The sequence below is a fragment of the Sorangium sp. So ce124 genome (assembly GCF_051525235.1).
GTDB classification, from domain to species: domain Bacteria; phylum Myxococcota_A; class Polyangia; order Polyangiales; family Polyangiaceae; genus Sorangium; species Sorangium atrum.
The window spans coordinates 7,931,549-8,046,891 of record NZ_CP150312.1 but is presented as its reverse complement, the minus strand read 5'-3'; the positions used below and the strand labels follow the sequence as shown (position 1 = coordinate 8,046,891).

General features: G+C 70.8%; 87 protein-coding genes and 2 pseudogenes (1 of these 89 cut by a window edge). 40 read left to right on the top strand and 49 right to left on the bottom strand.

Annotated elements, in window-relative coordinates; genetic code table 11:
- Nucleotides 1-63: 63 nt before the first annotated feature.
- Complete coding sequence (gene glmU, locus WMF19_RS30075) at nt 64-1,425, bottom strand: bifunctional UDP-N-acetylglucosamine diphosphorylase/glucosamine-1-phosphate N-acetyltransferase GlmU (RefSeq protein WP_437893522.1); 1,362 nt, start codon at nt 1,423-1,425, stop codon at nt 64-66.
- A gap of 237 nt (nt 1,426-1,662) precedes the next feature.
- Between glmU and WMF19_RS30070 the strand changes: the two genes are divergently transcribed.
- Nucleotides 1,663-5,526, top strand: a complete 3,864-nt coding sequence (locus WMF19_RS30070; protein WP_437893520.1) for a hypothetical protein — start codon at nt 1,663-1,665, stop codon at nt 5,524-5,526.
- A 5-nt stretch (nt 5,527-5,531) separates the two neighbouring features.
- Complete coding sequence (locus WMF19_RS30065; RefSeq protein WP_437893518.1) at nt 5,532-7,028, top strand: OmpP1/FadL family transporter; 1,497 nt, start codon at nt 5,532-5,534, stop codon at nt 7,026-7,028.
- On the opposite strand, the gene WMF19_RS30060 is transcribed toward WMF19_RS30065, so the two are convergent.
- The 3 genes from WMF19_RS30060 to WMF19_RS30050 all read right to left on the bottom strand — a co-directional run bounded on the left by WMF19_RS30060 (nt 6,994) and on the right by WMF19_RS30050 (nt 10,760).
- Nucleotides 6,994-7,494 (bottom strand): host attachment protein, encoded by a 501-nt coding sequence (locus tag WMF19_RS30060; protein ID WP_437893516.1) that lies wholly within the window; start codon nt 7,492-7,494, stop codon nt 6,994-6,996. The genes WMF19_RS30065 and WMF19_RS30060 overlap by 35 nt on opposite strands.
- Nucleotides 7,495-7,777: 283 nt before the next feature.
- Nucleotides 7,778-8,740, bottom strand: a complete 963-nt coding sequence (gene pip / locus WMF19_RS30055) for a prolyl aminopeptidase (protein ID WP_437323292.1) — start codon at nt 8,738-8,740, stop codon at nt 7,778-7,780.
- 166 nt (nt 8,741-8,906) lie between these two features.
- Nucleotides 8,907-10,760, bottom strand: a complete 1,854-nt coding sequence (locus WMF19_RS30050; RefSeq protein ID WP_437893514.1) for an AMP-dependent synthetase/ligase — start codon at nt 10,758-10,760, stop codon at nt 8,907-8,909.
- Nucleotides 10,761-11,101: 341 nt separating this feature from the next.
- Between WMF19_RS30050 and miaB the strand changes: the two genes are divergently transcribed.
- From miaB to WMF19_RS30030, 4 genes are all read left to right on the top strand, one after another.
- Entirely contained in the window at nt 11,102-12,607 is a 1,506-nt protein-coding gene (miaB, locus tag WMF19_RS30045; RefSeq protein WP_437893512.1) for a tRNA (N6-isopentenyl adenosine(37)-C2)-methylthiotransferase MiaB, read from the top strand.
- Between the two features lies 1 nt (nt 12,608).
- Nucleotides 12,609-13,193 carry a gamma carbonic anhydrase family protein gene (locus tag WMF19_RS30040; protein WP_437323289.1) on the top strand — a complete coding sequence of 195 codons (585 nt, stop codon included), beginning with the start codon at nt 12,609-12,611 and terminating at the stop codon, nt 13,191-13,193.
- Nucleotides 13,190-13,390 (top strand): sulfur carrier protein ThiS, encoded by a 201-nt coding sequence (gene thiS, locus WMF19_RS30035; protein ID WP_272094203.1) that lies wholly within the window; start codon nt 13,190-13,192, stop codon nt 13,388-13,390. Before WMF19_RS30040 ends, thiS begins: the two co-directional genes overlap by 4 nt.
- 231 nt (nt 13,391-13,621) lie before the next feature.
- Nucleotides 13,622-15,049 carry a VanW family protein gene (locus tag WMF19_RS30030; RefSeq protein ID WP_437893510.1) on the top strand — a complete coding sequence of 476 codons (1,428 nt, stop codon included), beginning with the start codon at nt 13,622-13,624 and terminating at the stop codon, nt 15,047-15,049.
- A gap of 36 nt (nt 15,050-15,085) precedes the next feature.
- Here WMF19_RS30030 and WMF19_RS30025 read toward each other — a convergent pair whose 3' ends face one another.
- Together WMF19_RS30025 and WMF19_RS30020 are read right to left on the bottom strand one after the other, a co-directional pair.
- Nucleotides 15,086-16,669: a DHA2 family efflux MFS transporter permease subunit gene (locus tag WMF19_RS30025; RefSeq protein ID WP_437893509.1), complete on the bottom strand. Its 1,584-nt coding sequence runs from the start codon at nt 16,667-16,669 to the stop codon at nt 15,086-15,088.
- A gap of 15 nt (nt 16,670-16,684) precedes the next feature.
- Complete coding sequence (locus WMF19_RS30020) at nt 16,685-17,926, bottom strand: HlyD family secretion protein (RefSeq protein ID WP_437893507.1); 1,242 nt, start codon at nt 17,924-17,926, stop codon at nt 16,685-16,687.
- A 197-nt stretch (nt 17,927-18,123) separates the two neighbouring features.
- On the opposite strand from WMF19_RS30020, the gene WMF19_RS30015 reads away from it, so the two are divergent.
- The 4 genes from WMF19_RS30015 to WMF19_RS30000 all read left to right on the top strand — a co-directional run bounded on the left by WMF19_RS30015 (nt 18,124) and on the right by WMF19_RS30000 (nt 22,333).
- Nucleotides 18,124-18,807, top strand: coding sequence for a TetR/AcrR family transcriptional regulator (locus WMF19_RS30015; protein ID WP_272094199.1), 684 nt, complete (start codon nt 18,124-18,126; stop codon nt 18,805-18,807).
- A gap of 297 nt (nt 18,808-19,104) precedes the next feature.
- Nucleotides 19,105-20,475: an extracellular solute-binding protein gene (locus WMF19_RS30010; RefSeq protein WP_437893504.1), complete on the top strand. Its 1,371-nt coding sequence runs from the start codon at nt 19,105-19,107 to the stop codon at nt 20,473-20,475.
- Between the two features lie 20 nt (nt 20,476-20,495).
- Nucleotides 20,496-21,470, top strand: a complete 975-nt coding sequence (locus WMF19_RS30005; RefSeq protein ID WP_437893503.1) for a carbohydrate ABC transporter permease — start codon at nt 20,496-20,498, stop codon at nt 21,468-21,470.
- The gene (locus WMF19_RS30000) at nt 21,467-22,333 is read left to right on the top strand and encodes a carbohydrate ABC transporter permease (protein WP_437893502.1); all 867 of its coding nucleotides are present in this window, start codon (nt 21,467-21,469) and stop codon (nt 22,331-22,333) included. The genes WMF19_RS30005 and WMF19_RS30000 overlap by 4 nt, the downstream gene beginning before the upstream one ends.
- 260 nt (nt 22,334-22,593) lie before the next feature.
- Here the strand turns inward: WMF19_RS30000 and WMF19_RS29995 are convergent, their stop codons facing one another.
- The gene (locus tag WMF19_RS29995) at nt 22,594-23,556 is read right to left on the bottom strand and encodes an MBL fold metallo-hydrolase (RefSeq protein WP_437893500.1); all 963 of its coding nucleotides are present in this window, start codon (nt 23,554-23,556) and stop codon (nt 22,594-22,596) included.
- Nucleotides 23,557-23,758: 202 nt separating this feature from the next.
- Nucleotides 23,759-24,730: an aldo/keto reductase gene (locus tag WMF19_RS29990; RefSeq protein ID WP_437893499.1), complete on the bottom strand. Its 972-nt coding sequence runs from the start codon at nt 24,728-24,730 to the stop codon at nt 23,759-23,761.
- A gap of 253 nt (nt 24,731-24,983) precedes the next feature.
- Between WMF19_RS29990 and WMF19_RS29985 the strand changes: the two genes are divergently transcribed.
- Complete coding sequence (locus WMF19_RS29985) at nt 24,984-25,553, top strand: hypothetical protein (protein ID WP_437893498.1); 570 nt, start codon at nt 24,984-24,986, stop codon at nt 25,551-25,553.
- 54 nt (nt 25,554-25,607) lie between these two features.
- Here the strand turns inward: WMF19_RS29985 and WMF19_RS29980 are convergent, their stop codons facing one another.
- Nucleotides 25,608-26,627, bottom strand: coding sequence for a LysR family transcriptional regulator (locus WMF19_RS29980; RefSeq protein ID WP_437901694.1), 1,020 nt, complete (start codon nt 26,625-26,627; stop codon nt 25,608-25,610).
- Between the two features lie 203 nt (nt 26,628-26,830).
- Between WMF19_RS29980 and WMF19_RS29975 the strand changes: the two genes are divergently transcribed.
- Complete coding sequence (locus tag WMF19_RS29975) at nt 26,831-27,379, top strand: ester cyclase (protein ID WP_437893497.1); 549 nt, start codon at nt 26,831-26,833, stop codon at nt 27,377-27,379.
- A gap of 86 nt (nt 27,380-27,465) precedes the next feature.
- On the opposite strand, the gene WMF19_RS29970 is transcribed toward WMF19_RS29975, so the two are convergent.
- Both WMF19_RS29970 and WMF19_RS29965 read right to left on the bottom strand, forming a co-directional pair.
- The gene (locus tag WMF19_RS29970) at nt 27,466-28,452 is read right to left on the bottom strand and encodes a serine/threonine-protein kinase (protein WP_437893495.1); all 987 of its coding nucleotides are present in this window, start codon (nt 28,450-28,452) and stop codon (nt 27,466-27,468) included.
- A 523-nt stretch (nt 28,453-28,975) separates the two neighbouring features.
- Nucleotides 28,976-30,250 (bottom strand): hypothetical protein, encoded by a 1,275-nt coding sequence (locus tag WMF19_RS29965; protein ID WP_437893494.1) that lies wholly within the window; start codon nt 30,248-30,250, stop codon nt 28,976-28,978.
- Between the two features lie 315 nt (nt 30,251-30,565).
- Here WMF19_RS29965 and WMF19_RS29960 point away from each other — a divergent pair, with 315 nt between their 5' ends.
- Complete coding sequence (locus WMF19_RS29960) at nt 30,566-31,189, top strand: hypothetical protein (RefSeq protein WP_437893493.1); 624 nt, start codon at nt 30,566-30,568, stop codon at nt 31,187-31,189.
- A 196-nt stretch (nt 31,190-31,385) separates the two neighbouring features.
- Here the strand turns inward: WMF19_RS29960 and WMF19_RS29955 are convergent, their stop codons facing one another.
- Nucleotides 31,386-32,129, bottom strand: coding sequence for a formylglycine-generating enzyme family protein (locus WMF19_RS29955; RefSeq protein ID WP_437893492.1), 744 nt, complete (start codon nt 32,127-32,129; stop codon nt 31,386-31,388).
- A 125-nt stretch (nt 32,130-32,254) separates the two neighbouring features.
- Between WMF19_RS29955 and WMF19_RS29950 the strand changes: the two genes are divergently transcribed.
- The 3 genes from WMF19_RS29950 to WMF19_RS29940 all read left to right on the top strand — a co-directional run bounded on the left by WMF19_RS29950 (nt 32,255) and on the right by WMF19_RS29940 (nt 35,715).
- Complete coding sequence (locus WMF19_RS29950; protein WP_437893491.1) at nt 32,255-32,992, top strand: hypothetical protein; 738 nt, start codon at nt 32,255-32,257, stop codon at nt 32,990-32,992.
- A gap of 169 nt (nt 32,993-33,161) precedes the next feature.
- Nucleotides 33,162-33,974 (top strand): hypothetical protein, encoded by an 813-nt coding sequence (locus WMF19_RS29945; protein ID WP_437893490.1) that lies wholly within the window; start codon nt 33,162-33,164, stop codon nt 33,972-33,974.
- A 640-nt stretch (nt 33,975-34,614) separates the two neighbouring features.
- Nucleotides 34,615-35,715, top strand: coding sequence for an NFACT RNA binding domain-containing protein (locus WMF19_RS29940; protein WP_437893489.1), 1,101 nt, complete (start codon nt 34,615-34,617; stop codon nt 35,713-35,715).
- Between the two features lie 48 nt (nt 35,716-35,763).
- On the opposite strand, the gene WMF19_RS29935 is transcribed toward WMF19_RS29940, so the two are convergent.
- From WMF19_RS29935 to WMF19_RS29925, 3 genes are all read right to left on the bottom strand, one after another.
- Nucleotides 35,764-36,222, bottom strand: coding sequence for a tellurite resistance TerB family protein (locus WMF19_RS29935; protein ID WP_272094173.1), 459 nt, complete (start codon nt 36,220-36,222; stop codon nt 35,764-35,766).
- 25 nt (nt 36,223-36,247) lie between these two features.
- Nucleotides 36,248-37,027, bottom strand: a complete 780-nt coding sequence (locus WMF19_RS29930) for a HAMP domain-containing protein (protein WP_437893488.1) — start codon at nt 37,025-37,027, stop codon at nt 36,248-36,250.
- Nucleotides 37,028-37,507: 480 nt separating this feature from the next.
- Nucleotides 37,508-39,112, bottom strand: coding sequence for an SOS response-associated peptidase (locus WMF19_RS29925; RefSeq protein WP_437893487.1), 1,605 nt, complete (start codon nt 39,110-39,112; stop codon nt 37,508-37,510).
- 83 nt (nt 39,113-39,195) lie between these two features.
- On the opposite strand from WMF19_RS29925, the gene WMF19_RS29920 reads away from it, so the two are divergent.
- On the top strand, nt 39,196-39,489 hold the full coding sequence (locus WMF19_RS29920; RefSeq protein WP_437893485.1) for a hypothetical protein: 294 nt from the start codon (nt 39,196-39,198) through the stop codon (nt 39,487-39,489).
- Nucleotides 39,490-39,601: 112 nt separating this feature from the next.
- Here WMF19_RS29920 and WMF19_RS29915 read toward each other — a convergent pair whose 3' ends face one another.
- Both WMF19_RS29915 and WMF19_RS29910 read right to left on the bottom strand, forming a co-directional pair.
- Nucleotides 39,602-40,975 carry an extracellular catalytic domain type 1 short-chain-length polyhydroxyalkanoate depolymerase gene (locus WMF19_RS29915; protein WP_437893484.1) on the bottom strand — a complete coding sequence of 458 codons (1,374 nt, stop codon included), beginning with the start codon at nt 40,973-40,975 and terminating at the stop codon, nt 39,602-39,604.
- 373 nt (nt 40,976-41,348) lie between these two features.
- Entirely contained in the window at nt 41,349-42,221 is an 873-nt protein-coding gene (locus tag WMF19_RS29910; protein ID WP_437893482.1) for an alpha/beta hydrolase fold domain-containing protein, read from the bottom strand.
- A gap of 113 nt (nt 42,222-42,334) precedes the next feature.
- On the opposite strand from WMF19_RS29910, the gene WMF19_RS29905 reads away from it, so the two are divergent.
- The gene (locus WMF19_RS29905; RefSeq protein ID WP_437893480.1) at nt 42,335-43,243 is read left to right on the top strand and encodes a LysR substrate-binding domain-containing protein; all 909 of its coding nucleotides are present in this window, start codon (nt 42,335-42,337) and stop codon (nt 43,241-43,243) included.
- A 172-nt stretch (nt 43,244-43,415) separates the two neighbouring features.
- Here WMF19_RS29905 and WMF19_RS29900 read toward each other — a convergent pair whose 3' ends face one another.
- Nucleotides 43,416-43,607 (bottom strand): RHS repeat domain-containing protein, encoded by a 192-nt coding sequence (locus WMF19_RS29900; RefSeq protein ID WP_437893478.1) that lies wholly within the window; start codon nt 43,605-43,607, stop codon nt 43,416-43,418.
- 519 nt (nt 43,608-44,126) lie between these two features.
- Between WMF19_RS29900 and WMF19_RS29895 the strand changes: the two are divergent.
- The 3 genes and pseudogenes from WMF19_RS29895 to WMF19_RS29885 all read left to right on the top strand — a co-directional run bounded on the left by WMF19_RS29895 (nt 44,127) and on the right by WMF19_RS29885 (nt 45,560).
- Nucleotides 44,127-44,536: pseudogene (locus WMF19_RS29895) on the top strand (MAPEG family protein).
- Nucleotides 44,533-45,222, top strand: coding sequence for an SDR family NAD(P)-dependent oxidoreductase (locus WMF19_RS29890; RefSeq protein WP_437893476.1), 690 nt, complete (start codon nt 44,533-44,535; stop codon nt 45,220-45,222). The pseudogene WMF19_RS29895 and the gene WMF19_RS29890 overlap by 4 nt, the downstream one beginning before the upstream one ends.
- A gap of 2 nt (nt 45,223-45,224) precedes the next feature.
- The gene (locus tag WMF19_RS29885; RefSeq protein WP_437893475.1) at nt 45,225-45,560 is read left to right on the top strand and encodes a cupin domain-containing protein; all 336 of its coding nucleotides are present in this window, start codon (nt 45,225-45,227) and stop codon (nt 45,558-45,560) included.
- Nucleotides 45,561-45,579: 19 nt separating this feature from the next.
- Here WMF19_RS29885 and WMF19_RS29880 read toward each other — a convergent pair whose 3' ends face one another.
- Complete coding sequence (locus tag WMF19_RS29880) at nt 45,580-46,233, bottom strand: Crp/Fnr family transcriptional regulator (protein WP_437893474.1); 654 nt, start codon at nt 46,231-46,233, stop codon at nt 45,580-45,582.
- A gap of 801 nt (nt 46,234-47,034) precedes the next feature.
- On the opposite strand from WMF19_RS29880, the gene WMF19_RS29875 reads away from it, so the two are divergent.
- Nucleotides 47,035-47,472 (top strand): hypothetical protein, encoded by a 438-nt coding sequence (locus WMF19_RS29875; RefSeq protein ID WP_437893472.1) that lies wholly within the window; start codon nt 47,035-47,037, stop codon nt 47,470-47,472.
- 82 nt (nt 47,473-47,554) lie between these two features.
- On the opposite strand, the gene WMF19_RS29870 is transcribed toward WMF19_RS29875, so the two are convergent.
- Nucleotides 47,555-48,049 carry a DUF1801 domain-containing protein gene (locus WMF19_RS29870; protein ID WP_437893471.1) on the bottom strand — a complete coding sequence of 165 codons (495 nt, stop codon included), beginning with the start codon at nt 48,047-48,049 and terminating at the stop codon, nt 47,555-47,557.
- 157 nt (nt 48,050-48,206) lie between these two features.
- Here WMF19_RS29870 and WMF19_RS29865 point away from each other — a divergent pair.
- Nucleotides 48,207-48,365: pseudogene (locus WMF19_RS29865) on the top strand (beta-xylosidase); the annotation flags it as partial.
- A gap of 83 nt (nt 48,366-48,448) precedes the next feature.
- On the opposite strand, the gene WMF19_RS29860 reads toward WMF19_RS29865, so the two are convergent.
- Nucleotides 48,449-48,775 (bottom strand): hypothetical protein, encoded by a 327-nt coding sequence (locus WMF19_RS29860; RefSeq protein ID WP_437893469.1) that lies wholly within the window; start codon nt 48,773-48,775, stop codon nt 48,449-48,451.
- A 262-nt stretch (nt 48,776-49,037) separates the two neighbouring features.
- On the opposite strand from WMF19_RS29860, the gene WMF19_RS29855 reads away from it, so the two are divergent.
- Both WMF19_RS29855 and WMF19_RS29850 read left to right on the top strand, forming a co-directional pair.
- Nucleotides 49,038-49,412: a molecular chaperone DnaJ gene (locus WMF19_RS29855; protein WP_437791246.1), complete on the top strand. Its 375-nt coding sequence runs from the start codon at nt 49,038-49,040 to the stop codon at nt 49,410-49,412.
- A 297-nt stretch (nt 49,413-49,709) separates the two neighbouring features.
- On the top strand, nt 49,710-50,060 hold the full coding sequence (locus WMF19_RS29850) for a hypothetical protein (protein WP_437893468.1): 351 nt from the start codon (nt 49,710-49,712) through the stop codon (nt 50,058-50,060).
- A gap of 161 nt (nt 50,061-50,221) precedes the next feature.
- Here the strand turns inward: WMF19_RS29850 and WMF19_RS29845 are convergent, their stop codons facing one another.
- Nucleotides 50,222-50,995, bottom strand: a complete 774-nt coding sequence (locus tag WMF19_RS29845) for an SDR family NAD(P)-dependent oxidoreductase (RefSeq protein ID WP_437893467.1) — start codon at nt 50,993-50,995, stop codon at nt 50,222-50,224.
- A 446-nt stretch (nt 50,996-51,441) separates the two neighbouring features.
- Here WMF19_RS29845 and WMF19_RS29840 point away from each other — a divergent pair, with 446 nt between their 5' ends.
- Both WMF19_RS29840 and WMF19_RS29835 read left to right on the top strand, forming a co-directional pair.
- On the top strand, nt 51,442-52,407 hold the full coding sequence (locus tag WMF19_RS29840; RefSeq protein WP_437791239.1) for a PAS domain-containing protein: 966 nt from the start codon (nt 51,442-51,444) through the stop codon (nt 52,405-52,407).
- A 73-nt stretch (nt 52,408-52,480) separates the two neighbouring features.
- Nucleotides 52,481-53,554 (top strand): cyclase family protein, encoded by a 1,074-nt coding sequence (locus WMF19_RS29835; RefSeq protein ID WP_437893466.1) that lies wholly within the window; start codon nt 52,481-52,483, stop codon nt 53,552-53,554.
- Between the two features lie 176 nt (nt 53,555-53,730).
- On the opposite strand, the gene WMF19_RS29830 is transcribed toward WMF19_RS29835, so the two are convergent.
- Both WMF19_RS29830 and WMF19_RS29825 read right to left on the bottom strand, forming a co-directional pair.
- On the bottom strand, nt 53,731-55,068 hold the full coding sequence (locus WMF19_RS29830) for a lipase family protein (protein WP_437893465.1): 1,338 nt from the start codon (nt 55,066-55,068) through the stop codon (nt 53,731-53,733).
- 186 nt (nt 55,069-55,254) lie between these two features.
- On the bottom strand, nt 55,255-56,427 hold the full coding sequence (locus tag WMF19_RS29825) for a lipase family protein (protein WP_437791231.1): 1,173 nt from the start codon (nt 56,425-56,427) through the stop codon (nt 55,255-55,257).
- Nucleotides 56,428-56,875: 448 nt separating this feature from the next.
- On the opposite strand from WMF19_RS29825, the gene WMF19_RS29820 reads away from it, so the two are divergent.
- The gene (locus WMF19_RS29820) at nt 56,876-57,193 is read left to right on the top strand and encodes a hypothetical protein (RefSeq protein WP_437791228.1); all 318 of its coding nucleotides are present in this window, start codon (nt 56,876-56,878) and stop codon (nt 57,191-57,193) included.
- A 205-nt stretch (nt 57,194-57,398) separates the two neighbouring features.
- Here WMF19_RS29820 and WMF19_RS29815 read toward each other — a convergent pair whose 3' ends face one another.
- The 4 genes from WMF19_RS29815 to WMF19_RS29800 form a co-directional block, all read right to left on the bottom strand.
- Entirely contained in the window at nt 57,399-57,602 is a 204-nt protein-coding gene (locus tag WMF19_RS29815; protein WP_437893464.1) for a hypothetical protein, read from the bottom strand.
- 684 nt (nt 57,603-58,286) lie between these two features.
- On the bottom strand, nt 58,287-58,646 hold the full coding sequence (locus WMF19_RS29810) for a tyrosine-type recombinase/integrase (RefSeq protein WP_437893463.1): 360 nt from the start codon (nt 58,644-58,646) through the stop codon (nt 58,287-58,289).
- Nucleotides 58,643-59,935 carry a trypsin-like serine protease gene (locus WMF19_RS29805; RefSeq protein ID WP_437791221.1) on the bottom strand — a complete coding sequence of 431 codons (1,293 nt, stop codon included), beginning with the start codon at nt 59,933-59,935 and terminating at the stop codon, nt 58,643-58,645. Before WMF19_RS29805 ends, WMF19_RS29810 begins: the two co-directional genes overlap by 4 nt.
- A gap of 85 nt (nt 59,936-60,020) precedes the next feature.
- Entirely contained in the window at nt 60,021-60,704 is a 684-nt protein-coding gene (locus tag WMF19_RS29800; RefSeq protein WP_437893462.1) for a hypothetical protein, read from the bottom strand.
- 1,132 nt (nt 60,705-61,836) lie between these two features.
- Between WMF19_RS29800 and WMF19_RS29795 the strand changes: the two genes are divergently transcribed.
- Nucleotides 61,837-63,111: a metallophosphoesterase family protein gene (locus WMF19_RS29795; protein ID WP_437893461.1), complete on the top strand. Its 1,275-nt coding sequence runs from the start codon at nt 61,837-61,839 to the stop codon at nt 63,109-63,111.
- A 113-nt stretch (nt 63,112-63,224) separates the two neighbouring features.
- Here WMF19_RS29795 and WMF19_RS29790 read toward each other — a convergent pair whose 3' ends face one another.
- Nucleotides 63,225-64,262 (bottom strand): PA0069 family radical SAM protein, encoded by a 1,038-nt coding sequence (locus tag WMF19_RS29790; RefSeq protein ID WP_437893460.1) that lies wholly within the window; start codon nt 64,260-64,262, stop codon nt 63,225-63,227.
- Nucleotides 64,263-64,501: 239 nt separating this feature from the next.
- Between WMF19_RS29790 and WMF19_RS29785 the strand changes: the two genes are divergently transcribed.
- Complete coding sequence (locus tag WMF19_RS29785; protein WP_437323252.1) at nt 64,502-64,924, top strand: cupin domain-containing protein; 423 nt, start codon at nt 64,502-64,504, stop codon at nt 64,922-64,924.
- Nucleotides 64,925-65,019: 95 nt separating this feature from the next.
- Here the strand turns inward: WMF19_RS29785 and WMF19_RS29780 are convergent, their stop codons facing one another.
- The 3 genes from WMF19_RS29780 to WMF19_RS29770 form a co-directional block, all read right to left on the bottom strand.
- Nucleotides 65,020-65,643 (bottom strand): DUF4276 family protein, encoded by a 624-nt coding sequence (locus tag WMF19_RS29780; RefSeq protein ID WP_437893459.1) that lies wholly within the window; start codon nt 65,641-65,643, stop codon nt 65,020-65,022.
- Nucleotides 65,637-66,800 carry an AAA family ATPase gene (locus tag WMF19_RS29775; RefSeq protein WP_437893458.1) on the bottom strand — a complete coding sequence of 388 codons (1,164 nt, stop codon included), beginning with the start codon at nt 66,798-66,800 and terminating at the stop codon, nt 65,637-65,639. Before WMF19_RS29775 ends, WMF19_RS29780 begins: the two co-directional genes overlap by 7 nt.
- 88 nt (nt 66,801-66,888) lie before the next feature.
- Nucleotides 66,889-67,335: a CoA-binding protein gene (locus WMF19_RS29770; protein WP_437893457.1), complete on the bottom strand. Its 447-nt coding sequence runs from the start codon at nt 67,333-67,335 to the stop codon at nt 66,889-66,891.
- 83 nt (nt 67,336-67,418) lie between these two features.
- On the opposite strand from WMF19_RS29770, the gene WMF19_RS29765 reads away from it, so the two are divergent.
- Nucleotides 67,419-68,612, top strand: a complete 1,194-nt coding sequence (locus WMF19_RS29765; protein ID WP_437893455.1) for a mechanosensitive ion channel family protein — start codon at nt 67,419-67,421, stop codon at nt 68,610-68,612.
- 123 nt (nt 68,613-68,735) lie between these two features.
- The gene (locus tag WMF19_RS29760; protein WP_437893454.1) at nt 68,736-69,698 is read left to right on the top strand and encodes an L-lactate dehydrogenase; all 963 of its coding nucleotides are present in this window, start codon (nt 68,736-68,738) and stop codon (nt 69,696-69,698) included.
- A 452-nt stretch (nt 69,699-70,150) separates the two neighbouring features.
- On the opposite strand, the gene WMF19_RS29755 is transcribed toward WMF19_RS29760, so the two are convergent.
- Together WMF19_RS29755 and WMF19_RS29750 are read right to left on the bottom strand one after the other, a co-directional pair.
- On the bottom strand, nt 70,151-71,353 hold the full coding sequence (locus WMF19_RS29755; protein WP_437323248.1) for an FIST signal transduction protein: 1,203 nt from the start codon (nt 71,351-71,353) through the stop codon (nt 70,151-70,153).
- 295 nt (nt 71,354-71,648) lie between these two features.
- Nucleotides 71,649-77,297: a DNA repair ATPase gene (locus tag WMF19_RS29750; protein ID WP_437893453.1), complete on the bottom strand. Its 5,649-nt coding sequence runs from the start codon at nt 77,295-77,297 to the stop codon at nt 71,649-71,651.
- 522 nt (nt 77,298-77,819) lie between these two features.
- Here WMF19_RS29750 and WMF19_RS29745 point away from each other — a divergent pair.
- Both WMF19_RS29745 and WMF19_RS29740 read left to right on the top strand, forming a co-directional pair.
- The gene (locus tag WMF19_RS29745) at nt 77,820-80,738 is read left to right on the top strand and encodes a DUF4215 domain-containing protein (RefSeq protein WP_437893452.1); all 2,919 of its coding nucleotides are present in this window, start codon (nt 77,820-77,822) and stop codon (nt 80,736-80,738) included.
- 406 nt (nt 80,739-81,144) lie between these two features.
- Complete coding sequence (locus tag WMF19_RS29740) at nt 81,145-82,533, top strand: hypothetical protein (RefSeq protein WP_437893451.1); 1,389 nt, start codon at nt 81,145-81,147, stop codon at nt 82,531-82,533.
- Nucleotides 82,534-82,636: 103 nt separating this feature from the next.
- On the opposite strand, the gene WMF19_RS29735 is transcribed toward WMF19_RS29740, so the two are convergent.
- Both WMF19_RS29735 and WMF19_RS29730 read right to left on the bottom strand, forming a co-directional pair.
- Nucleotides 82,637-84,850: a hypothetical protein gene (locus WMF19_RS29735; protein WP_437893450.1), complete on the bottom strand. Its 2,214-nt coding sequence runs from the start codon at nt 84,848-84,850 to the stop codon at nt 82,637-82,639.
- 208 nt (nt 84,851-85,058) lie between these two features.
- Nucleotides 85,059-85,949: a glycine zipper family protein gene (locus tag WMF19_RS29730; protein ID WP_437893449.1), complete on the bottom strand. Its 891-nt coding sequence runs from the start codon at nt 85,947-85,949 to the stop codon at nt 85,059-85,061.
- An 832-nt stretch (nt 85,950-86,781) separates the two neighbouring features.
- Here WMF19_RS29730 and WMF19_RS29725 point away from each other — a divergent pair.
- A complete protein-coding gene (locus WMF19_RS29725) occupies nt 86,782-88,068 on the top strand; it encodes a lipase family protein (protein ID WP_437893448.1) in 1,287 nt (428 codons plus the stop codon).
- A 117-nt stretch (nt 88,069-88,185) separates the two neighbouring features.
- On the opposite strand, the gene WMF19_RS29720 is transcribed toward WMF19_RS29725, so the two are convergent.
- The 6 genes from WMF19_RS29720 to WMF19_RS29695 all read right to left on the bottom strand — a co-directional run bounded on the left by WMF19_RS29720 (nt 88,186) and on the right by WMF19_RS29695 (nt 99,078).
- Nucleotides 88,186-89,388 (bottom strand): radical SAM protein, encoded by a 1,203-nt coding sequence (locus WMF19_RS29720; RefSeq protein ID WP_437893447.1) that lies wholly within the window; start codon nt 89,386-89,388, stop codon nt 88,186-88,188.
- A 146-nt stretch (nt 89,389-89,534) separates the two neighbouring features.
- Nucleotides 89,535-89,786: a hypothetical protein gene (locus WMF19_RS29715; protein WP_437893445.1), complete on the bottom strand. Its 252-nt coding sequence runs from the start codon at nt 89,784-89,786 to the stop codon at nt 89,535-89,537.
- Nucleotides 89,787-90,620: 834 nt separating this feature from the next.
- Entirely contained in the window at nt 90,621-91,586 is a 966-nt protein-coding gene (locus tag WMF19_RS29710; protein ID WP_437893444.1) for a hypothetical protein, read from the bottom strand.
- Nucleotides 91,583-92,737 carry a radical SAM protein gene (locus tag WMF19_RS29705; protein WP_437893443.1) on the bottom strand — a complete coding sequence of 385 codons (1,155 nt, stop codon included), beginning with the start codon at nt 92,735-92,737 and terminating at the stop codon, nt 91,583-91,585. The genes WMF19_RS29710 and WMF19_RS29705 overlap by 4 nt, the downstream gene beginning before the upstream one ends.
- Before the next feature lie 302 nt (nt 92,738-93,039).
- Nucleotides 93,040-96,651 carry a kelch repeat-containing protein gene (locus WMF19_RS29700; RefSeq protein WP_437893442.1) on the bottom strand — a complete coding sequence of 1,204 codons (3,612 nt, stop codon included), beginning with the start codon at nt 96,649-96,651 and terminating at the stop codon, nt 93,040-93,042.
- A 48-nt stretch (nt 96,652-96,699) separates the two neighbouring features.
- Nucleotides 96,700-99,078, bottom strand: a complete 2,379-nt coding sequence (locus WMF19_RS29695) for a Kelch repeat-containing protein (protein ID WP_437893440.1) — start codon at nt 99,076-99,078, stop codon at nt 96,700-96,702.
- Nucleotides 99,079-99,314: 236 nt separating this feature from the next.
- Between WMF19_RS29695 and WMF19_RS29690 the strand changes: the two genes are divergently transcribed.
- Nucleotides 99,315-99,866: a hypothetical protein gene (locus WMF19_RS29690; protein ID WP_437893439.1), complete on the top strand. Its 552-nt coding sequence runs from the start codon at nt 99,315-99,317 to the stop codon at nt 99,864-99,866.
- A gap of 257 nt (nt 99,867-100,123) precedes the next feature.
- Here the strand turns inward: WMF19_RS29690 and WMF19_RS29685 are convergent, their stop codons facing one another.
- Nucleotides 100,124-100,477: a BON domain-containing protein gene (locus WMF19_RS29685; RefSeq protein WP_437901693.1), complete on the bottom strand. Its 354-nt coding sequence runs from the start codon at nt 100,475-100,477 to the stop codon at nt 100,124-100,126.
- 147 nt (nt 100,478-100,624) lie between these two features.
- Between WMF19_RS29685 and WMF19_RS29680 the strand changes: the two genes are divergently transcribed.
- The gene (locus WMF19_RS29680) at nt 100,625-101,845 is read left to right on the top strand and encodes a hypothetical protein (protein ID WP_437901783.1); all 1,221 of its coding nucleotides are present in this window, start codon (nt 100,625-100,627) and stop codon (nt 101,843-101,845) included.
- 617 nt (nt 101,846-102,462) lie between these two features.
- Here WMF19_RS29680 and WMF19_RS29675 read toward each other — a convergent pair.
- Nucleotides 102,463-102,984 carry an ion channel gene (locus WMF19_RS29675; protein WP_437893438.1) on the bottom strand — a complete coding sequence of 174 codons (522 nt, stop codon included), beginning with the start codon at nt 102,982-102,984 and terminating at the stop codon, nt 102,463-102,465.
- Nucleotides 102,985-103,135: 151 nt separating this feature from the next.
- On the opposite strand from WMF19_RS29675, the gene WMF19_RS29670 reads away from it, so the two are divergent.
- Entirely contained in the window at nt 103,136-104,455 is a 1,320-nt protein-coding gene (locus WMF19_RS29670) for a DUF5690 family protein (protein WP_437893437.1), read from the top strand.
- Between the two features lie 99 nt (nt 104,456-104,554).
- Here WMF19_RS29670 and WMF19_RS29665 read toward each other — a convergent pair whose 3' ends face one another.
- Both WMF19_RS29665 and WMF19_RS29660 read right to left on the bottom strand, forming a co-directional pair.
- Nucleotides 104,555-106,039, bottom strand: a complete 1,485-nt coding sequence (locus WMF19_RS29665) for a hypothetical protein (protein ID WP_437893435.1) — start codon at nt 106,037-106,039, stop codon at nt 104,555-104,557.
- 329 nt (nt 106,040-106,368) lie between these two features.
- Nucleotides 106,369-106,881 carry a hotdog fold domain-containing protein gene (locus WMF19_RS29660; RefSeq protein ID WP_272094140.1) on the bottom strand — a complete coding sequence of 171 codons (513 nt, stop codon included), beginning with the start codon at nt 106,879-106,881 and terminating at the stop codon, nt 106,369-106,371.
- A gap of 446 nt (nt 106,882-107,327) precedes the next feature.
- On the opposite strand from WMF19_RS29660, the gene WMF19_RS29655 reads away from it, so the two are divergent.
- Nucleotides 107,328-108,629: an RNA polymerase sigma factor gene (locus WMF19_RS29655; RefSeq protein ID WP_437893434.1), complete on the top strand. Its 1,302-nt coding sequence runs from the start codon at nt 107,328-107,330 to the stop codon at nt 108,627-108,629.
- 40 nt (nt 108,630-108,669) lie between these two features.
- Here WMF19_RS29655 and WMF19_RS29650 read toward each other — a convergent pair whose 3' ends face one another.
- From WMF19_RS29650 to WMF19_RS29640, 3 genes are read right to left on the bottom strand one after another with little or no spacing between them, the layout of a single operon-like run.
- Nucleotides 108,670-110,937: a hypothetical protein gene (locus WMF19_RS29650; RefSeq protein ID WP_437893432.1), complete on the bottom strand. Its 2,268-nt coding sequence runs from the start codon at nt 110,935-110,937 to the stop codon at nt 108,670-108,672.
- A complete protein-coding gene (locus tag WMF19_RS29645) occupies nt 110,934-112,325 on the bottom strand; it encodes a hypothetical protein (protein WP_437893430.1) in 1,392 nt (463 codons plus the stop codon). The genes WMF19_RS29650 and WMF19_RS29645 overlap by 4 nt, the downstream gene beginning before the upstream one ends.
- The gene (locus WMF19_RS29640; protein ID WP_437323232.1) at nt 112,322-112,636 is read right to left on the bottom strand and encodes a hypothetical protein; all 315 of its coding nucleotides are present in this window, start codon (nt 112,634-112,636) and stop codon (nt 112,322-112,324) included. Before WMF19_RS29640 ends, WMF19_RS29645 begins: the two co-directional genes overlap by 4 nt.
- A gap of 520 nt (nt 112,637-113,156) precedes the next feature.
- Between WMF19_RS29640 and WMF19_RS29635 the strand changes: the two genes are divergently transcribed.
- Nucleotides 113,157-115,343 carry the 5' portion of a protein kinase domain-containing protein gene (locus WMF19_RS29635; RefSeq protein ID WP_437893428.1) on the top strand. Its footprint extends 1,239 nt past the window's final position, so only the first 2,187 of its 3,426 coding nucleotides appear in the window; it begins with the start codon at nt 113,157-113,159; the stop codon falls past the right edge of the window.

Genomic DNA, 115,343 nt, shown 5'->3' with positions numbered 1-115,343 from the left:
TTGAGCCGCGCTGCCCGCCGCGCGTTCTTCTCGGCCGCGCTGGCGAGCTCGGCGAACGAGGTCCTACTTCTTCGCCGCGTCCTTCAGCCGCGCCTTGAGCCGCGTCGCGTAGCCCTCCTTGTTCTCCTGCTTCACCCGGCCGATCGCCAGCGCCTCGTCCGGCACGTCGCGGGTCACGGTCGTGCCCGTCGCCACGTAGGCGCCCGCGCCGATCTTCACCGGAGCGACGATCTGCGAGTCGCTGCCGATGAAGGCGCCGGCGCCGATCTCGGTCCGGTGCTTCCGGAAGCCGTCGTAGTTGCAGAAGATCGTCCCGGCGCCGACGTTCGCGCCCTCGCCGATGTCGCCGTCGCCGAGGTAGGCGAGGTGGTTCGCCTTCGCGCCCTTCCGGACCACGGTCTTCTTGGTCTCGACGAAGTTGCCGATGTGCGCGTCGGCCTCGATCTGGCTCTCCGGCCGGAGGTGCGAGAACGGCCCGATCTGCGCGCCGGCGCCGATCGACGACTGCGAGGCGACCGTGTACGGCTTCACGGAGGCGCCCGCCTCGACGACGACGTCCGTGAGCACCGAGCCCACGTCGATCCGCGCGCCCGCGCCCACCCGCGTCCGGCCCCGCAGGACGACGGCGTGCTCGATCACGGCGTCCGGCTCGACGGCCACGCCCGCGTCGATGCGGGCGCTCGTGCGGATCGTGACGCCGCTCTTGCGCAGCCGGTCGGCGATGCGGCCGTGGAGCACCTCCTCGGCGGCGGCGAGCTGCGCGCGGTCGTTGATGCCCACGAGCGAGCCCACATCCCTGGCCACGACCGCCGCGGCGCCGCCGGCCTTCGCCGCCTGCGCGACGATGTCGGTCAGGTAGAGCTCACCCTGCGCGTTGTCCGTCGTCAGCCCGGCCAGCGCGCGCTCGAGGAACCCGCTGCGGGCGAGGTAGACGCCGGGGTTCACCTCGGTGATCGCGCGCTCCTCGGGCGTCGCGTCCCTGTGCTCGCGGATGCCGATCACACGGCCCGAGGCGTCGCGGAGGATCCTGCCGTACCCCGTCGGATCGGAGACCTCCGCGGTGAGCATCGCCATCGGCGCGCCGCCCGCGCGGTCGAGCGCCCCGCGGAGCTGTGTGAGCTGCTCCGGATCGAGCAGCGGCGTGTCGCCGCACAGGATCAGGATCGCCTCGGAGGTCGCGTCGATGTGCGGCATGGCGCAGCGCACCGCGTCGCCCGTGCCGCGCTGCTGGGGCTGGAGCGCGGTGCGGACCTTCTTCCCCTGGGCGCCGAACGCCTTGTCCAGGGCCGCGGAGACCTCGTCGCGGCCGTGGCCGACGACGACCACGACGTCGGAGGCGCCGGCGGCCAGCGCCGCGTCGACGACGTAATGGAGCATCGGCCGGCCGCAGAGCTCGTGGAGCACCTTCGGCCGGGCGCTCTTCATCCGAGTCCCTTGTCCAGCAGCGAGAACGACAGCGGTGAGCGGGGTGGGTTGGGTCGCCATCGCTCCGCAGCCTATACCCACGAGCCCGCCGCCGTCCCCGTCGCAGCGCAGTGACGCTGGAGAACTGGAGAACGCGCGCTCCGGCGTCGCCCACCTCACCCCCGCTGGGGCGCCAAGCCCCCTACGCACCTGGAGTGGAATCGTCTACCCTGGAGGCAACTGGGGGAGGTTGTCGTCATGCGCAGGCGCGCGCTGGGTTCCTCGGTCGCTGTACTCCGGCTCGTCGCGCTCATCGCGGCCGGCGGGGCGATCGCTTCGTGTCACGAGCCGCTCGACACGACGCGGAAGGCGCCTCCCAAGGTGAAGGAGGGCGGCGGGCTGGGCGACGACGTCTTTGGCATGCTCTGCGACCGCGTGGGCGCGTCGAGCCTCCACGAGGACCACACGGGCGCCTCGTACCAGCGCGTCTGCCACTACGACCGCGAGGGCCGGTACGAGGACGAGGTCGACGTCTCGGTGCTCCCGCCGGTCTCCGGCGAGCGGGCGGCGCAGGCGCGCAGGCTGGGCGTGGCCAAGGTGGAGGCCATGGCGCGGTGGCGCAACGCCCTCGTGGACGCCGTCAACGCCGCCGTGCCGGACATCGAGATCGACAACGTCGCGCCCGGCGAGGGGGGCGGCAAGATCCGGCTGCACGATGCCGTCCTGAGCCTCTCGCAGACCCTCGCGCCGCTCTACGAGACGAACCCGTTCGACGCGGCGGGGCCTGCGGTCCTGCCCGAGTCGACCCGGGGGATCGCCCGGCTCCTCGACGCGCTCATCCACGGCGGCGAGGAGAACGCGAAGCTGGACGAGGGCGACCAGAAGAGGCAGCGGGAGCGGGCGCCGATCGCCTGCGATCGGGCAGAGGGGCAGGGAGCGCCGGTCTGCGCCCTCGCGAGCATCTGGGGGCGCCGGGGCTATCGCTCGGCGGAGGTGGGGCTCGGTATGGCGGGCGCGGCGCTCGCTTACCCCGGGCTGCGCCCGATGACCGTGGCGGCGCTCGACGTGCTCGGCCCCGGCGGCCCGGGGGCGCCCGCGCTCCAGGCGCTGCTCGCGGCAGGCGAGCAGGAGCTGGCCGCGCTGTCGCTGCCGGAGCGGGCGCCGCTTGCGGTCGACGCCGCCACCGCGCAGCCGAGCCGCCCGCGCACGACCCTGGAGCTCGCGCAGGCGGCGCTGCTCGCGGAGCACCCCGGGCTCGCCGCGCCGCCGTCGATCTTCATCGCCCGCCGCGATGGCCGCGGGTGGGTCCTCCCCCAGGGCGAGGGGGTCCCTGCGCCGTTCGCCGACGCCGACCGCGACGGCCTCGCCGACATCGACGCGTCCGGCAGGTTCTTGGACCGGAGCGGCGCGCCGCTCGCGATCGAACCGCCGTTCGCCATCCCCGGCGTCACCGAGCCGCCGCGGGACCCGTTCGGGGGCCTGTCGCCGGAGCTCTACGCCTACGTCGACACCTCCCGCACCGTCCTCGGCGCGGCGCTGCGGTCGATCGTTCCGCTCGTCGACGGGACCCGGTACGCGGGCAAGGGCGATCCGGAGCCGTGGAAGACCGAGCACGAAGGGCTCATGTACGCGCTCTCCGGCGCGTACCTGCTCTTCGGCGACCGCGAGGAGGCCCGCTACGACGCCCGCCGCGGCAGGATCGTGCCCGCGGGCGAGCGGTGCGACGGCTGCCTCTCGTACCGCCGCTTCCGCGGCGAGGACTCGCCGCTCGCCGACCTCGCGCACGCGATCGGCCAGGTGCTCGCCGACAAGGACTCGGACGCCCTCCTGCTCACGCTCATCGATCTGCTCGAGAACCGCGAGGCGGAGCTCGCGCGCATGACCGCCGCGGCGCTGCGCATCCGGGATGTCACCCGCGAGCACGACCGGCTGGCCGCCCAGGGCAAGGAGGCGCCCGCGCGGATCGACCAGAAGGCGCCGCTCTGGGACGAGCTCTCGGCGGTGCTCGGTAGGGCGGTCGAGCAGCCGGGGCTCGTGGCGCGCTTGATCGAGGCGCTCGGGAGCGACGCGCTCCTCGCCTCGCGCGGCGGCGCGCGGCACGCGGGCGACGCCATCGCGGCGATGCTCACGACCCGCGACCAGTACGCGTACAACCCGGCGCAGCTGAACGGCCCGGCGATCAACCTCACGGTCGGGGCGCCGACGATCGCCGCGCCGCGGACGCCGGTGGATCAGACGAAGCCGAAGATCGGCGACAACCGCTCGGGCATGGAGCGGCTGATGCAGCTCATGCACGACACCGCCGGCGTCAGGCAGTGCAACAAGGAGGGCGCGGTGGTCAGCGTCTTCGAGGTCACGGTGCCCTTCGTCGAGTACGCCGCGTGCGAGCTGTTCCAGATCGACAACCTGGCGGCCTTCTACCTCGACTCGCTCCTCCCGGAGGGGCACGACAAGAAGGCGGTGCTCGAGGTCAAGCCGACGGTCCTCGCGCTCGCCGTGACGGACTCGGTGCTCCAGTCATCGAGCGGCATCCACGGCTTGACGAGCCATCCCACCCCGGCCGCGCTGAACCGCCTCATCTATTTCGGAGCCGACTCGGACAGGTTCCCGGCGCTGCAGGATCTGGACCCCTTCCGGGCGCTGTCGGGAACGGGCGGGAACCTGACGACGAACCTGTTCATCTCGGGGACGCTCGAGCCGGCCGGCACGATCCATTGCCCGAGGAACGCGCTGGGCGTGAACGAGTGCAGCTCCCCCGAGGGCCTGATCCGGGTGCGCCATCCGGGGACGGCCTTCTTGCTGGAGCAGCTCGGGCTCGGCGAGTACCTGAGCCCCATCGTGGCGGCGTTCGCCGAGGTCGCCCCGGATTCCACGGGGGAGGACCTCCTGATCGAGCTCTTCAGCACGGCGTACCATCACTGGCCGGGCAAGCAGCACGGGCCGGAGTGCATCAAGGCCGGCTCGCCCAAGACCAACACCGCGTACTGCTCGGAGGCAGGGGCCAACTCCTACGAGCCGCTCATGGCCGACGCGCTCCGGGCCAAGGACGTCCTCGCGTCGTCGGTGGCGTTTGCCCGGATGGCGCGCGACACGTCCGTGACCGTGCGGCGCGGCCCCGCGGCAGATCGGCCGTTGACGAAGGCGCAGGTCCTCGAGAAGCTCGCGCGCACCCTCTTCAGCACCCGTTACGCGGCCGGCGTGGGCATGGTCGATCGCTGGGGGAAGAAGAAGGCCACGTGGGCGGATGGTCGGGTCCAGGACCAGCTCACCGTGTTCACCCTCCTCGCCGGCGCTCTGAACGGCATCGACGCGCGCTTCGCGCAGCGCAATGCGCCCGACGCCGCCGAGCGAGAGGGCCAGTGGAAGCGCGGCGTGGACGAGCTCGTCGATGCGCTGCTCGCGGTCGAGGGGTCGGGGCCTGAGGCCCGGTTCAAGAACCGCGCGCTCCCGAGGATGGGCGCCCTCGTCCTGCGCGTCCTCCGCGAGCAGCTGAACGCCCACTGCCCCGATCGCGAGACGACGGGGCGGTGCGCCTGGGCGCAGAAGGAGCTCGGCGCGACGGTGAGCGACCTCCTGAGCCACCCGCTGTTCGCCGCCGCCGTCGACGTGATGGAGGCAGTCCGCGCCCACGAGCCGGCGCGGCGGGAGATCGAGCGGTTCCTCACCTACCTGCTCGACGCGGACGCAGCCGGCGCCCCGTTCCAGGCGCTCTCGACGACGCTCGCCGACGGCCTCCAGCTCCTCGCCGACGACGACGCCTTGCGCCGGATCCTGAAGGCCGCGTCGACCGCGCTGACCCCGGCGGGGGGCGCTGGCGGTCCAGGCGCGGCCGACGCGGGGCTCAACGCGCTGAAGGCGCTCAACGACGATCGGTACGACAGGTATCACGCGATGGAGCACGTGCTCCCGGCGCTCGTGACGCCGATGGCGGACGGCCGAGCGCCGCTCGACGTGTTCCTCGACGCGTTCGTGGACGTGAACCGCATCGAGGCCGGGAGCGGCGCGCCGCTGACGGCGGAGGACTACCGGCAGCTCCTTGTCTCGGCCAGGGACTTCCTGACGGACGAGACCCGCGGGCTCGAGCAGATCTATGCCATCGTCAAGAACCGGCCGCACGAGTGATCCACGTGCAAAAGCCCACGATCCGCGCCGTGCTCTCCGTGGCGTCCGCCGCGGGGGCGCTCCTCCTGCCCGCGGGCGACGCCGTCGCGGCCGGGCTGTACTTCACCGACCGCGGCGTCCGCCCGTCGTCCCGCGGCGGGGCGTACATCGCCGGCGGCGACGATCTCGGGGCGATCGCCTACAACCCCGCGGGCGTCTACGAGGCCGGCACCCAGGTGCTGTTCGACGTCGGGCTCTTCGAGTGGCGCAGCCGGCACACGCGCCAGGCGATCGTACGGCAGGTCGATCCGAACACCGGCGAGCCGACGGGCGCGAGCTTCGTGCAGACGATGGATCCGGTGACCGGCAGCGCGCCGGTGCTGCCGATCCCCACGCTGGCGGCGTCGTTCAAGGTCGACCCGCGGTGGGTCGTCTGGGGCGGGATGTGGGCGCCGTACGCGGCCCTCTCCAGCTATCCGGAGCAGGTGAACGGCATGCCGGCGCCCCAGCGCTACGCGCTGATCACGCTCGAGGGCTCCGCGCTCGCGCTCCTGGGGGTCGGGGCGGCTTACGCGCCGTCGCCCGAGTGGCGCTTCGGCGCCGGGCTCGGCGCGCTGGTCGGCACGTTCAACAGCCGGATGGTGGTCTCCGGGTGCCTCCCGGAGCGGATGTTCTGCGCGCCCGAAGATCCGGAGTGGGACATCCATTCCGAGCTCAGCGTCGCGCCCATCGTGGCGCCCACGGGCCAGCTCGGGGCGCTCTTCGTCCCGACGCCGCGCTGGCGTGTCGGCCTGGCCTTCCAGCTGCCCATCTGGGTGCGCGCGCCGGCCAAATTCAGGGCGCGGCTCCCCGCGGCGCCCGTCTTCGAGCGCGCCGTCCAGGAGGGCGAGGACGCCGACGTCGCGTTCGACCTGCCGTGGGTCCTCCGCGCCGGCGTGGAGGCGCGGGTCGTGGACGACCTGCGCGTGGAGCTCGGGCTCGGCGTCGAGGGCTGGAGCATGCACGACGACATCCTCGTCGAGCCCGACGGCGTGGTGCTCCGGAACGTCGTCGGCTTCCCGGAGGCGTTCCGCGTGCCAGCCGTCTCGTTCCCGCGGCGATTCGAGAATTCGCTCTCGGCGAGGCTCGGGGGCGAGTATTCCTTCGACCTCGCGGGCGCGCGGTGGGATCTGCGCGCCGGCGTGAGCCTCGAGCAGAGCGCCGTCCCGCCCGAGTACCTGTCGGTCCTCACGATCGACGCGACCAAGCTGACGACGGCGGCCGGCCTCGGCGTCCACCTCGGCCGGTGGCGCCTCGATGCGAGCTACGCGCACGTCTTCGCCGCGGACGTGAGGGTCGATCCGAGGGAAGCGCGGCTCCCGCAGGTGAGCCCGGTGCGGGCCAATCCTCCGGAGGACCCGAACACCATCAATGGCGGCGCCTACAGCGCCCGGGCGAACGTCGTCGGGCTCGGCGTCGCCTACACGTTCGAGGCAGCTGGAAGCGGTGTTACCCGGCCCGCAGCTCGCGCAGCCGCTCCGTGAGCCGAGGGCCGTCCAGCCAGCTCAGGTCCTTGTCCACGCTCGTCTCGATGTGGTTACTGACCTGCTTGCTCACCGTGCCGCGGAGCAGGCCGAGGAAGTGCGGCGGCGCGATGAGCACCAGCGTCTCGTAGGCGTGCTCGTTCAACCCCTTCTCCAGCACCTCCGCGAGCTCCTGGGCGAACTTCTGCTTCTCGACCTCCTTGGGATCGGTGTCGGGAGCGGCGCCGGGACGGCCGAGGTACTGGCCCCCTGCGACGTTGCCGACGCTGCCGTTCCCGCTGGAGGTGCCATTCGGCTTGCGCCCGTGCGCGTCGGCCATCAGATCCCGCACGCGCGCCCGGCTCTCGTCATGGTTGTATGACTCGAGCAGGGTGAAGCCCTTGCCCGCAGGCTCTTCGCGATAGAGCTGGGCGCGGCTTGCGTCGGAGACCAGGATCCACGTCTTCCGTGCTGCCTTTTTTGCCATAAGCCTCCACGGGGGAATCAACCCTTCCCTTGGTTTACGTTAAAGACCGACCCCACGCGGCGCAAGCGGCCGGAGGGCCGAGTCCGGCGCAATTCGGCCGGATCGCACCCCGAGAGGAAGGCTCCAGCAGACTCGACAACCTGCGCTCGGCCTGAATTCGTGGAGAGCGAGAGGGGGAGAGCGGCGCTCGGGAGGTGGTTGACCGCGAAATACGGAGTTTGGTGTACCGCGCGTGTCCAGCGACCTCGGCCGCGCCGCCGCGGTCGCGCTCGTTGACCGCCGGTCAACGGAACCGGTCGGTCGCCTCGACCAGCTCGTGCAGGATGCCCGGCTCCATCGCCGAGTGCCCTGCGTCCGCCACGATGCGCAGATCGGACTCGGGGAAAGCGCGGTGGAGCGCCCACGCGCTCTCCGGCGGACAGACGACATCGTAGCGGCCCTGCACGATGACGGTCGGGATATGGCGGATCCGGTGCACGTCGTCGAGCAGCTGCGTCTCCGCCGTGAAGAACCCCTTGTTCATGAAATAGTGGCACTCGATCCGGGCGAACGCGAGGGCGAAATCATCACCTGACGTCTTCGCGACGAGCTCATGGTTCGTGAACAGGCAGCTCGTCCGCCCCTCCCAGACGCTCCACGCGCGCGCCGCCCGCTGCTGCAACCCGGGGTCCGGGCTCGTGAGGCGCCGGTGGTACGCCGTGAGCAGGTCGTCCCGCTCGGCCTCGGGGATGAACGCGAGGTACTCCTCCCACGCGTCGGGGAAGATGGCGCTCGCGCCCCGCTGATAGAACCAGTCGAGCTCCTGCTTCCGCAGGAGGAAGATGCCGCGCAGCACGAGCTCCGTCACCCGCTCCGGGTGCCGCTCGGCGTAGGCCAGCGACAGCGTGCTCCCCCACGAGCCGCCGAACACCTGCCAGCGCTCGATCCCGAGGTGCTCGCGGAGCTTCTCCATGTCCTCGACGAGGTGCCAGGTGGTGTTCTCCTCCAGGCTCGCGTACGGCGTGCTCCTGCCGCAGCCCCGCTGGTCGAAGAGCACGATCCGGTAGGCGGCCGGGTCGAAGAAGCGCCGCTGCTTCGGCTCCGTGCCGCCCCCGGGGCCGCCGTGCACGAAGACCACCGGTTTGCCGCGCGGATTGCCCGACTCCTCGAAATAGATCTCGTGAAGATCGGAGACGCGCAGCCTCCCGGCGCGGTACGGCTCGATCTCGGGATACAGCGTTCGCCTCTGGGTGCCTGTCGTCGTCATGCCGCTCCCGTTCGTCGGCCGACGTCGCGCGTCGCGCGCGCCGGCGCGTCCCCTGCGCGCCCAGCGTACGCTAAGGCGCGCCGGGAGGGGAGAGGGCGTGGACGGGGGACGGCAGGTCGCGGCGGGGGAGCGGCGAGGGACGGCAGGTCGGGGGGGCGCGGGAGGCTCAGCTGGGCTGCGCGGCCGCGCGCGGCGCGGTGTTCTCCGCGCCGCCCGCGCCGCCCGCGCCGGCGTAGAGCGCCTCGATCACGGGCCCGTACTTCTGGAGGGCCACGCGCCGCTTCAGCTTCAGGGTCGGCGTGAGCATCCCGTTCTCCGCCGTGAAATCCTCGGCCGCGAGGGCGATCTGCTTGATCTTCTCGAAGGACTTGAAATCGGACGCGTACCTGTCGACCTCCGCCCGGACGTGCGCGACCACCCGCGGGTGCTTCAGCATCGCGTCCGTCGACTCGAACGAGAGCCCCTCGGCCCGCGCCCATTCCGTGAGCGCCGTCATCTCGGGCACGATCAGCGCCACGTTGAAGGGGCGGTTGTCGCCGTGGATCATCGCGCCGTTGATCAGCGGAGACAGCTTGAGCTTCTCCTCGAGCGGGGCCGGCGCGACGTACTTGCCGTTCTCCAGCTTGTACTGCTCCTTGATGCGGCCCGTGACGAAGAGATAGCCGTCGTCGTCGAGGTAGCCCAGATCGCCTGTGCGGAAGCCGCCGTCCTCCGTGAAGACGGCCTTGTTCTCCTCGTCGCGCTTGTAATAGCCCACCATGACGTTCGGGCCGTAGACCACGATCTCTCCCTGCTTCGGGTCGTGCGTCTCCGACCTGTCGATGACGACCTTGACGCCCGGGATCGGCTTGCCCACGCTGCCGAGGCGGCGGGCTCCCGGGTAGTTCACGGCGGCGACGGGCGATGTCTCCGTGAGGCCGTAGCCCTCGAAGACGGTGATGCCGAGCGCGTCGACGAACTCGGCCACCTGATAGGCGAGCGCCGCCCCGCCGCTGATGGCGTACTTCAGCTTGCCGCCGAACTTGGCGCGTATCTTCGAGAAGATGACGCGGTCCGCCACGGCGAGCGCGAGGCGCTCGACGAGGCCGAGGGGCTCGCCCTTCTGCCTCTTCGTCGCGGCGCGCAGCCCGGCGCGGAACAGGGCCTGGATGACGGCGGGCTTCTCGGCCATCTGCTTCTGCACGCCCTCGTAGATGCGGTTGAAGATCCGCGGGACGCTCATCAGCACCGAGGGGTGCACCTCGGCGAGGTTCGCGACGATCTTGTCGACCGACTCGCTGAGCGCCATCGACGCGCCCACCGTGATCATCACGTGGAGCTCGCCGGTGTGGCCGAACGAGTGGGCCCACGGGAGGAACGAAAGGCTGCGATCGTCGCCGCCGAAGGGGATGAGATCCAGCACCGCGCAGACGTTGGAGGCGATGTTGCCGTGCGACAGGATCACCCCCTTGGGGTTGCCGGTCGTGCCCGACGTGTAGATGAGGCACGCCGTGTCCTTCGATGTCGGCTGGATGGCCGGGGCCGGGCTCCCCTCGCCCGCGGCGAGGAGCTCCTTGTACGAGCTGGTCTTCGCCCCGGGAACGCCGTCTCTCGCCCCCTCGGGGTCGAACAGACAGACAACGTGCTTCAGCGAGGGCGCCTTCTCGGGGAGGTCCTTGCATTTCCCGTAGATCTGCGGCGTGGCGACGATCGCGGCCACGGCCTCGCAATCGTTGATGATGAACGCCCACTCGCTCGGGAGCTGCGCCTCGTACATCGGCACGACGGCGACTCCCATGCTGAAGCAGGCGTAAGCCGAGACCGCCCACTCGACGCGGTTGTTGGAGATGAGGGCCACCCGATCTCCCTGCTGGACGCCGAGCGACGCCAGCCCACCGCGGAACCTGGCGACGAGCTGCCCGAACTCCGCGTATGTGATCCAGTCCCAGCGGCCATCGGTCTTCGTGCCGAACAGCGGCCGGTGGCCATGACGCTTCAGCGCGCGATCGAGCAGGTCTACCAGATTCTCCAGTTTCGCCATCGGTCTCCTCCCGAGCTGATTGTTAACATGGTACTGCGCCGCGTCCGTGTCCTTTTGGCGGCGCGCGACGCCGGCCGTCGTCGCGCCGCCGCTGAGGCTGCCTCGCGCGGGGTTGTTGACGATGGGGGGAGCGCTCGCGCGGCGCTGGAGACGGAGGGCGGCCGCGGGGCTGCTGGAGACGGAGGGGGGCTGCGCCGCGGAGGCTGGAGACGGAGGGCGACCGTGGGGCGGGTGCGGCGGATGGAGAGGGCGAGGGGAGCGGCGCGCGGCGCCTGCGGCGGGGCTCCCGGCGCGCGAGGTGGCGGCCTCGGGCCCCTTCTGTTAGAGCGTGCATCGCTTCGATGCCCCGGTATTCGATCACGACGTTCGGCTGCCAGATGAACGTGCACGACTCCGAGCGGATGCACGACGTGCTCCGCTGCGCCGGCTACACGGAGGCCGGCAGCGCCGACGAGGCGGACGTGCTCGTGCTCAACACGTGCAGCGTGCGCGAGAAGGCCGAGCAGAAGCTGCGGAGCGAGGTGGGTCGGCTCGCGCGCTGGAAGCGGGAGCGCGCGGACCGGGTGCTCGTCGTGGCGGGCTGCGTGGCGCAGCAGGAGGGGGAGCGCCTCCTCAAGCAGATGCGCGCGATCGACGTCGTTGTGGGGCCCGACAACATCCCCGAGCTGCCCGGCCTGCTCGGCGACCTCGCGATCGGCGGGCTGCCGATCGCGCGCACGGTGTTCGACCTCGACGCGCCGCGGTTCCTCGTCGCATCGCCGCCGTCGCCGCCGTCGCCCGCGTCCTCCTCTTCGCCGCGCGCCGCGCCGACGGCGTTCGTGACCGTCATGAAGGGCTGCGACGAGCGCTGCTCGTTCTGCATCGTCCCCTACACCCGCGGGCCGGAGCGGTACCGGCCGAGCGACGAGATCGTCGCCGAGATCGCGGGGCTCGTGGCGGCGGGGACGCGCGAGGTCACGCTGCTCGGCCAGACGGTGAACAGCTACAGCGACCCGCTCGGCGCGCTGCCGCGGGCCCCGGGCGCGAGCGCGGACGACCCGGACGAGAGCGAGTTCGCGGCGCTGCTCCGGCGCGTCGCGGCCGACGTCCCCGGCCTCGCGCGCCTGCGCTACACGAGCCCGCACCCGCGGCACCTCACGCCGTCGCTCGTCCTCGCCCACGCCGAGCTCCCGGCGCTGCCGCGCCACGTGCACATGCCGGTGCAGTCGGGCAGCGATCGGGTCCTCCGGCGGATGATCCGCCGCTACACGCGCGCCGAGTACGTCGCGAGGACGCGGGCGCTCGTCGAGGCGGTCCCGGGGCTGACGCTCTCGACCGACGTCATCGTCGGCTTCCCGGGCGAGACGGAGGACGACTTCGCGGCGACGCTGTCGCTCGTGCGCGAGGTGGGGTTCAAGGGGCTGTTCGGCTTCAAGTACTCGCGCCGGCCGCACACGCCCGCGCTGAAGCTGCCGGACGACGTGCCCGAGGGCGTGAAGGGCGAGCGGCTCGCGCGCCTGTTCGAGGAGAGCGAGGCGCTGCTCGCCGCCCACCTGTCGTCCCTCGTGGGGACGACGCAGGAGGTGCTCGTCGAGGGGCGCGACAAGGAGCGGGGGCACGGCGGACCCGGGGGGGCGCTCTGGTCCGGCCGGACGGGGCGCCACGAGATCGCGCACATCGAGGGCGCCGGGGAGCTCGATCTGCTCGGCGAGGTCGTCGAGGTCTCGATCACGCGGGCGAACAAGCACTCTCTGCAGGCCGAGCTCACCGAGGCGGCGCGCGCCGCGGCCCGGCCGCGGCAGCGGGGCGGCGTGGAGGCGCGGCCCGCCCGGCGCTCGCTGCCGGTGGTCGCGGCCGAGGGCGGCTGACGTGGCGCTCGTCCTGGACCTCGGCGGGGTGTCCCCGCGGCTCGGGCGCGACGTGTTCCTCGCGCCGAACGCGACGGTGATCGGCGACGTCGAGCTCGGCGACGAGGCGAGCGTGTGGTTCGGCGCGGTGCTGCGCGGGGACATCGGCGCGATCCGCGTCGGCCCGCGGACCAACGTGCAGGATCTCGCGTGCCTGCACCTGACGGGCGGCGTCTCGCAGACGATCGTCGGCGCCGACGTGACGATCGGCCACAGCGCGATCCTGCACGGCTGCCTCGTCGGGGACGGGTGCCTGATCGGGATGGGCAGCATCGTGCTCGACAACGTCGAGATCGGCGAATGCTCGGTGATCGCGGCGGGCGCGGTGGTGCCGCCGGGGCGGGTGATCCCGCCGCGCTCGATGGTGCGCGGCAACCCCGCCCGGGTGGTGGGCGAGGTGCGACCGGACCAGGCCGAGCTCGGGAAGCTGGGCGCCGCGGGCTACGTGGAGAACGCGCGGCGCTTCCGGGCGGCGCTCGCCGGCGAGGCCGTCGAGCCGCCGGAGGTCGCGGCGCGCTTGGTGATGCGAGAGGTGAGGAAGCCATGAACATCACGGTGAACGGGGAAGCGCGCGACGTGCCGGCGGCGCTCACGGTGCGGAGGCTCGTCGAGCTGCTCGGGCTGACCGAGGGGCCGGTGGCGGTGGAGCGCAACGGCGAGGTGGTGCCGCGCGCCGAGCACACGGCCGCCGAGATCGCCGAGGGGGACGTGATCGAGATCGTCCATTTCGTCGGCGGCGGCTGAGGCCGTTCGGCTGGCGGCGCGGCTTCTGGAGGGACGAGAAGAAACGCAAAGCCGCGAAGGCGCAAAATGACGCGAGAAAAGGGGAAGAAAATCTCCTTGCGTCTTCGCGCCTCCGCGCCTTTGCGTTTTTTCTCTCTCATGGCGTCCTTGGCGCCATGGCGGTTTTTTCCCTTCTCGACGGTTTAGCGATCTTCCAGAACGTTCGCGATCCGGCTACCATGCCGAGCTGCCGTGGATACGAGGGCCCTCGTTCTGGTCTTGGCGCTCGGCGGGTCGGCCGGCGTGGGCGCCGCCGTGGGGGTGCACCACGCGCTGCCGGCCTCTCCGGTGGTCCGCGGCCTCTCGGTCGGCGAGCGCTTCCTGCCGGACGGCGCCGCGCCGGCGGCCTGGCTCGCGGCGCGGCGTGACGCGCTTCGCGAGCGCGTCGTCCGGCTGCGCCACGACGACGTGGAGCTCACCGCGACGCTCGGCGAGGCGGGCGTCGAGGTCGACGTCGACGAGACGCTCGCGGCGGCGCTGCGCGTAGGCCACGAGGGGCCCTGGGCGCGGCGGCTCCGGGAGGGCCGGCAGGCGCGGCGCGGCGAGATCGACGTGCCGCTCGCCTGGGCCGTCGACGAGCAGCGGGCGCGGGCGTTCCTCGAGCGGCTCGCCCCGCAGATCTACCGGGCGCCCGTGGACGCGCGGCTCGACCTCGCGAACCGGCGCAAGATCCCGGAGCAGGCCGGCCGGGCGCTCGACGTCGAGGCCTCCCTCGCGGCGCTGCGGGCCGGGGAGCACGGCGACGAGGAGCTCATCGAGCTCGCCGTCCGGCAGGTCTTGCCGCAGGTCGAGGTCGCCGACCTGGTGAGCGTCGATGTCACGAGGGTCGTCGCGGCCTACGAGACGAAGTTCAAGCAGCTCGGCAAGGAGGCGGGGCGCGCCCGCAACATCAGGAACGCCGCGTCCAAGATCGACGGCACCATCCTGGCCCCGGGCGATACCTTCTCGTTCAACGCCCACGTCGGCCCCCGGACGGCCAAGAACGGGTTCACGATCGCCCCGGAGATCCTGGGGGACGAGACCGTCCCCGGCTACGGCGGGGGGACGTGTCAGGTCTCGAGCACGCTCTACGCCGCGTCGCTCTTCGGCGCGCTCGACACGCCGGATCGCCAGAGCCACTCCCGCCCGAGCGCCTACATCCCCATGGGGCTCGACGCGATGGTGACCTACCCGGAGTCGGACCTGAAGATCAGGAACACGCTCCCGTTCCCGATCATGATCCACGCGTATCTCCCCGAGCCGACGGTGCTCCGCGTCGAGATCCTGGGCGGAGACCCCGTGGCGGAGGTCGAACACCACGTCTCGGCCGAGCACACCGACGATTTCATCCGGCGCATCTACGTGAAGTCCGAGCTCTCCGAGGGCAAGGTGAAGCGCCACCAGAAGGGCTCGTGCGGATACGACGTGAGGTCCTTCGTCTCGATCCGTTACAAGGACGGCAGGGCCTCGGAGCGCAGCTATTCGAGCGAGTACAAGCCCGCGCCGGAGGTCTTCTGGGTTGCGCCCGACTACGACCCGCAGGCGCTGCCGGCGCTCCCCGAGCACGCGAAGGCGGTGGAAGAGCTCCGCGAGGGGGAGGCCCCCGCTGCGGGGGGCCAGGGCGGCGCCTACTCGATGTGAGCTCGGTCGAGGGCGCCGGACCCCTCGGCGAGCGGCTCAGTGCCCCGCGGACGCGGGGCCGCCCCGGCCCTTCCCCAGCAGGAGCACCAGGGGGAGCGTGGCGAGGACGAGCACCGCCGTGACCCAGAACGTGTCGTTGAACGACATGACGGCGGCCTGCATGTTCACGATCCCGTCGAGGACGTGGAGCGCCTTGTCGCGCGCGTCGGCCGGATCGAAGCCCTTCGCGGCGAAGCCCGCTGTGTACGCGGCGACGCGCTCCAGGGTCTTCGGGTCGCTCGCCCCCATGTCGCTCACAAGGACCGCCCGGTGGAACGCTTGCCTGTCGGCGAGCACGGTGGTGAGCAAGGCGACCCCGACGCTGCCCCCGAGCTGCCGCGTCAGGCTGTAGAGGCCGGTCGCGGCCGCGATGTCCTTCTTGGGGAGCGGCCCCAGCGTGGCCATGCTCAGCGGCAGGAACATCAGCGTCGTGCCGAACGACCGGATGATCAGCGGCCAGAACAGGTCGCCCGAGCCCGTCATCGGGGTCAGCGTCTGGAGCTGGAAGAGCGCGGCGAGCAGGATGAGCCCCCCGACCACGAGGAGCACGCGCGGGTCGAACCGGTTCAGGAGCCGCGCCACGAGCGGCATCGAGAAGGCGGAGGCCAGCGCGCCGGGGAGCAGGAGCAGGCCGGTCTGCTGCGACGTGAAGCCGAGGATCGACTGGGCGAAGATGGGCACCGCGAAGAGCGCGCCGTAGAGGCCCATGCCGATGACGGCGGAGAGGAGGCTGCCCGCCCAGAGCGAGCGGTACCGGAGCACGCGCAGGTCGACGATCGGGCTCTTCGACGTGAGCTCGCGGTGGATGAACAAGGCGAGGCTCACGGCCGCCACCGCGGAGAACGCGAGGATGAACGGCGAGTCGAACCACGCCTCGGAGTGCCCCTCCTCCAGCACCGTCTGCAGCGAGCCGACGCCGGCCGCGAGCAGGGCGATCGCGAGCCAGTCGACGCCGCCGCGCTCCCGCTCGCCCGCGGCGTCCGGCGGCAGGAAGGCCAGGCACATGAGCACGGCCGCGATGCCGAGCGGGACGTTGATGAAGAAGATCCAGCGCCAGTCGATGTTCGTGACGATGTAGCCGCCGAGCGTCGGTCCGATGGTGGGGCCGGCGATGACGATGGCGGAGAAGAAGCCCTGCGCCATCGCCTGCTCGTGCTTCGGGAACGTCTCGAACAGGATCGACTGCGCCTTCGCGAGCAGGCCGCCGCCGCCGAGCCCCTGGAGCACGCGGGCGACGATGAGCATCGGGAGGCTGTGGGCGACGCCGCAGAGCACCGACGCCGCGGTGAAGGCGACGAGCGAGAAGACGAAATAGCGCTTCTTGCCGAAGCGGTGCCCGAGCCACGCGGTGAGCGGCAGGATGATGACGTTCGCGATGGCGTAGCTCGAGACGACCCAGCTCACCTGCGTGAGCGTGGCGCCGAGCGAGTTCTGCATCTCGGTGAGCGCCACGTTGACGATGCTCGTATCGACGATCTCGAGGAGCGCGCCGAGGGCCACCGCCACGGCCACGAGCCACCTGTTCGCGTTGGCGGGCGCGTCGGCGTACGCCGGCGGGGCCGCGATAGCCACCTCTGCCATGGCTCCCTCCTCATCCTATTTGCTCGTGTCGACCGCGAGCTCGACGCTCATCCCCGGGCGCAGCACGACGTCGGGCGGCGCGTCGTGGACGTGGATCCGCACCGGCACCCGCTGGACGACCTTCGTGAAGTTGCCGGTCGCGTTGTCCGGCGGCAGCAGGCTGAAGCGCGCGCCCGTGGCGGCGGAGAAGCTCTCGATCTCGCCGTGCACCGTCACGCCGGGGTAGGCGTCGATCGACACGCGCGCCGGCTGCCCGACGTGCATGTGCGCGAGCTGCGTCTCCTTGAAGTTGCCGGTCACCCAGATCTGCCGCGCCGGGACCAGCACGCCCACGGCCTGGCCCGCCGAGACCATCTGCCCGACCGAGAGGGTCTTCTTCGACACGGTGCCGTCCTGGGGCGCGACGATGCGTGTGTACGAGAGCTCGAGCGCGGCCAGGTCCCGCGCGGCCTGCGCGGTCTCCACCTGGGCGTGGGCCACGCGGGCGCGGGCGCGCGCCTGCGCGATGAACGCGTCGACGTTGCTGGCCTGCTGGACCTTCGCGTTCGCCTCCTCGACCCGGCTCCACGCCTGCGTTGTCGTCGCCCGGAGCGCCGCGAGGCGCGCCTTCGCCTGCTCGAGCGACGCGCGGGCGACGTCGACGGACGCCTGCAGCTGGTCGAGCTGGGCCTGCGCGAGCGCCCCGGTCTCCACGAGCTTGCTCGCGCGGTCCCGCTCGAGCGTGGCCTGCTCCAGAGTCGCCGTCGTCGAGGCGACCTGCGCCTCGCCCTCGGCGATCTGCTGCTTCGACGCGGTCGCGCTGCTCGCCGCGCCGTGCAGCGAGGCCTCGGCCACCGACTTGTTGCTGCGCGCGTTGGTCTCGGCGATGCGCTCGTCGGCGTCGGCCGCGTCGGCGCTCGCCCTGGCCGCCGAGAGGCTCGCCTCCGCCTGCGCGAGCCGCGCGCGCGCGGGCTCGGCGTCGAGCTCGGCGAGCACGTCGCCCGCCTTCACCGCTTGATTTTCCGCGAAGAGAACCTTCACGACCACGCCGGCCGCGCGCGCGGGCACCGACACCACCTCCGCGTCGATCTGCGCGTCGTCCGTCGCCTCGACCCCACGGTGGGCGACGTACCAGCCCGCGCCCGCCGCGACGCCGAGCGCGGCGACCGCCGCCATGAAGCCGGCCGCCTTGCTCGGCTTCCCGGCCTTGACCGCCCCGGAGATCGCCTCGGGGGCCGCCCCCGGCTCTCGAGGGAGAGCGCTCGTCGTCGTGGACATGGTCGCCGCTTGCTCCTCGTCGCCCCGACCGCGGCGCATCGAACGGCCGCATCTCTAAGGCAACCTATCGTTGCGATAGTGGTACCACGGGGGCTACCAAAGACAACTGTTTGTTGCCATAGTCGGAGCGAGGTCTCCCGCACCCACCGCCCTGTGCGGTCGTGGTTCCATGGAGCGCCCTCGAGATGCGGAGCGCCATGTCGCCCACCCTGAGAGAGCCGCCCTCGGCTGAGCCCGCCCCCGCGGTGGGGCGCCGTCGGACCGGTGTGCACGGCGCGCGGCACGGGGGCCGCAGCGAGCGCGTGGTGCGGGCGGTGATGCACGCGGCCGCCGCGGAGATCGCGCGCGCGGGCTACGCGGCGCTCCGGGTGGAGGACGTCGCGGCGCGGGCGGGCGTGAACAAGACGACGATCTACCGCCGCTGGCCGACCAAGGCCGAGCTCGTCAAGGCGACGCTTCGCTCGTTCTCCGACGGCCGCCAGGCGCCGCCGGACACCGGCGCGCTGCGGCTCGACTTGCTCGAGCTCGTGCGGCGCTTCGTCGCCGTGGCCTCGACGCCCGAGGGGCAGGGCATCTACCGCATGCTCCTCGCCGAGCTGCACGTGCCGGAGGTCGAGGCGCTCGCCCGCGCGCTCCGCGAGGAGCGCCTCGCCCCGTGGCGGGAGGTGCTCGAGCGCGGCGTCGCGCGCGGCGAGCTGCCGCCGGGCACCGATCTCGACCTCCTGGTGGAGATGATCCGAGGCGTCGTGACGAACCGCCTGTTCCGCCTGCGCGGGCCCGTCGACGCCGGCGCCCTGGAGTCCATCGTCGACGTCGTTGTGCTCGGCGCGAAGGCCGGCGGCGCTCTCCGCCGCGGCCCCGCCGCGCCGGGAGCGCCATAGGCGCAACAGGAGGCCGTCCGGCAGCCATCATGTCCTCCTGGCAGCTTTCCTGTCCTCGGCGATGAACCGGGATGAAATCTGCCCTCGAAAAACAGAAGATTAGAGCATCAAGGGATGATCGCGTGGTCTCCGCTGCTCTCCGGGAATAATCCGCTGGACGGCGGATGACGTCGGTGCAAATCGCCGCGGCAGCCGGGGGACCCGGGGTTGAGCCACGGCTCGGCTCGATCGCACGCGACATGCGCACGCGACAGGCCGAAGCGAGCCCTCTGCGGGGATCGCAGGAACAGAGGGCAAATGCAGAGGGCGCGAGCACCGGAGACGCGAGGAGGGCCTGAGCGGTCGCCGGGCCGCCGCGAGCTCCTCGCGGGCGCGGGGGCGGCAGCGGGGCTGTTGCTGCTCGGCTGTCGCGGCGAGCCGGTCGACGTGCGCGATCAGGCCGCGATCGCCGCCGGCGGCAGCCGGGGATACGGGGGCCCGGCCGTCGAGCTCGCGTTCTGGACGGGCTTCACCGGCGGCGACCGGCTGCCGATGGAGCGGCTCATCGAGCGGTTCAACCGCGAGCACGACAACATCACCGTGCGGATGAGCGTGACCCGGTGGGGCGACTTCTATCAAAAGATGCCGGCCGCGGTCGACAGCGGCCATGGCCCCGACGTGGCCGCCATGCACGCCGATCAGCTGGCCACGGCGGCGGTCCACCGCACCATCCTTCCGCTCGACGAGGTGACCGAGGCGCTCGGCCTCGGCGCAGGCGATTTCTCCGACAAGCTCTGGAGCGTGGGCGTCTTCCGGGGCCGCCGTTACGGCGTTCCCCTCGATGTCCACCCCCTCGGCCTCTACTACAACCGCGCCGTGCTGGCCGGCGCCGGCCTCGGCGACGCCGCGCTGCCGCGCTCGCGGCGCGACTACCTGGCGATCCTCGAGCAGCTGAAGCAAAGGGGGGTCCAGGGATCGTGGGTGTCGCCAGCCCTGTTCACCGGAGGGCTGATGTTCCAGTCGCTCCTGTGGCAGGACGGCGGACAGCTGTTCTCGGAGGACGGCGCCCGGGCCACGTTCGACGCCGAGGCAGGCGTCGAGGCGCTGGGCTTCATGCTCGAGCTGATCCAGCGGGGCTACAGCCCGCGCGACGTCGGCCAGGACGCCGACAGCATCGCCTTCACCAACGACCGGAACGCCTTCATCTGGAACGGCATCTGGATGATCAACATCTACAGGGCGACCCCCGGGCTCCGGTGGGGCGTCATGCCGGTGCCCACCATCGGCGCGCAGCGGGCGGTCTGGGCCAACGCGCATCACCTCGTGCTCGCGCGCCAGCCCTCGGCCGGCGAGCGCCGGCTGCAGGCCTCGGTGGTCTTCCTCGACTGGCTCAGCAGGCACTCCCTCGAGTGGGCGGAGGCCGGCATGGTGCCCGCCCGGCGCGAGGCGCGGGAGAGCGCCGCGTTCCAGCGCATGACCGAGCAGGCGATCTTCGCCGAGCAGCTCCCGGTGGTCCGCTTTCCGCCGGCGATCGCCGGGATCGACGCGGTCCGGGCGTCCACGCTCGATCTCGCGGTGAACGAGGCCGTGCTGCTGCGGGCCGCGCCGAGGGCGGCCCTGCGCCGCGCGGCCCGCGAGGCCGACGCGCTGCTCGCGGCCAACCTGAGGAAGTTCGCGAGGGCCCTGTGAGCGCGGTCGACGTACCCCTCGTGGAGCCCGGCCGAGCGGAGGTGGACGGCGGCGCGCAGAGCGCCCCCGGCGTCGGGCAGCTCCGGGGTCGCGGCCCCGCGCGCTCGCGCTGGTGGGCGCCCTACCTGTTCCTCACGCCGTACCTCGCGCTGTTCGGCCTCTTCGTGCTGGCGCCGATCGCCCTCGGGGTGTGGATAAGCCTTCACGACTGGGACCCGTTCCTGCCGTCGAGTCCGTGGGTCGGGCTCGACAACTATGCTGACCTGTTCCGGTCCGGCTCGCCGATCCGCGGCAACTTCTGGCGTGCGCTGCGGGCCACAGGCCTCTTCACGGCGCTGAGCGTGCCTGTCCTGGTGACGCTCCCGCTGCTCCTCGCCCTCGCGCTCGACCGGAGCTTTCCCGGGCGATCGCTCTTCCGGGCCCTGTTCTTCGCGCCTTACGTGCTCGGCGTGGCGGTCGTGGCCCTCGTGTGGCGCCTGTTGCTCGACCCCCACGTCGGCGTCATCAACCACCTGCTGGGGAAGGTGGGATTGCCCGCCGGCACGGGATGGACCACGGCGGTCCCCTGGGTGTGGGTCTCGCTGGTGGGCATGACGGTCTGGTGGACCCTCGGATACAACACCGTGATCTACCTGGCCGGGCTGCAGAACATCCACCGGGAGCTCTACGACGCTGCCCGCATCGACGGCGCGACCCGCTGGCAGCTGTTCCGCCACGTCACCCTGCCTGGGCTCAGGCCGGTGGTCATGTTCGTCGTGATGATGACCGTCCTCGGGTCGGCCAACATGTTCGGACAGGCCTACCTGGTCACCGGGGGCGGACCTGGGAGCGAGACCCGCACCGTCATCATGTACATCGCCGAGGAGGGGTTCCGGAGCTTCCGGCTCGGCGCCGCGGCGGCCATGAGCTACGTCCATGCCTTGCTCCTCGCGCTCGTGAACCTCGGCATGGTCCTCCTGCTCTTCGGCCGGGGCGGCGATGAGGAGGCTCGATGAGGCGCCCGCGGGTCCAGGGGAGCTGCCCTGTCCGCCGCCTGCAGGTCTGGAGAGCGCTCTCGTATGCTGCGCTGATCCTCCTCGCCGTGGTCTACCTCGCCCCGGTGATCTGGATGGCGCTCACGTCGCTCAAGTCGCCGCACGAGGCGACGGCGATGCCGCCCACGCTCCTGCCCGCGCGGGTGACCGTCGAGAGCTACGAGGCGCTCGCGCGCTCGGGCTCCCAGGCGCCGGTGCTCCGCTGGCTCCTGAACAGCGTCCTTTCCGCCGTGGCGCACGCGCTGCTCGTGCTGGCCACGGCGGCCCCGGCGGCGTACGCGCTCGCGCGCATGGAGTTCCGCGGCAAGCGGCTCGTGCTCGCCGCGGTCCTCGCCACGCTGTTCGTCCCGCCGATCCTGTTCCTGCCTGCGAATTATCTCATCGTCAGGTCCCTCGGCTGGCTCGACAGCCTCCCGGCGCTCGTCGTGCCGCCGGCCGCTTCGGCGTTCGGCGTTCTCTTTCTGCGCCAGTTCTTCCTCGGTTTCCCGCGAGAGATCGAGGAGGCGGCGGCGCTCGACGGCGCCACCCGGCTCCAAGTGCTCTGGAAAATTGTTTTGCCTCTGTCGAAGCCGGCCCTGGCCACGCTGGCCGTGCTCAGCGTGCTGAGCAACTGGAACGACTTCCTCTGGCCCATCTACGTGCTGTTCAACCCCGAGAAGCTCACGCTGTCGCCCGGCCTCGCGCTGCTGCAGGCGGCTCACTCCACCGACTACGCCCTCGTTGCGGCGGGCGCGGTGGTCGCGAGCGTTCCGATCCTCGCCGTGTTCATCGCGGCCCAGCGGTACGTGATCGAGGGTGTCGCTCGCACCGGCCTGAAAGGGTGATCGGCGCCCGACGGGGGGCGAAATGCAGTTGCGACGGCAAGGACATTGGCTGTCCCAGCGAGCCCGCGACCTCGCTTGACCAGGAATCGTCCTCAGGGGAAACTCTGTGTCCATGGCGGCGGGCGGCGCCCCTCTGTGCGCGGCCGAGGCGCCGAGGATCGCCTGCTGCCAGGGACGACGACGGGCGTGGTCTTCGCTTAGCTTAACTTCGCTGCTCGCGACGACAGACTCATGATGATCGTGATCTTCTCCTGGATCGCTCAACGCGGCCGACGCGCGAGCTCGGCCATGAGGCCGAAGAGCGCGATAGGGCCCGGCAAGGGGAGCTTCCCGCCGCTGAACTCGCTGTAGAGCGTGTGCACGTTGACGACGATGCGCTCGGCGTCGCCCCAGCTCGCGTAGTCGGCGAGCGCGATGTCGCGGGCGGCGTCCGCCGGGGGCATGCCGGCGTCGTAGCGGCGCCTGGCCTCGTCGCGGATGTACACGAGATAGTCGCGGACCGCGCGCACGCCCGCGCGATCCGTGATGGGGCCGTGTCCCGGCACGATGACGTCGACGTCGGCAGCGAGCAGGACGTCGCAGGCCTTGAGCCAGTTGCCGACGGGCCCTGCCCACATGATCGGCGTCACGTCGATGAAGAGGACGTCTCCCGTGTAGATCACCCGGTCCGACGGCACGTGCACGAGCAGATCGCCCTTCGTGTGCGACGGGCCCACCTCGATGAGGCGGATCTCCTTGCCCCCGACCGCAATGGTCAGCTCCCCGTCGAACACCCGGGTCGGCGGCGTGGGGGCGATCCCGTCGAAGTCGAAGGCGCCGAAGCAATGGACGAGGTACTCGCCCAGCGCGCCGGCGGCGCCGCTGCGCGCCTGTCGCATCAGCGTGGCCAGCATCGGCGCGGGGACCTCGTCCATCTCGGCGGCGCCGGCGCGCGTGGCGATGATGGTCGCGCCCTCGACGAGCGCGTTGCCGTAGCAATGGTCGCCGTTCGCGTGGGTGTTCACGACGGTGCCTATCCGCGCCGCGGCGGGGGCCGCCGCGCGCATGGCGTCGAGCATCTCGCGCGTGCGGTTCAGGTCGAAGAGCGTGTCGACGAGCAGGGCCTCGCCGTCCGACGTGACGAGCCCCGCGTTGCTGAGGCCCCAGGTCCCGGCCGGCTGGAGATAGGCAAAGCAGCCATTGCCGATGTCCTGCAGCCCTCGCTCATACCGCCATCGGCCCATATCCGTCCCCTTGTGCGCGAGCGTCTCTTGACGCGTCTCCAGATCTCTGAGCGTAGGCCACCCGCGCGACGCCATGGAATCGAAATCGACCCGTCCCGCGGCGCGATTCATGAGGATGGCGCAGGCGTGGCGCCCGGGTGCAGGCGAGCGCCGCGCAGTGTGGCGCGGGCAGCGAGCGCCGCGCAGTGTGGCGCGGTCGGCGCTACCAGGCGTAGGCCTCCGGCGCCTCGCCGCCGGGGCCGGGGAACATCGCGTCGAGCCGCCCGAGGTGCTCCGGCGTCAGCGTGATCTCGATGGCGCGCAGGCTCCCGTCGAGCTGCTCGACGGTGCGCGGGCCGAGGATGGGCGACGTCACGACGGGGTTCCGGAGCAGCCAGGCCACGGCCACGTCGGCGGGCCGCTCTCCGATCTCGGCGCAGAACGCCTCGTACGCCTCCAGCTTGGCGCGGTTCTTCTCGATGCGCGCCAGCGCGTCGGCGGAGGAGCGCCGGCCCTCGCGCGCCTTCTGGAGGGCGCCGCCGAGCAGCCCGCCGGCGAGCGGGCTCCAGGGCAGCACGGCGAGGCCGAGCGCGCGGCACGCGGGCAGGACCTCCAGCTCGACGGTGCGCGCGTCGAGGTTGTACAGGCTCTGCTCCGAGACGAGGCCGAGGAAGTGCCGCTGCGCGGCGAGGCCGTTCGCGTGCGCGATCTGCCATCCGGCGAAGTTGCTGCTGCCGACATAGAGGACCTTCCCCTCGCGGACGAGCTGCTCCATCGCCTGCCAGATCTCGTCCCAGGGCGTCTCGCGGTCGATGTGGTGCATCTGGTAGAGGTCGATATGGTCTGTCTGCAGGCGGCGCAGGCTCGCCTCGCAGGCGCGCCGGATGTGATAGGCCGAGAGCCTCCTGTCGTTGGGCCCTTCGCCCATGAGGCCGTAGACCTTCGTGGCGAGCACGATGCGGTCCCGGCGCCCATCGCCCTGGGCGAGCCAGCGCCCGACGATCTGCTCGGTGATCCCCTCTCCGCGCTTCCGGCCGTAGACGTTGGCTGTGTCGAAGAAGTTGATCCCGTGCCCGAGCGCCCGGTCCATGATGGCGAAGCTGTCGGGCTCGCTGGTCTCCGGGCCGAAGTTCATCGTGCCGAGGCACAGGGGGCTGACCTTCAGGCCAGTGCGTCCGAGATTGCGGTAGTTCATGCGACGGGGAGGGTAGCAACGCGCTCCGTGAGCCGTCCACGCCCCAGGGCTGAACGCGTCGTAGGGTTCTGCCTGAGTCGCGCCGTCATGAGCCGGCCCGGCGGCGGCGCCGCCGAGCGCGCGAGAGGCGCCGCGCGCCGCGCCGGAGGCCTCGTCGCGATGTGGCGGCGGCGCGGATTCAGCGTGAAGGGCCGCTTCCTTGATGCGCAACGGTGCTTCACTTATGCTCGCTCGGCGGGGCGAGGAGACGACCATGTGGCAGCAAGAAGACACGGAGATCGCGCACGCCGAGAGCGTCCACGACGAGGCGCGGGGCATGCGCGGGGTCCGGTTTGTCATCGATATCGGGAACATCGACCCGCTCGACGCCGCCGCCGTGTGGTGGGATCAGCATGGCTGCGCGCGGGAGCTCTTCCCCGGGACCGCGTGCGAGATGCAGTCGGGATCGTACCGTGAGCCGCGCTTCGTCGTCCGGATGAGCGTGCCTCTCCCGGGCGTCGGTCACTTCACCCAGACGTCGCGCTTCTCTGCAGAGCGCGTCTCGCCCGAGGTCTTCGTCATCGTCGTCGATGCGTTCGAGGAGAACGTGCTGTGGACGCGGGGGCTCGGGACTTACCGCTTCTCGCCGGGCTCGGACGGCACGACGCTGATCGAGGTGACGAGCCTGTATGCGCCCAAGGTGCCGATAACGGTCCTGAATCAGGCGTCGCTGGCGTCGGCCCGCGCGCACCAGCGGCGCTACCTCTCGGGCCGGCGCCCGACGGACGAGGAGAGAGAGCAGTTCCTGTCGGCGATCGACACGGGGCCGCAGGCCGACGCCTGAGGCGCGCCGCTCGTCCCGGCAGCGGCCCCGCCCCGCGCGCCGCGGGGGTGCTCCTCAGGCGCGCCGTTTGTCGTGAGGCGATGGCGGCGGTGAAGGCGGCCCCGCGCGCGGCGTCGACGCGGCCAGCACCGCGGCCTCGTGCGCGGCGAAGCGCCGCTGGAGGAAGTCGACGAACAGCCGCGCCCTCGCGGGCAGGAAGCGCCGGCTCGGGTAGATGACGTTCACGGCCGAGCCCGGCGCGGGCAGGTCGGTGAGCAGCGGGACGAGGCGCCCGGCGTCGATGTCGGCGGCGACGTCCCAGATCGACTTGAAGGCGAGGCCATGGCCGGCCACGGCCCAGTCGCGCACCAGGTCGCCGCTGTCGGCCACGAGCCGCCCCGAGGGCCGGACGGCGTGGAGCCCCTGCTCGGTGCGGAAGGTCCACGAGAGGGCGCGCATGCCCGGGCGCTGCAGCACGATGCACTCGTGCTCGGCCAGGTCTGCGATCGTGCGCGGCCGCCCGCGCCGCGACAGGTAGGCCGGCGCGCCGCAGACCACGCGGCGGCTCCGGGCCAGCCGGCGCGAGACGAGGCGGGAGTCGGCCAGCGCGCCGATGCGCACGGCCACGTCGACGCCGGCCTCGAACAGGTCCACCACGCGGTCCGACAGGCTGACGCGCACGCTGAGCCGCGGGTGCGCCGCCGCGAAGTCGGCCGCGGCCGGCCCCACCCACTGGCGGCCGAGATCCACCGGCGCCGCCACGTGCAAGACGCCGCGCGCCTCGGCCTTTCCGGCGGTCACCGCGAGCTCGGCCTCGCTCACGTCGGCGAGAATGGCCATGCAGCGCTCGTGGTAGGTCGCGCCCTCGCCGGTGAGCGTGAGCCGCCGCGAGCTGCGCTGTAACAGGCGCACGCCGAGCGCCGCCTCCAGCCGCGTCATGCGCTTGCTCGCCACCGCCGGTGAGAACCCGAGCTCGCGCCCCGCCGCCGACAGGCTGCCGCTCGAGACGGCGCACACGAACAGCTGCATGTCCTCGAGCTCGACCATCGCGCGCACCTCGGCGAACCCCGGAAGGGTAGGCGCGCCGGCGAGCATCTTCAACTTTATCGAAAAGCTGGTTCGGTCGATGCGGTCGTTCTCCTTCGCAGGGGAAAGGATCAAGGTGTCCCTGTCGCCGCGCCGGGGCGGGCCTGGGGCCCGCCGCGCTCGGCGCTGCGCCCCGCCGTGCCGGCGGCGCCACCGGTCGGCTCGTGCGCGCCGACCGGCCGCCCGAGATCGCCTTTCGAAGGAGACACGTCATGAGAAAGCCCTTGTCGATAAGCGCCCTCTCCCTCTCGCTCTTCGCCGCCGCGAGCGCCTGCTACGTGCAGGGCGCCGGCGCGGACGACCTGCCCGCGCCGCGGTCGATGGTCGTCGACGCGAGCCTGCCCAGGGCCCAGGCGGACGCGGAGATCCTCGCGGCGCGCCGCTTTTACGCGTTCTGGAGCACCGGCGAGCCGCGCTACCTCGACGCGGCGATCGCGCCGACGTTCACCGACCGCACCTTGCCCAAGGGGCGCCCGCAGGGCCCCGAGGGCCCGGCGTTCGCGTCGAAGAGCTTCCGCGCCGCGGTGCCGGACCTGAGCTGCGAGGTGGAGCAGCTGATCGTCGCCGGCGATCGCGTGGTGGCGCACCTGCGCTTCCGGGGCCGCTTCACCGGCGCCTTCGGCGACAGGAAGGGCGCCGGGCAGGCCGTGGACTTCATCGCAACAGACATCCTGCGCGTGCAGGACGGTCGCATCACCGACAACTGGCACATCGAGGACAACCTGACGCTGTTCCAGCAGCTCGGCGTCGTGGCGCAGTGACCGCCGAGGGGGGCGGAGCGGGTCTCGGCGATCGAGGGGCTTCCTCGCGCTGACGAGCGAGCACCCGGCGTACGCCGTCCGGGGGGTCACCGGGCCGAGCTGCTCTGTGGCTGCTCGGCGGCTCGCCACCCCATCGCCTCGTTCGGCACGGTGGGCGCCACGGCGTGGAGCGGAGCGCCCTCGGGCTCGCCGCGGGCCTCCGCCAGCGGAGGCGGCGGCCGCCAGGATACCTTGGAGATCGCCACGAACGCCCGGGCCAGCTCATCGGCCGTCTGAAATCTCGGCGCGGGATCCACCTTCAGCGCGCGCTCGAAGAAGCCATCCAGGTCGGCGGGGAGGTGCGGCGCGATCTCGGCGATGCGGGGCGCCTTGCCCTCGAAGAGCACCATCAGGTGCTCTCCAACGGTCTTCCCCTGGAAGGGGAGCCGCCCCGTGAGCGCTCGGTAGATCACGAGGCCGAGCGACCAGAGATCGGTGCGGTGATCCAGCGGCTTGCCGTCGAGCTGCTCCGGGCTCATGTACCAGAGCGTGCCGAGGATCTTGCCGGACGTGGAGATCGCCCCCGGCCCGAGCTCCTTCACGATGCCGAGATCCAGGAGCTTGATCCTCTCCTCCTCATCCTGGGAGGAGATGAAGATGTTCGCCGGCTTGATGTCCCGGTGCACGAGCCTGATCGCGTGCGCCTTCCGCAGCGCACAGGCGATCTGAGGGAGGAACGCGGCGACCTCCTGAACGGACAGCGTCCCGCGCCGCACGAGCCGCGCTTCGAGATCTTCCCCGTTCAGCAGCTCCATCACGATGTACGGCGTCGCGGCGTCGACGCCGAAATCCAGGATCCGTACGACATAGTCCGTCTCCGCGCCGAGCCGAGCCGCCGCCCTCGCCTCGCGCGCGAACCGCTCGCGCGCGCCTGCGTCCGAGGCATAGGTGTCAAGCATCAACTTCAGGGCTACCGGGCGCTCCAGGGCGAGATCCTGAGCATGCCAGATCGTCCCCATGCCGCCTGCCGAGATCCGTCGCTCCATCCTGTAGCGGCCGGCGACGAGCTCTGGAATCACGCTGTTACGGGTCATGGTGCCTCTCTCGCTCTGGCGAACGACTCGAGCCAGATGCATGTGAACCAGAGCCACGCGCGCCTGCGCGCGGCAAGCGCAAGGAAAGCAAGGCCGCCCTATCGAAGGGTGTGCGTTCCGTTCTCGATCGTGATGACTCGATGCGCCTCAGCGCGCTCCACGCCGTTCGAGGGGCGATATCGCCACGTCTGCCGTGGAGAGCGCGCTGGGCCGGGGGGGATCGGCGGGGGATGGAGAGCTGGTGATTCCGTCGCGTCGACCGGCGCGAGAGCTTCGGAGCGAGCCGAATCGGTGGTCGCGGTCGTTATTCGTTATTGGTAATTTGAACTTAGCAAGGAGCGTGCCCCGACGCGCGCGGCGGCCGAGGGCATGATTCTGCGTACGTGGGATCCTTAGGCCGTTGAGGAGCTTCGCGTGGCGCGCGTCGGCGAGAGGATGGTGCGCGGCGCGGCCACGGGGTATTTCGTCACATCGTGGCAAAACCATCGTAGCAAATTCGCCGGGAGCGCGATCGGGGCGCAGCTCATTTGGCCAGCTTGATCACCGACGCCGGCTGCTCCTCGGTGGCCCAGGTCGTCCAGTAGAGGGCGCCGCAGTCCTGGGCGAGATCCCGGATGTCCGCGCTGTCGGCGAGCGGCTCTGGCGCGCCGCCCGAGGTGCGCACCCGCTGGAGCTGCCCCTCGCGGCTGTACCAGTAGACAAAGGTGGAGTCCGCCAGCAGGCGCGTGGGGAAGTCCGTCGCCACGAGCGTCCCTGCGTCGGTGCCGTCCTTGTTCGCGGCGTAGATGGCGTAGCCGCTGATCCAGAAGATCCGATCGCCGACAGCGATGTCTCCGGGGAGATCTCCGTCGTGGATGGGGATCGACGCGACGATCTCGGTCTGGCCGGGCTCCCCGAGCGCCATCCGCCGAACGGTGCTGTGCGTTCCGCCGGGCTCCAGCTCGGTCCAGTAGAGATGGGTGGCGTCCAGCGCGAGGCCTCCGACGTACGTGTCCCGGTCGAAGACGGAGAGGCCTGTCTGAGCGGTCGCGTCGGCCCGCGCCGCCCAGATGCGCTTCGGGACCTCGCGCGCGTCGGGATCCTGCTCCGGGTCCTCGATCATTCCGGTGGTCCAGTAGACCCAGCCGCCGCCGGCCACGGGCCGCCGGTAGCCCGCCGCTCCCTGGGCGCTGGCGGCCGTCGAGACGGTGACGTTCCCCGTGAGCGGCATCCGGTACACGTCCGGCTCGGTCTCGTCGGTGATGAGCAGCGAGCTCTCCGTGCGCGCGAGCAGGGTCGCGAGCGAGTCGAGCACCACCAGCGGCTCGGTCGAGCCGGAAGCCGCCTTCTCGGTCGCGAAGATCGTGTTCCCATAGCCGCTCGCCCAGAGCACGCGCCCATCGTCCCCGTCCCCTTCCACCACGAGGCCGATCGCCTCGTGCTCCTCGTCGTTGGTCGTGGTGAGGACGACCGGCAGACACCTGCCCTGCTCGCAGGCGCCGCCGAGGCAGCTCCTGCCGGGAACACAGCAATTCTCCCGATCGGAGAGGTAATCGTGGTCGCCGTCGGCGGCCTGGCACGCGTCCGGCGCGCGCCCTGTGAACGGCTCGCTCGGGCACTCCGCAAGGGGCCCGCCGGCCGCGCCGCCCCCGCCGGCCCCTGCGCCCGCGGTGGCCCCTGCGCCCCCTGAGCTCCCTGCGCTGCTGGCCGCGGGATCGCCGCTGGCTTCCCCGTCGGGGATCCCCCAGATCGCATTGCAGCCGAGCGCCGTGCTCAGGGCGGCGCACACCGCCAGGCCGGTCCAATAGGTTTGTCGCATCTCGGTACTCTACCGCCGCGTGCTTGCGGTGGAGAAGCCGGACGCGCGCGCAATGTCATTTCCTGATCGACACGCGTCGACTCCCGTCGGCAGGAAGAAGGTCAACGCGCCGGCCCGCTGCCACGGTTGGAATTGGGCGACCCCCTCGTCCACCATCGCGCGATTGCGTCGCGTGCGTCCGCATGCTTTCTAGTCTCTTCGCGAATCGCTCGCGCGGCGAACGCCGCGTGACCAACACCATCATGAAGAGGTCCCTTGTATTATCGCAACAATTCAATTCGATTGGTCGTTTGCCTGGCTCTCGGGCTCTCGGCGGTGGCTTGCTCCGATGACGATTCCACGGGCACCGGCGGCGGTGCCGCCTCCGGCACGACCAGCAGCGGCAGCGGCTCCAGCCAGGGCGGCGGCGGCGCTGGTGAGGGCGGCGGCGGCGCGCCGGCTGGTACCGGGGGCGAGGGCGGCAGCACCACGACGGCCGGTACCGGGGGCGAGGGCGGCGGCGGCGCGGCGGCCGGCACCGGGGGCGAGGGCGGCGGCGGCGGCGCGGCGGCCGGCACCGGGGGCGAGGGCGGCGGCGCGCCTCCGAGCGATCCCGCCTGCGGCGCGGACACGGCGGCGTTCGCCGACGTGGAGCCCATCCTGACGAGGAGCTGCGCGAACCAGTACTGCCACGGCAACGCCGGCGCACCGACCGGCGGGCTCGATCTCCGCGCGAGCGCGGCCGTGGGCAAGCTCGTCGATCAGGACAGCGCGTCCTGCTCCCGCGAGCAGGCGCTCGTCGTGCCGTTCAAGCCGAGCAGCAGCTATCTCATGAACAAGCTGAAGGAGGTCGGCCTGTGCGACCCTGACGAGAGCAGGATGCCGCCGACCGCACCCCTGCCCGAGGCCGATATCAAGACGATCAACGACTGGATCTGCGCCGGCGCTCCCGCCCGCTGATCTCTGCCTCGTCAAGGTCGTCGATGCGACCGCGCCCGCCGGGGCACACCGATCACTGGCAAACAGGGAGCTGCGATGAGGTGAATTGCTCGGCAGCGGTGGTATCGATCGAGGTCTCGATCGTCTCGCCGAAGACGTCGGCTCTGTGCAATCGGCAACCGATCCTCTCGCCGGTTCGCCCTCGGGGGGCCCTGCGCTACGGTCCTGGCCGCGGATCCTTGCAGCAGCGAAACCCGATCTCGTAGAACCGGAACATCGGTCCATGCGAGTCGTTGGTCCCCCGGCACCCGGCCCACGGCTTGGACCAGTAGCCGCCCTTCAGCGACGAGCGGTGTGGCCACTCGGGGCGCGAGGTCGACACCCACTCTTCGACGTTGCCGACCATGTCGACGACGCCGTACGGGCTCACGCACGCCGGATACGAGCCCGTCGGCTCTCCCTGCCAGAGCCGCTGCGTCTCGGCGGCCCGCACCGCCGGGTCGTCGGACGCGAGCCGCCGCTCGCTGATCCCTCGGTACGGCTTGCTCACGTTGCAGGCGGCCGGATCGTGCGCGTAACCGTAGGGGAAGGGGAGCGCGGAGGGCCCCTCGCACGCGAGCTCCCACTCGAACTCGGTGCAGAGGCGCTTGCCGACCGCGGCGCACTCCCGCTCGGCCTCGATGAAGCGGAGCATCACGACCGGCAGCGCGCCGGCCCGGTTCGGCCACTCGTGGCGGTCCATGCACGTGCGCACAGGCGTGAAGCGCGGCTCGGCGGCGAACAGGCCGGGGAAGAAGTCGAAGCAGTGGCCGCCGCGGTAGCTCGTGCAGATCCGCTGCACGTTCTCTGCGTGGGTGCCCTCGACGAGCACCATGTCGGACGGGCAGGACGCGGCGGGTCCGGGCCGGGGCGGCGCGTCAGCCTGGGCGAGCAGCGGGGCGAGCAGGAGGTCGAGGAGCACGCGGCGGGTCTCTATCGCAAAGCGGCGCGGCGGACGAGAGGCCGCGCGGCGGCTCGCCTCGATCCGCCCGTCGCGCCTGTGCCGCGCTCGCGCTCGGGCGCGCACCTGGGTTATTCTCGCGGCCCATGGGAATGGCGCTGCTCAGGATGCGCGCCGCTGCGCTCGCCGCCCTGGCCTGGGGAAGCGCTTGCGGTGGAAACGTGGTGGTCGACGGGATGCCCGACGGATCAGGAGGCGCCGGGGCGACGAGCTCCAGCGCGGTCAGCACGGGCGCGCTCGCGGTCAGCGTCGGCGTGGGCGGCTCCACCGCGGTCGGCGCCGGCGTTGGCGGCTCCAGCGCGGTCAGCACCAGCGCGACCGCCACGTCAGGGACAGGGAGCGCCTCCACCGGGGCGGGCGGCGGCGATTCCTGGGCGATGTGCATGAAGTTCTGCGAGACCTATACGGATACCTGCGAGCAGGTGGAGCCGGGTCAGTGCGAGGGGTTCTGTAAGCAGTATCTGGGCGAGGCGCCCCAGTGCAACTACCTGCTTTCCCAGTTCTTCGACTGCGCGACGAACGGCGGCGTCGACTGCGACTTCGCCCTGGAGCGCTGCCAGCCGTTCCTGGCCAAGTACGACGAGTGCCGGGGCAACGGCCGCTGCTCGCCGCTCGAGTGCTTCACCGATTTCAACCGGGCCTGCTTCTGCAATGGCTCGTGCCCGAACGCGTCGTTGGGGGTCGAGTGCCACCCCGACATGCGCGACGGGTTCGTCTGCTCCTGCTTCGTCAACGGCAAGGAGCTGGCCACATGCCAGGATGTCGGCCCGGCGTGCGAGCTCGCCCATGGCTGTTGCGAGCCGTTCTTCGACGAGTTTCGCTGAGGGACGCCCGCGCGGCGTCCGCCATGGGGGACCAGCCGGGGAGCGCGGCGCAGGGCGGAGCGCTCGCCGAGACGATCGAGCGCTGCGGGGGGCGCGGATCGACGCGGCGCTCGCGCCCGGGCGCGCACCTGGGGTATTCTCGCGGTCCATGGGAATGACGATGCTCAGGATGCGTACCGCTGCGCTTGCGGCCCTTGCGTGGGGGAGCGCGTGCGGTGGCAACGTCGTCGTCGATGGGATGCCCGACGGGTCGGGAGGCGCCGGGGCGACGAGCTCCAGCGCCATCAGCACGGGCGCGTTCGGCTCCAGCGCGGTCAGCACGGGTGCGGTCTCGGCGAGCGTCGGCGTGGGCGGCTCCGGCGTGGGCGGTTCCACCGGGGTGACCGTCGGCGTGGGCGGCTCCAGCGCGGTGGGCACCGGTGGGGGCGGCATCGGCGGGAGCGGCTCCAGCGCGGTCAGCACCAGCGCGACCGGGATGGCCACGTCGGGGACAGGGAGCGCCTCCAGCGGGGCGGGCGGCGGCGAGGCCTGGTCGGCGTGCGTGCGCTTCTGCGAGCGTTACGCGGAGGCGTGTGGAGCGTCGGAGCCGGGCGGCTGCGGGACGACGTGTGACACGGAGCTGGCCCAGGCGCCCCAGTGCAACGATCTGCTCATCCCGTTCTTCGACTGCCTGACGAACGGCAGGTTCGACTGCGACGTCGTCGGGCCCCGGTGCCAGCGGTTCCTGGACGAGTACGACGTGTGCGCGAAAGGCGACGGCTGCCCGGGGATCGAGTGCGCCGGCGATCGCGACAGGGCCTGCAGTTGCAAGGGAGCGTGCCAGGGCTTCGTCGTCGCGGCCGAGTGCCGCGCCCAGGGCGCCGGCAGGACCGTCTGCTCCTGCTTCGTCAACGGTGAAGAGGTGGCCTCGTGCGAGGACCGCGGCCCGGCGTGCGATCTCGGGCTGCGCTGCTGCGGGCCGTACTTCGAAGCGTTGCGCTGAACGAGCCGCGTTCGCCATGGAGGACCACCCGGGGGGCGCGGCGCAGGGCGGGGCGCTCGCCGAGGCGCTCGCGCGCTGCGTGGGGGCGCGGATCGACGCGGCGCACGCGAACCCGGCGACGGGGCTCGTCGCGCTCGCCGTCTACGACGGGACGCGGCGCGTGCTCGGGGTCGGCATCGGACCACGCGTGGCGGGGGCAGGGATCCTGCCGAGGCTGCCCCGGCTCCGCGCCGGCGCGTCGCACCCGCTCGTCGCCGCCATGAGGGCGCACCTGGTCGGCCGCCGCGTGCAGGCGATCGACGTGCGGAGCGACGGGATCGTGATCGTCGCGGGGGGTGGCGATGCGGTCATGGTGGAAAATGACCGAGGGAGTGCGGAGACCGCACCCAGGTTGGGGTTGGCGGCGGCCGAACCCGGGTTGGAGTTGGCGGCGGCCGAACCCGGGTTGAGGCCGGCGGCACCGGGGTTGGGGTTGGCCGCACCCGAACCCGGGTTGGGGTTGGCGGCAGTTCCCGAACCCGGGTTGGGGTTGGCGGCAGTTCCCGAACCCGGGTTGGGGTTGGCGGCAGTTCCCGAACCCGGGTTGGGGCCGGCGGCAGTTCCCGAACCCGGGTTGGGGCCGGTGGTACCCCCACCCAGGTTGGGATCGTCCCCGGGGGCGCGGCTGGAGCTCGCTCCAGGACGCCGCGGCGAGGCGCGCCTGCTCGACGCCGCCGGCCACCTGATCCTCCGCTGGCCGCCTCAGGGGGGCGCCCCGCCGGCAGCGGTCGCCTACCCGGCGGATCCCCTGGCCGCCGGCGCGGCGCTGGTCGAGGCGAGCGACGATGCGGCCGCCGGGCAGGAGAAGGCCGCGCTCGCGCGCGCCGTGAAGGCGCGGCGCGCGGCGCTCGAGCGCAGGGCCGAGGCGGTGCGCGGCGATCTCGGGCGGCTGGGCAGCGTCGCGCGCCTGCAGAAGACGGGGCAGCTCCTGCTCGCGCAGGCCGCCCGCGTGCCGCGGGGCGCCGCGAAGGCGCTCCTCGACGACTGGGAGACCGGCGGCAAGATCGAGGTCGCGCTCGACCCGTCGCGCCCCGCCAAGGCGCAGGCCGAGGTCTTCTTCGCCAAGGCGCGGCGCTACCAGCGCGGCGAGGCGGTGATGCGCGCGCGCCTCGCCGAGACCGAGCGCGCCCTCTCGGCGATCGCCGCGCTCGAGGCGGACGTCGCCGCGGCGGAGGCGCGGCCCGAGTCGCTCGATCCGCTCGCGCAGCGCGCCCGCTCCCTCGGCGTCTCGCGCGCGGAGCTCGCGGGCGCCGGCGAGCCCGGGACGTCCGGCGCCCGCGCCCCTGGGGCCGGGCGGCCCGCGCCGCGGCGGCCGTTCCACGCCTACCGCAGCGCGTCCGGCGCCGCGATCCTCGTCGGCCGAGGCGCCGAGGACAACGACGCGCTGACGACGAAGCACGCGCGCCCGCACGACCTCTGGCTTCATGCAAAGGGCGTCACGGGCTCGCACGTCGTCGTGCCGCTCGCGAAGGGGGCGAGCTGCCCGGCGGACGTGCTCGTGGACGCCGCGACCCTCGCGGCGCACTTCAGCGACGCGCGCGGCGAGGCGGTATGCGAGGTGAGCTACGTCCAGCGCCGCTACGTGCGCAAGCCGCGCGGCGCGGCCCCGGGCGCGGTGGTCTTCGACCGGGAGAAGGTCATCGCCGTCCGCATCGAGGGCGATCGCCTCTCGCGGCTGCTCGCGACCAAGGACGAGGGCTGACGCCACGCGCGGTCTGCCAAGGCCTTTTTCCCTCGGCGGATGCCGCCGTCAGGCGGCGAACGCCGCCCGGACCTGCTCGTTCAGCTGATCGAGCCGGCGCGCGGGGAGCTCGGCCGCGCGGGCGAGCAGCTCGATGACCGCGCGCTCCGCGTCGGAGATCCCCTCGCTCGCGTGGGCGACCGCCAGCGCGATGAGGATGCCTTCCTCCACCGCGTCGCAGTCCATGAGGATCTCCGCGAGCAGGCGCACCCGGGGCTCGACGCCCGCCGCCGCGATCACCTTCAGGCTCGCCTCGATGAGGTAGCGGACGAGCTCGGCGTTGAGCTGGGCGCCCAGCATCGGCTCGATCAGCTGCCGCAGGGCGTCGATCTCCTCGGCGTCGACGGTGCCGTCGGCGTTCGCCACGAGCGCGCCGAGGTCGACGATCGGGGTCGGGTTGTACTCGTTGAGATCGAAGCGGGCTCGGAGCAAGCCGGCCGCCTGCTGGATCAGCTCGGGAGGCTTCATGTCGCCTCCGCCCAGGCGATTCGCCTCATGACTCACCACCTTTCGGAGCGCGGCGCCGCACCGTCTCGGACTCGCTGAGGCCGAGGCAGAGCTGCGCCCGCAGCGCGCGCAGCCCCGCGAGCACTTCGGCCGAGGCCGACTCGGCCTCGGCCCGCTGGATGGTCGCGTCGAGCGAGGCGAGCCTGCCTGTCTGGAGCGCCTTGAGCGAGTAGGTCATCTGCACGAACGTGTCGAACAGGTCTCCGAGCTCATCGCCCTTCCGCAGCCCCTCTCCGATGGTGAGCCGCGTCGTGCCGACCTGGCGGCACATGCGCTTCATCTGGTGAACCGGCCCCACGATGCGCTGGGTGATGAAGATCCCGAGCACGCCGAGGACGGCGAGCAGGAACGCGCCGCCGCCGAAGAGGATGGCGAGGAGGCGACCTTGCAGCGCCTCGACGTCGGCGCGCCGCTTCGCGACCTCTGCCAGGTTGCGCTCGTACTCGCGGTTCGTCTTCTCGAGCTCCTCGTCGAGGGTGCTGCCGAGCTCGGCGCCGTCGCCGCCCATGGCGGCGGTGCTCATCTTGAGGATCTTGGCGCTGTTCGCCGCCTCCTTGAGCGCGAGCTCCGCCTGGGTCGCCGCGTAACGCGCCTGTTCGTTCGCGACGCTCGCGGTCTGCCAGATGACGAGTCCGAGCGCCACCATCACGGCGAGCACCACCGAGACCAGGAGCCCGGTGTATTTGAGCTGGAATCTCGGGTTCAGGAGCATCTTGCGGCGGGATGCCGGGCGGGCTGTGCCGCGATCCTGGGCAGGTGAGGTCATGAGGGCTCGTCAGCGGGCGTGCGGTATCGTCGCGTGCCCAGGATAGACCAGGAGCGGGCCGCGCCGGTGCGACCCCCCACGAAAACGCACTGCGGTCTCCGTGGTACAGCATTCCGTGCGCCGGTCGCAAGGGCCAATCCGCGGGCGGGGGCTCCGACGCGGTTCGCGGCTTGTAAGGCCCATGAGGCCGCGGCGCTGGTTATCCGGGGCCGGCGCGGCACCGACACAGAGGCGCGACGTGATGGCGGCGCATCCGGCCGGGGCATTGTGTGCGCTCCTGTCGGGCCCAGTCGGAGCGCAGGAGGTCGTCGGAGCCGCGGGAGGCGTCGTTCGGCCCGGCCCAGCTCAGGAAGAGCTGCGACACGGGCGCCCCGGTCACTCCCCATCTCATCGTCACGAGCGACGGGCTCCGGAGCGGGCTCAGGGGGCGTTCTATCCGGCGCCCGAGGCGCTGCCGCTCCACCACACGACCTTCAGTCGCTAGAGGCAACCGCAGGCGAGCGAGCCTTCGCGCACCGAAAAGCCGTCGGCGTCGGCGTCGTCGGTCCAGAAGAACGGCTTGACGCCGCCGCTGCACTCCGCGTCCGGCGCGAGCGCGATGCCTTCGTTGTTGGAGTCCGGCAGCCCGCTGGGGTGCGTGAAACGCCGCTCCAGAACGAAGCGTCCGAGCGCATCGTCGATACCGAACACGGCGGCTTGGTTGTCGCACGTGTCGTCGCAGTGAGCCCACAAGCTCCCTGTATCACGGTCGAGCTCGAGCCCCATCACGCCCGCGAGCGGCGTCGAGATGCTGGCCACCAGGGTGGCCGCGCCGCTCTCGTGATTCAGCGCGAAAGCATACACCTTGCCGGTCTCTTCCACGCCCACCAGAAACAGGCCGGCGCCGTGCTCGCCGTAGTCGCTCGGGGCGTAAGCTCGGGCCTTGTTCTCGTCGAAGAAGTGGTGCGCCGTGAGCAAGCTGTCGGCCGCCCAGGTGACAGCTTCCAGACCCGCGTTCGCGCCGACCTCGGGCAAGAGCGCGGTGAGGTTCCACTCGTGAGTCGCGGTCAGAGTCGCTCCGGCGGCCGTCACGTCGTAGCGCAACACGGACAGCCGGCTCACGGACGGATTGTCCGTGTCGCGCTCGGCGCACACGTAGACGCCCGCGGCGCTCGTGGCGGCGAGCGTCACTCCCTCCGCGTCGGGCGTGCCCTGGCCGTTCGGGTAGCGCAGCCGTTTGCCGGAGGCCCAGCCATTGGACGTGTCGGGCGCGTAGCTCCCTCCGCTCTTCAGCAACCGAAACAGCTTGGAAGAGAGGTTGTTGGTCGCCCACAGCACTCCGGGCGCCTCGTAGGTCAGCCCGCTCAGATCGCTCTCGAACGCGTCCTCGCTGTCGAGCGTGCGAACCTCGGCCTTGCCGGGCCACGGCGACAGCTGCGTCGAGCCCGCCGGGCACGCGTCGGCGCCGCCCGCCCCCGCGCTCGCACCACCGGCTCCGGCGCCGTCGGCGGCTCCGCCGGCGCCGCCGGCGTTCGGGGAGCCGGCTACGCCGGTCGAACCCGCGACAGCCGCAGCGCCGCCGCTCGCCCCCGCACCGCCTGCTTGTGCTGCGCTCCCGCCCGAGCCTCCTGCCACGGACGAGGCGCCGGCCGCCGACGTACCGCCTGCTCCGCCCGACGGCGATGGTAGAGGCGGCTCGCTCGAGCCGCTGCCGCACGCGGCCAGCCATGCCATCGCGAAGACGGTCGCGTAAGACCGGAGGTTCATCGCGCTCGCGGCGCTTTCTTCCATCACCAGCGGCATGCGGTCACGAACCTCGGCGGCTTGGGCGTTCGGCGCGGCCGTCACGATCGCGCATGAGTCGACGACTTCACCGTCCGGCGACCTCCAGCGCGACCACAGGCCGGCAAACGCGAACAACTGCCGTGACAGCCGAAATTGATACGGCTGCTTCTTCTTACCCTCGGCCTTGAACTGTCGCCAACCGGTCGCCGGCACAAACCAACGATAGCGCTCGAGCGCGCCGCGCCACAACGACTTGTGATCGAGATCCTCCGCGCGAGCGTCAGGGTGGCGTAGACGAGGGATGTGCCTGCGGCGCGTCACGTTGTGACGGTGCGTTCACTGCTGGCTGCGGCCGGCGGCATTTCCGCGGCTGCGTAGGACGAGCACGCCCTTCCGTCGTCGAGGTGACCGGTGATCACGCTCGAGCCGGCGACACGCTCTACCTGCACGTCGGCTGGAGCGTCCTCATCGCCAAGCTCGCCCAGCAGGGCGCCACCGAAGCCCTCGTCACCGGCGCCTACCTCAGCGGCGACGGCGAGCTCTACTGCTTCGGCTCCGCGAGCGGCGACGCCCGCGACATCGCCACCGCCGACATCACCTTCACCGGCTTCCGCCGCGCCGACCCCTGCCGCGCCGACGACCCCGACACCTTCGCCCGCGCCTGCGTCCCGCAATTCGAGGCCAGAAACGACTGGTAGTGCTTGGAAGCCCGCCGCCTTTGAGCGCGACGTGGAGCAGAAGAAGACGGCGGACGCGCCGCGGAGGGCTCGTGGAGGGCGCGGCGCCATAAAAGGCAGGGGTCTTGCGCGCTCAGCGAGGGCGGCGCTTCGGGCGACCGAGCAGCAATCCCAGGGCCGCGAGGAGGAACCCCGCCTGGGCGCCGGAGTCGCTCGCGTCGTTGCCCAGGGCGCAGCTGCAACCGGAGCTCGAGCTGTCTCCTCCCGTCGAGTCGCCAGCTCCCGAGCTGGCGTCCTGTCCATTCGCCCCTCCGGCTCCCGCGTCAATCGCGCCGCCGCTGCCTACGCTGCCGCCTGAGCCAGTTTCCATGGCCCCGCCCTCGCCACCGGTTCCTGCCGCGCCAGCAGCACCGCCGGTTCCTGCTGCGTTATCCGCACCACCGGTTCCTGCCGCGTTACCCGCACCACCGGTTCCCGCCGCGCCACCCGCGCCACCCGCGCCAACGGTGCCGTCGCCACCGGGAACAGCGCCGGGACACGCTGCCGTCTCTGGATCCTGACCGCCGGCCTTGTCGAGGCCGAAATAGGCGGCGACGGCGGGGCCGTCGAACGGCACGGCGTGCCCGACGCCGTCCATCGCAAAGGTCTCGTAGACCGTGTAGCCGCAAGAGCTCTTCCAGAACTGGCGCGTGGTTCCACGCTTTGGCGTGTCGGTCCCATCCGCGGTCTCGCTCAGACCCAGAAGGTTCGTCCACTCTTTGACGTCCTCAGCCATGTTCTTGTAGTTGAGGACCGTGTCGGCGGTGCCATGCCAATGCTGCAGGCGCGGGCGATGGCCGCTGTAACCGGGATAGTAGGAACGAACGAGATCTCCCCACTGCTGCCCGGTCTTCGTGACGTTGCCGCCCCCGCAGGGGCCGCTCCACTGGGCCGAGCTCCCCGTCCCCGTGACGTCGTTGTATCCCTCGGCCCAGCAGCCACACGGAACGCCCATGAGCGACACGCCGGCCATGAACACGTCGGGGTACACACCGAGCAGCGCCTCGGTCATGATGCCGCCCGATGACCCGCCGACCGAGTACACGCGGCCCCCGTCGCCGTTGTACTTCGCGAGCGCGTATTTCACCATCTGGACGATGGCCCCCGTATCGCCACCACCGCCGTGGCGGAGCGATCTCGTCGACCCCGCGTCCCAGCAGTTCTGCCCGGTGGCCTCCGGGAAGATCATGATGAAGCCGCTGGTGTTCGCGATGGAAACCAGGCTCGACATCTCGCTGAACGTCCCCTGGCCATTGCCCTGGCAATGATGGGGAGCGACGACGATGGGAGGCTTGCTCGCCAGCTTGTCAGGCACGTAAATGTACATGTTGACGTAGCTGGGCAGGCCGTCCGCCCCCCATTCGCTCTGGTTGACTTTTTGTAGCGACGCCCCGCGCGCAGGCAGCGCGACGAGCAGCGCCAACGAGAGCGATGCGAATCCGAGAACGTGATTTTGAAGTTGATTCATTGGGCGGAGACTCTATATCAACGCCAATCTGGTACGCAAGCCAGCAACGCTTTGCTTCGCGCGCTATGAATCGAGGATCGACTCAAGAGGGCCCAGACTTCCCGGGGCATCGTCTTCCGGAGTGCGCCCTGATGTCATTCCAGCCGGGCCCACCTGCAACGCCTTCCTTTCCGCTGCGTGCGCCTCGTCTGGAGCCATGGCGCGACCGTCGACGTGAACGCGCAGGAGGACGCAAAGCCCGGTGCGCATGACGGCCTATCCAGGGCAAGGTAGAAGAAGCTCCGGAGCACCGAATGTGAACGCTCACATTGGCGGCGTCAACCACAAACTGGCGCGCGGTGATCCGTCGCATCGTCGCCTCCGTCCTCCGTTCTTACCGGTCGATGCCCTGGCGCAAGAACGCGCCCGCGAGGTCGAGCGCGTCGCGCGCGGCCTCGAACATCGCGACGCTCCTCGGGAAGACGTGGGGCATGCCCTCCCAGACGTGGACGTCAGCGCCGGCGAGCGCATCGAGGCGAACGGAGTCGTCGAGCAGGATCTCGGCCGTGCCCACGTGAACCTGCACAGGCGGGAGGTGGTCCATCGCGCCGTACAGCGCGGAGGCGCGCGGATCGCGAGGGTCGTGGCCGCACAGGTAGTGACGCGCGCCGGCCTCGAGCACCCCACGGGAGAGCACTGGATCTTCAAGGGCCTTGGCTTCGATGCTCGCGCCAGTCATGGACAGATCGGTCCACGGCGAGAGGAGCACGCCGCACGGCGCCTTGCGCTGAGCGATCAGCAGGGCGAGCGCGAGCCCGCCGCCCGCCGAGTCTCCGGCGATGGCGACCCGCTCCACACCGAGCTCGCTGGCGAGGCCGAGGTGAGCGTCCCTTGCATCCTCCCACGCGGCGGGGAAAGGGTGCTCCGGCGCCAAGCGGTAGTCGGCGACGAACACGGAGATGCCTGCGCGGACCGCGAGCTGGCCGGCGAAGTGGCGGAACGCGCGAGCGCTGCCGAGGATGAACGCGCCGCCGTGCAAGTAGAGGATCGCTCGACCGGGCCGCGGCGAGGGCGGGATGCACCATGTGCCCGGCACCCCGCCGACGCGAGCCTCGCGGTGCGAGGCGCCCGCGCCGGGCGGCGTGAGCTCGATGAGCTGGTCGAACGACGCTCGCGTCGGAGCGCCGCGGCTCTTCGCGAGCTGGGAGCGCAGCGCGGTCATCGCGTCGCGGTCGGCGGAAGAGAGCGGGTGATGGGTTTGCGGCATAGGCGACCTCGGCAAAGGGGTGACGTCGTGAACGAATACGACCTTCCACGTGGCTTGAGAACGGCGTCGCGGAGGGTAAGATCCATTCCTCATCGGAATAACCGGAGCGGCGCATGGACAGACTGGAAGCGTTCAAGATCCTCCTTCGAGTCGTCGAGACGAGGAGCTTCTCGGTGCCGGCGCGCGAGCTCGGCGTGGGTCAGCCCGCTGTGAGCAAGACGATCGCGCGTCTGGAGGAAGAGCTCGGGCTCCGGTTGGTCGGGCGCACGACGCGGCACGTGAGCGCGACCCCGGCCGGGCAGCGCCTCGTCGACGAGATCGGGCCGCTCGTCCGAGCCCTCGACGAGCGCGTCGCGCGGCTCGCGCGCGGCGATCGCGCGCCGAGCGGCACCGTGCGTATCGCGGTCGCCCCAGGCTTCGGCCGCGCCTGCGTCGTGCCGCTCCTGCGGGCGCTCCGCGCCGAACACCCGGGCATCTCCGTGGAGCTCGCCGTCTCTGATCGGCTCGCGGACCTCTTGGCCGACAACATCGACCTCGCCGTTCGAGCTGGGGCGCTCGGTGACTCGGGCCACGTCGCGAGGCGTGTGGGGGAGACGCCGCTGCTCACCGTGGGCTCGGCGGCGTACCTGGCGCGCCACGGCGAGCCGCGTGAGCTGCCCGATCTCCAGGAGCACGAGTGCGTCGTGTTCTTCACTCGAGGCGTGCGGCGCGCGTGGCGATTCGGGCGGCCGGCGGCGACGAGCCATCACCCTTCACGTGTGACCTTCCTCTCGAGCAACGCGGACGACATCCGCGCGGCGGTGCTCGCCGACGTCGGCCTCGCCCAGGTGCCGGGGTGGCTCGTCGCGCAGGATCTCTCGGCCGGCGCCGTGAGGGCCGTCTTGCGGCGACACGAGCCCGAGCCCATTCCTCTCTTCTTCGTGCGGCCGGCTCAGAAGCGACCGCCGGACCGCGTGCGCGTGGTGGAGCAGTTCCTGCTTCGTGAGCTCGCGCGCGAGCCGCTGCTGAACGTGGGGCCCTGAGCCGGCCGCCGTGGCGTGACGCTCTTCTCCTCGAGAACCGTGACGAGCGCTCCTCGAGAGCGCTCATCTCTTATTTGAGACCGGCGACGCGTCGAACCTGCTGCGGAATCCCGTGATGCAAAGCTCGCACGCTGGTACCCCGCCACGCCTGCATCGGCCTACTCTTATTCTGTCACCGATTCATGCGGCACTCGCCGAAGGACGGGATCGACACGATCGGGTCCGTCGTCAAAATCCGCCCGATCCTTGGATCGTAGATGCTGCCCTTCATGTTCACGAGCCCGAGCTCGTCGTCGCTCTCGTGCCCGGTGAACCCCTGCGTCGTCTCGCTGGCGAACGACGCCGGTGCGCGTTCCCCCCACACGGGGTTCCGCTGCGCGCGAGGGTTTGGCCTTTTCGCGCGAGCGTCCGAAAAGGAGCAGTGCGTGAAGCACCTGTCCGTTCTCGGCTTGGCCTTGTTGGTGGGGGCATTCGTTGCGTGCAACGACGGCGAGGAGCCGACACCCCCGGCCGGAGGGGGGAGGTGGCGGAACGAGGAGGCGGGCGCGTGCACGAGCGATGGCACCGGCATGCTGACCATCGAGGTGACCGGTCTACCGTCGGGGGTGGACGGCAGCGTCGAGGTCGCGCGCGGCAGCTCGCAGCAGGCTGTATCAAGAGCCCCGGCTTGTTCACCAGCGTGCCATCGTCGCGCCGGTGAGCTGGTCCTGGGACGAGCGCGGCGCGGTCCGAAAGTCGCCGCGAAAAGTGTCCACAAAGTGACTCCGGTTCCAGAAGGCCGGAGGCGCTCCGCCTAGGTTTCGAGCACGCGACGACGCGTCGGCCCGTTCGCGCCGCCCGCGCGGCGGCCACGTAGGAGCTCGCGAACTCGAGGAGTGCACGAATGAACACGATCTTCTGGCTATTTGCGCCCGTGGCGCTCACAGCGTGTCTGTGGGTGCCGTATGTCCTGGACCGCATGGTGCGCCTGGGACTTGCGCGCACGTTCGCCACTCCGGCGCCCGGCAACGACGCCGAGCAATCCGCGTGGGCGCTCCGGGCCAAAGCCGCGCACGCCAACGCGGTCGAGAGCTTGGTGCTGTTCGCGCCGCTCGCGCTGCTGGTCGCAGAGCTCGGCGCAGCGAGCACGCCGCTCGCTTCGACGGCGGCTGCGACCTACTTTTTTCGCGCGTCGCGCACTTCCGGGTCTACACGGCGGGGATCCCGGTCCTGCGCACACTGGCGTTCATCACGGGCTTCGGGGCGCAGGTGGCGCTGCTGCTCGCGGCCGTGAACGCGGGAGCGCTCACGTGACGCGCGCACGGGCACTCATCGCGGGCGGCGGGGGCGCCGTGGGCGTCGCGCTCGGCCGCGAGCTACGCGCGCGCGGCTACCAGGTCGTGAGCGCGGCGCGCAATCGGGCAGGGCTCGAAGCCGAGCTCGGAGCCACGGAATGCGAGCTGCTCGAGGTCGAGCTCACGTCAGAAGAGTCCGTTCGCGAGCGCTTCGGTCCGCTCGAAGACGTGGAGGTGTTCGTCTACAACGCCGGTCGCATCGATCTCGCGCCGCTCGCGGAGACGACCGCCGCGATGTTCCTCGCGAGCCTCCAGGTCAACGCGCTGGGGGCGTTTCATTGCGCGCGGGTCGTCGCTTCCTCCATGCTGGCGCGGGGCCGCGGCACCATGATCTTCATGGGCGCGACGGCCTCGGTGCGCGGTGGCGCACGCACCTCTGCGTTCGCAGCGGGAAAACACGCACTGCGCGGCCTCGCGGCGTCGCTCGCCAAGGAGCTCGGCCCGCAGGGAGTCCACGTGGCTCACCTCGTCCTCGACGGCAAGGTCTGGGGCGAGCGCACACGCCAGCGCTTTCCGGACGCACGACGCGAGGCGTGCCTGGAAGCGGACGCCGTGGCAAGAACGGTCACTGCGCTGATCGAGCAGCCGCGCTCGGCTTGGACGTTCGAGCTGGATCTGCGGCCGTTCGTGGAGCGGTGGAGTTGAGCATGAAGGTCCGCGCTGATCTGAACGAACGCGCGCTCGTCGATACCACCACGGCTCCGCGGGTGGCGAGCCCCGAGCCAGGCGTGGAGCGTATCCTCCTGGACCGCGAGGGCGGTGAGGTCGCGCGCGCGACCTCCGTGGTGCGCTACGCCGCAGGATCGCGCTTCGGCCTGCACGTCCACGAGCGCGGCGAGGAGTTCTTGGTGCTCGAGGGCGATCTCCGCGACGAACACGGCGTGTATCCGGCGGGGACGTGGCTACGCCAACCGCCCGGGAGCCAGCACCGGCCGCGATCCACGCTGGGCTGCCTGTTCTACGTTAAGTGCGGGCTGCTCTGAACGGACGCAGGGACAGCCCTCACGCGGGCGCGACGTCCGCGAGCGCGCGCGCGTCGACGATGCGCACGCGCCCGCGCGCGGTCGTGATCAGGCCGCGCGCCGCGAGCGTCCGCAGGGCGCGGAAAATCACCTCGCGCGCAGTGCCGAGCTCCGAGGCGATCCCGATCTGCGTGGCAGCGACCTCGCCGGCCGCGTCGGCGTGGCGAACGAGGTACGCGGCCACGCGCTGCATCATCGTCGAGGTCGCGAGCCGCTCGAGCGTGGCCATGAGCTCGAAGATGCGCTCCGTCATGGAGCTCAACACGAAGTTGCGAAACGCCGGCTCCGCGTCCATCAGGCGCTGGAAGGCCGGGTTCGGGACGCGCGTGAACGCGCTGCCGACCCCGGCCGCCTGCACCCACGCCGGGTACGGGTGGGCGCGCAGCGCCGAGCTCAGGGCCAGCACGCAGGTCTCGCCAGCCTCCACGCGATAGAGCGTTGCCTCGCGTCCGTCGTCCGTGACGTAATAGACGCGCAGCGCGCCCTGCAGGATGAGATACGCCCCGGCGGCCGTATCGCCGCGACGCAGCAGCTGCTCGTGCGCCGCGACGTGCGTGGCCGGGAGCGCGCCGAGCTCCGCGCGGCCGCGTTCCGAGAGAGCGGCGATGAACGGAAAGAGCTTGGCGGGGTTCATGGCCGAAGCATAGTTGCGGCGCTTCGGCGGAGCACAAAAAGCCGAACGCCCCAGCGGAGGATCCGCCGGGGCGTCGGGGTTCAGGACCTCAGCGGTCCTTCTCGGCGACTCGGTTCAGTTGTGGCAGTGCTGCTCGGTCGTGGCGCTGCCGAAGCAGAGGTTGACGCCTTGCGGCCGCCCTGCGCAGGTACACCCAGGCCGAGCGCTCCGGAGCAGGCGAGGCTACTGGCCCCGTCAGCGAAGGCATCGAAAGGTTATAGGCCGCGGGCGACTTCAGACGGACGGTCGTTCGCCCGTCCCATCCTCGCGACGCAACCCGCCCGGGGACGGCATTTTCTTCTCGTTCCAGGTCAGGCGCCGGGATGGCACGGCGAAGGAACAGGCAGGTGGACGGCTCGGGACGAACCCCCTGAGCGCCGCCTTCTTCCACGGCGCTAGCGCCGCCGGCGCGCTGCGCGCTCGTACGGGCGCGCCAGGCATTCATTCCCATGTGGACTCCCATGCACACGTGATATCGATTGATAGATCCAACGAGTTCACTCGGCTGTGTAACATCGTTTACACCACGCTGGCGGGACCCGACGCGCGCCGAGACACCCCGAGGATGAAGATCGGCCGCCGGCTCGCGCGGCGAGAGGAGCGGCCGAGGCGAGCTGCTCGCGGCCCTGGACCGGGGCCCGGCGAGCGCGAGCTGCCCATCTGGAAAATCGTCCTACGCGCTCCGCCTCGCATGGCGCTCCGGGCATAGCCAGGTTTCATGTCATAATCGATCGAAGCGGGGACGCTCAGGGCATGATTTCGATGCCCCTCGTCGCCCGCGATCGCCTGCTCGGCGTCATCTCGTGGTCTCTGCCCAATCCTCTCCAGCCGGCCGGCAGCGAGCTCGCTTCGCTCGCCGCGCTCTTCGCGGTCGGCCTGGACAGCGCCCTCGTGCGTCAGAAGAGCGCGCGTGCCGAAGCCCAGGTCGACGCGGTCCGGCGGTCGATCTCCGACATCGGTGAGGATCTCGACGGGCACGTGGTGCTGGCGCGGATAGCGGACCGGACACGCGCCATCGCCGCAGCGGAGTATGCGGCCCTCGGCGTCTATGCCGGCGACGACGCGCCCTTCGATCCCTGGATCGGCAGCAGCGCCACGACCGGATGGGCAAGATCTACGGCTGTAAGGCGGGCGCACGGACATGGATTTCTCGACGATTTTGATGCTTACAGCCGCACCTGGGACCAAGTACGGCTGTAGTACTAGCGCAGCGGGTCCATGTCGCGCTGCACCGCTGCGGACAGGCATGCTCGACCCCGCCCGCCCGCTACCAGCGCAGGGGTCAGACCCATCGCAGCCAGGCGCGCAGCACGGACTCCAGCGCCGCCCGCTTCGCCTGGACGTCCTCTCCGTCGCTGAACGTCACGAGGCAGCGATCCTTGGCAAGCCACTCGAGCAAGCCAGCCGGGTCCGCGATCTCGAGCCCCTTCGCCGCTGTGTCCTTCACCTTGGCTCCGAGGTGAAGGATGAGCCGGACGCGGTCCTTTGCGCGCAGGTTGAACGTGGCAAAATGCTCGGTTGTCCGGAAGCTCGGCGCGTTCCACTTGATCTCCTCGCGGATCGCCGGGCTGACGCCGAGGATGATCTGCCGGAGGGCCACGACCGCCTCCTTCTGCGGATGATCCAGCTCGCGCAGGAACGCGACGACGGCCGGGCTCTCCTGCGCGTCGGCGGGCGCGGCGGGCGCTCCGGGGGCCTCCCGAGGCTCGCGCCTTTCGGGCGACGCCTTCTGCGCCTTCGCGCGCGGCTTGCTCGGCTTCTCGGTTGTGCGCTTCATGATGTGTTGTACGCCTGACTCGATGGCCCGAGCTCCAGCTCCCTTTCACGGGATCTCGCGTGACCCGACAGCCATGATCGGACGCGCTCAGCGTTAGAAAAGACGAACCGACCCGAGGATGTCAAGGCGAAACCGCCGCACCCGCTCAGCAGCCGATGACGGCACGGCCTACATGATCTCGGCCGCGCGCGAGAACGCCGATCTGCACATCTACTGCCTGACGTCCGATTACCTGAACGTGAGCAGCCTGGTCCAGATCCTCTGGGCCGGCTCGTGGCGCGAGGCGCCGGCCATGCTCAAGCGCAACGGCGTGTACTAACGTCTGCTTCGCACGATCCTGCGGTCTGGCACCATGATCACGGTGTTGTGGTCCTCGCCCCCCGGCATCGAGCGCCACCCTCAAAGGTCGAACAGCGTCCCCTGTCGGCTCGGCCGCCGGAAAGTCGAGCGCTCTTCCGCCTCGTCGGTCGCGTCGCCCACGCGCGCCCGGTTCAGCCCGAGCCGCTGGCAGTGGACCTCGAAGAGCCGCTGGATCGCCGCCCAGCGCGGGCCCGCGCCCTGGAAGCGCGCACCGAAGGCGGCCTCGTTCCCTCGTTCATCTTGCCGCCGGTCGGCCCGGCCCTCGTTTGCGACGACCACGGTCACCGAGCCGTAGACCTCGCCGAGGGGCCCGTGGGCATCGACAGGCTGCCGATGCTGCCGAGCCCCGCCGAACCACTCGATCACGGCCTGCGCGCCCTTCTCTTTCGCGGGACTGGCGCGTCACCGCCGCGACGGCGCGGCGCGACGTCGCCGACCACGATCAGATCGTCCGCCCCGTCTGCGGGCCAAACGACGCGGATCTCGCTCACGCCGCGCGACGCGGACGACAGCCGCAACGCACAAAATGGAGGATCGCCCCAGGCGAAGCTTCCACGAGCCACGATCGGCTGTATGCTCTCGGGCATGAAGGACCCGAAGCACCTGCCCCGACCCGAGGGCCAGGCTCATGGCTGGTGAATCCTGCGGCATCTGTGGCGGCGACGGCCGCATCGCCAACTCGTTCTCCGGCACCACCGCCACCTGCCCGGGCTGCCACGGCACCGGCCGGCGCTCGGACGACACCGGCTTCCGCGACGTCACCAAGACAAAGCCTTCCCACTTCCGGCAGCCGAACAAGCAGGCGGCCGTCGAGAAGCCGCAGGGACCTGCGTCGCTGGAAGGCATCCAGCTCGCCAGGGAGGTGAACGCGGTTGCACATCTCTCCAGCGCGACGAAGTCCAAGCTCACGCTCGAGATCATGGAGCATGAGGCCACCCACGGAAAGTGCACCCAGACCTTCATCAAGAAGGTCCGCAAGCAGCTCCGTCCGCCCGGATCGTGATCGGCGAAGGGCAGCGGTGAGCACCCCTTCTCGGGTGGTGGCGACGTTACGAAAACTCAAGGCGCCGGCGGCAGAGAGGATTCCAGCCCTGCCGCCTTGAGATACCCTCAGAAAGTGCACGTTTCCAGCTGGCCAATTTGGATCGCGCTCCTTGGCGTCTCATTCGCTTTGCCCACGGCGTGTGGCAGGGCCGATGACGTCGACGGTTCGGTTGCGAGCGGCGGGACATCGGCCGGCGGGACATCGGGCGGCGGGACGTCGAACGGTGGGGTATCGGGCGGCGGGACAAACGGCGTCATGATCGCCGCCTCGGTCGACGCGCTGCACGATCCGGCGCAGAACCTGATCGACAAGACCCATGGTCTCGACGAAAACGGCGCTCAGGTCCCCGGCCGCGGCGACATGCCGAACCAGCACGACATCCTCACCGGCTCCGACGTCAACGGCATGTCGATGGGGGTGCACTGCGACAACTGGACAAGCTCCGCCGAGACCGGCGTGACCGCTCGGGTCGGCCACCACGACCGCATGGGCGGCGGCGAGATGCCGACCTCGTGGGTCTCGGCCCACACCACCAGCGGTTGCTCGGCCGAACGCTTCGTCGAGACCGGCGGCGCCGGCCGGATCTACTGCTTCGTGGCGCGCTGAGCGTCAGCAGCGAATCCGTCGGCAAGCACCGCGCTGCTCGTGGTGCACGATCACGACGAGCCCGCAGGCTACGCTCGGAGGTCGAACAGCGTCCCCTGCCGGCTCGGACGCCTGAAGGTCGACTGCCTTCGGCACGGTCATCTTGAGGTGAGTCTCCCCAGCTAGCCGAGGCGATAGCCGCCGTCGACGTCCCAGGTCGCTCCCGTGACGAAACCGCTCCGGCGTTCGTCGAGCAACGTCAGCGCGATCTCGGCGATCTCCGCGGAGGGCGCCATTCGCTTGATCAGGTTGGTCGCGATGTTGGCCTCGATGAGCCCCGGTATCGCTCGTTCAGCGGTGTGCATCGCGGGCGTATCGGTGGCGCCGGGACAGAGCGCGTTGACGCGGATCCCCGCGGGAGCAAGCTCGATGGCCCAGGCCTTGGCGAGGTAGACCTGCGCTGCCTTGGTCGCGCCGTAGGTGGTCGTGCCCGGCGTGGGCATTCGGGCGGCACACGAAGAGATCAAGAGAACCGCCGCGCCCGGGCGGCCGGTCATGGGCGCGACCGCCGCCCGGGTGAACAGGATGGTCGCCCGCAGGTTCACCGCGAGCATCCGATCCACGTCCTCGAGCGATTGCTCCCCGACCGTGCCAGGGAGCAGGACGCCGGCGTTGTTCACCAAGAGGTCGAGCCCTCCATGGCGAGCCACTGTTTCGACCACAGCCCGCTCGGCGCAGGAAGCGTCCGCGACATCGCCGACCACGAAAGAGGACGCGGGGCCGAGCTGCTGGACCGCTCGGGCGAGCTTGTCTTCCCCCCGCGCGACGAGCACGACGCGGGCGCCCTCCTTCACCAGCCCTGCTGCGATCGCGAGCCCAATCCCCTCGCTCGCGCCGGTCACCAGCGCAGATTTACCTTCGAACCTCATCGTGCCTGCATTTTCGGGTGTCGTCATCTCCACCCATCGTTGCGCGTTTCGAAAGCGGATACCAGCGGGGCGTTTCGCTGATCATCGGCCCACCCCACGACACGCACGCCCTCCGGATCGAGCCATCCGGTGATGGGGGTAATGAACGATCGTTCAGGGCCGGATCCGCTTCACCGCCTCGGTGACGTCCTTACCCGTTCACGGTCGCTCTCCTCCTCCTCCTCCTCCTCCTCCGTCCAGGCCGCGGGAGCCCTGGCGGCGGGGCCTCGATCGGCCGCTACCTCGTGCTTTCGCGGCTCGGCATGGGCGAGGTCTATGCAGCTTCCTGCCCTCGCGCTCGACCTGGGCCCGCCTCTCACTCTGGCGGAGGCAATGCGTCCCGCGCGCCAGGGCCGCTATCGGGGCCTTGGATACCCAGGAAAATTGTGATCCACCCAAGCTCGAAGCTGGGATAGCATCGCCCTGGGAGGGCGATGGACGAGCAGAACACCGTGGCGATCGAGTCGGAGCTGGACGCATTGCAGAAGGAAGTGCAGCGCCTGCGCTCCCGCATCGCCGAGCTGGAGGAGGCCGACCGCAGCCCCCCAGAGCGCTTGCTCGACGTGCTGCCCAGCCTCGTTTACGTGCTCGATCTCGATGAGCGGCGGTACATCTACTGGAACCGGGAGCTCGCCGATCTCGCCGAAGGGGGCGGCGGAGCCGCGGTAGGCCCGCTCCGCGGCGGCGGCCTGTCCCCCCTATTCCATCCAGACGATATCGGTCGCATCGAGGAGTACCGGGCTCGCGTGGCCGCCTCGGAGAGCGGGGAGCAGGCGACGGTGGAGTACCGCGCGCGCGGTCGCGACGGCGGCTGGCGCTGGTTCTTCGAGCGAGGCGTCGCCCTCGGCCGCGATCCGGAGGGACCGGGGCGCCGGATGCTGGGCTCGGCGCACGACATCACCGCGCGCAAGCATACGGAGCAGATGCTCGAGCGGAGCGAGAGCCTGCTCCATACGTTCCTCGAATACACGCCGTCCATGATGGTCGCGGTGGACGCCGAGGGCCGGCTCCTCCTCGTGAACCACGAAATCGAGTCCTTTTACAGGATGAGCCGCGAGGAATTGCTCGGGCGGGTCGTCTACGACATGCTCCCGGCGCTGGCGGCCGCCTCGATACGAAAGGCCAATGAAGAGGTGGCAGCCGCCGGACGCCCGGGCGTATCCGAGCATGTGCTCGTCTTCCCGAACGGTCCGCGCAATTACCTGTCGACCAAGTTCCACATCCGCGACGCCGCGGGGAAGATCTACGCGGTCGGGACGGTCTCGGTGGATATCAGCGCGCTCCCACCGAGAGGCCGGGTGTACGCGCGTGCGTACAAGGCTTCCACGGCATTGGAGGGATCCGCGAGGACCGCGGGAGAGCCGTATCCTGGCGCCCCTGACGGTGTACTATGTCGATGACATGCGCCCGCACCCATCCCTGGAGCGCGGGGCGCTGTCGGTACAACGAGCGATGGTACCCAGGAGGTCGTCCATGAAGCCTGGAGTGATGGGGTTACGTGGCGCGATCGTGGTGACGATGGGGATCAGCCTGATCGGGGGCGCGGCGCTGGCTCGGGGCGTGCCGATGCTGCGGAGTTACGATCCGGTGCCCGGTCCCTCGCCGTGGGGCCCTGATGACGAGGCGGGCGCCTCCAATACGCAGACGCCGGACAAGGTCCTCGACGGCAAGCGCCTGATCAAAGAGGGCAAGGTCTATCGCCTGGGTCACGTCTACGAGCCGGGTATGCCGGCGTTCCCGGGCAACCAGGGGCTCTCCGTGGAGGCCGGGCCGACCACGGTGATCCAGCAGCAGGTCACGAACTCCGAGGTGATGCACGGGGAGTTCGGCCAGATGGGGACGGAGTTCGACGCGCTGGGCCATTTCGGCTACATCCCTCCCGGGAGCTCGGACCCCGCCGACGCGCTCTTCTACAACCAGTTCACTGGCGCCGAGATCCTCACGGGAGACGGGCTCGCGCACCTCGGCGTCGAGAACGTGAAACCGATCGTCACGCGCGGCGTCCTCCTCGACGTCAAGCGCTACGCGAACGGTGGGGAGACGCTCGCGTTCGGCCAGGAGATCACCCTGTCCATGGTGATGAAGACGCTGCGCGCGCAGAAGATGGACGCGCGCGACATCGGCGCCGGCGACGTCGTGCTGATCTTCACGGGCTGGGAGGAGAACTGGGAGCTCGGCACCGAGGGGTATTACACGCAGCCGGGCGTGGGGCTGGCCCAGCCGGGGATCGGGATCGAGGTCGCGATGTGGCTCTCATCGAAGGGAATCGCCTGCGTCGGGTCGGACAACTTCGGCATCGAGGTCCTCCCGCCGAAGGCTCCGGTGGCGCCGGGGGTGATCTTCCCGGTGCACCATCACCTGCTGGTGAAGAGCGGAATCTTCCTGCACGAGGCGATGGTGCTCTCGGAGCTGGCAGCGGATCTGGCCGCGGAGCTCGAGGAGCGGCCGCACGGGCACAGGAGCCCGTACGAGTTCTTCTACGTCTACAGCCCGCTGCCCCTCCGGGGCGCGTCCGGATCACCGGGGATCCCGCTCGCGATCCGGTGAGCGGATCGGCGCCCCGCAAGATCGTCGACCACCTCGGTGCAGGGCGCCAGCACGAGGACGGCCAGCGCCGTGCTCCCCGGGATCACCGGCGCGGCGTGGCCCTCGATCTTCTGCATCAGGCTCCGCAGCGTACCCCGGGCGGCGCTCCACTGCGGCCGGCCATCGGGCGGCCCGCCCTACCTTGCGACGACCACGGTCGTGACGCTGTAGGCCTCGCCGAAGCGCGCGTGGACGGCGACGAGCTGCCCGTGATGCCGGGTCCCGCCGAACACCTCGACCACCGCCTGTGTTCTGCCTCTGTCGGAGCCTGACGGCCCGCCCGGCCATTCCCGGTTCACAGGAGTCCCACGCTGGCGGCGCCTTGCTGGGATGCGCGCATGTAATTGAGCGGCGCATGATCGGCAAGGGAGCGGCGCAGCGGAACGCGGTCGAGGAAGGGGAAATCGACAATAAACTTCTTGCTGGAACCACGCCATCGCAGCCGAGGCAAGGGTCGTCAGGAGCGTGCACGCCTGCCTCGTCGAAGCTCGGCTTGGCATCCATCCAGCGCCTTCCTTCGCGGTGTACAGCGAGCCGAAATGCACGAAGGGACCCATGGTCCACGCCGGCAGGTGCGGGAAGACGTCGTTGCGGTAGACGTGCCTGAAGAGCATTTTCCCGAGATCTCGTTCGAACCTGTCCTTGAAATCGTGGTAACCGACCATCGGCTGTCCGTACGTGTAGACGCCGCGCAGCTTCTCCCGGAAGTAGGCGAGCCGAGGATCCGCGAAGAGGAGCGCCGCCATAATGACACCGAGCGCGCCCCCCAGGCTGTGACCGGTGATGTAAAGCGCCTCCAGCACATCGGGGTCTTCCCCCCTGGGCGGCCGGAGCACCCCGCGCGAGGTGCCCATGTCCGCCCCGGCGTGGCGCCGATCGTCCGCGCAGTCCCGCGGGTCTCTCCTGAGGCAGTCGCTCCACATGGCCCTCTCCCGCGCGACCGCGTCGCAGATGGATCCGCCCTTGCGGGCGCTCTGGAGCAAGTTTCGCAGGGGCGCAGCCAGCATCATCGCCGTGCGGAAGAAGCCACCATGGATATGCCCCGCTGAGAGAAAGGGAACCGCCCTGGAGCTGGCGTTTGATAGCCAGTTGACGATGTTCAGGATCCCCGTGCCCCGGAAGCAGAGGACGCACAGCCTCCCGTCCTCGCTCTGTACGAGATACGCGGTCGTATCGGTGAGGAGCGCAGGGCTCCTCGCCGTGAGCGCTACGGTTTCGTTCCAGGGGACCCCGGCGCGTCGATGCATCACCTTCGCAAAGGTATCCGGGTCGGAATATGACCACGATGACGCTGCGCCAAGGATAGCTGCCACGTGTCGGTCGTATTCCCCCGCGTTCGCCCGAACCATATGGTCGACATGGTCGACGTGCTCGATCCCGGCCGCCGCAGGCGACCAGGTCTCAATAGATCCAGTCTTCTCCCCGTACACATTGCGCCTGGAGAACCTGGTCATGCGAATGGCATCGAATTTCATGTGTCGCCCTCGCCTTGGTTACACGTTGCTTGTATGAGGCGCGGAGAGAGCATCGTTTGTTGCTAAAATCTCTTCGTGTCTTTCGACGTCTGCCGTGCTGCTGGATTCGTCGAGTTCTTGCGCTCCGCCTGCCGTCGGTCGGTCGACCTGACGCGCGTCATGCCATCCATCGATTGGTCGGACATTCTATGTGAATGTTGCGCCGGTGGTGCCTGCCTCGGACGTGCGTAAGTAGTGGATCGGCAGATGGTCGGCATACGAGATGCGCAGCGGAAGACGACCGAGGATGGGAAACATCTCCTGCATGATCCACGACCCGGACGCCTTGAGCATGGAGCCGACATAGGTCCACGCCTGCGTCGTCGAGCCTCGACTCGGTACCCATCCAGTACCTTCCTCCGAGATGTACAGCGAGCCAAAGTGCACGAACGGGCCCATGGTACATGCCGGCAGGCGCGGTATGGAGTCATTGCGATAGACATGCCTGAAGAGCCGTTTTCCCAGGTCTCGTTCGAACCTGTCCTTGAAGTCCTGGTAACCGACCATCGGCTGTCCGTACGTGTAGACGCCGCGCAGCTTCTCCCGGAAGTAGGCGAGCTGAGGATCCGCGAAGAGGAGCGCGGCCATGATGACACCGAGCGCGCCCCCCAGGCTGTGACCGGTGATGTAAAGCGCCTCCAGCACATCGGGGCCTTCCTCGCCGGGCTGCCGGAGCACCCCTTGCGAGATGACCGGATCCGGCTCGGGGGGGCGCAGATCACCCTCGCTGTACTGCGAGTACTCCTTGGCGCAGTCACTCCACATGGCTCGTTCCTGCGCGACCGCGTCGCAAATCGATCCGCCCATGCGGGCGGTCTGGAGCAAGCTCGTCAGGGCGGTGGCCAGCACCATGACGCCGCGCAAGAAGCCGCAGTGGACGTGCCCCGCGGAGAGGAAGGGTTCCGCCTTGCAACTGGCGGTCATTAACGCTTGGATCGCGTTCGCCAAGTAATCCGCGCCGGGGAAGCAGAGGATGCACAACCTCCGGTCCTCGCTCTGGACGAGGTATGCGGTCGTATCCGTGAGGAGGGCAGGGTTGGCCACCGTGAGGCGTACGGTCTCGTTCCAGGTGATCCCGGCGTGCTGGTGCATCACCCTGGCGACGGTGTCCGTGTCGGAATAGGCCCATATCGACGCTACGCCGAAGACAGAGGCGAGACGGTGGTCGTGTTCTCCTGCCGTCGCCTTGATCATGTAGTCTACGTTGACGACATGTTCGCGCTCGTTCTCCAGCGTGAGCGATCTTGCAGCGGATTCGGCATCCTCTGCGCACGCATCATACTCGTGGCTTCTGGTCACCCGAATTGCCTCGAACTTCATATGCCACCCTCTCTCGGGCCCCACGCGACGGCTGGTTTTATAGCTCGTTCGCCTCGTGACGCCAAGCGCCGGATCGCCGCTTGGCGCTCAGGCGTTGAGTCCCGCAGCAAGCTCGAGAATCGAACGATGAGGCTCTGTCCCACGCAGCTCTGAGGCGAGTTTGCGAGAGATGGCAGAGGGCGCGGCCGTCTGCACCCGTGATGTTCTGGGCAGAAGTCTGTCTCGGCGCCGCGACGCTCGCCGTCCCCGCACCATCATGATGCAGCCTGCCGCCGCGCGCCGCAGAGGGGAACTGGATCCTCGCTCAGCGTCAGAGATCGAACAGCGTCCCCTGCCCGCTCGGCCGCCGGAACGTCGACTCGCCCTCTCCCTCGCGCTCCTCGCGCGCTTCCGCGCGCCACGTTGAGCCCGAGCCGCTGGCAGTGGACCGGCGTGCTCCACGACGCTGATGGATCAAGGGGACGGCACCTACGTGGTGACGGCGATGCGGGTTACCGACGACGATCTCGAGAGCCCGGCGGAAGCTCTCGCGCGCTCGGGCGATGCGACGGCCGGCACCGTGATCTCCGGCGTGAGCGACAGCGCGGATCTGGCCTTCGACGCGGCGGGGAACCTGTGGGTCGCGACGGGCGACGCCATCCTGCGCTACGACGCCGGGCGACTCGCCGCCTCGCTCCGTGGCCATCGAGAGCTCCTGCTCAAATGGTTCCGCGCACGGAGCGCCTTCGCTCATGGCGCCACCGAGGGATTCAAAATAAAGCGATAATTACGGCCAGAAAAGCGTATGGGTTTCGGACCTGCGAACACGGGGAGATCGCCCTCTGCCACGCGCTCGGGAACCTGCCGGAGCCCGAATGGATCACCCACAAATTTTTCTGAAGAGGCCAAAAAGTGCGCTCCGCTGATCCGCCTACAAAAACCAACAGATCCAACGAGTTCACTCGGCTGTGTAATGCCAGGGCGACGAGGGACTAGCGCAGCGGGGGCATGTCCTGCATCAGATCGTCGATGCAGGATTTCCAGGTGGAGGGCTCGAGGAGCTGCGAGAGCTCGTCGGATGAGCCGCCGAGCGCCGCTTCTTCAGCCGTGCCCATCGCATCCATGAGGCTCCGCAACCTGGCGCCGTCGCCGCGAACGAAGCAGCCGACCATGCTGGCCGCTTGCACATAGAACATCACGGCATCGTCCGTGCGAAGCGTGTATGGGACCGCCTGCTCCGAGGCCGAGCGCGAGGCGGCGAGCAAGTGTCACGGTGCGATGATAGCAAGCATTGCGCCGCGTAGACTCTGCGCGGAGATGGGTACACCCCATCTTTTGTTGGAGCCTCCTGGTACTGGTCAAATTGGAACAGGGAGGCGGGGAGGCGGGGAGAAAAAACTGAGTAAATCTCCGTGTCTCCCCGCCTCCCTGTGATCTTTCTCGGGCAAAGTTGACCACCACCAGCCTCCTCCAGCACGGAGATGGGTGCCACCCGTCTTTTGTTGGAGGCCTCGCCGCCGCCTTTTCGCTGTACGTGCCGCTCACCGCCGCCCCGCTCGCCCTCCGCGCCCCGCCCGGCCCACCAGCCGCCACCCGGCGACGCTCTGGACCCGCAGCATCTCGGCCAGGCCGAAAGGTTACTTTCTGCATCTGCACGGCCCGCACCAGACTTCCCCGTAACGCCACCCCGCTGCCACGAACCGGCTTCGTTCAACACGATGTTTGCCCGGACGCTGCCGCCGCTCTTGCCCGCCTCCGGGCAAACGCCTATTGGTTGGGCGGCATCCTGGGCTTTGGCTTTATGGGTGATGAACGCTCGCGATGACCTCCGCGTACCGCTCGGTTCTCGCGCAGACCCGTAGAGCGAGCTGGTAGTAATCCTACTCCCACACGGCAAGAGGCGATCCCTCAATCTGCAACGCGCGTCGATAGTCGAAGGCACGGCTCGCTTCTCCGATGTAGTCGGGTTCGGAGTACGTTCTAATGCCGGCCGCGACATCGGCGGCGTGCTGGGCGCGCACGGCGGTGCGGTGATTGCGGAGTAGGGGGACCAGGCGGAGCGGCAGCATCGTGATTCGATCCTTCCGGCCCTTGCCGTCGCGAACGAGGATCTTGCGGCGCTCGAGGTCGACGTCCTTCGCGCGGAGCTCGGCGCATTCAAGCAGATGGAGGCCGGCGCCGTGGAGGAGAGAGGCCATGCGTCGCGGGACGCCGGTCATGCGCTCCAGGAGAGCGCTCACCTCGGTCGGCGTGAGCACCGCGGGGAGGCGGCGCGGCGGCGCAGCGCGCGCAGCCCGAGGACGAGCGCGCCCACCTCGACCAGCGCGAGCCAGCGCGCGCGGGCGCGCGGCGGGAATCGCTCGACCGCGCAGCCGCCCGCGGCCGCCGGCGGCGCGGGTGCCTCGTACCTGCAGCCGTGAGCGCGCGCCGCCCCAGCCGCGGGCGAGCAGACGCCTCCATGGGGGCAGGGCTCCGGATCCTCCGGGAAGCAGAGCGCGCTGCAGGTCGGGCTCTCCTCCCCGTCGAACCGCGCGCACATGCCGAACTCGCACGTCTCGTCGCGATCGCACCGGGCGCCGATCGCGCCCGGGCTCGGCCGGGCGTACCGGCACTGCGATGTCCCCGGCGCGCCGCCCTCGCAGCGCATCGAGGCGGGGCAGTCCGCGGGGCCTCCGCACGCGCGCGAGCAGTAGGGGAAGCTCGGCGCGTCCTCCGGCGACACGCAGAGGCCCGAGGCGCAGTTGCCCGGCTCCACGCAGGGCTCGCCGGCCTGCCCGCCGCTCTGCTCGATCGCCGCAAGCAGCGGCTCGATGAAGCCGCCGAGGTGTGCGTCGACGCGGACGGCGCTGGCGCGCACGGCGCACGCCTCGTCGCCGCGTGAGATCACGCCGAGGAGGATCTCTCCCCCGCCGCCCGCGCCGAGGACGGGCCCGCCCGAGTCGCCGGCGCAAGCGCTGGAGGGCGAGGGCGTCAGGGAGAACGTGAGCGCGTCGAGCTCGCCGAGGACGGCCGTCCCTTGCATCCTCCGGGCGTCGCCGCGCTCCTCGACGTCCTCCCTACCGAACCCGACAAACCGGACGCTCCGGCCGGCGTCCTCGTCGGTCAGGGGCTGCGCGCGCACCGGGATCGGCGCCACGTCGAGCGGCTCGCGCAGGAGCAGCAGGCCGATGTCATGATCGGCAGCGCCAGCGCGGTAGTCCGGCGAAGGCCACGCCTGCGCGACGCCGACGTGGACGCCCTCGACGGCGGACGGCCCCACGAGCACCGTGTCCGGATGGCCGGCGAGGCAGTGCGCCGCGGTGACGACAACGCGCGGGCGGATGATGACGCCCGTGCACCCGACCTCGCCGCCCGCGGCAATGCCGACGACCGCTGAGTCCTCGGTCGCCGGCGTGCCGTTCCTCACCTCCTGCCGCGCCTCGGCGGCGTCTAGCGGCAGGGGACCGTCCGCGGGGGCGCACCCCGTCCCGCGGAGCAGGAGCAGGGCGGCCCCGCAGGCTGTGGAGTGAACGCGGCCTCTTCGATGCATGGATAAGTTGTTGATACAGCGTCACTTTTCCAGGATGGAGGTGGATCGCGTCAGGTTTGCTCGGCGCTCGCCTGTCGGCGCCGCGTCAGCGGGGCTGGCCGCAGTTCCCGGCGGCGCAGCACGAACTCGGCCCCGGGTTGTCGAACGCGATGCAGGAGACGACAGCGCCGTTGCATCGATCGCAGTCGCCGCCCGGCCATGTCCAGTACCAACTGGACGCGGTACAGCCGTGCTCCGCGTAGCAGGCGTCATGTACATCGCAGCACGCGCCGTTGCTCCCGCAGCTGTCGCCGAACCACACCCACGACGGCAGATCGCACCCGTAGTTGTCGTACTCCTGGCCCTGGAGCGAGTTCACGATCTTCGATTGGATATAGAGCGCCCCTTCGATGGAGTTCTCCAGGGTGGGGAGCTCATCGAGCTGGGGCCGCAGGCTGCCCTCGACCGGCGCGCCCTGGGCCTCCGCGCCCTCCTGGGCGAGCAGCGTCCAGCGGACCGTCTCCTCCTCGGCGCTGCCAAGCTGGTAGTCCACCGAGAACTGCGGTGTCCCTGCGCGATCGTAGATGTCAACGCGCACGAGCGACGGGCTGAGCTTCGCGCTGCGCGCGACCACGTTGTCGAGATCCATCGTCAAGGTCTCGGGGCTCGTGGCCTCCTCCCGGGGCGTATCGTTTTTAGCCTCATCGCCCGCACCGGCGCACCCGATGGCCAGGGTCGAACCGCACACGACGAGCGCGATGACGCCAGACGCGAATTGCATCATTTTCATGACAATTCCCCTTCGTTCCGTCGACGAGGCTGCTCTCGCGGCGCCGCCGACATGTTGGGCTCGAAGCAACTCGGACGCGATTGATTTAATGGAAGTGGTCTGTCCGTCAAGGTGATTTGGTAATTCGAGCCTGTAGCAAAAATGATAGATCCTCGTCGATCCACCCCTGGATCTCGGCATTGGTATCCGATGTGCACGAGCTCGGGATGTGGCGCTGTTTGCCTGGTATTCGCGTCGGCTGATGCGGACTCGTCAGCTGGCACGGACTCGTCAGCTGGTGCGGGCTCGTCGGTTGATGCTGACTCGTCGAATTTGTGCTCGCGTCGAGCTCGCGATCCAGGCGACCCTGTCACGATGACGTGGCGTGGCGAGCTCCTCGGGCTCGTGAACGTCGGGCAGCGCAAGGTCTCCCGTGTTTCGTGCCCTTGCGTGCGTACGTGCTGCGTCCACTACCCCGGCGAGCAAACGGGTCTTCGCGCATCGATGAATCCGACCCGTTTCGGCGGCTTTCGCCCAGTGAGAGGGGGCTCAGCGCTCGCATTCAACCTTTCGAGGCCTGCTCGGCTACTTTAGCCCTTGTCATCGCGGGGGAGGCATTCGCCTCCCGCCACGAAACCCCACGTTTTTCGGGGTCCCCACCTCTCCGGCCTCGCTTCGCGAGGCTCTACATCAGCGAGCGCGGGTCTCGCTCGCTGATAGGCAGAAATCTGCGGATCGGGGTGGCTATCAACATCCTTCGCATGCGGCGAGACGATCTCGTAGAGCCAAGCGCTTTGGGTGCCCTCCTCCAGCGCCACGTACGTGTCGCCAGCGATCGTCTTGAGGCGCTCCGCAAGAGCTTGTCCGTCGGTCTCCACGACATGCGTCCCCAGCTGCATGCCGCTCTCGCTGAGGACGCCTCATCGAGGCGGCGATGGGCGAGCGCTCGATCGCAACCGCCGCGACGGACGACAGATCTCCGGCTGCCCAGTCGCTTTCGCGATAGAGGCGTGAAAGAGGTTCCGACGACGACGCAACGCGCGCGGGGCGGGTCGGCAAGGCGCGCGCAAGGGCAATTGCGGTGAAGGGATCGGGACACTAAACTTCATCTTATCAGCCTTGGCCGTCCGCGGCGCAAGGCGCGGAGTCGAACATGGACATTCCCGATTGGTCGAGGGCACGCCTGCGGAGGGCGCTCGACGCGCTGCCTCCAAGAAAGAGGGACTGTGCGCGCGATCTGCTCGAACGCGCGCATCGGCACGCGATGGCCGTGCTCAACACCGCCGGCGCCGCCTCTCAGGCGAACCACGACCTCGGCGTCGCGGCCCTCGGCCAAGCCGCCCTCGATCCCGTGGCCGAGGCAGAGATCCGGAGCTCGCTGCATCACGTCCCCTTCGTCGCGAACGACGGCGCGATCTGGGGCGTCGGTCTGTACAGGCAGCTCGACGTCGGGTGGATCACGTCGCTCATCGCCTGGATGATCTACTCGGACCGAATCTACGCCCCTTTCCCGGCGAACCCGCAGACGATCCGGATCCCGAACAAGACGACCATCGCGCTCCTCGGCGACTGGGGGGGCGGGCCGGCGAGCCTCGCTGGCCGCCGGGTCGGGCGAGCGGTCGAGCGCCTGAAGCCTGACTACACGATTCACCTGGGCGATGTGTACTACTTCGGCGGCTTGCTCGCGCGCGAACGGCTGAACCTCGTCGACATCTGGCCGGGCGCGCCTGGCACCTCCTTTGCGCTCAACTCGAACCACGAGATGTACGCAGGCGCGCAAGGCTATTTCAAGATCGCCCTCAACCCGCGGCGCCGAACGCCGTTTACCGCGCAGCAGGGGAGCAGCTACTTCGCTCTCGAGAACGACGCGTGGATCCTCGTGGGCCTCGACTCCGCCTATTTTTCCGACTGGTGCGAGCTCAGCATGGTCGGACGGCTCGACGAGGGGCAGCTCGCGTTCTTGGACGAGCTGGCCAGCAAGGGAAAACAGATGGTCGTCTTCAGCCACCATGAAGGCCTCGTGCTGAACGGGACCGGAACAACGCCGCTTTGGGCTCAGGTGGCCCCTCTGCTCCCGCGCGGCGGCTACTGGTACTGGGGTCACGCGCACGCGGGCATCGTCTACACGCCGCAGCCCGGCGCCGCCCAGGGCGCGCAGATCCACGGCCGATGCGTCGGCCACGGCTGCATCCCTCAGGGCCGACCCTGGGGGCTCGACGCCCTGCGGTCCGGGCCGAACCCGACGGTCGCTTGGTTCGAGGAGACCCCGGTCGAGCACAGCAGGGGCCGTGTGAGCAACGGCTTTGCGCTGCTGACCCTTGAGGACCATCGCCTCACAGAGCAGTTCTTCGATGAGGACGGCAACCAGACCTATTCAGCCTCGAATTCCACGGCGTCCGAGCCGCGGATAGAGTCTTCGGTCCGGTAGGCGCGCCGCGCGCAGGCTCATGCCGAGCGTGGCGAGGACACGAGGTGGCTCGGCGCGAGCACGGCGGCAGCTCCGTCGCGCGATGGGCCCAGGCATGCCATGCATGCCCACCCTCACAGGTCGAACAGCGTCCCCTGCCGGCTCGGCCGCCGGAAGGTCGACCGCTCTTCCGCCTCGTTGACCGCGTCGCCCACGCGCGCCCGGTTCAGGCCGAGCCGCTGGCAGTGGACCTCGAACAGCCGCTGGATGGCCGCCCAGCGCGGGCCAGCGCCCTGGAAGCGCGCCCCGAAGGCGGCCTCGTTCATCTTGCCGCCGCGCATCTCCTGGATGCCGCGGCGGACCTTGGCGGCGCGGTCCGGGAACGCCTCCTCGAGGCGCTCGTCGAAGACCGGGAGCACCTCGCGCGGGAGGCGCAGCGGCATCATGAACGCGCTCTCCGCGCCAGCGTCGCGGGCGCGCTCCAGCAGCTCCGGGACGTCGCTGTCGTTCAGGCCAGGGATCATCGGCGACAGCGAGATCCCCGTCGGCACCCCCGCGTCCGAGAGCGCCCGCATCGCGGCGAAGCGCAGCGACGAGCGGCTCGCATACGGCTCCATCTTGCGCGCCACCGCGTCGTCGGCGAACGGGATGCTGAAGTGGACCCGGGCGCGGGCCCGGCGCGCCAGCTCGCCGAGCAACGCGGCGTCGCGCCGCACCAGCGCGCCCTTCGTGATGAGCCCGACAGGGTTCCTGAACGCGAGGCACACCTCGAGGCAACGGCGCGTGAGCTCATAGCTGGCCTCGAGCGGTTGGTAACAATCGACGTTGCCCGAGAACACGATCGTGTCTCCCTGCCAGCTCGGCTTGTTGAGCTCCTTCTCGAGCAGCTCGGGCGCATTCGACTTGACCACGATCTTGCGGTCGAAATCCGTCCCGGCGCCCCACCCGAGGTACTGGTGCGACGGCCGGGCATAGCAGTAGGCGCAGGCGTGGAGGCAGCCCCGGTACGGGTTGACGCTGTACCGGAACGGAAGATCGGGGCTGTCGTTCGCGGTCACGATGGAGCGGGCCTGCTCCTCGAAGATCTGCAGCGTCGCCGGGGGTGCCTCTTCGAGGTACTCGACCTGCGTGGACGACCACGGGTTCGGAGGGTTGTTCACGGGGCGCGGCATGGTGCGGAGTGCTCCGGGCGAAGAGGCGAGCGCTGCGAGCGCAGTGTAGCGCGTCCCGGTCAGGATGGGAGCGTTTGTTCAGTAGAGCCCGGCGGGCCCCGCCGGGGCGCCTGGGACGCACCGGCTGCGCCGGGCGTGCGTCCGGGGGGGGCGACGGTGGGACGCTGGGAAGAGCGGATTGACGCGGTAGGGGAGCCCTGCTGGCATGGACGCCCTCAGTCGAGACGGGGGAGGGAAATATGGCCGAGCCGAGACAGCCTGGGTTCGATCTCCGCAGCACCTACCTGCACCTCGCGGAGGGCGGGGACGCGCTGCAGATCGATGTGAAGCCGACGTTCTGGCAAGAGCTCATGTCCGACGAGCCGACGGGCGCCGACATCCGGCGGGTCAAGCGCGTGGATGGCTGGCTCGTGACGAGGTTTCACATGGCCGAGGACACGGCCCGGTGGGAGATGCACCCGGCCGGGGACGAGATCCTGTACCTCCTCTCGGGCACGATCGACGTCGTGCTGCAGGACGAGGGCGGCGAGCGGGTCGTCGCGCTGCGCGCAGGGACCGCGTGCACGGTGCCGCAAGGGGTGTGGCACCGGATGATCGTCCACGAGCCGGGGGATTTCCTGGCGATCACGTACGGCAAGGGGACGCAGCACCGAGCGGTGTAGTCGCCCCGCGGCGAGCCCCCCGTCCGACATTCCGGGGCCGAGCCTCGCCGAGCTGTTGCAGAACCAGGTGGATGGGCGGCGCCTGCCGGAACCGCTCACGGCGGGCCGGCCGCAGCACGATCGACGAGCGTGTCGAAGAACCGCGCGGCATGCGCGGAAGCGGCGCGCACCTTGTGGGGGTCGACCAGCCCGATCAGCTCGAAGCCATGCGACTTCACATACTTCCCTTTGGTCTTCGAGTCCCTGGTCGCTCGTTCGATCGCGTCGTAGAGGTCTCGCTTCGCGACCAGCTCGACATTCTGCTGATGGGGGAGCGCGTCCCTTCGAAATCCCTTCTTGTAGTACGCCGCGAGCACCTCGGGGTCAGCGACCAACCAGGCCTCCATCGCCTGGACCATCAAGTGGAGCTGTTCATCGATCACACCATCCGGCCTGAGCCACTGATCTCCCTCGCGCCTGAGGACGTGATCCCAGGTCGAGGTCCCGGGTGTCACGGGCTCCTCACTGTCGACGAGCAGGATGCACAGCGTGTCCGGGTAGCTCTTGAGCGCTCGCTTGAAATCGTTGAAGGCCTCCTTGCGACTTCCGCACGCGATGACCTTCGGCCTGGCGCGCCCACCGAGGATCCTCGCGAACAGCTTGCCGAAGCCTTCGCGAAGGGGCTCCTGAGCCCGCCGCGTGGCGCCGCCCCCCTCCACGTAGACGCGCACGGCTACCATCGCGTGCCTCCGAGCTCGCCCTTGCGCCAGAGCTCACCGAGCGAGTACTCCTCCAGCCACGTCGAGAGAGCATCCCGCGTGAGGCGTCGCATGGTCGTCCGCCCTTCGCGGCGCTCGCACACGATCACGGCCTCTGGCGTGTCGGAGAGCGCATCGACGAGGACATCCGAGTGGGTCGTCACGACGATCTGCATTCGCTCCGACGCGGCGACGAGGAGCCGCGCCAGCGTGGGCATCAGGTCCGGATGAAGGCCGAGCTCCGGCTCCTCGATGCAGATGAGCGGCGGCGGCGCTGGATCGAGCAGGACGGCGAGCAGCGCGAGCCATCGGAGCGTGCCATCGGAGAGGCGCGTCGCGGGGATGGTCCAGCGCTCTTCTTCGAGGAAGATCTGGACCGTCCCCCCCTCGATCTGCACGGAGAAGTCGACGATACCGTCGAATAGCTGCCGCAAGGCGTCGATCAGAAGCCGCTTGGTCGGGACATCCCGACGGAGGCGATTCAGTATCAGCCCGAGGTTCTGTGTATCTTCGCGCAGATGGTCGGTCGGCAGATCGGGCGGCTGCGGGCGCCGGGGAGGGGACGCGCGCCCGAAGCCCCAGTCACGGTAGAGCCTGATCTTGCTGTACTGGTCACCGACGAACGAGAGCTCCGGGTACTGATCGGGATCCTTGCGCTGGGAGAGGATGGACTGCTGCGGGTCGATGTCCTCGCGCCGGAGCTCGCGCCTGCCCGCACTCACGTGGAGCATCGGACGCCCATGTTCGTACCCGAAGTAGACGTGATGCCCGGCCTCACCGGTCGCCGGCTTCTCGCTCTCGATGCGCTCGTCGACGATCTCCAGGCGCGCCCCGACCTCGGTGAAGGAGATCCGATGGCGCAGGCTCTTGTCCGACCCGGGCCTGTACGCGACCACGGCTTCCACCTCGGCCTTCGCGCCCGGCTCGCCCCTCCAGAGCCACGCGCTCACACCACCGCCCTGCCGCACGGCGGCGAGCAGATCCGTAGGTGCGGCGCGCAGGAAGTCGATGGCCTCGATGAAGTTGGACTTGCCCGAGCCGTTCGGGCCGATGAGGACGTTGAGCTCGCTGAGCTCGATCGGATCGGCGCCCGGACCGAACGAGAGGAACCGATCAAGCCGCAGGCTCTTGAGGAACATGCGCCGAACTCTACCCGGACCGCCCTCATGGTCGCCAGCGGAGGAGCCGGTCCGGCCTGACCGGACCGCCGGGCGCCTGCGCCGCGCCTCAGCCCCGCCCTGCGTGGCGGCGGTGCTCCACCATCAGGCAGCGGTCCTGCACGACCAGGATGCCTGCCTCGACCAGCCGCTCGGCCACCTTGTCGTTCCGGATGCCGCTCTGCAGCCAGACGGCGCGCGGCCGGGCGGCGAGCAGGTCGTCGAGGTGCCCGGCGACGTCCTGGCCCCGCCGGAAGACATCGACGATGTCGATGGGGCCCGGCACGTCGGCCACCCGGCGATAGACCTGCTGGCCGAGGATGGTCTTCACGTCAGGATAATAGACAGGGACCGGGATCACCTCCACGCCCGCGCCCTGCAGATAGCTGGGCACGTAGAAGGCAGGCTGATCCGACTGCGCCTCGGTCTTGATGCCGAGCACGGCGACGCGCCGCGCCGAGCGCACCAGCTCCGCCACCCGGGCCTCGTCGTGGCTGATATCGCGAATGTCGTCCATGGAGGGAGTCTACGTCCCAGGGCGCCGCTCGGCGACAGATCCCCGCGCTCGGGTCGCGGCAGAGTTGTGGCAGACTCGGCCGCGTGAACCTCGACCGGCTCCCCGCGCTCTGGGCCGACCTCATCCGCTCTCCCGCCTCGCTGCCCGTCGCGCTGGCGCTCTCGGCCTCCGTCCTCGCGCTCGGCTTCTTCGCCTACCGCCTGATCTTCGCCTCGCTCTCCCGCCTCGCGGGCGCCACGCAGACGTCGCTGGACGACCTCCTGGTCCGCCGCATGCGGCTGCCGGCGCGCATGCTCGTCGCGCTGCTCGCGATGCACGCGTTCATCTCCCTTCGCGGGGGAGAGCTGCCCACGCTCCACAAGGGCGTGCTCCTCCTGGAGCTCACCCTCGCCGCGTACCTCGCCATCGAGATCGCCGAGACGCTGATCATCGACTACTGGCTCGCCGAGCGCCGGAAGGTGCTGCTCCCGGCGCTGGTGCGGCACCTCCTGCTCACGATCCTCTACCTGGTCGCCGGCCTCTCGATCGTCGGCGCGGTCACCGGGGTCGACCTCGTGCCGCTGCTCGCGACCTCGACCGTCATCACGGTGGTCCTCGGCCTCGCGCTGCAGGACACCCTGGGCAACCTCTTCGCCGGGCTCGCGCTGCACTCCGAGCGCTCGTTCGGCGTCGGGGACTGGATCCTCGTCGACGGGGTCGAGGGCCAGGTGATCTACGTGGGATGGCGCTCCACGCGCATGAGGACGTTCTCCGGAGACGTCGTGATCCTGCCGAACTCGATCATCGCCAAGGCGCGCGTGCAGAACTTCTGCGCGCCGGACCGGAACTGCGCGCGCAACATCGAGATGCTCGTCGCGCTCGCCGCCTCCCCCGAGGCCGTAGAGCGCGCCGCCCAGCGCGCCTGCGGCGAGGTGCCCGAGGTGCTCCGCGAGCCCGCGCCCAGGCTCTGGCTCGCCTCCGTCACGCCGCTCTTCCAGCGCTACGTCATCAAGTTCTGGATCGCCGACTTCGAGCGCCACGATCTCCTGGAGTCCGAGGTCATGAAGGCGTTCTTCCGGGCGTGCCGCGACGAGGGCGTGGCGCTCAGCCCCGCCGCGGCGCAGCCGGCCCTCGCCGTCGAGATACGGCCCCCGGCAGGCGCCCCAGGGCCCGCCGAGGGCGCCGCAGGGGCCGCCGCCGGCGCCGCAGGGCCCGCGGCCGACCCGAGGGCGGCGCCGGCGGTCCTGGCGGCGATCGTCGTGGCGCCGGCCGCCCCGCCGCCGGACGCTCACCTCTGAGCCCGCGCGGCCTCAGGTCGTGGCGCCGGCCGCCCCGCCGTCGGGCGATCACCGCCGCGTCCGCGCGGGCTCAGCGGCCTGATTTGCCTTGGTGCAGCCGCCTCGCCGCGGTACCCCGGCGGCATGCCTGATCACCAGTCCGTCTCTCCCAGCAAGGTCGCGATCGTGGGTGCTGGCAGCGTCGGGGCGACGATCGCCTATGCGTGCCTGATCCGCGGCGCGGCAAAGCAGGTCGCCCTGTTCGATACGAACCGGGCCAAGGTCGACGCCGAGGTGCTCGACCTCAACCATGGGCTGCAGTTCGTCCCGGTGGCCACGCTCGATGGCAGCGACGATGTCGAGGTCTGCCGCGGGGCGCACGTCGTCGTGATCACCGCCGGCGCGAAGCAGAAGCCCGGGCAGAGTAGGATGGACCTCGCCACCGCGAACGTCGCGATATGCCGCGAGCTCCTGCCGAGGCTCCAGGCCGTCGCGCCGGACGCGCTCTACCTGCTCGTCACGAACCCGGTCGACGTGATCACGTATGTCACGCTCAAGCTGACAGGCCTCCCGCCCGCCCGTGTGATCGGCAGCGGCACGGTGCTCGACAGCAGCCGTTTCAGGTTCCTCATCGCGAGGAAGCTCGACGTGGCCGTGCAGAACGTCCACGCGTACATCGCGGGAGAGCACGGGGACAGCGAGGTACCGCTGTGGAGCAGCGCGAACGTGGCGAACATCCCGCTCGACGCGTGGTCCGTGCCCGGCCACGGCCACCTCGGCGCGACCGAGCGGGCGGAGATCTTCTCCAACGTGAAGAACGCCGCAGCCCAGGTGATCTCCGGCAAGGGCGCGACGAACTACGCTATCGGCCTCGCGACCGCCAAGATCCTGGAGGCCCTGCTCCGCGACGAGCACCGCGTGCTGCCCGTCAGCAGCCTGCTGAGCGGCTATCGTGGGATCGACGATGTCTGCCTGAGCGTGCCGTGCATCGTGAACCGGTCCGGCGTCGAGTCGCTGCTGCCCATACCGATGAGCCCCGAGGAGGAGGCCGGCCTCCGGGCCAGCGCGGACACGATCCGCAAGGCGATCCGATCGCTAGGATTCTGAGGCGACCCCGGGTGTGCCGCGACTGCCATCGCGCCCCGTGATTCCCGTCGGGCCCAATCGCCCGTGCCCGTCGAAGGCGTCTATCGTCCGTCTGCCGACCAACCCCTCTCGTCTGCTCATCCGTGGCAAACCAGCGCGTTCGCCCTCATTGGCAAGGCCGTAGGCCCGAGGAGAGGCAGCTCGTCGCGCGGAGTGGGGGACGGGCCGATGTTCGAGCTTGCCCTCATTGGCAAGGCCGTAGGCCCGAGGAGAGGCAGCTCGTCGCGCGGAGTGGGGGACGGGCCGATGTTCGAGCCCAATAGCCATCTTTCATCCGGCGAAGCCGGATGAAAGATGGCTCAGGCGAGTTCGGCGGGGCCCCCACTCCGCGCGACGAGCTGCCTCTCCTCGGGCCGGTCAGTTCAGCAAAGCCCCCGCACCGCCCAACGATCCGCCCCGCCTCTTCCCAAAGCTCACCCGCCAGCCGTCCCCTGGTCCGCTTCCCCCCACGCCACCATGACAGCGCTCGTGTTGTAGAACCCCTCGACGCTCCCCCCGAACTTCGCGATCTGCCCGTAGCACGCCATCCCGAACATCGGGTTCGACGCCGCGTTCGGCGAGAGGAACGCCCGCACCTCCTCGCGGTACCGCTCGCCAAGCATCCGGAACCGCGCCGCGCAGTCGAACACCAGCGAGCCGGCCACCCCGGGCAGCGGCCCGAGCACCTTCGTCGACAGGCTCTTCGCCGCCTGGAGCACCGCGTCGGTCGCCGCGTTCACGACGCGCACCACCTGCCCGCGCGCCAGCCCCCCGGTCAGCACCACCGCGCCGTCCCCGCGGATCGCGATCGGCGACCTGATCTTCAGCGCCTCGCCGAACGGCGTCTTCGCCCCGAGCGCGTGCTTCGCCATCGTCTGGAGCAGCCCCTCGCCGCTCGAACGGAAGCCGAGCCGCGAGAGCTCCTCCTCGTACACCCGCGCCGCCGGCTGCCCGTCCAGCGTCCTGAGCACGTTCCGCTCGATGTCCGTGATCGTGAAATCCCGCCCGCCCTCGGCCGCGCGGAACCCGTGCACCACGTCGATGTTCACCCGCTGCCGGTGCGTCAGGCGCACGAGGACCGCCGCGTCCGTCAGCACCTTGCGGCCCAGGAACACCCGCGCCCCCTCGAACGTCCACCCGTCGCCCGCCGTCCCGCCGAAGACGCGCGTGTGCGGCGGCACGCCCTGGCGGAGCGCGGCCACCAGATCGTCGCCGTCGCACGCGAACGCGTCCGCCAGCACCAGGATCGAGCTCGTCGCCCCGCTCCGCCCGCTGCCGCTCGAGACGGCCTCGTCCATGTCGCTCAGCGCCGCCCTGATGCTCTTGGCGTGATCCGAGCGCAGCTCGCGCGCCGCCGTGCACGCCACGTCGATGTTCGCGCCGCCGAGGAACGCGCACGTCACCCCGCTCCTGCTGAAGCCGCGCTCCGTGAACGACGCCCCGCCGGTGGTGGCTCCGACCACCGGAACGCCCGTCGCGTCCTCGACCGCGGCGAGGTAGTCCTCGTGCTTCGTCCCGCTCGGCATGGCCACGATCGCGAGCCGCGCGGGCTCCTTCCACTCCGCGACCGTCCGCTCGATCTTCCGGCCGAGCAGCCACGCGTTCCCGTCAAAGGGTCCGAGGGTCATCATCTTCATGCGCTGAAGCTCCTGCGTGCCCGGCGCCGGAGCGCGGGCTTCGGATCCAGGCCATCACCGACGAACCGCGACCGGACGGTGATATCACGCACGAGGGAGGCCTCTCCACTCCTCATGGATGGGCGCCCGCCGCGCGCGGCCGCTCGTTCGGGGGACGAGCATCGGCTCAGCTCGGGTGCTGTGTTCGGGCCGCATACCTCCGCGCCGGCGCACGGCGCCCTGCTCCGCCCTGCGCGCGCGAGCGCGGCGTCGGCGTCACAAGGCGAGCGCGCGAGCGCCGTCTGTGCGAGCGCGCTCACATGCCGAGCAGCATCGGCTCCCGCTGCCGCACGAACCCCTCCACGAGCTCCCGCTGCTCGCCCGAGAGCCGCACGAAGCGCGCCCCGAACCCAGGCGGACCCTCTTCCTCTGCCTCGCGCGTCCATTCGACCACCCCCACCGCGTCGATCTCGCCGCCCTCCGCGAACGGGATCTTGAGCGCCACCGTCGTCCCCCGCGCCGGCGGCGGCCGGAAGGTCGGCACGAAGATGCCGCCGTGGTCGACGACGTCGGCCGCGGGCGCCGTCCGGTAGAAGTTCGCCGGCGACGCCGCCCCGACCCGCGCCTCGAAGCGCGGCGGCGGCTGGCTCTGCGGGCGCGCCGCCGCGCGGACCTTCTCGTCGAGCGACCGGAGCGCCTGCGCGAGCTCCGAGACCTGCGCCTCGATCGCCCGGATGCCGAACGCGCTCTGCGTCGTCGCCTTCGCGAGCGGCGCCACGAGCCGCTCCACAAGCGACAGGTGGTGCCCCACGAACTCCGACACCGAGCGATCCGTCTCGACCTTCACGTCGACCCGCGGCTGCGCCACCCCCTTGAGCGCCGCGGAGAGCCGCTCCATCTCGGGCGCGAGCCACTGCTTCATCTCCCGCGCCCGCGCGTCCCCCGCCTGCGCCACCGCGGCCGCCTTCCCGATCGCCCCGCGGATGCCCTCCAGCTGCTCGCCCAGCATCGACAGCGTGCCGGTCACGCGCACGACCGGGTCGTCCTCCTTGCCGCCCATGCGCTTGATCCGCACGAAGCTCTTCTTGATCTCGTCCCACCGCGCCGCCTGCTCCGGCGTCATCCGGCCGCGCAGCTCGGCGAGCTTGAGGAGGTTCTGCTCGGCGCCCGTCGTCAGCGTCTGCGACTCGCTCACGTAGTGATCGTCGATGAGCCGGTCGACCTCCTCGTGCGTGTGCGCCGCCACGACCTTCTCGGCCAGCTTGTTCATGTTCCGGTAGCTGCCCTGCAGCTTGAACGGCGGCTCCGTCCGGAAGGCGTCGTCCTGCGACGCGCTCCGGATGTACTCGAGGTTCACGGACAGGAGCACCTTCTGCACCCGGAAGAGCCGCTCGAACACGGCGACCATCTCCGAGACCTCCGCCGCGGAGTAGGCGTGCTCGAGCTCCGTCGCGGCGATGGCCTCGCCCTGCGCCATCCGGATGAGCTTGTGCGTGTCGCCCGGCGCCCGCCCGGAGAGCGGCGCGAGCGTCGGGTTCGACGTGAGCGCGTTCTCCAGGTAGCTCAGCGCGAACAGCGCCTCCTTGCCGTCGAGGATGTCGCCGAGGTTGTACGTGTCGGCCCGGTTCGACAGCATGTCCGGGATCTGGAACCGCGCGCCCGACTCCGTGTACGGGTTGCCCGCCATCACCACGCAGAACTTCTTGCCGCGCAGGTCGTACGTCCGCGTCCGGCCCCGCCACACGCCCTCGATCCGGCGCTGCCCGTCGCAGAGCGATATGAACTTCTGGAGCAGCTCCGTGTTCGTGTGCTGGATGTCGTCCAGGTACAGCATCACGTTGTTGCCCATCTCGAACGCCAGGTTGATCTTCTCGACCTCCTGGCGCGCCGTCGCGTTCGGGGCCTCGGCCGGGTCGAGCGACGTCACCTCGTGGCCGAGCGACGGCCCGTTCACCTTCATGAACACGAGGCCGAGCTTGCTCGCGACGTACTCCATCAGCGTCGTCTTGCCGTAGCCCGGCGGCGAGATGAGCAGCAGCATGCCCATCAGGTCGGTGCGCTTCACGTCGCCCGCGGCGCCCAGCTGCTTCGCCAGGTTCGCGCCGACGAGGGGCAGGTACACCTCGTCGATGAGCCGGTTGCGCACGAACGACGTGAGCACCCGCGGCGCGAACTCCTCGAGGCGCAGCCGCTTCCGCTCCCGCTCCGCGATCTCGCTCCGCACCTTCCTGTAGGCGCGGTAGCGCGGCGCCCTCTCGTGCAGGAAGTCCTCGATCCTGCTCAGGAATTCGTCGAGCCGGAGCGCGATCGCTCGCTCCTTGATGCGCGGGTGCTGCCCGAGCAGCCCCTCGACGCGGGCCTCGGTGACGGCCGCGCTCGGCTCCCGCTCGATGTGCCGCTCCGTCACGACGACGACCGCCGCCTCGAGCGCGAGGTGGGCAAGCGCGGCCGGGGGTTTGGGGGCAGAGCCCGGCTTGCCGGGCGAGCCCCCATCGTTGGCGACCGCAGCGAATCCGCGCAGCCACGCGAGCGCGAGCTCCAGCCGCTCGGCCGGGTGCTTCTCGAGCTGCCGCAGGTCCTCCTCGAACGCCGCGCGGCCGCCCGCGAGGTCGAGGCGCGCGAGCAGCGCGTCCCGCAGCGAGAGCGCCGCGTCGCTCGTCACGAACCGGGGGCGCTCCGCCGCGAGCTCCTCCACGAGGTACCGCGCCGCCACGCGCACGTCCGCCGCGCTCGCCTCGATCCGGTGCGCCGCCGCCGCCGCGGCCACGCCCTGCGCGAGCTCGGCCGCGAGCGCCGCCCGCGCCTCGCTCTCGCCGAGCTGCGCAGCGAGCCGGCCGAGGCTCCGCGCCCGCCGGTGCGCGAGATCCCGGGCGCGCGCGTCGAGCCCCGCCCAGGTCAGGCAGGCGAGGGCCCGCGGCGCGCTGCCGAAGCGCAGGAGCCCCGCCGTGGACCGCAGCGCGAGCAGCTTCTCCAGGATCAGCGCCGCGTCCGCGTCGTGCACGCCGCGCTCGTAGCCCTCGTCGTGCCGGCCCTCCGCGTACGCGCGCACCGCGCCGAGCAGGCCGCCCGGGCCGAGCGACGCCTCGCGCAGCCGCTCGATCGACAGTCCGCCTCGCCCGGCCTCCGCGTCCGCGAGCATCGAGCCGGCGAGGAACTCGCCCCGGTAGACCTCGGGGGTCTCGCTCGCGAGCTCCTGTCCCCAGAGATCGCGCGCGCCCTCGAGCGCCGGGTCCTCGATCGGCTCGAAGAAGTCGGTCCCGGTGAGGTGCAGCGCGAGCCCGTCGCCGCGCGGGACCAGCGTGAGCTCCAGGGCCTGCGTGCTCACGTTGAAGCGGTGGCGGCCCAGCTTGATGACGTCGCCGCCGCCCTCGAACAGGTCCTCGCGGTCGCGCAGCGCCCGGAGCGCGTCCTGCCGCGCCGACTTGAGCCGCGCCTCGACCTCGTCCCCCTTCACGCTGTCGCCGAGCGCGTGGAGATCGGCCGCGAGATCGCGGAGCTTCGCGACCATGGCGTCGGACGCGAAGTACGTGTTGAGCTCGTCCACGCCCGCGAAGGTGCGCGCCCGCCGCGCCACCCCCTGGACGATCCGGTCCGCCGCGGCGACGAGGTTCGAGACGCGCCGCTGCCGCTCGTCGAGCAGCGCCTGTCTGCGCGCCGCGATCGCGTCGTTCACCTCCTCGCGCTTGGCCGCGAGCTCGCCGAGGAACTCGTCGAACTCGCCGAACTTCCCCTCGAGCTCCTCGAGCTGGACGAGCAGCTTCGACAGCTCGGCGTCGCAGCGCTCGGGCGTGTCGCACACCGCGATCGCGCTCGAGACGCTCTGGCCGAACACCTTGAACTGCGCGCCGAACTCGGCGCGCCCCTCCGCGCCCCGCAGGTCCCTGCCGCGGGCGCTCAGCGTCGCGCGCGCGCGGTTCAGCTGCGCGTAGACCTCGCTGATCCCCTCCAGGATCCGGGTCCGCGCCGTGGGGTCGTCGACCTTCAGGCTCGCCACGATCTCGGCGAGCACCGAGAGCCCCTCGTTCACGGCGTCGAGATCCGCGGCGAACGGCGCGAGCTCGGGCGACTTCGCGACCGCCTCGATCTTCGCGATGAGGCCCGCGAGCCGGTCGGCCAGCGGGCGGAACGCCTGCTCGCCGAGGAGGAACGTCACGCACGCCTGGCTCACCTCGTCGGCGCGCGCGACGATCTCGGCCTCGAGCGCGTCGACGCGGCCGAGGTCCATGTACTTGAGCTCGCGGAGCGTGATGAGGTGCCCCCGCTGCCGCCGCAGCGCGGTCAGGGCCTTCAGGAACGCGTCGACGCTCGCCGCGTCCTCGGGCCGCACCCCGGAGAGCAGCTGCCGCTGCGCCGACTCGGTCTCGGCGAGCGCGGCCGCGGCGCGCGCCTTGATGCCCTCGACCTTCTCGAACTCGTCGACGATGCTCTCGGAGACGCCCCGGAGCTCGCCCACGACCGACAGGAGATCGCCCGCCTCGGCGTGGCCGAGCCAGTAGTAGGCGTCGGTCATCCGCTCGGCGGTCTTGATGAGATCCTCGTACGTCTGCCGGGTCGGCGACCCGTCCAGCGCCGCGCGCCGCATGCTGAGCGCGTCGGAGATCCCCCGCACGAGGTCGGCGTTGCCCACCTTCGCGAGGTACGAGCCGTCGGTCGGCGCCGACGCCGCGAACTCCGCGGTCATGAACGGCGTCTGCCAGATCTGCATCGGGTGGACGCGGGTCGCCTCGTCGCCCGACGCCCGGAAGATCACCATCTTGCCGTCGTCGAAGAGGCTGTACCCGTGGCACTGGATCGGCGTCGCGATCTCCTTGCGGATCAGGTTGTACGGAAAGAGCACGTAGCGCCCCTCGACGACCTGGTGGAACACGTAGAGCACGTCTTCCCCGTTCGGCGAGCGGATGACCCGCTCGAAGACGAGGCTCTCGGTGCTGCCCTCGAAGCGCTTCGTCTCGCCGGTGATGAGGTAGTAGCCGTTCGGGAAGACGATCCCCTGGTCCTCGGGGAGGCTCAGGCAGGCGAGGCCGATCGCGTCGATGCGCGTCACCTTCCGGGTGCGGCCGTTGTAGACGAGGTAGCGGTACGAAGGCTCGCGGAACGGCTTGATCTTGAGCAGGATGAGCGGCCCGAGCCGGGCGTACTGGATGTCGGCGTCGTCGAGCGCCTGGCCCGCGTCGTCGACCGGCTCGCGGTAGATGCCGAGCCCCGTTGTCGTGTTGTTCTCGATCTTGACCGTGAGATCGCCGCCGACCGTCTCGACGAAGATCTCGCCGAGGACGGCGACGTGCGGGTGCTTGCCCTGCACGTGGTCGTCGCGCGTGGCCTGGGTCCAGGCGAAGTCGTGGGCGCGCGGCCGGACGTTGTCCTCGTCGCCGCGCGCGTCGAGGTACCGGACGCGCCCGGTCGCGTCGATGCTCCAGCGGAACACCTTGGTGTCGCGCTCGGTCGCGCCGACCTGGAAGATGGCGAGCAGCCGCGTGTCGCTGCGCCGCAGCTGGAGCAGCCGGGGCTCCTTGACGTAGCGGTGGAGGTCCTTGAACTCCTTGATGAAGTTGGGGTCGCCGAGGAGCGCGTCGCCCTCCTCGAGCGGCGCGGGGGACAGGTCGAAGGCGCCGCCGTCCTTCGCGAAGCGGTGGAGGCTGAAGACGTCGCCGACGTTGACCTCCTTCAGCCCCATGAACACGAGGTAGCCGACGAGCAGCTTGCCCCGGATGCTCACGATGTCGCGCGGCACGCAGTTGTTCTCGGTCCTGACGCGGGCGTTCTCGAGGAGCGCGAGGTCCGTGCCGCCGAACACCTCTTTTCGCCGCGCGTTGAGCGCCTCGGCGCGGCGGGCGAGCTCCTCGGCGCGCTCGACGAGCCTCCGCCGGATGACCTCGTAATTGCCTCCATCCAGCGGCTCCGCCGCCTGCGGCGGGGACGCCCCCGCCGCCCGGGCCGCGCCGTCCAAGGCCCCTGTCGACACCATGCATGCTCCGTGTGGTCAGCCGAAAGGCCCGCCCCCGCGTCGAATCCGCGCGGGCCTCGGCCTGCCCGCGGCCAGGTTACAGCCGTTCGCCGCGTCCGGGGGGCGAGATGGCGACCGCGCGGCGGTGCCGCCGCGAGGCGGCGTTCTCGGCGTTGGCGGCGGGATGCCTTCCGAGGATGTCAAGCCCGAGCGACGCCGCCGCCGTTTCCGCGCCGCCGTCGTTTCCGTGCCGCCGTCGTCTCCGCGCCGCCGTCGTCTCCGCGCCGCCGCGCCGTCCGCGGATTCCGTCGCGCCTCGGCGGGCGGCGCGTCGGGAACCCGCCATGCCGTGAAATCCGCTTGCTCCACGGGGGTGGTTGCGTTGCGATGAGCGGGAACGAGGGCAACCCACATGTCGATGTAAGCGCGCGGCTGTGCGACGCGCGCTCACGCCGCCTCCAGCGCACCTCGTCGGTCGAGGCGCCTCGCGGCGTGGCTTGGACAGCGTGGCGACCTTCTGCAGCAAGTTGGGATGGTGGCGTCGATGGGCTTGGGAAAGAGACTTACTTCCGTGCTCCTCGTCGTGCTCGCCGGTCCGCTCGTCGCCTGCGGCGGCGACGACGGGGGCGGCGGCGAGGGCGGCGCGGGCGGCGGCGTGGGCGGTGCGGGCGGCGGCGGGGCCGCGGGCACCGGCGGCGAGGATACGAGCGGGGGATTCGGCGGGTTCATGACGGTCGGATCGGGCGGGAGCGGCGGCGGGGGCGATCCCTGCGAGTCGCCGGATCCTCCGCCGGAGTGCGACGCGGTGGAGCCGGCGTGCGGCGACGGCGAGATCAACCAGGCGAGCGAGGCGTGCGACGACGGGAACAGCCTTCCCGGGGACTGCTGCTCTGGCGCCTGCAAGGTGGAGCCGTACTGCGTTTGCGAGCCCGGGGAGCTCTGTCACACGACGATCGCCTGCGGCAACGGGGCGGTGGAGCCCGGCGAGAGCTGCGAGGACGGGAACGCCGCCTCGGGCGACGGCTGCGACGATCGCTGCCAGAGGGAGCCGGGCGACTGGGTCTGCCGGACCCCGGGGGAGCCGTGTTACCGGCTCCACTCGTGCGGCGACGGGCGCGTCTCGGGCGGGGAGAGCTGCGACGACGGGAACGCGGTGTCCGGAGACGGGTGCTCCGAGGTCTGCGCGCTGGAGGACCCCGGCAGCGTCACGTGCCCTGTCCCCGGGCAGCCCTGCAAGCCGGTCGAGCGCTGCGGTGACGGCCGCCTGCGGCCGACCGAGCGGTGCGACGACGGGAACACGGAGCCGGGCGACGGCTGCTCGCCGAGCTGCCTTGTGGAGGCCGGCTGGAAATGCCCGGACGGCGTGCACTGCACGTTCACGGTCGTGTGCGGCGACGGCCAGATCGGCGTGGGCGAGGCGTGCGACGACCGCAACACGGTCTCGGGCGACGGCTGCTCGTCGACCTGCGCGCTCGAGGCCGGGTTCGACTGCGCGCGCGCGGGGAGCCGCTGCACGGCGGTCTGCGGCGACGGGCGCGTCGTCGCGGGCGAGGACTGCGACGACGGCGACACGAGGAACGGCGACGGGTGCGACGCCAGCTGCAAGTGGGAGCCTGGCCTCGTGTGCCAGCCCGCGCCCGGCGGCTACACCTGCCGCGCTACCGTCTGCAACGACGGGAAGAGGGAGGGCTCGGAGCCGTGTGATGACGGCAATGCCAACCTCGGCGACGGCTGCACGCCGTTCTGCCAGGTCGAGCCGGATTGCGGCGACAGCGGGTGCACGTCGGCCTGCGGCGACGGCCTGCGCCTCGGCGACGAAGAGTGCGACGACGGCAACACGAGGAGCGGCGACGGCTGCTCGTCCGGGTGCACGGTCGAGCCGGGGTACAGCTGCAGGAACGACTCGGTCCTGGGCGACGAGCTCCGCGTGCCGATCGTGTACCGCGACTTCAAGGCAGGTCAGCCGAATTTCGAGCCCGGGACCAACCCCCCGGACGGCATCGTCACGGGCATCGTGCAGAGCGCGCTCGGCGCCGACGGCAAGCCCCAGTTCGCCGCGGCGCGACCGAATGCCTTCCTCACGAACGCCACGGACTTCAGCCGCTGGTACAACGACTCGTCCCTCTCGAAGACGGTCGTGGACTGGCTCCCGCTCGCGCGCGTCGGGACGTCGGACGTGTTCCTCTTCGAGGATCACCTGTTCTTCCCGCTCGACGGCAAGGGCTGGCAGGACCCGTCGGTGCCGGCGGCGCAGCGGGAGGCGAGCCGCGAGGCCCGCGACCCGTTCAACGACTGGGCCGTGGCGGGCAATCACAACTTCTACTTCACGAGCGAGGTCCGCTATTGGTTCGAGTACCGCGGCGGGGAGCGGCTCGATTTCTACGGGGACGACGACGTCTGGGTGTTCATCAACAACCGGCTCCGCATCGACCTGGGCGGCATCCACACCCCGATGGGGACCGGCGAGGTCGCCGGCGACGAGGACGATCGCGGGACGGTGCTCATGGATGATCTCGGCCTCACGGTGGGGCGCGTCTACGAGGTCGTCGTGTTCCAGGCGGAGCGCCACACCACGGCGTCGAGCTACAAGCTGACGCTCGGCGGCTTCAACGCGGCCTCGTCCGTCTGCGAGCCCGTGTGCGGCGACGGCATCGTCACGCCCGACGAGCAGTGCGACGACGAGGACGAGAACGGCCCGGGGTACGGGAAGTGCTCCACGAGCTGCACGCTGGGGCTCTACTGCGGCGACGGGGTGACGACCTCGCCGTACGAGATCTGCGACGACGGCACCAACCTCGGCGGCTATGGCTCCGAGGCTTGCGCGCCGGGCTGCGTGGCGGCCCCCCGCTGCGGGGACGAGGAGATCGACAGCCAGTTCGGCGAGGAGTGCGACGACGGCGTGAACGACGGCCGCTACGGCGGGTGCACGGCGGAGTGCCTGATCGGGCCGCGGTGCGGCGACGCGGTCGTCCAGGAGCCCAACGAGACGTGCGACGACGGGGTGAACGACGGCCGTTACGGCGGGTGCACGTCGGAGTGCGGCGACGCGGCGAAGTGCGGCGACGGGGTCACCCAGGACGCGTGGGGCGAGGAGTGCGACGACGGGGTGAACGACGGCAGCATGGGTTGCCTCGGCTGCCGGATCGGCGCCGTCTGCGGCGACGGGAGCGTGCAGCGTGAGCTCGGCGAGGAGTGCGACGACGGAGCGAACGACGGCGGCTACGGCGAGTGCGCGCCGGGCTGCGTGTACGGCCCGCGCTGCGGCGACAGCGTGACCCAGGCGCCGCCCGAGCAGTGCGACGACGGGGAGAACGACGGCGGCTACGGCGAGTGCGCGCCGGGCTGCGTGTTCGGCCCGCACTGCGGCGACGGCGTGCGGCAGGCGGCGTTCGAGGAGTGCGACGACGGCAACACCGCGAGCGGCGACGGCTGCAGCGCCACGTGCCACAACGAGGTCCACTGATCCTGGGCGAGCCCTGACGGCGACGGGAGCGCGGCGGCTCGCCTGAGCCGCCGTGCTCGCGTGGAGGACCGCCTGGGCCGCCGTGCTCGCGTGGGGGACCGCCTGAGCCGCCGCGCTGCCCTCCCGACAGCTCAGAACACGTCGCCCGAGGCGCCCGCCGAGCCGGCGTCGCCCAGGGCGGCGCCGACCGTGCCAGCCGCGCGCGACGACGTTGCCCGTGAGCGACACCGACGTGCCGACCCTCCGCCTCCGGACACCTGTGCTGGAGAGGGAGCCGTGTTACTGTATCTGTGTGCTCATGCTGTCAACGTCTGGCGAGCCGTGTTGCGGCGGGACATTCGTGCTCTCGGCGCCGCGTCGGCGCGACGGGGGCTATTGAACACGCGGGCTATCGAAAAGGGGTACCATGCGAAATTCGACATCTGGAGTGCTCACATTGCTTGCGCTCCTTCCGGGGTTCCTTCTCGGGTGCTCCGGCGAGGATGCGCCCGGCTCCACGGCGGCATCTCCGACGTTCCATCGAGACGTCGAGCCGCTGCTGCAGAAGCACTGCATGAGCTGCCATTCTCCCGGCAACATCGCCCCGTTCAGCCTGACGGAGTACGACTCCGCGCACAGCGTGGCCAGCCTGCTCGCGCGCTCGGCGCGAGAGCGCACGATGCCGCCGTGGGGCGCGATGGAGACGGACGAGTGCCAGCCTCCTCACGGCTGGAAGGACGATCTCCGGTTGACCGAGGAGGAGATAGCGCTCCTCGAGGCGTGGGCCGCCTCGGGCGCTCCCGAGGGGGATCCGGCGGACGCGCCGCCCCCGTTCGTGGCCGAGGCGCCGGGGCTGCCCGGCGTCGAGCTGGAGGTCGCGCCGAAGGAGCCGTTCGTCGCGAGCGGCGACGCCGATCAGTTCCGGTGTTTCGTGATGGATCCTGGGCTCACGGAGGCGCGGTACATCAACGGCGTGCACCTCATGCCGGGCAACAGCAAGGTGGTGCACCACGCGCTGGTGTTCCTCGACAGGGACGGCGCATCGGATGCGCTCGTGGATGAGCACGGCGGATACGACTGCTTTGGCGGCCCCGGGTTCTCCGGCGAGCTCGTCGCCGCGTGGGCGCCGGGGGGAGTCCCCATCGAGCTCGAGCCGAACATCGGCGCTGAGCTCCCGGCGGGCGCGCGGCTGGTGATGCAGGTCCACTATCACCCGGCCGGGACGACCGCCGAGCCCGACGCGACGCGCCTCCAGCTGCGCTTCACCCAGGGCGTGCCGGAGTGGCTCATGGGCATCGCGCTGATCGGTAACTTCGAGTCTCCCTTCGCGCAGGGGCGCGGCCTCCTCCCCGGGCCGGACGACGCGGATGGCGTCGAGTTCCGGATCCCCGCCGGCGCGAAGGACCATGTCGAGACGATGCAGTTCAAGCTGCCCGCGGCGGTGTCTGCCAAGGAGGTGTACCTCTACGGCGCGGGCACGCACATGCACTATGTCGGCACGGACATGAAGGTCACCCTCGCGCGCGAGGAGGGCGCCGCCGGCGCGCCTGAGGAGCAGTGCCTGGTGCAGACGCCGAGGTGGGACTTCTCGTGGCAGCGCGGGTTCTACTACGACGCTCCCATCGAGCGGCTCCCGCGCCTCCGCGGCGGCGACCTGCTGACGATGCGCTGCACTTACGACAACTCGAACAGCAATCCATTCCTCGCGAAGGCGCTCAAGGAGCAGCACCTCCCCGCCCCGGTGGACGTGCACCTCGGCGAGAGCACCCTCGACGAGATGTGCCTCGCCGCCGTGATCCACGTCACGAGGAATTAGTAGCGATCCGTGTCTTGATGGGTGTGGGAAATCGGTAGCGGTCGACGACTACCGATCATCTTTTTCTCACCCCCCTACCGTCTCCCGGGCGGGAGAGCGCCGCTCAAGCGCGCGGGGGGCGGGGCTTCACGAGCTCGTCGATGCCGAGCTCACGCGCCTTCTGGGCCAGCGCCTCGATCTTCTTCTTCCCGTCGGCGTCGGCGCTCGGCAGGAGCGACGTCAGCATCCCCGACAGCGTGCCGTCCGAGGGCCTTCCCCCGTGCGCGGCGAGCTGCTTCAGGTCCTCCGTGACGCTCGCGTTGCCGTTCAGGTAGTCGCTGGCCAGGGCGCGCACCGTGGCGCTCTGGTCGACCAGCCCGTCGACCGACTGGCCCAGGGTGACCGCCTTGACGAAGCGATCGAAGAACGCCCCGTCGCCGCCGACGATGTTGATCTTCGCGTGCTCGAACGCCCCGTGCAGGATCTCGGCCTGCGCCTTGGCGATCTCGGCCCGGATGCGCAGCGACTCGAGCTCCACCGCCCGCTCCTTCTCGAGCCGGAGGCGGAACTCCTCGTGCTCGCGCCCGACGCCGTCGAGCGCCTTCATCGCCGCCGCCTTCTCCGCCGTGCCCGCCGCCTCGGCCAGGAGCCGCTGCTTGATCGCGGTCGCCTCGGCGAGGCCCGTCTTCTCCAGGGCGAGCGCCTCGGCCTCGCGCGTCCGCGCGGCCGCGAGCCCCTTCTGCTCGATGCCCGCCGCCTCGGCGAGGAGCCGCTCCTTGGCGACGAGCGCCTCGGCGCGCCCCTGCTTCTCGATCGCCATCGCCTCGGCCTCCTTGACCATCACCCGCGCGAGGCCCTGCTTCTCCTCGCCGGCGGCGGCGGCGTTCATCTTCTCGAGCGTCACGCGCGCCTCGGCGAACCCCTGCTTCTCGATCGCCTGCGCGTCGGCCTCCTTCACCCGGATGCGCGCCAGCCCCTCGGCCGCGGACTCCGCCTGCAGGCCCTCGGCCAGGCGGATCTTCGCGCGCGCGGCCTTGTCGCTCGCCTCGAGCTCGGCGTCGGCCGTGATGAGCCTCTCGCGCGCCCGGAACTTCGCCGCCTCCTCGCTCGCCTCGGCGCCCTTGAGCTGCTTGACGAGCTGCTCCTGCGCCTCGGCCTCCGCGTTGATGCGCGTCACGTCCTTGAGGCGCGTCGCCTCGGCCACCGCGCGCACGTCCTTGATGCGCTCCTCCTCCTCGGCCACCGTCTTGTCGACCGCGATCCTCGCCCGGACCACGTCGGCGATGTCCTTCTTCTGGAGCTCGATCTCCTTCTCGCGCGCGATCTGCTGGAGCATCACGTCGCGCTCGCGGCTCACGATCTCGAGCTGACGCGCCTTCTCGACGCGCTCGGTCTCGACCGCGACCTCTCGCTCCTTGTTCTTCTGGGCGACCGAGACGCCGCGCTCCTTCGCCTCCCGGGCGACGAAGGCCTCCTCGTCGTTCTTCTCCTGGAGGAGCACCGTCTTCTTGCGCTCCTCGCTCGTGATGCGGGCGGCCTCGTTCTGCTCGCGCGCCTGCGCCACCGAGATCTCCTTGTTCTTCTTCGCCTCGGCCTCGGCCCGGCGCTGATCGAAGCGGAAGATGGCCTCGTCGGAGTTCAGGTTCTGGCTGCCGATCTCCATCCGCTCCTTCTGGCGGAGCTCGTTCGTCAGCACGTTCTGCGCGACCGTGAGCTCGGTGATCTTCCGGATGCCCTCGGCATCCATGATGTTGTCCTTGTCGAGCAGGTCGATGGGCGTCTGCTCCAGGTAGTCGATCGCCGCGTCGGCCAGCACGAACCCGCTCAGGTCCTTGCCGATGACGTCGATGATGTCGTCCTTGAACTTCTGCCGCTCCTTGTAGAGGTCCTCGAAGTTCAGGCGCTTGCCGACCGTCTTGAGCGCCTCGGAGAACTTCGCGGCGAAGAGCTGCTCGAGCGTCTCCGGGTTCGACGCGCGGACGCAGCCGATGGTCCGCCCGACCGTGCGCACGTCGTCCTGCGTCTTGTTCACCTGCACGAAGAAGGTGACCTTGATGTCCGCGCGGATGTTGTCCTTGCAGATGAGGCCTTCCTTGCCGCGCCGGTCGATCTCGATCGTCTTGACCGAGATATCCATGTACTCGGCGCGGTGGATGATAGGCAGCACCAGCGTCCCCGTGAAGGTGACGATGGGGTCCTGGCCTCTCGTGTTGATGATCAGCGCCTTGCCCTGATCCACCTGGCGGTAGAACTTGGCGTACATCACCAGCATCCCGAGGGCGACGAAGGCGAGGACGCCGACGAGGACGATGATTAAGGGGACGGTCACAGTGGGCACGCGGAGCTCCTTCGCGTTTCGGTGGAGGGGAGGGCGCCAGCCCCCGCGTTCACGTCGGTGAGGGTCGGACGTCCAGGCCCGCTCAGAGCCGGGTCGGGGGCCGACTGACGCCCCCTCGGGGACGAGCGTACACGAAACCGTCTGCCCGACAGCGGCGTTCAGCCACGGCGCCCACGCCGGCGTTCAGCCGCGGCGCCCACGCCGGCGTTCAGCCGCGGCGCTGCCGCTCGTCCGCTGCGCGCGCCGCGGGCGCTTCTTCCTCCTCGACGCCGGCCGGGCGAGCTTCCATGCGGGACGCACCCCGCTCGGCCAGGGGAGGGGGAGGGCCCAGCAGGGCGTCGAGCGGCTCGACGCCGAAGACCTCTCGGTCCGGGTCCCAGCTCACGAGCAGCGCGCGGTCGCCCCGGCGGAGCGCGCCGGGCGTGTCGCACCGGACGTCGAGGATATGGCTCGCCCCGCCCTCGTCGATCGTGGCCTGGCCGAAGCGCTCGTCGACGCGCCCGGTGGAGATGACGCACACGCGGCCCACGAGATCCTTCTTCGACTGGGCGTGCCGGGTCACGAACAGCGGGCCGAGCGGCCGCACCGCGAGCGATGTCAAGAGCACGGCCGCGACGAGCGAGCCCGCGAGCACCGCGAGGCCGAGCGTCCAGCCGGGCAGCCCCCAGCCGAGCCAGAGCGGCCCGAGGAGCACCGTCGACAGGGCGCTCGTGAACCAGCCGAAGGTCGCGATCAGCGAGAGCGTCACGGTCGCCGGCACCCGGTGCAGCTCCAGGGCCGCGAGCAGCGAGCCGACGCCGTGCGCGCCGTCGGCCCCGTCGGCACCGTCGGCCAGACCCTCCGCGGCGCCCTTGGCGGCGCCTTCGAGCGCGCCCTTGGCGGCGCCTTCGAGCGCGCCCTTGGCGGCGCCCTCGAGCGCGCCCTTGGCGGCGCCTTCGAGCCCGCCCAGGTCGGGCGCGGCGTCGCCATGGGCGCCGCCGAGCAGGTCGAGGTCGAGCGCGCCGAGGAGGACGAACAGCCAGTAGATGAGCGCGAGCGCGAGCAAGACCGTGAAGATCACGGCAGGGAACGCGAGCGATGCGGCGAGCACCTCGGCCATAGGCAGACGCGGGCAGGGCGCAGGATGCGGCGCCTGCGACCAGCGTCTCGGATTGGATCACAAGGAGGGGAGGGATGGGGCCAAATTCGGTCGTCCAGGGTGTTGCCGAAAAGGCTTGACAGTCTGGACTGGCGCCTGCTGCCAGCCGCTCCGATCAGTGGTGATCGGCGCGCAGGAGGAGACGCGGGAACGAGATGAGGAGATAACGAGCGTGTCGATCTCCTTCCGTCCTGTCCCCTCGCCCGGCGCGCGCCACGCGGCCGACGGGGGCGTGGCGGGCAGCTCATGGGCGATGAGGCAAGGCGCTCGATCGCAGATCGGGTGGAGCGCAGCGTGGGTGCGCTGAGCGCCGCGCGGACGCCAGGAGAGGCGGCAAAGCCAACCCGCCAGGTAGCCGCTTCGTCCAAGGGGCACTTTGTGACCCGAGGCGCGCGTGGCGCTCCACCCTTCGTATCCTCGAATCGACCTGGTCTTTCGTTCCTCCATATCTTGCGAGCGCGCGTGACCTTCTGGTGCGGGTGCGCACGTCTTCTCGTCGGGAGACCTGGGAGGTTCTCCGCAAGCCGCCGCCGCGCTCAGATGGTTGCAGAGGGGGGAGGCGGTGGTAGTTTGATGTGTGGGGTTCACCGGCGCTGGTAGGCGCGGGGCGCGTCGTCGGCGCGAAGGCGGCTGTGCGCGTCGAACCAGCGCACGATGAGCGCTAGTGATGGGAGGTGCGGATCGCGCGAACGGGCCTCCGAGCGCCTGCACGCGCGTCCCCGGGCGGGGCGCGTGCTCGTTGCAGCTTCCATAGCGAATGCCGGCCGAGCAGAGATGAGGGATGAGGTGAGCGATGAAAAACGAGCATTTGTGGCCTGGCGATGGCGTGCCGAACCTACGCGTTGAGGACCGTGTCACTAACACTCTGCAGCGCGCAATCGCTCATTTTCCGGAGGAGTGGGCGGCGGCTGCTGCGGCGAGCACGAGAGCCGTTGACCTCGTCGACTCTCTCGCGAACGTAAGACCAGGCGCATACGACCACACTGCCGCATCTGTCCTCGCCACCGCGTCGATGTGGGCATACTCGAGCAACGAGGAAATTGTCAGGATGATGGACCGAGCCAGATTACCGTGCATTGGTGTCACACTCGCCCTTGAGAACCAGAGCCTCCTCCTGGATGCACTCGTACACTTCATCCAGAGCAGGGATGGACGGGTGGCAATTATCAGTTTCCGCGGATCACAGATCCTGCCATACCTCAATATCAATTGGTTGGCAAACATCAACATCGCCCCGGAGCCGTTCCACGCCGCAGGACGCGTGCATGGGGGCTTTCATACCGGCATCATGCCGGTGTGGCCGCGCGTGAAAGATTTCCTTATTGCCGCCAAGAACGGCGAATCCATCTGTCACACAATGCAGCGCGTTGCGGTGAGCAGGCGCTGCCCTCCGGAGTCCTGGAACGTGGATAATTCTGCATCTTGCGGCGAAGCGTCGAACGTGTTGGAACATGGCGCCCGACGTCTCAGCAAGGCGAAGCTGCTGTCCGTGGTGCAGGCGCTCGAGGAGGCACTCCGGTACAAGCTGGAGGCGCTCTATCTCACCGGCCACAGCCTGGGCGGCTCGCTGGCCGTCCTCGCGGCGGCGCTGATCCACACGGAAGAGGAGCTCCGCGAGCTGCGACCGCTACTGCGCGGGATCTACACATTCGGCCAGCCGATGGTCGGCGACCCGACCTTCGCAAGGCATTTCCAGGGAGAGTTCGGGAACAAGCTCTTCCGGCACATCTACGGAAAGGACGTGATGCCGCACTTGCCGCCGCGCACGGCAGGGACCTTCGAGCACTTCGGTCAGGAGTACAGGTCTACGCCCCAGGGCTGGACCAGCAATGGGAGGCCGGTGGGCCAGGCGCGCATTGGGGGATGTGCACTACTCAGCGGCCTTGGGGGCTATCTCGCCGAGCAGTTCTCCGTTCGCGGCCTGCTCCCCGATCTCCCGGCCGTGGACTGGGTCAAGGAGAGGCTCGTGCCCCCCCTCCTGCGCAGGCAATTCCTGTTTCGCTACTCGTTGGCCGATCACATGCCAATCAACTACCTGCGCACTTCACGCGCCCCCATCCCCGGCAGCGAGTTCTTGTGAGTGCGTGTTTTCGTCAGGGCTCTCTCGCCCGTGAGCGTGGTCGAGCGGGCCCTGGCCTGCCTTGCGCGTCAGGTCCGTGGGCGGCCGGGTTTCACCGGCGGGCGTGGGTCTGTTCCTTCAGGGGCAGACCGCGTCTTGGCGGACCGTTGCGATCAGCTCGGGGGGCAGTGACTCGATGGCGCGCTGACGGATATGGCGGATGAGCTTCTGCAGGTCCTCACAGTACACGGAAGGGTTGTCGAACCGACGCTCCCGGCTGAAGCGATGCGGCATGTAGCCGCCTCCGCACACATCCCGCAGATCGCAGGCGTGGCACGTCGCGCAGAGCGCCGTGACGCCGTCCTGCATCGCGCGAACGATCGGCGAGCGACGCGCATCATCGAACTCATTGTGCAGCACGTTGATACCCAGCTTCGTGAGCCCGTGCTCGCAGCACTTGAACGCGTCGGTCGGCTCGATGCCGCCATCGGTCTCGACGACGATCACGCCCGCAGGTCTTCCACCGATGTTGTCAGTGCTCATCGGATGCCCGAACAAGAGGCGCAGGATGTTCTCGAAATACCGCACGTGTCGATCAGAACGATTCTGCTCGAACCAGAGATCGAAGAGCTCGATCATCCAGTCCCCGTACGACATTGCTCCCATGGGCGGACGATTTTCATGGTTGGCATGCGGGAGGTTGATCTCCATACCCGGAACGTCGAGGAACTTCCACAGATCGAACATCTCCCGAGGTGGGATGTCCGTGTTGATCACAGCGAGTACATTCGCGAAGACTCCAGGCCCCCTCGGGTGCGCCTGGAGGCGCCGGATGGCCGCTACGACGTCGTCGAACGACCCGCCGCCCTGGTGGTCCACTCGGTGGCGGTCATGAAAGGGCTTCGGGCCGTCGATGCTGAGGCCCACGTTGATGGACAGATCCGCGAAGAGATCGATCCACTCGTCATCGATCAGCACACCGTTGGTCTGGACGCTGAAGCGCGAGGAGACGCCGCCTTCCTCCAGCGCGCCCCTGACGTGCTCCACCCACGCGCGGAAGCGGCGTTTGCCGAGCAAGAGCGGCTCTCCGCCGTGCAGGATGACGTGGACGGTCGGGATACCGTGCCGTGCCACGTGCGATACGATGCGCTTCGACAACGCCGCCGTGACGTCCTCGCGCATCACCGCGGGCTGGGACACGTAGGTCCGATCCGCCAGGTTATACATGTAGCAATAGCTGCAGTTGAGGTTGCAGCGGCTCACCACCTTCACCACATAGGTCGATATGGGCACGGCATGAGCTTGGTCGGTTGCAAGGGGCAATCTCACGGTGGATGCCATTTCAGCCGTTCTCCACGATGAGGGTGGCTGCGAGGAAGCGGACTCAAGACAACGACGCCTGCGTCCTGGGCCGCGCCTGTTGCCGTCCCGGACGCGCGCCGTTCTCAGCCTCAGAGGCGGCATGTTTCCTCGTTATGCCACTGTCGCTAGCCCTCTGGCAGCACGCCGGGCGTCGGCGCGGAGGCGAACTGAGTAAACTCGCTGAGGGTGAGCGAGTCGTGGCGCCCCCGACCCTGGCGCAGAGCGGCGACCGACAGGATGGCCGACTTTACCGCCTCTTTCTGGATCTTCCGGATGTGCTCCGGGTCAGGGTTCAGCGTAGCAAGGTTGATCTCGTGGGATTCATCGCCACACGGCGCCGCCGCAGCGTGAAAGGGTTCGTCTATATCCTTGTTCATCGTCAACTCCAGATCTGGTACACCCATCGGCTCGGGAGCACCTCATGGTAAACTTATGCCACTTGCAACCACTCGCAATGGGGTGGCCGTCGAGAGCAGGTCTGGATTCCGAGGTGCGTCGGGTCCCCCTGGCGACGCTGGCGAGAGGCTCCGGCAAGCCCAGCTCCGCGCGCGTGTGCATGGTTCTTCGTGCCACCCGCCGAGCGAGGCCGGGTTCGTCGTCGCGGGCGCCGACTTTTACCCGGACGACGCGGTGCTGGTATCCGACTACCTCTGGCGACCCGCCGCGCCGAGCGCTACGTACATCTGCTCCACTTTCCCGTGGGCCGGTTCCCCGTCGTGGTCGACCCCTTGCGCCGGGAGGCGCCGCTCAAGCTCTACATTCATGTCGATTGCGGCGGGGGTATTATGGGGATGTGTCGACGAACGGGTAGGGATACATCGCCACGCGGCGTAAGCCGAGCGGCGAGCTGGCTGGCTGAGCCAATCACGCGGTCGCAACGGGCGGCGTCGACCGACGCATCCAAATCCTGATCCCCTCGCCAGCGTGACGGCCACGGACACCGGGTCCCCCCGCGCCGCGTCAGATCCCGTGCCAGGCCGTCGAGGCCTGGGCGAGAGATCGGCGTCGTCAAGGTGAGGGGAGCGGTCATGTCGCACTGCGCACCTATGCGGCCCGAGCGCCATCAGTCACGTCGCTCGCTCCGAAGCGAGTCGACGATGAGGGCGAAGCGCCGCTCGTCGCAAGTGACAGAAGCTTCCTTACACGATCCGCCTTCCTCCTGGAAGAGTGGCGCGGTATCAACAACTCATCCATGCCTCGAACGCCGTGGCTCAGCGGGCTTCTTTGCCTTCGAAGCTCGAGAGCACGCTGAGGTCCTCGGGCCCGCCGAAGACCGGCGCTGGCACGCCGAGGATGCCGAGCTCGAGCAATTCCCCGAACGACCTCGCCGCGATCGCGAAGTAGCCCATGCACTGGAAAGCTCTCAGATCGGGCCTCGCGCCCGTCAGCGCGTCGAGCCTGCGCGCGCGCTCGACCAGGATCGCGCCGACCTCCCGCGGACGCGAGGCATGTTCGGTGAGCGCCGCGTACGCGATGCGGATCCGCGGCTCGTCCTTCTGCAGCTTCGCGAAGGCGTCCCGCGCCTCCTTCTGAAAACGCGCGGGCACGACGCAGAGCCCCGCGTGATCCGGGATCAGCCAGCCCTTCGACAGCGAGGTGAGGAGAATCGCGCTCTCGTCGTCGAGCAGCGCCCGCGCCTGCTCCGTCGGCGGCATCGCATAGGCCGAATCGAGGATCAGCATTCGCCGCTCGTCCGCGCGCGTCCAGCGCCGGAGCTGGGCCGCTTCGAGCGGCGACAGGTGCGAGCCCCACGGCTTCAGGGGCTCGCAAATCAACACCGCGTCGAGCCCGTCGAGGACAGGTAACCCGAGGCGTGCATCCCACGGGACGAGGGTCGCTCCCGCCTCGGTCGCGAGCTGCTGGTAGACGGGGTAGACGTCGGCGGGGACACCGACGCGCGCGTCCCGCTTCGCGAGGAGCTCGAACAACGCGCGAAGCGAACGACGGATACCGTGGCTGACCTGCGTGCGGGGCTTGAATGTCTGCGGGAGCTCGAGGTGCGCGAGGAATCGCTCCGCGAGGTGACAGCGATACGACGCCTCGGGGTGGGTCGAGGGCGCGATGGCCGGGAAGAAACGCGCGAGGCTCCGGTAAACATTGAGCTCCGAGAGATCGACGAGCGAAGGACGGGAGGCCCTGAGCTCGGCGCGGTGCGCGAGAAACGCTTCGTGCTTCATAACGTGGAGCTCGGATCTTCCAGGGAGGCGAGGCAGGACCCGTCGGCCATCACGTTCCACGAGCGGACGAGACCATGCGTCCGTTCCCAGCCGACCGATGGCTCCGTGTAGGCAGCCACGCGGAGCATGCGGCCTCCCACGGTTCCTTCGAAGACCGGGCTCCCCCAGGGGAGCTCCGCGCATCTCTCGAAGCCGAGGCCCGCGAGCGCGTGGAGCACGAGCGAGAGAGGCACCTGGTTTGCCTCGCAATACAGGTTGGCCGCGCTCGGCGCCCACGGGTTCTCCGAGAGGCTCGAGATGTAGAGCTCCTTGAAGCACACCTCCTGAAACCCCTCTTCGGCGCTGCGTTCGAGGTATGCGCGCACCTTCGCGGCGTCATCGACGCCGCCGGGCTGGAGCACGCAAATGGCCCGCGTGCGGAGGCCCGGCGCGCCGCCCAGCGCGCCGGAGTCGACCTCGAGCCCCATGATGCGCGCATCGTCTTTGCGCGTCACCCCGTGCCGGCTCACCGCGAGGGTGGTGAGCCCGGCGTCCCGGAGCCTCTCGACCTGCGCGAGATCGACGCGCGCGCCGTTCGTGATGAGGAGGACCTTCGGGAGCAGCTCGGAGAGGCCACGAACGAGCGCGCGGAGCCGCTCGGGCTCGATCAACGTCGGCTCGCCACCGCCGGTGATGACGGCGCGCTCGGCGCCGCGTCCCTTCGCGCGCTTCGCCCAGTCGAGGTAGCGCTCCAGCGTGGCGCTCCGCTGGCGCGGGAGATCGGAGGCGCTCGCCTTCGAGAAGCAGAACGCGCAACGCGCCTGGCAGGCATTCGCGACGGGCAGCACCGAGACGCTCCGCGGCCGGCATTTCGCCCAGTCGATGAGGCCGGCGTCATCGAGGCGAAAGGCCTCCGCGGTGATCTCCTCGTGCCGGGTGGGCACGAGGGCGCCATGCGCATCGACCCACGCCACGCCGCTCAAGGGGATCTCGCTCGACGGCCAGCGCCAGCCGATGCCCGTGCCCGTCACGTCGTTCGGGCGCATCGCGTCGCGCCCGATGGGGAGCCGCGCTCGCAGCCCCACGACGCGATCCTTCGGCCGCCCGAGCCTCATCACGAGCCTCCGCGCCTTCGCGAGACCGGGCGCAAAGGGCTCGTCCTCCTTCAGCATGTAAAAAGCGTCCGGGAGGTCGATTCGCGGATCAACGCCTTCGAGTAACGCATTCCGTAGCGATCGAAGCCCCGCAGCCAGTTCGACAGCGGAACGAAGGCAACGAAGGGGACCATGACGACATGGTCGATGAGTCATCGAGTCGAGTCAACCGGACTCGAGGGAGCCGACGCGAGGCTTACGACCCTGCGGGCGCGCGCCCGGCGTCGGTCATCGCCGTGCGCCCGGCTCTTGCGAGGACGAAATGATCCGCGGGCGTGGTGACGAGCCAGGGGGCGATTTGTACACGTGCTCTCGAGAACTCAGGCGGTGCGGCGGGGCCTTACGAGGCGCCGACGCAGCCGCGTGGCGGCGAGCGCCGCGAGGGCGAGCAACCAGGACGGTGCCTCCCGAGGACCATTGGCCATGCTGCAGCCGCCGCCCCCGCCTGCGTTCGGGAGATCGCCGCCGCCGCTGCTCTGCGTGCCCGTCGCGCCGGCGCTGGTGGTCGTGGGGTCATCGCTGCCAGCGCCGGTCGTGTTGGATGTGGCGCCTCCTTGATGGCTGGTGTCACCGCCTTGGCCGCCTGTGGCCGTGCCGCCTGCGCTGCCTTCGCCGCCGGCGCCCGTGTCGCCCCCGCCGCTGGTTCCGCCGCCTTGGTTGCCACCGATGCCACTGCTGGCATCGCCGCCGCCGGCGCCTGGATTGCCACCCACGCCACTGCTGGCATCACCGCCGTCCGGATTGCCACCGACACCGCCGCTGGCGCCGCCGCCCGGATTGCCACCGATACCGCTGCTGGCGTCGCCGCCGTCCGGATTACCACCGACACCACCGCTGGCGCCGCCGCCGTCCGGATTACCACCGACACCGCCGCCGCCGTCCGGATTACCACCGACACCGCCGCTGGCGCCGCCGCCGGTGCCACTGCTGGTACCGACGCCGCCTGGATTGCCACCGACGCCAGCGCTGGCGTCGCCGCCGGCGCCGCCGGCGCCGCCGCCGCCGCTGCTGTCGTCGCCGCCGCCGTGGCCGCCCGCGGCCGTGCCGTCTGCGCCGCCGCTGCCGCTCACAGCCCCGCCGCCTTCGCCCGTGGTGCTGCCGCCGGCGCCGTCGCTGCCGCCCCCCGCGCCAGCGCTCTCGCCCCCGCCTTCGCCCGGCACGCAGGCGCCGCTCTGGCACGTCCCGGGCGACGCCGGCTGCGCTGTGACATAGAGCCACGCACTGTCGAGACGTTGATACGTCGTGCCGCCGCCGGCGATCAGGATGCGGCCGTCGTGGAGCCGCTCCATCACGGCGCTCTGAGCCCTCACGTCCAGCGCCGGCGCGAGCGTCCAGGTGTCGCTCGCCGGGTCGTAGAGCTCGGCGGCAAAGGCACCGTCGTTGGCTCGGGATACGGACGGGAGGCCCATCACCAGGACCCTGCCGTCGGCGAGGAGCGCCGCGCTGGGGTTCTCCCGTAGCTCGACCATCTCTCCCGTCGAGGTCCACGTGTCGCTCGCCGGATCGTAGATCTCGGCCGTCTTCATGTCGCCTCCGCTGCTTCCTCCTCGTCCCCCGACGACGAGCACCCGGCCGTCCAGAAGCAGCGTTGCCGCGTGCGAGCTGCGACTCCAGCGCATCGAGGCGACGCGTGTCCACGTGTTGGTCGCCGCGCTGTAGATCTCCGCGCTCATCTTCTGGGAGCTCCTGTCACCGCCGGTGACGAGGACCCTGCCGTCCTGCAGCAACGTCGCCCTGGCGCGGCTCCGCGGAACGTTCATGGGCGCTGCCAGGGTCCACGTGTCAGTGGCGGAATCGTAGATCTCGACCTTTTCTCCGCCGCTGAAGACGTCGCCGTCGCCGCTGGCGACGAGCACCCGGCCGTCCGTAAGCGGCGTGACCGTCGCGTCGGTCATCTGGCGCGACACGATGGTGGGCGCGGCCGGCGTCCACCGTCGTGTCGCAGGGTCGAATCGCACCGTCTGCGCGGGGCGCCGAAGCACGCTATCGGCGATCCCCAGCGCCGTCCCGTCCGGAAGCGACACGAGTTTCGACGGGCGCCTCGCCGCGTTCAACTTCTCGGGGGGCTGCCACGAGCCCGTGCTCGGGTCGTAGCGGAGCCAGACATCGCCCGCCCGCGGCGGATTCCCTGTCTCGCCGAAGCCGATCATGAGGAGCGTCCCATCCTGGAGCAGCGTGGCCGCAGGCAGGTTGAGGAGGACGCCCATCCGCCCCGTCACCTCCCAACCCTCTGCGGAACCGGCGAAGTCGCAGGGCGTACCGTCCGGCTTCGCGGACGCGGGCGCCGCGCACCCCGCCGCGGGGTCGCACACCGGCGCTTCATGACAGCCGTCGACCGGCAGGCACACCGCGAGGCTCGACCCCACGCAGGCCCCGCCCTCGCAAGCGCTCGTCGCGGAGCACACGTCGCCGTCGCTGCACGGCGTCCCGTCCGGCGCGGGCGCGCCGCCGACGCATGCGCCCGCCTCGCAGAGACCCCCGGCGACGCACGCGTCCGCGTCGTCGCAGGCGACGCCTGTGAGAGGGGTGCAGACGCCGTCCTGCGACGCGCCCGAGGCGGCCGCGCAGGCGTCGCAGGGGCCGGCGCAGGCCGCGTCGCAGCAGACCGAGTCCGCGCAGAAGCCGCTCCCGCAGTCGCTGTCGGTGTCGCAGGCCTCGCCGAGCGCCGAGCGCTCGCGGAAGAGCACGGCAGACGCGGTGGCGGTCGCGGCGTCGACGTAGCCGCCGGCGATCAGCACGCTGCCGTCGTTGAGCCGCGTCGAGGAATGGTAGGCGCGCGCCATGGTCACGGGCGGCGCCAGGTCGAGGCTCGACCAGGAGCCGGTCGCCTCATCGAAGAGCGCCTGGGTCGCATAGAAGGGGACCAGGTTCGCTGTCGAACCAACGGCTCTGCATGGCTCCACGCCTCCGGTCAACAGCACCTTTCCGCTCGGGAGCAGCGAGGTGCGCATCCCCTGGATACTCGAGGTATCCCACCCGCACGGGCTCGATGCCGGCGCATACGGCCCGGGGGTCGGCTCCCAGCGGTCGTCCTGCGGCAGGTAGAGCTGCGAGAAGGCGTGAATCTCCGGGTCCAGGCTGGCGGGGAAGGTGCCTCCGACGACCAGGACCCCGCCTCCCGGCAGCGTCGTCGCGCCGGGATACCCATACTCGGTCGTCGGCTTCACGGCGCCCTGCTCCCAGGTCCAGAGCCGGGTCTCCAGGTCATAGACGCTGCAGCCGCTTCCGGCCACCATCACGCGGCCGTCGTTGAGCAGGGTCGCGCTCACAGGCTGGGGCCTGTAAGGCAGCCTCAACCACCGGTCCACGGCGTTGCAGTGCGGTAGGTCCGTCCAGCCGCGCGACGCCGGGTCGTAGATGGCTGCGTTCTGGTAATAGTGCAGCACGAACTGGCCATCGAACTCGTCGTAGACGTCTTGCCAGGCCAGCCCGACGAGCACCGGCCTGCCGCCGGCGAGCATCATCGAGGGCGCGGGGTGGGCTATCGACAACGACCCCGCGGGCGTCCAGGTGTCGGTCGACGGGTCGTAGATCTCGGCCGAAGACAGGGACGTTCCCTGCGCCTGTGCGTTCCTCGCCCTTCCGCCGGCCACGAGGACATGGCCGTCTGGCAGCAGGACGGCCGCGTGTCCGCTGCGGGCCTGGAGGAGCGGCGCCGCGGGCGACCATGTCCCGGTCGCCGGGTCATAGATCTCGACGGCCTGGAGGCTCATCGCTCCGCTCGTCGTGTACGGCGGTTCGTCCACCTCCGGGTATCCACCCGCGACGAGCACCCTGCCGTCCTGGAGCACCGTGGCCGTGTGCTCGCCCCGCGGGGTGATCATGGGCGGCACGCTCTCCCAGGACGGCGCGCTGGCTGCCGACGCGACGCCCGCGCACAGCATGACGAACCCGCAGGCAGCGGCGCTCCCGAGCCTTCCGATCGATCTCATGTCCCGATGGCCTCCGCCGCCTTCTGTTGCTCGCTGTGGCGCGATAATTCAGGACGTGGAGGACGCGCTCCTGGAGCGGAATGGCGGGCGGCGTGGACTCGGAGGATGTCTTTTCCCGGTCAGGCTCCGCCGCCGCGACCAGCAGAGCAGGCCGAGGACGCCGAGCCATGCGGAGCTGGCCGTCGTGCCCGTAGACGTCGGGTCGCCGTTCGTGCTGCACCCGCTGCTGCTGCGGTCGGGGCTGTCAGCGTCGGCGCCGGAAGAGGCGCTGCCGGTGGTAGCAACACCGGTGTCGCCTGAGCTGCCAGCGCCGGAGGAAGAGCTCGCGGCGGTAGCGCTGGACGAGCCTCCGCCTCCGTTGCTGGCACTGGCGGACGAAGCGGAGGTGCTCGAAGCGGCGTCGCCGCCGGCGCCGCCGGCGCCCGAGGAGGAGGTGGCCGAGGCAGCGGCGTCGTCGCCGCCAACGCTCGATGATGAGGCGGCCGAGCCAGCGCCGCCGGCGCCGCCACTGCCCGAGGAGGAGGTGGCCGAGGCAGCGGCGTCGTCGCCGCCAACGCTCGATGATGAGGCGGCCGAGCCAGCGCCGCCGGCGCCGCCACTGCCCGAGGAGGAGGTGGCCGAGGCAGCGGCGTCGTCGCCGCCAGCGCCGGAGGAGGTGGAACCGCCGCCGCCGGAGCCGCCAGCGCCTGACGAGGACGAGCTCACCGAACCGTCGCCGCCAGCGCCGGAGGAGGTGGAACCGCCGCCGCCGCCGTGACACGACCCGACGTCGCCAGGCACGCCCACGCAGACGCCGGCCTGGCACGTATCGGCCTCGGTGCAGGTGTCTCCGTCGTCGCAGCGGGTGCCGGTCGTTGGCCCGCACGTGCCGTCTCGCGCGGCACCCGCGGCGACCGAGCAGGCCTCGCAGGTGCCGTCGCAGGCCGCGTCGCAGCAGACGCCGTCGACACAAGGGCGACCTCCGCACTCCGTGCTGCTCGCGCAGGAGGCGCCCTGCGTGCCCGGCGCCAAGAAGAGCTCCGTCGATGCCGTCGCCGTGAAGCTCTCGGGTCTGCCCCACTCCGGCGTCCAGTACCTGCCACCGGCGACGAGCACCCGGCCGTCCAGGAGGCGCGTCGACGAGTGCCAGCTCCTCTCCAGCCTCATCGGGGGGAGCCACGACCACGTGCTGGTTGCGGGGTCATAGACCTGCGCCATGTCGAAATCGATCCGCCCGTAATCCGAGCCGCACGCGCTCGTGCCGCACCAGAACCAGTCCGCGAGCGAGCCGCCCGTCTCGATCACGCGGCCATCCGACAGCAACGATGCCCTGTGTCCGCCGTTGCCTCCGCCGAGATGAAGTGGGCCTTCGAACCCCCCAGGCCCGGCCTCCATCGTCCAAGTGTCGGACACCGGATCGTAGATGTCCGCCGTGTTGACCTGCATGTCCCTCACCCGGCCGTTGGTGCCCACGAAGAGCACCTTGCCGTCGAGGAGGCGGGTGGCGGTGAGCGAGGTGCGACCGCTGTTGGCAGCAGCCGCTGCCGTCCAGGCATCTGCCGCGGGATCGTAGATCTCTGCGGCCAGCTGCCAGTCCCCGGACGTGTCGTATCCGCCGCCGGCGACGAGCACCCTGCCGTCCAGCAGCAGCGTCGCGCTCTCCACGGTCGCGAACTCTCCGGCGGTGATCGCCCCGAGCATGGGCGAGGTCAGCGTCCAGGCGTCGGCGTCGGGATCGTAGATCTCAGCGTTCCGGCTCTCCTCATCGATGCCGGCCGTCACGAAGACCCTGCCGTCCGGGAGCAGCACCACGAGCTGATCCATGACATCGCTCGTGCGCGCCGCGAGCATGGGTGCGGCCAGCGCCCAGGTGTCGGTCGCCGGGTCGTAGATCTCGGCGCTGCCGACACCGAGGTCACCTTCGACGCGCTCGTAGCGACTGTGCCCGCCGGCGACGAGGACGCGCCCGTCCTCGAGCAGGACCGCTCCAGGCCAGCAGCGCCCGCCCCGCATGGGCGCGGCGGGTGACCACGTGTTGGTCGCCGGGTCGTAGAGCTCCGCCGCCGTGGTGCAGGGGTCCTTGTCGCTGCGGGCGCCGCCGGCGACGAGGACGCGGCCATCGTGCAGCAGCGTGGCGGCGTGGTACGCCCGGGGAACGAGCATGCCAGAGGCGCTCGTCCAGCCCGGGGCGACGCGCGCGCCGCCGCCGGCGTCCTCCCCCGCGCGCGGCGCGAAGCCGTCCGCGGTGCGGGCGAAGCCGGTGCCGTCCTCGAGGACCAGCTGGTGCCGGTCAGGAGAGCGCCCTCGCAGCGCCGCCCCGGGCTCGCCTTCGCCCTGATCCGAGCAGCCGGCGGCGGCCCAGGTCCACGAGCTCAGCGCGATTGCCCCGATGGCGAGCCCTCCGATCCATCGGGATCCGCTGGACGCCGCAAAGAAAGAACCCCTCATGACGCTCCTTTGGCTGGGGTCGCACCAGGGCGCGCAGCACGGCGCTGCCCACGACGCGCCAGCCGCATCGTTGGTTGCGCTCGCACGGTCGTGCATTCACGCGTGCGTCATCGCCCGATGTGCCATCGATGGAGCAGCAGACGGCTCATCATGGCACATCCTCATCGTCTCACGCTCAAAAATCCGCGATTGGCGCAGGCACGCTAGGCTGGCGTATCCGTTGCTGAGGGGGCGGCATGAAGACCTTTATCCGGTGGCTCATTCCCGTCACGCTCCTTCCTGTGTTCGCTTGCTCCGACGCGGTCGAGCAGCCTTCCGGCGGCGGTTCGGGGGGCGGCACGCCCGACGAGACCCTGTCCTCCAGCGTATCGAGCGGCACCGGCGGCACGCCCGAGGAGACCACGTCGTCCAGCGCATCGACCGGTGGCGATACCCCCGTCGCGTGTGATTTCTCAGGAGGGGGCGCTCCGCCGGGAGCGCGCTGCGCAAATGAGGGCGAGCTTTGCGACTACGCCTGCTCCCCCTGCAGCGTCACCTGCACCGACGGCGTGTGGGTCGAGCACTGCACCGCATGTCCCTCGATAGAGCCTGAGAACGGAACGGACTGCAGTGCCTATTACAGCGTGGAGCCGTGCAGGTATAAGCGCGAGTGTGGCACGGTGAGCGCCACTTGCGACGGACCGACCGGGTTGTGGGCTATCAGCTGCGGTGACGAGGGAGACGGGAGCGGGGGCAACGAAGGCGGCGAGGGCGCCGGCGGCGAGGACACCGAAGGCGGCTGCGGCTAGAACAACGATCACGTTGTTCTAGCGAGAGATGAACCGCCAAGACGCCATAAGACGCCAAGGCGCCGAAAAATAAAACAAATATCTTGGCGTCTTATGGCGTCTTGGCGGTTCGAAAATCTGCGCAATTCGGGCGGTTTCAACCCGTTTGTCGCCCTGGGCGTGGCCGCGGCGGCTCCTGCCGCCACGTGTGCCACGCGCTCGGCCTGCGATCGACCTCTGCGCGGCGGTCCGCCCACCTCGGCCATTCGCGCCAGAGCTCAGGAGGCGTTCCGGCGCGACTCGTTGTTCTTCGTCTCCGGGGGTGACGTCGCGCCGATGGACGTCGCGGAGCTCGCCGTGGCGCCGGTCGTGCTCGTGGCGGCGCGCTCGCTCGACGACAGCCCCGCGCTCGTCCTCGCCTCGCTCTGCTGCTGCTCGCGGTAGAGCCGGATCTCGTTCCGCACGTCGCTCACGCCCGAGATCCGCTCGGCGAGCGCCTCCAGCTGGTGCTTGAAGCGACGCTCGCGGACGGTCCCGGAGAGGATGACCTCGCCGTTCTGCACCTTCACCTCGACGTCGCTCGCGTCGAGGTCCGGCTGATCGGAGATCTGATCGCAGATATCCTCACGGATCCGCTCGTCCGAGCGCTTGTACCCCTTGGGCGGGCGACCGCGCGAGCCGCTGAGCCCGCCGCCCTGTCGAGCGGTCTGGAGGAAGCTTCGGCCGCCTGAGGCCTGTCCGCCGAACCCCTGTCCGCCGTAGGGCTGAGGATAAACGCCTTGATCGCCGCCGGAGGACGACTCGTTGCCTTCGTACCCGCGTTGCTGTCCTGGCCGCTCGTTCCAGCCGCGCTCGTCGTCGGCCCACTGCCGGAGGCCGCCGCGGGCTCCGTATCCTTCGTGGTGGCCACCGCCCAGGCCTCCCTGGCGACCGAAGCCGCCCTGGCCGCCACCAGATCCACCCTGGCCACCGAATCCACCCTGGCCTCCGAAGCCGCCTTGACCGCCCTGGCCGCCGCCGAATCCACCCTGGCCGCCGAAGCTGCCCTGGCCAGCCTGGCCGCCGAATCCACCCTGGCCGCCGAAGCTGCCCTGACCGGCGCCTTGACCGCCCTGGCCGCCGCCGAAGCCGCCCTGTCCGCCGAAGCCGCCCTGTCCGCCGAAGTGGCCCTGTCCGCCGAAGTGGCCCTGTCCGCCGAAGTGGCCCTGTCCGCCCTCATCGGCATAGCCGCCCTGCCCACCGCTGAACCCGCCGTGGCTGGCGCCGAATCCCTGGCCGCCGTAGCCGCCGAGTCCACCCTGTCCACCGAAGCTGCCCTGGCTGCCACCGAAGCTGCCCTGGCTGCCGCCGAGTCCGCCCTGGCCGCCGCCGTGACCGCCTTGGCCGCCGCCGAAGCCGCCTTGGCCGCCGTAGCCGCCCTGGCCGCCGCCGAAGTGACCTTGGCCGCCGTAACCGCCCTGGCCGCCACCGAAGCCGCCCTGGCGGCCGCCGAAGCCGCCCTCGCCGCCGCCGTAGCCGCGCCTGGAGCCAAGATCGTCTCGACCTCCTCGCTGGAAGTCATCACGCTGGCCGCCCCACGCCTGGCGCTGGACGTCCTCGCGCTGGCCCCAGCCGCGATCCTGCCTGCCCTCCCATCCGCGCTCGCCGCCGTGGCCGCGCCAGCTCGGGTCGCCCTCGTAGCCGCGTCCGCCGGATTCTCGCTGATCGGATACGGCGCGGAAATCATCGTGACCTCCTCGGGAATGGCTTCGATCGTCTCGCTGGAGGACTTGCTCGTAATTGCCACGATGCCCGTAACTAGCATCCCCGGTCGCTCCGCGCTCGCTGCGATACGCCTCGTCTCCTCGCGGTCCCTGGTGTCGCCCGCCCCTGTCCTCGTCGTGACCTCGCCCGTCGTTATGTTCCTCGTCGATCCAACCATGGCGATTCGGCATGGCTTCTCCGCCTTTCTCGCAGCACGAGCGACACCGCAGCGAGCCCGTGTCGCGACGCTTTTGTGATCCAGTCGACGTCCAGTCGACGTCCGGTCGACGCTCCGTCGGCGCTCAGGCGCACGGCGGACAGCCGTCATCGGGCCGCCTTTTATGCGGGCCTGTCCGGCTCCGCGTGACCTGGAGATCCGAGGCCTCGATGCCCCGGCGCGGCCCGACGTCGCAAGAGGTATTCCAGAGCCGGCGGAGCGATGTTTCGCTGCTTTTTCAGGAAGATTACGGCCCCGCCGCGCGCGCGCCGAGGTGCAAAGCGCCCCACGTCAGAGCGACAAAGCGTCCCATCGAGACGTCATGCCACAGTGATGACGTGTGAGTTAGGGATTCCCCTGAGCATGCTTAGGGAACCGACGGACCGATCTCCGGCGCAATCGAGGTTGCGCTACAGGGCTCATGGGAAGGTCTGCGGGCAAAACATCCTGGGTCAGGTGCCCCGGACGTCGACAGCACGGTCGTGCTCGACGCGGAGCCATTCCACCCGGTTTGGCCGGCGCCTTGGCAGGCTCATCCGCGCCGCGGAGAGCCAGGGCATGGCGCTCCGAGCGGTCGAGGGGACGGCGCCGAGCGTGTGAATTCTCGGGCTGAGCCGGCGCGGTCCGCGCTGTGTCGCCGGCTCGGCCCGCGGCCGCTCACCGCGGCGCGCGCAGCGCCTCGAGGATCCCGTCCAGTCGCTCGATGATGGCCCGGCTCTCGGCCTCCGCTCCCTGCGGCGTGCTGAGCGCGGAGGCCGCGAGCGTCGGTCCGCACGTCATCACGAAGGACGCGATCGCCTTGCCCGCAGCGGTGCGCGCGAAGATGTCGGCGTAGCCGACGGACAGGCACGTCGAGATGAACAGAAGGGCGTCCATGAAGCTCGCGCACCGCGGGTTCTCGCCGTGCTCGGCGAGGTAGAAGAGGTACGAGCAGCCGAGGATCATCACCGCGAGCGAGTCGAGGGGATCGCGCGTCATCGCGCTCCGGAAGCGCTGCTTCAGCTGGTCGTACGAGAGCTCGCCCGCTCCCCCGGCGGCGAGGCCCATCGCGACCAGGGCGGCTGCGCCGCGCAGCCTTTCATCCCGCGCGAACGCCGGGGCCGCCCGCCCGGCCGAAGGGGCGGCGGCCACGACATCTTCCAGGATCTTCCTTGCGGCGAGCGATGACGGGTCTGCCAAGGCGTGCCCTCCCTGACCGCGCCGCAGGCCGCGGCGCGGGATCCATGTCTCGCACGGACGCAGGCCGAAGGGAACCGGCCGCGCTCCTCACTGAAAATCCATGCGCACGCTGCGCGGCCGCGACTACCCTCGCGCCTTCCTCGGAGCTCCCATGCCGGCCCAGCGAAGCGTGACGAAATGGCTCGAGCGAGCCCCCGCGCCGGTGTTCACGGCCTTCGCCGTGATCGCCGCGTTCGCGACCTACTTCTGCATGTACGCCTTCCGCAAGCCGTTCGCGGTCGGCTCCTACAAGGGGATGGTCGCGCTGCCGCTGCTCCCCGCGCTCGACCTGAAGAGCCTCTACATCATCGCCCAGGTGCTCGGGTACTGCGCCTCCAAGTTCCTTGGCATCAAGATCGTCTCCGAGATGCCGCCAGAGCGGCGCGCGTTCGCCATCCTCACGTGCATCGGGGTGAGCGAGGTCGCGCTCGTTCTTTTCGGGCTCGCGCCGGCCCCGTACGCCGCCGTCTTCCTGGTGCTGAACGGCCTGCCCCTCGGCATGGTCTGGGGGCTCGTCTTCGGCTTCCTCGAGGGGCGCCGCGTGAGCGATCTGCTCGGCGCCGGGCTCTGCGCCAGCTTCATCGTCGCGAGCGGCTTCGTAAAGACCGTTGGCAAAATCACGCTCGGCTGGGGGGTCCCGGAGGTCTGGATGCCGGCGGTGACGGGGGCCCTCTTCTTCCCGCCGCTGCTCCTCTCGGTGTGGATGCTCGCACAGATCCCTCCGCCGTCGGTGGACGATGAAGCGCTCCGGACCCGGCGCGCGCCGATGGACAGCGCCGCGCGGCGCGCGTTCGTCCTCGCGAACGCGGGCGGGCTCGCGACCCTCGTCCTCGGCTACGTCGTCCTCACCGCCTACCGCGATTTCCGGGACAACTTCGCCCGCGAGATCTGGGACGCCCTCGGCTACACCGACCAGCCGGCCATCCTGACGACGGCCGAGATCCCCGTGGCGGTCGGCGCGCTCCTCTCGGTCGCGGCGATGATCGGCATCCGCAACAACCGCACGGCGCTCGCCGCGATCCACGGCGTCATGGTCGCCGGGGCGGCGCTCGCGGGGCTGAGCACCGCGCTTTACCAGGCGGGCGTCATCGGCCCTGTCGCCTGGATGATCAGCGTCGGGCTCGGGCTCTACGTGGGGTACGTCCCGTACAACTGCGTCCTCTTCGACCGGCTCATCGCGGCCGTGGGCTCAGTGGCCACGGCGGGCTTCCTGATCACCGCGGCCGACGCCTTCGGCTACCTCGGGAGCGTGGCGCTCCTGCTCTACAAGAGCTTTGGCCAGGCGAAGCGCTCGTGGATCGAGTTCTTCCTCGGCTTCAGCTACGCGACCGCGCTCGTCTGCGGGGCCCTCTTCGCCGCCTCTGCGGTGTACTTCTGGCTGCGCACCCGCGGCCCGGCCGCCGCCGCGCGGCCCGCGGCGCTCGACGCGTGAGCGCGCCGCCCGCCGCCAGCCGTGCGGGCGAGCAACGGGGGGCGCGTGGTGCGGGCGAGCAACGGGGGGCGCGTGGCGCGGGCGTGCGGGGGGAAGGGCTCAGTTGACCGGCGGGATCTCGGTCTTGCAGCCGACCTGGAGCTGGACCTGTCCGCCCGCCTGGAAGCGGGTGCAGGTCGCCGGGCACATCACGATCTTCGTCGGCGTGCCGCCGGTCGTGGGGTCGATGTCGTAGTACCAGCCGCCGGCGGTCGCGTCGCAGCGCGCCTCGCTGGCCACGTAGAAGATGGTCGACGGGTCGGCGCCCTCCGGCGGCGTGTGCTGGACGTTGAGCGTCCCGTAATCGAGCGTCTGCCCGGCGGACGGCGCCGGGACCTGGTACTCGCACGCGAGGCTCGTCCCGCGGATCTCGCTGAGCGCGTCGAGGAACGCCTGCGTCACGTCGGAGCTCGTGTCGATGAAGTAGGCGGACGTCGTCCCGCCGCCCTCGGCGATGCGGTTCATCGTGTCCTGGGCGCCGTCGTCGTCCCTGCCGAAGACGCCGATGACGAAGGTCGAGATGCTCGGCGAGCCGCTCAGCCCCCCGGCCGCGATCTCCGCGATGCCGTCGGCGGACGTGGGATTGCACTCGGTGGGCATCCCGTCGGTGGCGAGCACGGTGACGACCCTGTGGGTCGGGTTCGCCTCGGCGTGGGCCCGGGCCTGGGCGATCGCGCCGGACAGGGCGCCGGCGGTGGGCGTGCCCCCGTCGGGGAATGTCCGGCCGATCGACCCGATGAGCTCGTCGGCCCAGGCGGCGTCGAGCGGCGCGATCGAGACGTCGGGCGTCGCGTAGTCCTCGGTGACGCACGAGTACGGGTGCGCGCAGGTGCTCCGGGACAGCTTGTTGCACGTGCCCGCGCGGCCAGGACAGCGCTCGCCGATCTCACCGCAGATGGTGTCGGGGCTCTGGGAGCACACGCCGAGGTCGACGCACGTGTCGCCGGCCGGGCAGTCCGCGTCGGCGACGCAGACCTGGATGCCCGTGCGGGCGCCGAACGAGCTGCTACAGCCCCGGAGCGCGCACGGCCCGCTGATGCCGCACTCCTCGTTGCTCCTGCAGCTCTGGGGCAGGCCGGCGTTGAGCAGAGGGAAGTACTGGAGCCCGACGCCGAGCCCCTCCGACTTGGGGTCGGTGAAGAAGGCCTCGAGCGCGTCGGTCACGGCGTCCCACTTGGTGCCGCCGGTCGCGAGCCGATCTCTCATCGACCCCGACGAGTCGAGCATGATGTAGAGGTCGAGCGGCACGAGCTCCGCCGTCTTCGTCTCCCCGGCGCACGAAGCCTCGCCGCCGGCGCCCTCGCCGGCGCCGCTGCTGGGCCCGGTGGTGATCTCTCCAGGCCCGTCGGTGCCATATCCGGTGCTCGTCGCTCCGCCTGATCCCGGGCCGCTCCCCGAGCCATTCCCCGAGCTCGCGTTGGCGCCGGCGCCCGCTCCGCCGGCGCCCGCTCCGCCGGAGACCGAGCCATCGGACCCCCCGCACGCCGCGAAGATCACGCTGATCCCCGTCGCGGCGAGCGCCACCCTCGTTGACCGGTTCCTCATGAGAAGAATCGAAACATCCTGGAAGCGCTTTGTCGAGCGTGTTGACTCGAACGCTCTGTCGGGACCCTGGCTCGATGTGGGACGGGGTGAGACGCTTCGAGGTCAGGCGATAGCTGAGCTCCCCGTGTGCTTGCGGGTACAGGATTGCTCCGAAGCACAGGATTGCTCCGGACCATAAGGTGCTTTGGAGCACAGGGCTGCTCCGGAGCGTAGGGCTCCGCCGGAGCGCAGGGGGCTTTGGCGTACAGGGGGGGCTCCGGCGCGTGGAGCCGTGCCGGAATGCACGGGGCGGGAGCACCCGGGGCTCCGGGGGCGGCGCGTCGCCGAGCTCAGGGATGCTTCTTCGGACCCACGAGGCTGCGGAGGACGGCGCGGGCGACCTCGGTCCCCGTCGCGTCGCGCAGGCTCACCGGGATATCGTACTCCCTGCGCTCGCTGGTCTCCGGGAGAGGGCACTCGCAGACGGCGCGGATCGTCCCGCGGGCCTTCTTCAGGTACTCGATCGAGAGGCCCGCGACGATGAACCGGGCATCGTCGGGCAGCGCGTAGGACAGCGCCGTGTTGCCGGTGAGCTCGGCGAGGTTGACGAGCGCGACGGCGTGCACCGAGCGGAGGTGGTTGCGCAGCCCCGGCCGGTCGCGCATCGACACCTCCGCGCGGCCGCGCTCGAGGACCTCGACCTCGGCGCGGATCGTCCCCGTGTACGGGGCCATCGCGCCGATGAGCCTGCTGAACAGGCGCTTGCCCCCTGGCAAGGGGCTCAGCTTGTCCCAGACGTCGCGGATGGTGTTGCGGCGCGAGGTCGCCGCGAGCGATGCGAGAGAGAAGTCGGTGAGCTTCATGCGCTGGAGCCGCGGGGCGGGGGCGGCAGCCTGCCTCGAATCGCGCGCGGGCGCACCCGGAATCCCCGGCCAGCCGGTGCATCCCGGCGCCGCCTCGAGCCGCAACCCGGGTGCGGAACGATCCATTCTCCGCATGAATTGTATTTCATTGTGTCATTCGAAATTCGGATGGCTCCGGAGCGCCCTGGCGCCCCGTTCTCGCGAGGATTTTGCGGCATTTCCGGCCTCCGGACGCCCTCGAGCAGCCGTCCGGCCCCCCGTCCGTCGCGCGTGGCCTGCCTCGGGCGGCAATCTCCCGTCCGTGCCGGGAACTGGACTTGTGTATGACAAGACCTCGACGCCCGGGCCAAGGCGGTCCACCCGAGAAAGAGCGCGCTTTCGAGCTTCTCTTTCGTGAGCAAACATCCGCGCTCGTAGGGCGCTGGCTGACGGGCCTGGGGGTCCCGTTGCGCGATCGCAAGGACCTCGCGCAGGAGGTCCTGTTCGCGGCGTTCCTCAGCTTCAACAAATACAACCCCGAGATCTCCCGGCCCGAGCGCTGGCTGAACAGGATCACGGTCCACACGGCCTCGCACTACCTGCAGAGGGCCCAGCACCGCTACGAAGAGCTCCTGCCCGACGAAGAGATCCCCCCCCTCGTCGACCCCGCCAAGACCTCGGAAGAGCTGCTGATCTCGGATCAGGAGCGGCTCGTCGTGCTGGAGCTCATGCAACAGCTCGACGCCGATGCGCACTGGATCCTGGTCGGGCACGATCTCCACAGCATCCCGATGGCGGATCTCGCGCAGCAGCGCGGCATTCCGCTGTCCACGGCGTACAAGTGGCGCGCGCGCGCCATCCGCCTGTTCCACGACATCGTCGTGAAGCGCCGGCGCGAGGACCGGAAGCGGGAGGGCTCGCGCCTCGTGCTGCCCCTGGATCTGGCGGCGCTCCTCGCCACCGCGCGGATCTCGCCGCGCGTGCCCGACGACGTGCGGGTCTCGATCCTCCGCGGCGTGCAGGAGTCGGTGGGGGCGCTCAAGGCGGGCAGCGCCGGGAAGGCCGCCGGGGGTGTCGGCCAGGCGCTGAGCGACGCCGCGACGTGGCTCAAGGGCCTCGCGAAGCTCGTCCAGCTGCCGACCCTGGGCGCCGCGCGCCTCGTCGCCGCGCCCGCCGCGGCCACGGCGGCGGCGGCCACGGGGGCGGCCTGGCTCGCGCTCCAGGCACCGGCGCCGCCTCCGCCGGAGGTGCAGCACGTCGCGCCCGCGCTCGTCGCCGCCATGCCGCCGCGCCGGCCCCCCGAGCCGGCGGCGCCGCTCGTCGAGCCGGCGGCGCCGCTCGTCGAGCCGCCGGCGGCCCCGGCGCCCGTCGAGGCGCCGCGGCGGAGCCCGCCGGCCCAGCGGCGAGCGCGCGTGCCGACGCCCGACCGGGGGGAGCGCGCGCCGGCGCCGGTCGCCGCCGAGACGATCGAGAAGCTCAAGATCGAGATCGACGGGCCTGGCAGCAATCACGACATCGCCCTGTTCGACGCGGTCACCGAGGCGCTGCAGGCGCGCGATCCGGGCCGGTCGATCGCGGCGCTCCAGCGCTACGAGCGCGAGATGCCGAACACCCTCTTCCCGTCGGAGCGCAAGGTGCTCTGGATCCGGGCGTTCGTGATCGCGGGGCGCTTCCCCGAGGCGCGCGCCCTGCTCGAGGAGGTGCGGCTCGATACCGCGATCCAGCGGCGGACGATCGAGGAGCTGGACACGATCCTGAACCGCCGGTGAGCGGGCGACCGGGCCGCCGCGGGCTCTGCGCCGCGGCGGCTCAGTCGCCGGCGTAGGTGCCGAAGCTCGCCCGGCCGCTCGTGGAGACCTGCGGGGCGGCCTGGCCGACCTGCACGACCGCGGACACGAACGCGGCGGGCTTGAGCCCCTCGTCGGGCCCGGCCTCGTTGGTGATGTACTCCAGCCCGAGCCCGGCCAGGAAGCCGAACGACGTTGTGTTGCCGCCCGAGCCGAGGATGGGGATCGTCGGCGCGACGCCGACGTAGCCGAGGAGGCCGACCCGCCCCTCGCCGAGCGTCTGCACGAAGCCGCCGAGCTGCGCCGCGATCGGGAAGGCCCGGCGCTCCACGGGGTCGTAGCGGTCGATCGCGAGCGCGACGCCGACGGCGCTGAGCACGCTCCGCGTGACGAGGGGCTTCTCCACCCACGGCGCGCGGGTGACCTGCAGCGTCGCCAGCATCGCCGGGACGGTGAGGTACGCGCGGAAGCAGGTTCCCGCGGCCTCGAGCGTCTGGAAGTTGTCCTCGCCGCACAGCGGGACCGAGTGGATCGCCACCGATCCCACGAGGCGCCGGGCGCGCTCCGGCTCGCCGGGCTCGTTCGAGCGCAGCGAGCTCGCGACGCGGCCCGCGTCGGAGACGAGCACCACCTTGCCCTGCGGGCTCAGCGGATCGCTGTAGACGGCCAGCCGGAGCCGCGCGTCCCCGTCGAAGTCCTCGGCGAGCGGCGGGAGCGGGAACTCCGCGCTGCTCGGCGTGACGATCCACGTGCCGTTCTGGAGGAGCTCGATCGGCGTGCCGCCCCGCATCTGATCGGTGCGCGTCAGCGAGACGTAGAGCGCGAGCGGCGCCACGAGCCGGTGCTTGGCCTGGCCCGTCAGCCGGATGCGGCAGTTGCCCAGCCGGAGCGGCGCCGGCGAGATGACGACAGCGCCGTGCGCGAGCGGCTGCGGCCCGGGGCGCGATGGATCCACGTCGGACGCCCGGCGAGGAGGCGGCAGCCCGGCCGGCGGCGCGGGGGCCTGAGGGGCCTGCTCCGCCGCGCCGGGCTGTGCCGTCGGGCCGGCCTGCGCCGCCGTCGGAGGCCGCCGGCCGGCGCCTGCGCCGCCCTGGACCTGTCCGGCCGCGCGGGGAGGGCTCCGGATGCCTGGCGGGGCAGGGGACGGCGCCCGCGGCCCGGGCGGGCGTGCGCTCCCGGGCGGCGGGATGCTCCCGGCGTCGGTGCGGGGCGCGATCGGCGTGGGGCCGCAGTCGACCTTCAGGTCGTCGGCGAGCGGATCGGGGAAGAGGAGCCGCGCGGGGTTCGACTCGACGAGGTTCTCGAGCGGCGGGATGGTGACCCGGTACGTCGCGTTGACGACGTTGCCCGCCGCGGGCGCGTGGAGGTTGAAGGCGGTGACCCGGAGCCAGCCGCCGCCAGGGAAGACGCGGAGGATCTTGCCATCGGGGCGCCCGCAGCCGCCCGAGGCGACCTCGAGGACCGGCACGGTGAACGTGCGCTGGAACGGCTGCACGCGGGCGTTGCCGCAGCTGTCGACGATGGCGAGGTAGTGGAAATCGGCCATCTCCGATTGCTTCGGCCACTGCATGCCCAGCGTGAGCTCGCCGGCGTCGGCCGGCGGCGGCTCGGGTCGGCCGTCGCGGCAGACGTCCACTCGCTCAGGCGACAGCGGTGACGGCGCGCCCGGCGCGGCGGGCGCGCCCACGGGTGACCGCGGGGCGTCGGCGACCGGGCGGTAGGCGCAGACGTGCCGGTACGAGCGGCGGCCGAGCAGCACCGGGTCGAAGTCGAGCAGGCGCTGGCCGTCCTCGGTGAGCCGCCCCCACACCGTGAGCGGCAGGGGCAGCGTCGGGGTCTGGAGCTTGATCGAGCGCAGCATCTGGTCGCCGATGGCGCTCTGCCCGGGATCCCCGGTCTGCGCCGCGCAGCCGCCGCCGCTGCACAGCCAGCGGCCGCCGCGGCGCGCGGCCTCGATCGGGACCGGATCGGTGTCGCGGACGCTCATCCAGACGCGGCGCGCGTCCGGGAAGATCTCCGGCCCGCCGGCCGACGACGCGGCGGCGCTGGCCGTGCCCGGCGGCGCGCGCACGACCTGCAGGCTGCCGCCGAAGTCGGCGGGGACGGCCATCGGCGCCGCGTCGGTCGAGCGCTTCAGGGTGGCCGGCGTGGCCGCCTCCGGCGTCGCCTCTTCTTCGGTCTCCCCTGTGTCCGCCTCGGGATCGTCCTGCGCCGGCGCGGTGGCGGGCGCGGCGAGCGCGATCGCGAGCGCCGCGGCCGACAGGGACATGGCGGATCTGCGTGCGCTCACGGCGAGCCTCCCCCTCCGGCGCCCGGCTCGGGCTCCGGCTCAGTCTCCGTTTCGGTGTCCGCTTCCGGCTCCGGCTTCCGCGTGACGGTGATGGGCTCGGAGGAGCACTCCGGGCTCGCGAGCAGGCGGGGCGTCACGCGGAGCGTCGTCGTCCCCGGCGCGACCGCGACGCCCTGGATGATCGTCGCCTCGCTGTCCTCGCCGCGCAGGGTCACGGACGCCTCGCCGAGCGCGATCACCTGGTCGTCGCCGACGGTCAGGTCGACGGGGACGGCGATGCGCACGCGCTCGGCGTTGTAGGCGCTCACCTCGAAGAGATCGCCGGGCGTCCCCGCGGCGACGACGCTCCGGAGGGCGCGCACGCGGAGCAGGCGCGGCTCGGGGTCGACCGTGAGCGAGGGGATCGGGTCGAGCGCCTTCTGCCCCGAGCTCACGGCGATCTTCACCTCGCCGCCGAGGTCGCTGAAGCACAGGATGAAGGGCGGGCTCTCCCCGGTCGCGCCGAGCAGCACGCGCAGGCGTGAGGTCCGCTCGCGGCAATCGGGGGTGAGCGAGAGGGCGGCCTCGCTGTGCAGCGACTCGATGATCACGGGCGCGTGCTCCACGACGCCCGGCGCGTTCAGGGGAGGCGACGCGCGGACGCGCGCCTCGCGCGCCCGGATCGCGCCCGGCCGCCAGGTGGCGCCGAGATCGTCCGGCAGGGGGCCGATCGTGCAGCTGAGGGGGACGTAGGTCGCGAGCACCCGGTCGCTGTCGCCGAGGCCCCCCGCGATGAGCGCGAAGTTGGTGGCGTCCTCCGGCAAGCCAGCGGGGAGGACCGTGATCGGGAGCTCCTCGGTGCGGTCGGCCCACGAGACGACGAGCCGCGCCTCGCCGGACCAGTCGCCCTCCGAGGCGGCGGTGAAGCGGGCGTAGCCCTGGGTTCCGGCGGTGCAGCGGAACGCGCCGTCCTTCGTGCCGCACGAGGCCCCAACTTCCTGGTCGTCGCCCGCGGGATGCAGCGCGAGCGCCTCGCTCGGGACCGCGCGGACCTCGACGTAGCCGCCGTACGCCGGCTCGTTCGCCTCGGTGAGCTTGAGCGAGACCGCGGTCGACCAGGGGCTCTGGCGGGGCAGCACCGGCTTGCCCGCCTCGTCGAGCGTGTCGGCGGCGAACAGCGGCCCGGCGACGTCGGCGCGGAGCTCGACCTGCCCGCTCCCGGCGAGGGGGTAGCCGCGCTCGATGCAGGCCGAGGCGAGCGAGGCGAGGAGGAGCGCGCCGGCGGCCGCCGCGAGGAGCGGCGCGCTCGGTAGGCGTGGGCGGCGTGGGTCGTGCGGGCGGCGCGGGCGAGCTTTCGCGTGGAGCGCGCGTGGGCAGGAGCGGGGCACGGCCGGCCGGGGCGCGCTCACTTCTGGTAGATCTCGGTGTACTCGGTCCCGAGCGGGTGGCGGTGCCAGGCGTACGCGCTCTGCGGGAACCCGCTCTCGTCGGTGTAGTCGCAAGGGCCCAGCTCCCACTCGGTGTGCCAGACGCTCGCGCCCGTCGCGGGGTCGACGGACATCCCGTGAGCGGTCACGTCGCTCTCCGGCTCGGCCGGGTCGTGCACGACCTGCGTGGCCTCGTCGAGGTAGCGCTCGAGGACCGCGATGGGGATGCGCGCCACGCGCTTGCCGGGCATCGGGATGAGGAACACGTCGCTCTTGTCAACGGTGCTGGTCATGGAGCTCTCTCCGGGCGAGCAGCGGGGGGCGGCGTCCCGGGCCGCGGAGCGCAGGCTCCGTGGCCGCGGGTCGCGCCGGAGCGCGGGCTCTCACCGGTGCTCGGCGCCGTCCCTCCAACGCGGCGCCGAGCATACCCGCTTCCCGCAACGCGAGGGAGCGCTTCGCGCGGCGCGGGCACGCGGGGCCGAGGTGTTCCAGCGCTCTCGGCGCTGGAGCCGCCGCGAGGGGGCCCGCCGCTCTCGACGATCGTTTCGAGAAGGGACCTGCGGCGCATGGGTGGACATCGCGTGTCCGGTGGCGCCGACCACCGGCGCGATCGCGTTGATCGATGTCATGGACATGCCCTCTCCCTCGCGCGGATCCGCCCCGCGGACGCGTCGCGCGGGAGCGCTGCGCGGGAGCATCGCGCCGGGAGATCGACGCGGAACGGAAGCCGCCGGCGGCGGGGCGCCGGCGCCCCCTGTGGTAAGCTGCCGCCGCCGTGGCCCCTCCCGAGCTCGTCCCGGTCGCGGCCGCCTCATGCTCTCTCCGGATTGCCCGCTCGTCCTTGGTGGCCGCTACCGTCTCCTGAGCGAGATCGGCCGCGGCGGCGCGGGCGTCGTGTACATGGCCGACGACCTCGACGGAGGCGGTCGTGTCGCGGTGAAGGTCCTGCTCCGGACGCACGCGGCCGGCACGGCGGCGGCCTCCCGGTTCGAGCGCGAGATCCGGGCCATGCGGCTCCTCGACGCGCCCGGGTTCGTGCGCATGCTCGACGCCGGCTCCGCCCGCGAGCTCGACGATGCCCCCTTCCTGGTGATGGAGCTGCTCCGGGGCCACGACCTGGAGCAGCTCGTCACCACCCAGGGCAGGCGCTCGCCCGGCGAGGTGCAGCGCTGGCTCGGCGAGGTCGCCGAGACCCTCGAGCTCGCTCACGCGCGGGGCCTCTCCCACCGCGATCTCAAGCCCGCGAACCTCTTCCTCGCGATCGGCGACGACGGGCGGGAGCGCGTGAAGATCCTCGACCTCGGCCTGGTCAAGGCGGTCGACCCGGGCGCGCTCGGCGCGTCGGGCGGCATCACCGCGACGGGCACGGCGATCGGCACGCCCATCTACATGGCCCCCGAGCAGGCGCGCGGGCGCTCGGACCAGATCGGCCCCGCGGCGGACGTGTGGGCGATCGGCCTCATCGCCATCCGCCTCCTGACCGGCGACATCTACTGGACCGCGAACAGCATGGCCGAGCTGATGGCGGCGCTCCTCGTGATGCGGCTCTACCCGCCGTCGACGCGCTGGCGGTGGCTCCCGCCCGCGTTCGACGCGTGGTTCCTGCGGTCGTGCGACCGCGACCCGGCCGGGCGCTTCCCTTCGGTCCGCCAACAGAGCCTCGCGCTGCGCGCCGCGCTCGAGGGCTCCTCGGCGGCCGCCGAGCCGCCCGGCGCCGGCGGGCCGGCGTCGCGCGGGGGCGGCGTGCCCGCGGACATGCTCAGCACCGACACCATCGAGCTCGCGGGCACGGTCGAGGCCCCGCCCCAGGCGCTCGCCGGCGGCGCGCACCGCGACTCGGACCGCTTCCTGCCGCCTCGCCTCGACGGCACCTCGCCGCCCGGCCTCCACGGCGCTCCGCCGCCCGGCCCCCACGGCACGTCGCCCCACGGCCTCTCCGGCGCTCCGCCGCGCGGCACCACGCCGCCGTCCGGCTCCTACAGCACGCCGCCGCTCGGTCTGTTCGGCTCGCCGGAGGCCGAGCGGCCGCGCGACAACCTGCCGGTCCAGCGCACGCCGTTCGTGGGCCGCGCCCGCGAGCGCGCCGAGATCGCCGCGCTCCTGCTCGACCCGAGGGCCGGGCTGCTCACGCTCACCGGCGTCGGCGGCACCGGCAAGACCCGCCTCGCGCTCCAGGTCGCCGAGGAGCTCGTCCCCGCGTTCCCCGGCGGCGTCTGCTTCGTGCCCCTCGCGTCGCTGTGCGAGGCGGCGCTTGTGCCCTCGGCGATCGCGCAGGCGCTCTGCCTCGGCGAGGGCGGCGCGCGGCCGGACCTCGAGCGCGTTGTCCAGTTCCTCCGCGACCGCCGCCTGCTGCTCCTGCTCGACAACCTCGAGCACCTGACGGCCGCGGCGCCGGCGATCGCGCACCTCGCCGCGAGCTGCCCGCACCTCTCGCTCCTCGTGACGAGCCGCGCCGCGCTGAACCTCTCGGGCGAGCGGCGCTACGTCGTGCCGCCGCTGGAGGTGCCGGAGCCGCGCGACGTCACGGTCGACGCCGCGCTGGCGAGCTCGGCGGTGAGCCTGTTCTGCCGCCGGGCCGCCGCGATCAAGCCCGGCTTCCAGCTCGGCCCCGACAACGCCGCGGAGATCGTGGAGATCTGCGCGCGCCTCGACGGCCTGCCGCTCGCGATCGAGCTCGCCGCGTCGCGCCTCCGGGTCCTCACCCCCGCGGCGCTCCTCTCGCGCTTCGGCGACCGCGGGGCCGCCGGGCGCGCCTCCGCGCCCGCGGGCTCGTTCCGCCTGCTCACGGGCGGCGCGCGCGATCTGCCCGAGCGCCAGCAGACCATGCGCGCCGCCATCGACTGGAGCTACGGCCTCCTCGATCCGGAGGAGCAGCTGGCCTTCCGCACGCTCGCCGTGTTCGCGGGCGGCTTCTCGCTCGCCATGGCGGACCAGATGTGCGCCTTCCGCGATCCGGCGCTCGACGCGCTCGGGATCCTCGAGTCGCTGATCGACAAGAGC

Excerpts from the sequence above, each read along its gene's own strand:
- WMF19_RS29835 (WP_437893466.1), top strand. The coding sequence starts at position 52,481 with ATGAAGCCTGGAGTGATGGGGTTACGTGGCGCGATCGTGGTGACGATG.
- WMF19_RS29965 (WP_437893494.1), bottom strand. The coding sequence starts at position 30,250 with ATGCGACAAACCTATTGGACCGGCCTGGCGGTGTGCGCCGCCCTGAGC.
- WMF19_RS29670 (WP_437893437.1), top strand. The coding sequence starts at position 103,136 with ATGCCGGCCCAGCGAAGCGTGACGAAATGGCTCGAGCGAGCCCCCGCG.
- WMF19_RS29975 (WP_437893497.1), top strand. The coding sequence starts at position 26,831 with ATGAGAAAGCCCTTGTCGATAAGCGCCCTCTCCCTCTCGCTCTTCGCC.
- WMF19_RS29705 (WP_437893443.1), bottom strand. The coding sequence starts at position 92,737 with ATGCTGAAGGAGGACGAGCCCTTTGCGCCCGGTCTCGCGAAGGCGCGG.
- WMF19_RS29820 (WP_437791228.1), top strand. The coding sequence starts at position 56,876 with ATGGATCAAGGGGACGGCACCTACGTGGTGACGGCGATGCGGGTTACC.
- WMF19_RS29915 (WP_437893484.1), bottom strand. The coding sequence starts at position 40,975 with ATGAATCAACTTCAAAATCACGTTCTCGGATTCGCATCGCTCTCGTTG.
- WMF19_RS29995 (WP_437893500.1), bottom strand. The coding sequence starts at position 23,556 with ATGGGCCGATGGCGGTATGAGCGAGGGCTGCAGGACATCGGCAATGGC.
- WMF19_RS30060 (WP_437893516.1), bottom strand. The coding sequence starts at position 7,494 with ATGGCAAAAAAGGCAGCACGGAAGACGTGGATCCTGGTCTCCGACGCA.
- WMF19_RS30015 (WP_272094199.1), top strand. The coding sequence starts at position 18,124 with ATGTCGCCCACCCTGAGAGAGCCGCCCTCGGCTGAGCCCGCCCCCGCG.
- WMF19_RS29910 (WP_437893482.1), bottom strand. The coding sequence starts at position 42,221 with ATGCCGCAAACCCATCACCCGCTCTCTTCCGCCGACCGCGACGCGATG.
- WMF19_RS29870 (WP_437893471.1), bottom strand. The coding sequence starts at position 48,049 with ATGAAGCGCACAACCGAGAAGCCGAGCAAGCCGCGCGCGAAGGCGCAG.
- WMF19_RS30050 (WP_437893514.1), bottom strand. The coding sequence starts at position 10,760 with ATGGCGAAACTGGAGAATCTGGTAGACCTGCTCGATCGCGCGCTGAAG.
- WMF19_RS29715 (WP_437893445.1), bottom strand. The coding sequence starts at position 89,786 with ATGAACAAGGATATAGACGAACCCTTTCACGCTGCGGCGGCGCCGTGT.
- WMF19_RS29770 (WP_437893457.1), bottom strand. The coding sequence starts at position 67,335 with ATGGACGACATTCGCGATATCAGCCACGACGAGGCCCGGGTGGCGGAG.
- WMF19_RS29855 (WP_437791246.1), top strand. The coding sequence starts at position 49,038 with ATGGCTGGTGAATCCTGCGGCATCTGTGGCGGCGACGGCCGCATCGCC.
- WMF19_RS30070 (WP_437893520.1), top strand. The coding sequence starts at position 1,663 with ATGCGCAGGCGCGCGCTGGGTTCCTCGGTCGCTGTACTCCGGCTCGTC.
- WMF19_RS29815 (WP_437893464.1), bottom strand. The coding sequence starts at position 57,602 with ATGTTCTATGTGCAAGCGGCCAGCATGGTCGGCTGCTTCGTTCGCGGC.
- WMF19_RS30000 (WP_437893502.1), top strand. The coding sequence starts at position 21,467 with ATGAGGCGCCCGCGGGTCCAGGGGAGCTGCCCTGTCCGCCGCCTGCAG.
- WMF19_RS29700 (WP_437893442.1), bottom strand. The coding sequence starts at position 96,651 with ATGAGATCGATCGGAAGGCTCGGGAGCGCCGCTGCCTGCGGGTTCGTC.
- WMF19_RS29745 (WP_437893452.1), top strand. The coding sequence starts at position 77,820 with ATGGGCTTGGGAAAGAGACTTACTTCCGTGCTCCTCGTCGTGCTCGCC.
- WMF19_RS29755 (WP_437323248.1), bottom strand. The coding sequence starts at position 71,353 with ATGAAGATGATGACCCTCGGACCCTTTGACGGGAACGCGTGGCTGCTC.
- WMF19_RS29760 (WP_437893454.1), top strand. The coding sequence starts at position 68,736 with ATGCCTGATCACCAGTCCGTCTCTCCCAGCAAGGTCGCGATCGTGGGT.
- glmU (WP_437893522.1), bottom strand. The coding sequence starts at position 1,425 with ATGAAGAGCGCCCGGCCGAAGGTGCTCCACGAGCTCTGCGGCCGGCCG.
- WMF19_RS29690 (WP_437893439.1), top strand. The coding sequence starts at position 99,315 with ATGAAGACCTTTATCCGGTGGCTCATTCCCGTCACGCTCCTTCCTGTG.
- miaB (WP_437893512.1), top strand. The coding sequence starts at position 11,102 with ATGCCCCGGTATTCGATCACGACGTTCGGCTGCCAGATGAACGTGCAC.
- WMF19_RS29640 (WP_437323232.1), bottom strand. The coding sequence starts at position 112,636 with ATGACCAGCACCGTTGACAAGAGCGACGTGTTCCTCATCCCGATGCCC.
- WMF19_RS29950 (WP_437893491.1), top strand. The coding sequence starts at position 32,255 with ATGGGAATGGCGCTGCTCAGGATGCGCGCCGCTGCGCTCGCCGCCCTG.
- WMF19_RS29880 (WP_437893474.1), bottom strand. The coding sequence starts at position 46,233 with ATGAACCCCGCCAAGCTCTTTCCGTTCATCGCCGCTCTCTCGGAACGC.
- WMF19_RS29985 (WP_437893498.1), top strand. The coding sequence starts at position 24,984 with ATGTGGCAGCAAGAAGACACGGAGATCGCGCACGCCGAGAGCGTCCAC.
- WMF19_RS29710 (WP_437893444.1), bottom strand. The coding sequence starts at position 91,586 with ATGAAGCACGAAGCGTTTCTCGCGCACCGCGCCGAGCTCAGGGCCTCC.
- WMF19_RS29790 (WP_437893460.1), bottom strand. The coding sequence starts at position 64,262 with ATGCCGCGCCCCGTGAACAACCCTCCGAACCCGTGGTCGTCCACGCAG.
- WMF19_RS29725 (WP_437893448.1), top strand. The coding sequence starts at position 86,782 with ATGAAAAACGAGCATTTGTGGCCTGGCGATGGCGTGCCGAACCTACGC.
- WMF19_RS29785 (WP_437323252.1), top strand. The coding sequence starts at position 64,502 with ATGGCCGAGCCGAGACAGCCTGGGTTCGATCTCCGCAGCACCTACCTG.
- WMF19_RS29665 (WP_437893435.1), bottom strand. The coding sequence starts at position 106,039 with ATGAGGAACCGGTCAACGAGGGTGGCGCTCGCCGCGACGGGGATCAGC.
- thiS (WP_272094203.1), top strand. The coding sequence starts at position 13,190 with ATGAACATCACGGTGAACGGGGAAGCGCGCGACGTGCCGGCGGCGCTC.
- WMF19_RS29905 (WP_437893480.1), top strand. The coding sequence starts at position 42,335 with ATGGACAGACTGGAAGCGTTCAAGATCCTCCTTCGAGTCGTCGAGACG.
- WMF19_RS29875 (WP_437893472.1), top strand. The coding sequence starts at position 47,035 with ATGCCCCTCGTCGCCCGCGATCGCCTGCTCGGCGTCATCTCGTGGTCT.
- WMF19_RS29970 (WP_437893495.1), bottom strand. The coding sequence starts at position 28,452 with ATGACCCGTAACAGCGTGATTCCAGAGCTCGTCGCCGGCCGCTACAGG.
- WMF19_RS30025 (WP_437893509.1), bottom strand. The coding sequence starts at position 16,669 with ATGGCAGAGGTGGCTATCGCGGCCCCGCCGGCGTACGCCGACGCGCCC.
- WMF19_RS29980 (WP_437901694.1), bottom strand. The coding sequence starts at position 26,627 with ATGCTCGCCGGCGCGCCTACCCTTCCGGGGTTCGCCGAGGTGCGCGCG.
- WMF19_RS29830 (WP_437893465.1), bottom strand. The coding sequence starts at position 55,068 with ATGAAATTCGATGCCATTCGCATGACCAGGTTCTCCAGGCGCAATGTG.
- WMF19_RS29850 (WP_437893468.1), top strand. The coding sequence starts at position 49,710 with ATGATCGCCGCCTCGGTCGACGCGCTGCACGATCCGGCGCAGAACCTG.
- WMF19_RS29660 (WP_272094140.1), bottom strand. The coding sequence starts at position 106,881 with ATGAAGCTCACCGACTTCTCTCTCGCATCGCTCGCGGCGACCTCGCGC.
- WMF19_RS29750 (WP_437893453.1), bottom strand. The coding sequence starts at position 77,297 with ATGGTGTCGACAGGGGCCTTGGACGGCGCGGCCCGGGCGGCGGGGGCG.
- WMF19_RS29935 (WP_272094173.1), bottom strand. The coding sequence starts at position 36,222 with ATGAAGCCTCCCGAGCTGATCCAGCAGGCGGCCGGCTTGCTCCGAGCC.
- WMF19_RS29840 (WP_437791239.1), top strand. The coding sequence starts at position 51,442 with ATGGACGAGCAGAACACCGTGGCGATCGAGTCGGAGCTGGACGCATTG.
- WMF19_RS29780 (WP_437893459.1), bottom strand. The coding sequence starts at position 65,643 with ATGGTAGCCGTGCGCGTCTACGTGGAGGGGGGCGGCGCCACGCGGCGG.
- WMF19_RS29990 (WP_437893499.1), bottom strand. The coding sequence starts at position 24,730 with ATGAACTACCGCAATCTCGGACGCACTGGCCTGAAGGTCAGCCCCCTG.
- pip (WP_437323292.1), bottom strand. The coding sequence starts at position 8,740 with ATGACGACGACAGGCACCCAGAGGCGAACGCTGTATCCCGAGATCGAG.
- WMF19_RS29775 (WP_437893458.1), bottom strand. The coding sequence starts at position 66,800 with ATGTTCCTCAAGAGCCTGCGGCTTGATCGGTTCCTCTCGTTCGGTCCG.
- WMF19_RS29740 (WP_437893451.1), top strand. The coding sequence starts at position 81,145 with ATGCGAAATTCGACATCTGGAGTGCTCACATTGCTTGCGCTCCTTCCG.
- WMF19_RS29945 (WP_437893490.1), top strand. The coding sequence starts at position 33,162 with ATGCGTACCGCTGCGCTTGCGGCCCTTGCGTGGGGGAGCGCGTGCGGT.
- WMF19_RS30020 (WP_437893507.1), bottom strand. The coding sequence starts at position 17,926 with ATGTCCACGACGACGAGCGCTCTCCCTCGAGAGCCGGGGGCGGCCCCC.
- WMF19_RS29800 (WP_437893462.1), bottom strand. The coding sequence starts at position 60,704 with ATGAAAATGATGCAATTCGCGTCTGGCGTCATCGCGCTCGTCGTGTGC.
- WMF19_RS29825 (WP_437791231.1), bottom strand. The coding sequence starts at position 56,427 with ATGAAGTTCGAGGCAATTCGGGTGACCAGAAGCCACGAGTATGATGCG.
- WMF19_RS29695 (WP_437893440.1), bottom strand. The coding sequence starts at position 99,078 with ATGAGGGGTTCTTTCTTTGCGGCGTCCAGCGGATCCCGATGGATCGGA.
- WMF19_RS29845 (WP_437893467.1), bottom strand. The coding sequence starts at position 50,995 with ATGACGACACCCGAAAATGCAGGCACGATGAGGTTCGAAGGTAAATCT.
- WMF19_RS29930 (WP_437893488.1), bottom strand. The coding sequence starts at position 37,027 with ATGACCTCACCTGCCCAGGATCGCGGCACAGCCCGCCCGGCATCCCGC.
- WMF19_RS30010 (WP_437893504.1), top strand. The coding sequence starts at position 19,105 with ATGCAGAGGGCGCGAGCACCGGAGACGCGAGGAGGGCCTGAGCGGTCG.
- WMF19_RS29885 (WP_437893475.1), top strand. The coding sequence starts at position 45,225 with ATGAAGGTCCGCGCTGATCTGAACGAACGCGCGCTCGTCGATACCACC.
- WMF19_RS29795 (WP_437893461.1), top strand. The coding sequence starts at position 61,837 with ATGGACATTCCCGATTGGTCGAGGGCACGCCTGCGGAGGGCGCTCGAC.
- WMF19_RS29805 (WP_437791221.1), bottom strand. The coding sequence starts at position 59,935 with ATGCATCGAAGAGGCCGCGTTCACTCCACAGCCTGCGGGGCCGCCCTG.
- WMF19_RS29720 (WP_437893447.1), bottom strand. The coding sequence starts at position 89,388 with ATGGCATCCACCGTGAGATTGCCCCTTGCAACCGACCAAGCTCATGCC.
- WMF19_RS29730 (WP_437893449.1), bottom strand. The coding sequence starts at position 85,949 with ATGGCCGAGGTGCTCGCCGCATCGCTCGCGTTCCCTGCCGTGATCTTC.